Annotated in this window: 72 protein-coding genes and 2 pseudogenes; 62 read left to right on the top strand and 12 right to left on the bottom strand. The window is 31.2% G+C overall.

Features of this window, described 5'->3' with window-relative positions; genetic code table 11:
• Positions 1-263: 263 nt before the first annotated feature.
• Positions 264-767 carry a transcription repressor NadR gene (locus AC5M21_RS03800; RefSeq protein ID WP_017144001.1) on the bottom strand — a complete coding sequence of 168 codons (504 nt, stop codon included), beginning with the start codon at positions 765-767 and terminating at the stop codon, positions 264-266.
• 91 nt (positions 768-858) lie between these two features.
• Here AC5M21_RS03800 and rsmA point away from each other — a divergent pair, with 91 nt between their 5' ends.
• From rsmA to AC5M21_RS03715, 17 genes are all read left to right on the top strand, one after another.
• Positions 859-1,674 carry a 16S rRNA (adenine(1518)-N(6)/adenine(1519)-N(6))-dimethyltransferase RsmA gene (gene rsmA / locus AC5M21_RS03795; RefSeq protein WP_008788945.1) on the top strand — a complete coding sequence of 272 codons (816 nt, stop codon included), beginning with the start codon at positions 859-861 and terminating at the stop codon, positions 1,672-1,674.
• Positions 1,675-1,700: 26 nt separating this feature from the next.
• Positions 1,701-2,447 (top strand): sporulation peptidase YabG, encoded by a 747-nt coding sequence (locus AC5M21_RS03790; protein ID WP_008788944.1) that lies wholly within the window; start codon positions 1,701-1,703, stop codon positions 2,445-2,447.
• Between the two features lie 5 nt (positions 2,448-2,452).
• Positions 2,453-3,313 carry a 4-(cytidine 5'-diphospho)-2-C-methyl-D-erythritol kinase gene (ispE, locus tag AC5M21_RS03785; protein WP_008788943.1) on the top strand — a complete coding sequence of 287 codons (861 nt, stop codon included), beginning with the start codon at positions 2,453-2,455 and terminating at the stop codon, positions 3,311-3,313.
• A gap of 80 nt (positions 3,314-3,393) precedes the next feature.
• On the top strand, positions 3,394-4,791 hold the full coding sequence (gene glmU, locus AC5M21_RS03780; RefSeq protein WP_008788942.1) for a bifunctional UDP-N-acetylglucosamine diphosphorylase/glucosamine-1-phosphate N-acetyltransferase GlmU: 1,398 nt from the start codon (positions 3,394-3,396) through the stop codon (positions 4,789-4,791).
• Between the two features lie 19 nt (positions 4,792-4,810).
• Entirely contained in the window at positions 4,811-5,767 is a 957-nt protein-coding gene (locus tag AC5M21_RS03775) for a ribose-phosphate diphosphokinase (RefSeq protein WP_008788941.1), read from the top strand.
• A 152-nt stretch (positions 5,768-5,919) separates the two neighbouring features.
• Positions 5,920-6,495 carry a bactofilin family protein gene (locus tag AC5M21_RS03770; RefSeq protein WP_008788940.1) on the top strand — a complete coding sequence of 192 codons (576 nt, stop codon included), beginning with the start codon at positions 5,920-5,922 and terminating at the stop codon, positions 6,493-6,495.
• A gap of 314 nt (positions 6,496-6,809) precedes the next feature.
• Complete coding sequence (locus AC5M21_RS03765; RefSeq protein WP_008788939.1) at positions 6,810-7,568, top strand: TatD family hydrolase; 759 nt, start codon at positions 6,810-6,812, stop codon at positions 7,566-7,568.
• Positions 7,569-7,580: 12 nt separating this feature from the next.
• Positions 7,581-8,519 (top strand): G5 domain-containing protein, encoded by a 939-nt coding sequence (locus tag AC5M21_RS03760; protein WP_008788938.1) that lies wholly within the window; start codon positions 7,581-7,583, stop codon positions 8,517-8,519.
• Positions 8,520-8,659: 140 nt separating this feature from the next.
• The gene (locus AC5M21_RS03755; RefSeq protein WP_054325182.1) at positions 8,660-9,061 is read left to right on the top strand and encodes a PTS sugar transporter subunit IIA; all 402 of its coding nucleotides are present in this window, start codon (positions 8,660-8,662) and stop codon (positions 9,059-9,061) included.
• Between the two features lie 93 nt (positions 9,062-9,154).
• Complete coding sequence (locus tag AC5M21_RS03750; RefSeq protein WP_117598827.1) at positions 9,155-9,658, top strand: PTS sugar transporter subunit IIB; 504 nt, start codon at positions 9,155-9,157, stop codon at positions 9,656-9,658.
• A 3-nt stretch (positions 9,659-9,661) separates the two neighbouring features.
• A complete protein-coding gene (locus tag AC5M21_RS03745; protein ID WP_117598828.1) occupies positions 9,662-10,465 on the top strand; it encodes a PTS mannose/fructose/sorbose/N-acetylgalactosamine transporter subunit IIC in 804 nt (267 codons plus the stop codon).
• Complete coding sequence (locus AC5M21_RS03740; protein ID WP_117598829.1) at positions 10,462-11,310, top strand: PTS system mannose/fructose/sorbose family transporter subunit IID; 849 nt, start codon at positions 10,462-10,464, stop codon at positions 11,308-11,310. Before AC5M21_RS03745 ends, AC5M21_RS03740 begins: the two co-directional genes overlap by 4 nt.
• Before the next feature lie 14 nt (positions 11,311-11,324).
• Positions 11,325-12,131, top strand: coding sequence for an HAD-IIB family hydrolase (locus tag AC5M21_RS03735; RefSeq protein WP_054689369.1), 807 nt, complete (start codon positions 11,325-11,327; stop codon positions 12,129-12,131).
• On the top strand, positions 12,132-13,094 hold the full coding sequence (locus AC5M21_RS03730; RefSeq protein WP_117598830.1) for a class I mannose-6-phosphate isomerase: 963 nt from the start codon (positions 12,132-12,134) through the stop codon (positions 13,092-13,094).
• 16 nt (positions 13,095-13,110) lie between these two features.
• Positions 13,111-14,856, top strand: a complete 1,746-nt coding sequence (locus AC5M21_RS03725; protein ID WP_147331645.1) for a class I mannose-6-phosphate isomerase — start codon at positions 13,111-13,113, stop codon at positions 14,854-14,856.
• A gap of 15 nt (positions 14,857-14,871) precedes the next feature.
• Positions 14,872-16,635 (top strand): class I mannose-6-phosphate isomerase, encoded by a 1,764-nt coding sequence (locus AC5M21_RS03720; protein ID WP_117598832.1) that lies wholly within the window; start codon positions 14,872-14,874, stop codon positions 16,633-16,635.
• Between the two features lie 110 nt (positions 16,636-16,745).
• A complete protein-coding gene (locus AC5M21_RS03715; protein ID WP_054325172.1) occupies positions 16,746-17,495 on the top strand; it encodes a GntR family transcriptional regulator in 750 nt (249 codons plus the stop codon).
• A 208-nt stretch (positions 17,496-17,703) separates the two neighbouring features.
• Here AC5M21_RS03715 and AC5M21_RS03710 read toward each other — a convergent pair whose 3' ends face one another.
• Both AC5M21_RS03710 and AC5M21_RS03705 read right to left on the bottom strand, forming a co-directional pair.
• Entirely contained in the window at positions 17,704-19,143 is a 1,440-nt protein-coding gene (locus AC5M21_RS03710; RefSeq protein WP_302378493.1) for a PstS family phosphate ABC transporter substrate-binding protein, read from the bottom strand.
• Between the two features lie 54 nt (positions 19,144-19,197).
• Positions 19,198-19,575 carry a CoA-binding protein gene (locus AC5M21_RS03705; protein ID WP_054689345.1) on the bottom strand — a complete coding sequence of 126 codons (378 nt, stop codon included), beginning with the start codon at positions 19,573-19,575 and terminating at the stop codon, positions 19,198-19,200.
• A 96-nt stretch (positions 19,576-19,671) separates the two neighbouring features.
• Between AC5M21_RS03705 and mnmG the strand changes: the two genes are divergently transcribed.
• From mnmG to thiD, 12 genes are all read left to right on the top strand, one after another.
• Positions 19,672-21,525: a tRNA uridine-5-carboxymethylaminomethyl(34) synthesis enzyme MnmG gene (gene mnmG / locus AC5M21_RS03700; protein ID WP_054689343.1), complete on the top strand. Its 1,854-nt coding sequence runs from the start codon at positions 19,672-19,674 to the stop codon at positions 21,523-21,525.
• A 9-nt stretch (positions 21,526-21,534) separates the two neighbouring features.
• Positions 21,535-22,239 carry a 16S rRNA (guanine(527)-N(7))-methyltransferase RsmG gene (gene rsmG, locus AC5M21_RS03695; RefSeq protein ID WP_160340793.1) on the top strand — a complete coding sequence of 235 codons (705 nt, stop codon included), beginning with the start codon at positions 21,535-21,537 and terminating at the stop codon, positions 22,237-22,239.
• A 298-nt stretch (positions 22,240-22,537) separates the two neighbouring features.
• A complete protein-coding gene (locus AC5M21_RS03690; RefSeq protein WP_008788932.1) occupies positions 22,538-22,720 on the top strand; it encodes a hypothetical protein in 183 nt (60 codons plus the stop codon).
• A 29-nt stretch (positions 22,721-22,749) separates the two neighbouring features.
• Positions 22,750-26,481, top strand: a complete 3,732-nt coding sequence (locus AC5M21_RS03685; protein ID WP_117769021.1) for a hypothetical protein — start codon at positions 22,750-22,752, stop codon at positions 26,479-26,481.
• 360 nt (positions 26,482-26,841) lie between these two features.
• The gene (noc, locus tag AC5M21_RS03680) at positions 26,842-27,609 is read left to right on the top strand and encodes a nucleoid occlusion protein (protein ID WP_008788930.1); all 768 of its coding nucleotides are present in this window, start codon (positions 26,842-26,844) and stop codon (positions 27,607-27,609) included.
• A 160-nt stretch (positions 27,610-27,769) separates the two neighbouring features.
• On the top strand, positions 27,770-28,621 hold the full coding sequence (locus AC5M21_RS03675) for a tyrosine-type recombinase/integrase (protein ID WP_008788929.1): 852 nt from the start codon (positions 27,770-27,772) through the stop codon (positions 28,619-28,621).
• A 511-nt stretch (positions 28,622-29,132) separates the two neighbouring features.
• Positions 29,133-49,643, top strand: coding sequence for an SdrD B-like domain-containing protein (locus AC5M21_RS03670; protein ID WP_302280685.1), 20,511 nt, complete (start codon positions 29,133-29,135; stop codon positions 49,641-49,643).
• Positions 49,644-49,697: 54 nt separating this feature from the next.
• Entirely contained in the window at positions 49,698-51,185 is a 1,488-nt protein-coding gene (locus tag AC5M21_RS03665) for an ABC transporter substrate-binding protein (protein ID WP_236916409.1), read from the top strand.
• Positions 51,186-51,417: 232 nt separating this feature from the next.
• Positions 51,418-52,242 (top strand): hydroxyethylthiazole kinase, encoded by an 825-nt coding sequence (thiM, locus tag AC5M21_RS03660; RefSeq protein WP_054325169.1) that lies wholly within the window; start codon positions 51,418-51,420, stop codon positions 52,240-52,242.
• Complete coding sequence (thiE, locus tag AC5M21_RS03655) at positions 52,229-52,882, top strand: thiamine phosphate synthase (protein ID WP_008788925.1); 654 nt, start codon at positions 52,229-52,231, stop codon at positions 52,880-52,882. The genes thiM and thiE overlap by 14 nt, the downstream gene beginning before the upstream one ends.
• 16 nt (positions 52,883-52,898) lie before the next feature.
• Positions 52,899-53,519 (top strand): HAD family hydrolase, encoded by a 621-nt coding sequence (locus AC5M21_RS03650; protein ID WP_237713649.1) that lies wholly within the window; start codon positions 52,899-52,901, stop codon positions 53,517-53,519.
• Entirely contained in the window at positions 53,516-54,307 is a 792-nt protein-coding gene (gene thiD, locus AC5M21_RS03645; RefSeq protein WP_008788923.1) for a bifunctional hydroxymethylpyrimidine kinase/phosphomethylpyrimidine kinase, read from the top strand. Before AC5M21_RS03650 ends, thiD begins: the two co-directional genes overlap by 4 nt.
• Positions 54,308-54,397: 90 nt before the next feature.
• Here thiD and AC5M21_RS03640 read toward each other — a convergent pair whose 3' ends face one another.
• Positions 54,398-56,320 (bottom strand): putative bifunctional diguanylate cyclase/phosphodiesterase, encoded by a 1,923-nt coding sequence (locus AC5M21_RS03640; RefSeq protein ID WP_008788922.1) that lies wholly within the window; start codon positions 56,318-56,320, stop codon positions 54,398-54,400.
• A 71-nt stretch (positions 56,321-56,391) separates the two neighbouring features.
• A complete protein-coding gene (locus tag AC5M21_RS03635) occupies positions 56,392-57,423 on the bottom strand; it encodes a lactonase family protein (RefSeq protein WP_117598838.1) in 1,032 nt (343 codons plus the stop codon).
• A gap of 104 nt (positions 57,424-57,527) precedes the next feature.
• Between AC5M21_RS03635 and AC5M21_RS03630 the strand changes: the two genes are divergently transcribed.
• The 4 genes from AC5M21_RS03630 (at position 57,528) to AC5M21_RS03615 (ending at position 61,438) form a co-directional block, all read left to right on the top strand.
• Positions 57,528-58,019, top strand: a complete 492-nt coding sequence (locus AC5M21_RS03630) for an Lrp/AsnC family transcriptional regulator (protein WP_008788920.1) — start codon at positions 57,528-57,530, stop codon at positions 58,017-58,019.
• Positions 58,019-59,191, top strand: coding sequence for an aminotransferase class I/II-fold pyridoxal phosphate-dependent enzyme (locus AC5M21_RS03625; protein ID WP_117598839.1), 1,173 nt, complete (start codon positions 58,019-58,021; stop codon positions 59,189-59,191). Before AC5M21_RS03630 ends, AC5M21_RS03625 begins: the two co-directional genes overlap by 1 nt.
• A gap of 76 nt (positions 59,192-59,267) precedes the next feature.
• A complete protein-coding gene (locus tag AC5M21_RS03620) occupies positions 59,268-59,969 on the top strand; it encodes a GTP pyrophosphokinase (protein ID WP_008788918.1) in 702 nt (233 codons plus the stop codon).
• A gap of 95 nt (positions 59,970-60,064) precedes the next feature.
• Positions 60,065-61,438 carry a [FeFe] hydrogenase, group A gene (locus AC5M21_RS03615; RefSeq protein ID WP_302280684.1) on the top strand — a complete coding sequence of 458 codons (1,374 nt, stop codon included), beginning with the start codon at positions 60,065-60,067 and terminating at the stop codon, positions 61,436-61,438.
• A 92-nt stretch (positions 61,439-61,530) separates the two neighbouring features.
• On the opposite strand, the gene AC5M21_RS03610 is transcribed toward AC5M21_RS03615, so the two are convergent.
• The 3 genes from AC5M21_RS03610 to tgt are packed head-to-tail and all read right to left on the bottom strand — an operon-like array spanning position 61,531 to position 64,321.
• The gene (locus AC5M21_RS03610; protein WP_302280683.1) at positions 61,531-62,160 is read right to left on the bottom strand and encodes an epoxyqueuosine reductase QueH; all 630 of its coding nucleotides are present in this window, start codon (positions 62,158-62,160) and stop codon (positions 61,531-61,533) included.
• The gene (queA, locus tag AC5M21_RS03605) at positions 62,160-63,185 is read right to left on the bottom strand and encodes a tRNA preQ1(34) S-adenosylmethionine ribosyltransferase-isomerase QueA (RefSeq protein ID WP_302280682.1); all 1,026 of its coding nucleotides are present in this window, start codon (positions 63,183-63,185) and stop codon (positions 62,160-62,162) included. Before queA ends, AC5M21_RS03610 begins: the two co-directional genes overlap by 1 nt.
• Before the next feature lie 2 nt (positions 63,186-63,187).
• Complete coding sequence (gene tgt, locus AC5M21_RS03600; protein WP_008788914.1) at positions 63,188-64,321, bottom strand: tRNA guanosine(34) transglycosylase Tgt; 1,134 nt, start codon at positions 64,319-64,321, stop codon at positions 63,188-63,190.
• A 357-nt stretch (positions 64,322-64,678) separates the two neighbouring features.
• Between tgt and AC5M21_RS03595 the strand changes: the two genes are divergently transcribed.
• From AC5M21_RS03595 to AC5M21_RS03575, 5 genes and pseudogenes are all read left to right on the top strand, one after another.
• Positions 64,679-64,843, top strand: a complete 165-nt coding sequence (locus tag AC5M21_RS03595; RefSeq protein ID WP_302280681.1) for a CAT RNA binding domain-containing protein — start codon at positions 64,679-64,681, stop codon at positions 64,841-64,843.
• Between the two features lie 123 nt (positions 64,844-64,966).
• Positions 64,967-65,160: pseudogene (locus tag AC5M21_RS03590) on the top strand (family 1 glycosylhydrolase); the annotation flags it as partial.
• Positions 65,157-65,285 carry a hypothetical protein gene (locus AC5M21_RS03585; RefSeq protein WP_302280680.1) on the top strand — a complete coding sequence of 43 codons (129 nt, stop codon included), beginning with the start codon at positions 65,157-65,159 and terminating at the stop codon, positions 65,283-65,285. The pseudogene AC5M21_RS03590 and the gene AC5M21_RS03585, both read left to right, overlap by 4 nt.
• A 125-nt stretch (positions 65,286-65,410) precedes the next feature.
• Entirely contained in the window at positions 65,411-66,583 is a 1,173-nt protein-coding gene (locus tag AC5M21_RS03580) for an MFS transporter (RefSeq protein WP_008788910.1), read from the top strand.
• A gap of 170 nt (positions 66,584-66,753) precedes the next feature.
• Complete coding sequence (locus AC5M21_RS03575; protein ID WP_302378494.1) at positions 66,754-67,380, top strand: helix-turn-helix domain-containing protein; 627 nt, start codon at positions 66,754-66,756, stop codon at positions 67,378-67,380.
• A gap of 40 nt (positions 67,381-67,420) precedes the next feature.
• Here the strand turns inward: AC5M21_RS03575 and AC5M21_RS03570 are convergent, their stop codons facing one another.
• Positions 67,421-68,362, bottom strand: coding sequence for a TIGR03943 family putative permease subunit (locus AC5M21_RS03570; RefSeq protein WP_008788908.1), 942 nt, complete (start codon positions 68,360-68,362; stop codon positions 67,421-67,423).
• Positions 68,362-69,402 carry a CobW family GTP-binding protein gene (locus AC5M21_RS03565; RefSeq protein WP_008788907.1) on the bottom strand — a complete coding sequence of 347 codons (1,041 nt, stop codon included), beginning with the start codon at positions 69,400-69,402 and terminating at the stop codon, positions 68,362-68,364. The genes AC5M21_RS03570 and AC5M21_RS03565 overlap by 1 nt, the downstream gene beginning before the upstream one ends.
• Before the next feature lie 157 nt (positions 69,403-69,559).
• Here AC5M21_RS03565 and AC5M21_RS03560 point away from each other — a divergent pair, with 157 nt between their 5' ends.
• From AC5M21_RS03560 to AC5M21_RS03470, 19 genes are all read left to right on the top strand, one after another.
• A complete protein-coding gene (locus tag AC5M21_RS03560; protein ID WP_008788906.1) occupies positions 69,560-69,988 on the top strand; it encodes a MarR family winged helix-turn-helix transcriptional regulator in 429 nt (142 codons plus the stop codon).
• A gap of 11 nt (positions 69,989-69,999) precedes the next feature.
• A complete protein-coding gene (locus AC5M21_RS03555) occupies positions 70,000-71,724 on the top strand; it encodes an ABC transporter ATP-binding protein (protein WP_008788905.1) in 1,725 nt (574 codons plus the stop codon).
• Positions 71,724-73,580 (top strand): ABC transporter ATP-binding protein, encoded by a 1,857-nt coding sequence (locus AC5M21_RS03550; protein ID WP_008788904.1) that lies wholly within the window; start codon positions 71,724-71,726, stop codon positions 73,578-73,580. The genes AC5M21_RS03555 and AC5M21_RS03550 overlap by 1 nt, the downstream gene beginning before the upstream one ends.
• Positions 73,581-74,141: 561 nt before the next feature.
• On the top strand, positions 74,142-75,797 hold the full coding sequence (locus AC5M21_RS03545) for a GGDEF/HDGYP domain-containing response regulator (protein WP_017143994.1): 1,656 nt from the start codon (positions 74,142-74,144) through the stop codon (positions 75,795-75,797).
• A 1-nt stretch (position 75,798) separates the two neighbouring features.
• Positions 75,799-76,161: an Hpt domain-containing protein gene (locus AC5M21_RS03540; RefSeq protein WP_054325167.1), complete on the top strand. Its 363-nt coding sequence runs from the start codon at positions 75,799-75,801 to the stop codon at positions 76,159-76,161.
• A 158-nt stretch (positions 76,162-76,319) separates the two neighbouring features.
• Complete coding sequence (locus AC5M21_RS03535; protein WP_236916411.1) at positions 76,320-78,725, top strand: hybrid sensor histidine kinase/response regulator; 2,406 nt, start codon at positions 76,320-76,322, stop codon at positions 78,723-78,725.
• 418 nt (positions 78,726-79,143) lie between these two features.
• The gene (locus AC5M21_RS03530) at positions 79,144-79,932 is read left to right on the top strand and encodes a PHP domain-containing protein (RefSeq protein WP_008788899.1); all 789 of its coding nucleotides are present in this window, start codon (positions 79,144-79,146) and stop codon (positions 79,930-79,932) included.
• A 76-nt stretch (positions 79,933-80,008) separates the two neighbouring features.
• The gene (locus tag AC5M21_RS03525) at positions 80,009-80,620 is read left to right on the top strand and encodes a recombinase family protein (protein ID WP_008788898.1); all 612 of its coding nucleotides are present in this window, start codon (positions 80,009-80,011) and stop codon (positions 80,618-80,620) included.
• A 136-nt stretch (positions 80,621-80,756) separates the two neighbouring features.
• A complete protein-coding gene (locus tag AC5M21_RS03520; protein ID WP_008788897.1) occupies positions 80,757-81,593 on the top strand; it encodes a GGDEF domain-containing protein in 837 nt (278 codons plus the stop codon).
• Between the two features lie 175 nt (positions 81,594-81,768).
• On the top strand, positions 81,769-82,854 hold the full coding sequence (gene serC / locus AC5M21_RS03515) for a 3-phosphoserine/phosphohydroxythreonine transaminase (protein WP_008788896.1): 1,086 nt from the start codon (positions 81,769-81,771) through the stop codon (positions 82,852-82,854).
• 9 nt (positions 82,855-82,863) lie between these two features.
• Positions 82,864-84,015, top strand: coding sequence for a phosphoglycerate dehydrogenase (locus tag AC5M21_RS03510; RefSeq protein ID WP_008788895.1), 1,152 nt, complete (start codon positions 82,864-82,866; stop codon positions 84,013-84,015).
• 130 nt (positions 84,016-84,145) lie between these two features.
• The gene (locus AC5M21_RS03505; protein ID WP_008788894.1) at positions 84,146-85,087 is read left to right on the top strand and encodes a hypothetical protein; all 942 of its coding nucleotides are present in this window, start codon (positions 84,146-84,148) and stop codon (positions 85,085-85,087) included.
• Positions 85,088-85,396: 309 nt separating this feature from the next.
• Complete coding sequence (locus tag AC5M21_RS03500) at positions 85,397-87,346, top strand: Ig-like domain-containing protein (protein WP_054690535.1); 1,950 nt, start codon at positions 85,397-85,399, stop codon at positions 87,344-87,346.
• Between the two features lie 237 nt (positions 87,347-87,583).
• Positions 87,584-87,796 (top strand): FeoA family protein, encoded by a 213-nt coding sequence (locus AC5M21_RS03495; RefSeq protein WP_008788892.1) that lies wholly within the window; start codon positions 87,584-87,586, stop codon positions 87,794-87,796.
• 16 nt (positions 87,797-87,812) lie between these two features.
• On the top strand, positions 87,813-88,031 hold the full coding sequence (locus AC5M21_RS03490) for a FeoA family protein (RefSeq protein ID WP_008788891.1): 219 nt from the start codon (positions 87,813-87,815) through the stop codon (positions 88,029-88,031).
• Positions 88,032-88,087: 56 nt separating this feature from the next.
• Positions 88,088-90,217, top strand: a complete 2,130-nt coding sequence (feoB, locus tag AC5M21_RS03485; protein WP_008788890.1) for a ferrous iron transport protein B — start codon at positions 88,088-88,090, stop codon at positions 90,215-90,217.
• 17 nt (positions 90,218-90,234) lie between these two features.
• The gene (locus AC5M21_RS03480) at positions 90,235-90,429 is read left to right on the top strand and encodes a FeoB-associated Cys-rich membrane protein (protein WP_008788889.1); all 195 of its coding nucleotides are present in this window, start codon (positions 90,235-90,237) and stop codon (positions 90,427-90,429) included.
• Between the two features lie 26 nt (positions 90,430-90,455).
• A complete protein-coding gene (locus AC5M21_RS03475; protein ID WP_008788888.1) occupies positions 90,456-90,809 on the top strand; it encodes a heavy-metal-associated domain-containing protein in 354 nt (117 codons plus the stop codon).
• Between the two features lie 669 nt (positions 90,810-91,478).
• Positions 91,479-92,228, top strand: a complete 750-nt coding sequence (locus AC5M21_RS03470; RefSeq protein ID WP_008788887.1) for a DeoR/GlpR family DNA-binding transcription regulator — start codon at positions 91,479-91,481, stop codon at positions 92,226-92,228.
• Between the two features lie 47 nt (positions 92,229-92,275).
• Here the strand turns inward: AC5M21_RS03470 and AC5M21_RS03465 are convergent, their stop codons facing one another.
• A complete protein-coding gene (locus AC5M21_RS03465) occupies positions 92,276-92,911 on the bottom strand; it encodes a TetR/AcrR family transcriptional regulator (RefSeq protein ID WP_008788886.1) in 636 nt (211 codons plus the stop codon).
• A 170-nt stretch (positions 92,912-93,081) separates the two neighbouring features.
• Here AC5M21_RS03465 and AC5M21_RS03460 point away from each other — a divergent pair, with 170 nt between their 5' ends.
• The 5 genes and pseudogenes from AC5M21_RS03460 to AC5M21_RS03440 all read left to right on the top strand — a co-directional run bounded on the left by AC5M21_RS03460 (position 93,082) and on the right by AC5M21_RS03440 (position 97,105).
• Positions 93,082-93,993 (top strand): phosphate/phosphite/phosphonate ABC transporter substrate-binding protein, encoded by a 912-nt coding sequence (locus AC5M21_RS03460; RefSeq protein WP_017143989.1) that lies wholly within the window; start codon positions 93,082-93,084, stop codon positions 93,991-93,993.
• Position 93,994: 1 nt separating this feature from the next.
• A complete protein-coding gene (phnC, locus tag AC5M21_RS03455; protein WP_008788884.1) occupies positions 93,995-94,810 on the top strand; it encodes a phosphonate ABC transporter ATP-binding protein in 816 nt (271 codons plus the stop codon).
• The gene (gene phnE / locus AC5M21_RS03450) at positions 94,803-95,582 is read left to right on the top strand and encodes a phosphonate ABC transporter, permease protein PhnE (protein WP_008788883.1); all 780 of its coding nucleotides are present in this window, start codon (positions 94,803-94,805) and stop codon (positions 95,580-95,582) included. Before phnC ends, phnE begins: the two co-directional genes overlap by 8 nt.
• Positions 95,583-95,591: 9 nt before the next feature.
• A complete protein-coding gene (locus AC5M21_RS03445) occupies positions 95,592-96,380 on the top strand; it encodes a PhnE/PtxC family ABC transporter permease (RefSeq protein ID WP_008788882.1) in 789 nt (262 codons plus the stop codon).
• A gap of 10 nt (positions 96,381-96,390) precedes the next feature.
• Positions 96,391-97,105 (top strand): annotated as a pseudogene (locus tag AC5M21_RS03440) (tyrosine-protein phosphatase).
• Between the two features lie 166 nt (positions 97,106-97,271).
• Here AC5M21_RS03440 and AC5M21_RS03435 read toward each other — a convergent pair.
• On the bottom strand, positions 97,272-97,795 hold a 524-nt coding region (locus AC5M21_RS03435), incomplete at its 5' end, for a site-specific integrase (protein WP_493531472.1).

Raw genomic sequence — 97,795 nt, 5'->3', positions numbered from 1 at the left:
GGTAAAAGAGAAGAAAACTTGAAAAGAGCATGTCAGTTAGTTAAGAAGAAATACAGAGTAGACAACTTAGAATGGTTAAAAACATGCTCATCTCAACAATTAGATTATTTATTTGATATGATTATTAATGATATTGATTATATTCGTTTTCAAGAAAAAGTTTTAAAGCACAAATAAATTTATAGAAAAAGAAGATCTAAAATTTAAGATCTTCTTTTAAATAAATATTATCAAACTAGGGAGAACTGTTATCTTAGAGTTTGTTATTTTGTAAAGAGATAACCTTTTTTATGAAGCGAGTCAATTATTCTTTGATAAGTATCTTCATTTTGACATTCGATAGTATGAAGATGTAAACCATCTGTTAATTGGCTTAATGGTTTAGCTTTTTCATGACTTACTTTTTTAAGAAATTGATCAATATCATAGCGAGATGAAAGATGCAATTTACCAGTCAGTTGACCATAAATAGGATGATCAACAATGACATCAACAACAGATCCTCCTAAATCAACAATTGTATAGAGTTCATCAGCTAGGGCATCTTTAGAATGTTTAACAGCAATTGTATACGTAGTCGCTTGACTTTGGTGATCTAAAATATAGCCACGTGGTGTTGCAGCAATACAAAAACCACTTGCTCTTAAAAGAGCAACATCACCAACAATAATCTGGCGACTGACACCTAACATAGTTGCTAATTTACTTGCCGATATTGGTTTATTACTTTTTTTAATCTCTTCAATAATTTTTTCTCTTCGATCCATATTCAACACCTCTTATTGCATTATAAATCAAATTGTAACAAAAATAAATGAGTTCTTAGTGATTTATGCTATAATATAAAAAGGTGATTGTATGAAGGATATAGCAAAAAAATCAAATACACAATATTTATTAGATAAATACAAACTTCAAGCATCAAAAAAATTTGGTCAAAATTTCCTAATTGATTTAAATACAATTAAAAGAATTGTTGCGACAACTCACATTGATAAAGAAACATGTGTTATTGAAATTGGGCCAGGAATTGGTGCTTTAAGCGAGCAATTGGCATATCATGCTGGATATGTAAGATGTTATGAAATTGATACAAGATTAAAAGATCTTTTAAAAGAGTCTTTAGGTGAATTTACAAATATAGAAGTTGTTTTTCAAGATTTTTTGACTGTTGATTTAAAGAAAATTGTTGAAGAATTAAAGCAGACATATTCAAAAGTATGCATTATTGCCAATCTTCCATATTATATTACATCAGATATCTTAGAACATATTATATGTTCTCAAGCATCTTTATCAAGTATTCATGCTATGGTACAAAAAGAAGTCGCTTTAAAGCTGACAGATACACAATATCACAGTCCTTTAACATTTATGATTGAAAGTATAGGAACAATTTCTTTAGATATGCACGTTTCTAGAAATGTTTTTTCACCTGCACCAAGAGTTGATAGTGCAATTATAGCCATACATATTCATAAAGAATATAATATCTTGTTAACCCATTTATTGAAACAGGCGTTTACTCAAAAAAGAAAAACAATCTATAATAATCTTAAAGTTATATTTGGTACAAATACAAAATATATTTTAGAACAATGTCAAATAAAAGAAAACAAGAGACCAGAAGAATTAAAGATAGAAGATTATTTAAAACTCACAAAATATTTATAATAACCATATATTAATATGGTGAGATTATGAAAATAGGAGATTATGTAGTAAGAAAGAAGTATAAACGAGATATACTTTTTGAAATATTTGATATAAAAGAAAATATCTGTTATTTACGAGGGGTTGAATTACGTTTAATAGCAGATAGTGATTTAGAAGATTTAGAATTAAGTGAAGTGCAGCCACATTCTGAAGATAAATTCACAATTGAAAGACAACCTATGATTAGAGGAAAGGTTTTACATCTTGATGGTGATGAAAAATATCTTAACATGTGTGAAAGAAAATACAAAGAGTTAAAAATCAGAGCAAATTGTTATTATATGAAAGAAAGTCAAATGAAGGATTATGTATATGAATTATTAGAAAAGCACAAGCCACAGATTTTAGTTATTACTGGACATGATGCTTTAAGAAAAGAGAGAGATAAAGGGGAAGCTGAAAATTATCAACACTCTCTTGATTATGCTGAAACAATAAGAAATGCAAGATTGTATGAAGATGATAAGGATGCTCTTATTATTATTGCAGGAGCATGTCAATCTTATTATGAAATGTTATTAGCAAGTGGGGCAAACTTTGCTTCAAGTCCAAAGCGTATCAATATACATGCTTTAGATCCTGTTTATGTAGCCAGTTTAGTTGCCAATGAAAGTGTCCGAAACTATTGTGATATAGAAGACATCATTAGCCATACTTCACATAAACAAAGTGGTATTGGAGGTATTGATACAAAGGGAGTTGCTAGAAAAATATATCCAACGAAAGGATGAGAGTCATGAAAATCAGAGCATATGCAAAAATTAATTTAGCACTGGATGTTGTAAGTAAAAGAGCAGATGGATATCACGAATTAGATATGATTATGGCACCTATTACTTTACATGATCTTATTTACATTGATCGTATTGAAAAAGGCATAGAAATAACATCTAATAATTATCGCATGCCAACTGATGAACGTAATATTATGTATCAGGTAGCAAAAATATTGATTGACCGCTATCATATCCAGTTTGGAGTAAAGATTCATATCTTTAAACATATTCCAACACAAGCTGGTTTAGCTGGTGGAAGTGCTGATGGAGCTGCTGTTTTAAAGGCTATGAATCAAATGTTTCGTTTGAATTTATCTTTAGAAACATTGGCTCATATAGGTAAAGAAGTAGGTGCAGATATTCCGTTTTGTATTTATGAGCAAATAGCTCTTGTGAGAGGTATTGGTGAAAAATTAGAATTTATTCATAGTCAATTGAATTGTCATCTTTTACTGGTGAAACCAAAAAAAGGTGTTCCAACAAAAAAATCATTTGGAATGTTAGATTTAACAAAAGCTGAACATCCATCAATACTCAAGATGAAAGAAGCTATTGAAGAAAATAATTTTCCATTAGTTGTTGAAAGCTTAGGAAATACATTAGAAGCTCCTTCCATTGATATGGTAGAGGATATTAAAAAAATTAAATCAGAAATGCTGGATTTAGGATTTGCTGGAGCTTTAATGTCAGGGAGTGGTTCTTGCGTTTTTGGATTAACTTTGGATGAAGAAATACTAGAAAAAGGGTATGAATATTTTAAAAATAAATATAATTTTGTAAGAAAAACCCGAATCTTACAAAAAGAGGTAGAAAAATATTGAAAATAAGGTAAGTATTTCTTCTTTCCTCTTTTTTTTTAATTGAATTTTTGTTAGAATAGTGGCGTTAAGGAGAGAGTGAAATGAAAGTTTATGCTGTCGTTTTAGCGGCTGGTAAAGGGACTCGTATGAAGTCTGAGAAACCAAAAGTCGTGCATGAGGTTTTATACAAACCAATGATTAATCATGTAGTAGATGAATTAAAAGCCTTAGGTGTAGATGAAATTATTGTTGTTGTCGGACATGAAGCTAAACAGGTAGAAGATATTGTTGATGGTGTAACGTTTGTATATCAAGACCAACAATTAGGAACTGGACATGCTGTATTACAAGCTAAAGATGTGTTGGCTGACAAAGAAGGAATGACTTTGGTTTTATGTGGAGATGCTCCATTAGTTCGTAAAGAAACATTAAAAGAATTAATTAATTATCATCAAGAAAACCAAAATAAGGCAACTTTAATGAGTGCTGATTGTGATACATCAACACACTATGGTAGAGTTATTAAGATTGATGGACAAGTCAAAGGTATTGTAGAGTATAAAGATTTACAGGATTCTCAGAAAGATATTACTGAGATGAATACAAGTGAATATTGTTTTGATAATCAAGCTTTATTTGCTGCTTTGGCTAAGGTAACAAATGATAACGCTCAAAAAGAGTATTATTTGACTGATGTCATTGGAATTATGAATGAAGACAACTTAAAGGTAGATGCTTATAAGATTGATGATTTCAATGAGGTTGGTGGAATTAATGACCGTGTTGCATTAGCAGAAGCAACTCAAATCTTAAGAGATCGTATTAACAAAGAACATTTATTAAACGGTGTTAATATTATTGATCCCCAAAATACCTATATTGGAAGGGATGTTGTCATTGGTATAGATACAACAATTGAACCAGGTTGTATTATTAAGGGAAATACAGTTATAGGAAATAATTGTCATATTGGACCATACTGTGAATTTACAAATATGGAAATCAAAGATAATGTTGAAATTAAATTCTCTGTATTAAGTGACTCAATTATTGAATGTGGTGTTGATATTGGTCCTTATTCTAGATTGAGAACAAACTGTCATATTAAAGAGAATGCACATTTAGGAAATTTTGTTGAAATGAAAAAGGCTATCTTCGGGAAAGGAAGTAAAGCGTCTCATTTGACTTATGTAGGTGATGCAGAAGTTGGAGAAGATGTTAACTTTGGTTGTGGAACAATTACTTCTAATTATGATGGCAAAAATAAGTCATTGACAAAAATAGAAGATAATGTCTTTATTGGATGTAATACAAACTTAGTCGCACCAGTTACAGTGAGAAAGAATGCATATATTGCAGCTGGATCAACAATAACTAAGGAAGTAGAAGAAGATGCTTTAGCTATAGCAAGAGCCCGTCAAGTGAACAAAGAGGGTTATAGCAAAATATTAAAAGAAATTAGAGAACAAGAATACGCAAAAAGAAACAAGAAAAAATAAGGAGAAAAAGAGGTAAAAAATGAAAAACAACATTACTGTATTTGCTTTATCATCAAGTAAAGATTTAGCAAAATCTATCGCAGAACAATTAGGAACAACAGTGGGAAAATGTGATGTTCATCATTTTGCAGATGGTGAGATTTTAGTTGAAATTGGAGAATCAGTCAGAGGAAAAGATGTCTTTATTGTTCAATCAACTTCGAATCCAGTTACAGAAAACTTAATGGAAATCTTAGTCTTAGCCGATGCATTAAAAAGAGCATCAGCTAAAGAAGTGACAGCAATTATGCCATACTTTGGATACGCTAGACAAGATAGAAAAGCAAAGCCTAGACAACCAATTACATCTCGTTTAGTCGCTGATTTGTTAACAGTGGCTGGAGTAACGAGAGTTGTCACAATTGATTTACATGCTGCTCAAATACAAGGATTCTTTGATATCCCTGTAGATGAAATGCAAGCCTTACCTCTTATCTGTAAATACTTTAAAAATAAAAATATTGAAGATTTATGCATTGTCTCTCCAGATCATGGGGGGGCTACACGTGCAAGAAAGATGTCTGAATTGCTTGATTGTCCAATTGCAATCATTGATAAAAGAAGACCTAAGCCTAATATTGCTGAAGTTATGGGAATTATTGGTGATGTATCAGGAAAGAATTGTATTTTAATTGATGATATGATTGATACAGCTGGAACAATTGTTGCTGGTGCTTCTGTATTGAAAGAAAAAGGAGCTAAGGATGTTTATATAGCATGTACACATGGTGTCTTATCAGGACCAGCTATACAAAGATTAAATGATTGTGTTGCTAAAGAGGTTGTGATTACAGATACAATTGCCATTCCAGAAGATAAGGAATTTGATAAACTTGTTCAAATTAGTGTTGCTGAGCTATTAGCACATACGATTGAAAGTATCGAGAATAATTTACCAGTAAGTGATGTATTTACTCAATTTGATTTTAAAGGTTAGTATAAAATAAGGAGGTTATCTGTTGTGATAACCTTTTTTTGTTAATAAGATACAGTATTTGACAGATTTCATTGAAACAAATAGAGTTTTATATTATAATAGTACTATCAGGGACAAGGTATTGAGTTTGAGATAAGAAGGAGTAAATTGAGATGGACAAAAAAAGTAGTTTTAAAAATAAAATATTAGATAGATACTTTGAGGTTGTTGAGGATGAAGTGATAACAGAATCTCCAATAACATCAACAGTTGATAATATGGAACAAAGTGAAGTTAGAGTAGAAACAGCTTCTGTAACAGATGAAGTTTCAGTTGTTAAAACACCAACAATTATTTCTTCTGAAACAGTTCTTCAAGGTAATGTTAATGGCAGTAACGATTTAGAAGTTTGTGGACAAATTATTGGTGACATTACTGTGGAGGGCATGGTTAAGGTCTTAAGTGGGGCTGTTACTGGAAATATCAAGGCAACAAAGATCTTTATTAAAGATAGTATTATTGATGGAAATATTGACAGTGATAGTATGATTGATATTATTGGTAAGAGTGAAATTAAAGGGAATATCAAAGGTGGAGATATTGTTATTAATGGTAGATGTAAAGGAAATATTGTTGCCTCTGAACATTTGAAACTTTTAGAAAGGGCAATGATTAGGGGAGATCTTCAAACAAAATTAATTAGGATTGAGGATGGAGCAATTCTTGAAGGTTACTTGAAAATGATTTAATATATGATGAGCCAATCAGGCTCTTTTTTTGTTTAATATGTGATTTTTATGTATTCTATTTGATAAAAAATCACATAATATAGATATGAATACTGTGATTCAGCAGAATATCTACTATCTCGTCTATAATACCTAGAGATATGGAATATGTGGAAAAGATATGATAATAATTTGTTAATTTTACAAATAAATATATTGCTTATATGCGAAAGTAAGCAAATTATGTCGATGAAAAGCCATATTTTTTATAAGCAGTTATTTAGAAATTTGACAAAGTTATTAAATTTTGATATGATGCCGTAGGGTGAAAAAAAATGTACTTCAATACACATACTCATTTAAACAGTAAAGAATTATATTCACAAAGGGATATATTCATTAAACATGCATTGGATAACAATGTAGATTATATTGTTGTTGCTGGATACGATTTACCATCATCAAAATATGCAGTAGAGATTGCACAAGAGTATCCGTTTATCTATGCAACAGTAGGTATTAGTCCTAATGATTGCTTAGAAACTACAGATGCTGATTTGAATGAAATTGAAGCATTATTACAAAACCCTTGTGTTGTAGCCTTAGGCGAAATTGGGCTTGATTATTATTGGGAAGATGTTCCTCATGATAAACAAAAAGATATCTTTCAAAAACAGATTGATATTGCAAAAAAACATGATAAACCTATTGTTATTCATGCAAGAGACGCCTATGAAGATACTTATCGTATTTTAAAGCAGGCAGCACACCGTGGCATTATGCATTGTTATAGTGGATCAGTAGAAATGGCGAAGAGATATATAGAGATTGGTTTTGAAATCTCATTAGCTGGACCAGTGACATTTAAGAATGCAAGAGTTCCAAAAGAAGTTGCTACGGTTATTGGTATTGATCATTTAATGATCGAAACAGACTGTCCTTATTTAGCACCTCACCCATTTCGAGGGAAGTTGAATGAGCCAGCAAATGTTGTGTATATTGCCCAGGAAATAGCAAAGCTAAAGAACATGGAGATAGAAGACGTTGCTAGAATCACAACATTTAATGCCAAAAGAATGTTTGGGATTAAATAAGGAGGATATTTTATGTTAAAGAAAGCTAAAGAAATCATTGTCTCGGCGGACAGCCGAACAAAGGGAATTTTAGCAGTGGCATGTGTATACTTTGTTGTTATGTTGACAACAGTATCATCAGGAGCCGTTAATCAAATTATGAATTTTATTCCAACTGTTGATATCAAATTACAAGATGGTATCAATGATGAAAAAGATTATCTCGTTAAACAAGATACAGTAACGAATGTATTGGAAGAACTTAGTGTTGAATTAGGAAAAAATGATTCTTTAAATAAAGATAAAGATTATATTGTTCAACAAAATGATTTCATCCAAATTACAAGAGTAGAAACAAAAACATTAACAAAAGTAGAAAATCTCAAGTACTCAACAGTTACAAAGGGTTCAGGAAACTGGACAAGAACTGTCGAACAAGAAGGAAAAGATGGTAAGATAAATAGAACATATTTAGTCACTTATGCCAATGGTAAAGAAACTGCAAGAAAAGTTATTAAGGAAGAGATACTTGAGAAACCGGTTGATAAAGTGATCAGATATGGAGGAATTGATGAGGGAACAACGTTCACTGGTCGATTAACAACATATGGTGGAGATTGTAATGGTTGTGGAGGAAACAGTTCATCAGGTGTTAAATTATCACCAACATCAGGTGTTAATAATTCACATTCACCATACTTGACTTATAAAGGTCGTAAATATTATTGCTTAGCTGCAGATAGGTCTATCCCATTTGGGACTGTTATTAAGATTTCAAACCATAATTTAAATACTGATAGTACAATTTATGGTATTGTGGTTGATCGTGGAGGAGCAATTAAAGGTAATAAAGTTGATATCTTTAAAGGCAGTGAAGGATCAGGAGCCAAGTATTTTGGTGGTGGAACTTCTACGAATACAAAATTTGAAATCGTTTCTGTAGGAAGCGGTAGAGCATATTTTTGGAGATAAAGAAGGATAGGATAATCAGTTGATTATTCTATCTTTTTTTGAAAGAGTTGACATTTAGAAGTTCGAGATGTATGATAATGTTGACATGACATCATTACAATACTTGAAAAGAATAGAGAGTAAAGAGTTAGGAGAAGAATATGAAAGGTATACTATTAGTAACACATGGATCCTTATGTCAAGGAATCTATGAAAGTTGTGAAATGATTATTGGTGAAAAAGAGAATATATATACATTATCTTTAGATGAAGAAGGAGTTGAATTATTTAGACATAAATTAGAAGAAAGACTTAGTCAAATAGAAGCAATATATGATGATATAATTATTGTAACTGATATTCCCAATGCAACACCATATAATGAATGCTGTCGTTATATATTAAGTCATCAAAGTTCAGCAAAATTACTTTCAGGAATGAATTTAGCTATGGTTATTGAACTCGCTATTTTCGCTTCAACGGATATTCAAAATGAAGAACTTTGTCTGCAAGTTTTAGAAAGTGCTAGGCAATCACTTACAAAATTTGAAAAACATGTGTAAGCACTTGCAATTCTATATTGGATGTGCTAATTTAATAATGTAAGATGTCATGACAACACGACAACACGATGACTCTAGAAAGGAGGAATAAATATGTCATTAAGTTTAGTAAGAGTTGATGATCGTTTGATTCATGGTCAGGTTGTTTTAATGTGGTCTAAGGTTAGACAAGGAGATGCAATTATTTTGCTGGTTGATGATGAATTAGGACATGATGAATTTTTAAAAGAAGTTTTTGTGAATGCTGGAAATGCAATTGGTAAAAAAGTTTATATTTTTACTGTTGAACAGGCAATAGAAAAAATTCCTAAAGCTGTTTCAGGTAAAAAAAGCTATTACTTAATTGCAAAAAAGATTGAACAACTCTATCAGTTAAGTGTTAAAGGTGTTGAATTTGGTAATGAAATCATTTTTGGAACTGCTAGTAAGGCAGAGGGGACGCAGAAGGTTTATAACAATATTTATCTTTCTCAAAAAGATTTTCAATATTGTGATAAATTAACTGCAAAAGGAATGAAAATACATTTTAAGTTGATTCCAGATGAACAAGGATTAAGTTGGGAATCAGTAAAGAATGGATTATTGAAGGGAGAGTAGTTTATGGAAATTACTGTTATACAAGCCATCTTAATTGGTATTTCATGTTGGCTTGGGAGTGTTGAGAATCCACAACCATTAGGAGTTGCTTTTTCAGATGCTTTATCTAAACCAATAGTTGGTGGAACTATTGTGGGTATGATCTTAGGCGATATTCCTACTGGAGTTACAATTGGTGCAGCCATACAAGCTATGTACTTAGGACAAGTTCTTATTGGTGGAGTTGCAACTGCAGATATGGCATTTGTTTCTTACCCATCTATTGCTTTAGCAATGTTGGCTGGAGCAGATGCAACAGTTGCAGTCACATTAGCTGCTACAGTTGGTGTTTTAGGAGCAGCAGTCTTTACAGGTTATGAAATCTTATGTTCTGTATTTTATCAATTAGGTGATAAATATATTGCAGAAAATAATATTCAGAAAATGAAGATGGCTTACATAGTTTTGCCTCCAATGACAAGTTTTGTAATCAGATTTGGTTTAACATTTACAATTGTTATGCTAGGAAGTGCTTATGCAGCTGATTTATTAGCTTCTATTCCTGAATTGGTATTACATATTGCAAGTGTACTTGGTGGAATTTTACCTGCAGTTGGTATTTCTATATTGGCAACATATACATTAAAGGATTTCAAATTTATTATTTACTTTTTAATTGGTATTGTATGTATTACATTTTTAGGTTTAAACATGGTAGCAACTGCTGTTATTGGAAGTTGTTTAGCAGTTATGTATTATATGTTTATGGGAAACCAGTCAGGTAATCAGTCTAGTCAATCTGAAGATGAGGAGGACGAATTATTATGAGTGAAAAAATAGATCAAAAAGAAGAATTAGAAAATGGGAAAATAACACTTACAAAAGAAGAAGTCAATAAAAGCTGGTATTCATGGTTTAAATATTGTTTAACAGTTTTTGGTTATGAAAGATTACAGGCTCCTGGTTTTATTCTTTCTATGTTGCCTATTTTTAAGAAATTTTATGGAAATGATCCAGAAAAAATGGTTAAACGTCTCAAATGTCATGCAGTATTCTATAACACAAATCCTGTATTTGGTGCAGTTGTTAATGGTATAGTTGCTTCTATGGAAGTAGAAAGAGGTAATGGTACAGAGATGACTGATGAGTTCATTAACAGTATCAAAGTTGGACTCATGGGACCTTTGGCAGGTATTGGAGATGCAGTTACACAAGCAACACTTCCTCCGATTATTTTAAGTATTGCAATTGGGCTTTCATCAGGTGGAAGTGCAATGGGTGCTGTCTTTGCAGTGATTGCTCTCTACGCTGCCAATATCATCCTATCAAGATTATTTTATATGCAAGGTTATAAATCAGGGCGAGAGGCAGTTCATGTTTTATTGGGAAAACAAATGTCTAGAATTCAAGATGCAATGTCAGTTTTGGGTTTAACAGTTGTTGGTGCTATTACTGCTAGTTATGTTAACTTTACAATTACTGCTCAATATGTGAGTGAGTACAGTACGATTAATTTTCAGGAAATATTAGATGGAATTTTTCCAAAACTGATTCCAATGTGTTTAGTATTCTTAGGATATTATTTATTAAAGAAAAAGAAAATGAGTGCTGTCAAATTAATTGGAGTTTATCTAGTAATTGCAATTGTCTTAGGTGTATTAGGAATTGTATAAATGAGGTGAGGGATATGGTTAAAGTGATATTTTGTGATTTAGATGATACATTGTTACAACCTAAAACAAAAGAAATAACTTATCAGGATCAGCAGTCTATTAAAAGATGGTTAGATAGTGGACATTTATTTGTGCTTGCTACTGCACGCCATCATTCCTTCTTAAATAACATCTCAGATAAGTTTCATGAATTTGATTTTGATTGTATTGGCTGGAATGGTGCAGAAATCTATATGAATCATAAAGTCACAAAACTATATCCCTTTTCTTCATATAAATTAGAAGCGTTATATCAAAAGTTAAAGTCTTATCAAGCTATGTTAAAAGTCACAAATATTGAAAACATGTATATATTTGGTGAAATAGATTCTTATGCCTACCATTTGTTTGATAGTGAAATAAAACACCAGTGTATATATCCATATTCAATAAACGAATATTTACGCAATAAAAACAAACCTATTGTTCATGTGAATTATATTTTTCAAACTGCTCAACAAGCTCAATATTTTATAAAAGATTATCAACAGTTATTCAAGGAAGATTTTCTACAATGTAAAGTCACATCACCTACAAGTTTTGACTTAACTATGCCTAATGCAACAAAAGAAAAAGGAATTCAAGCATATTTAGAATACAATAATATACCCATTACAGATGCAGCGGTTATAGGAGATAGCCAAAATGATATAGGTATGATGCAACTTGTACAAAAAAGTTTTTGTATGCAACATGGTCATCCAAAAGCTAAAAAGGCTGCTTATAAAGTTGTTTGTTCAGTAAGTGAAGCAATAGAGTGTTTGGAAGGAGATGAAAAATGAGTGAATGAGAAATATATATTTTTAAAACCGACTTTTTCTACAGCAATATGGGGAAATGGAAAATTAGTCTATCAATATCATGTTGAAAAATATGTTCCTAAAGGTATGCCTATCAATGAGATTACAGGCTTAGGAGCAATGAGTGGATTACCAGAAGATGCAAATGAAATCTTAACAGGTCAATATCAGGGAAGAAAGTTAAATGAATTATATGATGAACATCCTGAATTATTTGGAACGCCTTCAACTTTAAAATGGGAACATCTTCCAGTATCTATGGGAATTGCTCATGCTTGTGCTGATTTAAGTGTACAAGTCCATCCTACAGAAGAATTTGCCATGAAGAATTTAGGAAGACATGGAAAAAGTGAAAGTTGGTATATTGTAGATTGTGACTCTCATGGAGATATTGTTATGGGTCATAATGCCAAAACATTGAAAGAGTTAGAGAATTATATTGATAGGAAAAATTGGCAGGGACTATTAAAACGATATCCAATTATGCCAGGAAGTTTTTATAATATACAAGCTGGAACATTACATGCCATTCAAAAAGGGACAACATTTATGGAGGTGTGTAATCCTTGTCCTATTACATATCGTTTTTATGATTATGATCGATTAGATCGTCAAGGGAAACCAAGAGATACACATATTCAACTTGCAAAAGAAAATATTTTAATACCTTTTGTTTGCCAGGATACACATTATCAATATCGTCAAAATGGTGGTGTTACTGAAATAAAATTAACAGATAATGAAAATTTTTCAGTTTTTAAATATGTTATTGCAGGTGTTGGAGAACTGTCTATGCCCAAATCTTATTTAGGAGCTTTTGTTATTGAGGGTCATGGTGAGATTGATGGTGTTTCTTTAAAAGCAGGAGATAGTTTCCTGATTACAGCCAACACAAAAAAATTATTATGGAAAGGAGAAATGACTTTATTGGCTTATTCTGGCTAATAGAGTAAGTATGTATATGTATGAAGTAGAAGAAAGAAATCCTAACTTTGAATTATATCCTATGAAAAAGATTGATTGTAAATATGTTTTTTCAGGGTTTCAAGCAATTGTTGATGAGTTGAAGAAACATATTGTTAAACCTTCAACTGTCATTTGTATTGATTATTATTATGGTGTCAATCAAACACTTATAGAAAAAGAGATTATAAATGCTTTAAATCCAGATCATGTTATTTGTGTAGATGAAGCAAAATATCCAGAAGAAGTGATATCAAAGAAATTTCATTGCTTTATAACAGATGATAGAGTGAATGGTGTTTTTAGTTTTGCGAAGATACAGGAATTCTTCGATCCAGATAAAATAGCTTTATTACAAAAGCAAATACATGAAGAAGAGGGATTGATTGTTGTCTATGGAGTAGGAGCAGGCTTAATACACACAGGTGATTTATCTGTTTATGGTTCAATGAGTTATCAGACAATTAAGAATCGTTTTATGGATGGAATGGATAACTGGGGAGCACAGAATTATGAAGAAGAATATTTACGTAAAGAAAAACGTTTTACTTTCTTAGAGAGCCGAGTTTTAGATAAACATAAAAGAGCGATATTGAAAAACTGTGATTATGTTATTGATTGTAATCGTGATAATGATTTTGTGATGTTAACACATAAAGATTATGACTATATGATTCATCAGTTTGTAACAAGTCCATTTAAACCTATTCCTATTTTTTCTAAAGGAGTATGGGGAGGACATTGGTGTCAAAAGGTCTTGGGAGCAGGTTTAGAATTAGAAAATACAGCATGGGGAATCACAGGATTTCTTGATTGGCAGGCAGTCGCTGCTGAAATTAACCATTGTGTATTTGAGTTTCCTTCGACTGATTTAATTCAGTATGCTCCAAAAGAGTTACTGGGATATAAGATTTGGTATTTATATGGATATCGTTGTCCTTTACATGTTAATTTCTTAGATACATGGGGAGGAGAAAACTTAAGTTTGCAAGTTCATCCAACTCTTGCTTATGCTCAAGAAGAGTTTAACTCCTCTTGGGGTCATTATGAAAGCTATTATTTCTTAGATGCTAATGAGAACAGTTCCGTTTATTTAGGAACTAAGGATGGTGTTCAATTAGATGAATTGGTTGATGCCTTTGAAACTGCTCAAGTAACAGGTCAATTTGATGATGAAAAGTACATAAATAACTTTCCTGTTCAAAAACATGATCATGTTTTTATACCTGGAGGAACAATCCATTCATCTGGAAAAGATACCTTAACATTAGAAATAGATATGTTTTGTTTTACAACTTTTAAGTTATGGGATTGGGGTCGTTTGGATTATGATGGAAAACCACGTCCAATTCATATTGAACATGGAAAGAATGTTATTCAAGAAGAATTTCAAACTCAAATGATAAAAGATCAATTTATATCTCAACATCCTGAGGTGGATTCAGGATATGGATGGCGAAAAGAAAGAAGTGGAACAATGCCATTTGAGGCACCAATGGAAGTCAATAGATATTGGTTTAAGAATGTTATTCATTTTGATACAAATGATTGTATTATGATTCATGTTCTTGTTGAAGGTGAAGAAGCTATTATTGAAAGCTTAGATGAAAGTTTTGAACCTATGGTTATTCATTACGCTGAAGCTGTTTTTGTTCCAGCAGCAGCTGGACAATATACAATAAGACCATATGGAAAATCTCAAAATACTGAATGTGCTCTGTTAGAAATTTATATGGATATTTAAAAGGAGGATAAAAATATGTATGAAAAAATAAAAACACGCTCACCTAACTTTGATTTGCATCCTGTCTTTGAAATACCTCAGACAACATCATATTTGGGATACGAGGAGATTTTCAATGTTATATATCAACAAGTTCAAACATTTAAAAAACCATGTGTTGTGGTAATTGATTCTTATTATGAGATTAATCACCAACAACTCAAAGACAAAATCATTGATTTATTAAATCCACAATTATTTATTGATATGAATGAAATCAAATACAATGAAGCTATGATTCAACAAAGACTAGGACAGTTTATTACCGAAGATCGTATTAATGGTGTTTTTGTAACAGGTGATATTCAACAATACTTTGATCTAGATAAAGTTGTCTTGGCACAACAGAAAATTCAAGAAGCGACAGGGTTGGTTGTTATTTTTGGAGTTGGTGCAGGAATAATGACTCATGGCGATATTTTCGTTTATAACAATATAACTATTCAACGTATTAAAGATGGTTATTTCTCAGCATTGTCGAACTGGGGAGCACATAATGAGAATGAAGATCCACTAACCAAAGAAAAACGGTTTAACTTTGTAGAATCACGTTTGTTGGATAATCATAAACGACATATGTTTCCTCATATGGATTATGTTATTGATGGGGATGATGAATATGCTCCTGTTATGATAAGTGGAGATGATTTTAGAAAAGCATTAAATTATTTTGCAAGTCATCCATTTAAGTTAGAACCATTCTTTAACCGTGGCATTTGGGGAGGACATTGGTGCAAAGATGTCTTAAATGGAGGATTGGATAAGGAAAATACAGCATGGGGAATGACAGGCTGGATGAACGCACAAAATGCCTTAGCGAAAATTGGTGATCATGAGTTTAGAATTGTTGGAAGAGATATTATTCAATATCAGCCATTAAACTTTTTAGGGCACCAAAATTATTTTTGGTTTGGATACAATTGTCCAGTTGGCTGCGATTTCTTAGATACATGGGGTGGAGGAAATTTGAGTTTACAAGTTCACTCTGATATAGCATATGGACAAGAAGTTTTTAATTCTCAATTTGGACATTATGAAAGTTACTATATGCTTGATACGAATGAAAATTCTTGTGTTTATTTGGGAACAAAAGATGGAGTGAAAAAGGATGAAATTGTTAAAGCATTCGAGCAAGCTCAAGAAACAGGAGAATTTGATGATAAAAAATATATAAATTGTTTTCCTATGAAAACACATGATCATATTTATATACCTAGTGGAACAATTCATGCTTCAGGTAAAGATACATTAGTGTTGGAAATTAATCCGATTGGCTTTCAAACTTTTAAACTATGGGATTGGGGACGTATTGATGCTGATGGCAAACCACGACCAATTAACATTGAACATGGAGCAAAGGTTATTCAAGAGGAGTATCAAACAGAATTTGTTAAAAATCATCTGATTTCTAAGAAAAGTGAAGTTGCAAGAGGAAGTGGATGGCGTAAAGAACACAGTGGAACAATGGAATATGAATTATTAAAAGTAGATCGATACTGGTTTCATAAGCCTATTTTCTTTGAAACAAAAGATCATGTAAAACTTCATGTTTTAGTAGAAGGAGAAGAAGCACAAATCATCAGTCCTTTACAAAAGTTTGAACCTATAACTATTCATTATGCAGAAGCTGTCTTTATACCAGCAAGTGTAGGGCAGTATGTGATTAAACCTTTTGATGCCAATCATGAAGAACTTGCGATATTAGAGTGTTATATGGATATGGGAGATGCTTATCATTAAATTAGGGTATTTTATACCCTAATTTTTGATAAATATTCACTATAACGTTATAAAAGTTACCAAAAAATGGTATAATCAAATAAATAAAAATCAATTGAGGAGATGAATATATGCAATATCATATAGATAAAAATTTACCTTTACCTTTATACTATCAACTTAAACAAATTATTATGAATTCTATAGATGAAGGTATTTATCAAGAGGATACAGCTATTCCTACTGAATTTGAGCTCATTAGTAAATATGATGTCAGTCGAACAACTGTTAGACAAGCCTTAAATGAATTAGTTAATGAAGGTTATCTTTATCGTAAAAAAGGAATAGGAACATTTGTTTCACCCCAATCAAAAATTGATGAAAAATCTGATGCCTTTAATACAAGTATCTATAAAATCGATAGAGTTATTAACAGAAATGGTTTTATTTGTAAAACAGAATTTCTAGATGCAGGAGTTGTTCCAGCTCCTCATGATGTCGCTACATACTTAGAAATAGAAGTTGGACAGGAAGTTTGGTTTATGGATAGAATTAGATACGCTGATAATAAACCAGCTTCATTTTCACGTTCATATTTTAATAAATCACTTATTGATAATTTTGTAGAAGATGCACATACAGCTTCTCAACATTTCTATCAATATCTTGAAAGTAAAGGTTATAAAATATCAATTATTAGAGAAAAATTAAAACCTGGACTACCTGATAAAGATATTAAAAAAGCATTATCTTTAGATGGAAAAAATCCTATTATGTTAATAGAAGATATAGGTTATCTAGATAATGGGAAACCTATTGAATTTTCAATATCTGTCCTTGATGTTTCATTTGTAGATTTTTCAGCAACATTTAAGCGTTAGTCATAAGAGAAATACATTGGGTTTATCTTTAAAAGAAGATATATAGTTTCAAAGTTGAAGTGTATTTCATAACGGTAATAATTAGTCATGATAGATATTAAAGATTAGTATGATAATATATCTATAAAATATTTATTGAAATAAGCGTAAATACCATTAAGCAGGTAAAAAGCGCTTTTTTATCATAATTAAAAGCTCATTTCTGAGCTTAGTTTAAACCACAATATCCTGTTTTCTCAATAATGTACTGTCCTTGAGAGGAAAGCAGGAACTCTTTTAATTTTTTTACATTTTCTTTCTCATTTGATTTTAAGGTTACACAATAAAGAAATGTTGATATTGGATAAGACTGATTTTTAATATTTTCAACATTTGGATAGATTCCATCAACAGATAATATCTTTACATTTTCCTCCTGATTTAAACCTTCTAAGAAATATTTAAATGTATATCCAATTGCACCATCTTCATTATAATACTGAGCAACTTCAGTAATAATACCACCCATTGCCGATTGCATTTCATATGTCAATGGAACTTTAAGACTTACATCACCCATGAAATAATTCATCATAGCTTGGCTACCTGATCTCTCTGGTCTTTGAAATGCAACTATATCATGAGAATCTCCTCCTACCTCTTTCCAATTAGTAATATCACCATGATAGATATCTTTAATCTGTTGAGTCGTTAATGAATTAAGAGGATTATTTTGATTGACAAAGAAAACAAAGGCTTCTTTGCCAATGGGTGTATATTCTAATTCAACACCAAGGTCTTTGGCTTCATCAAGCTGTGATTGTGAAGGTTTAGCACCAAAAAACATATCAATCTCACCATTAAACAAGCGACTATAACCTACAGAAGTATTTGTAAATGATACAATTTTGCCATTACTATGTGAATAATCTGACTTATAATGTTCTTCAATTTTATCTATATCTTTATAAACTGCTTTAGCAATAGCACTGTAAACAGGATAGCAGGCTTCTGCACCATCTAGATAAGGCATGTCACTCTCATTTTCAATAATCAATTGACTAGGTTCTTCTAAAGTAATCAATTGACTATTTGTGGCATATGGTAAAAATGCTGACAAGTCAGTACTGGAATAACCGTTCATATATTCAAAATCATGTCCTTTATATTTGATAGCTGGTCTGTTGGTATAGGCATACTGTGTTGTTAAAATAAGAAAACCAATACAGAGAAAGGATATAATCTTTTTTTTATAATCTATTTTTGGTTTTAAATAAAGAAAGCTGAAGAGACAATTAGCAAATAAGAGAATGAGAATAACTATAAAAGCTTCTATGAAAAGACCAAAAAACTGAAAAGAGAAAAATAGTGGTGCAAAAGGTGCTAGGATGATATAAAGTGGTATCCAAAAAGGACTTGTATAATATCCTTGTGAAAGAAGCAAGCAGATACATAATACTAATAGCGATAAAAATGAGATAACATAGTTAAAATGAAAAATATCTATTGTCAGTTTTTTCTTCTTATGCAGAAAGTAATTGTACCAGATGAGAAAAAGAATAATAAAGAAAGTATAGATTTGATAGAAAAACATAAAGAAAAATGCAAATACTGATAAAATAAGATAAATGAGAAAATAATTATGTAGATAGATTTTTAAATATTTCATAAGATTACCCCTCCTATCTTTAGTATATCATAATACAAAAAAAACTTCTTATCATTAAGAAGTTTCAACAAGAATACATGCAAGTATAGGTGTTATACCAACACTTTTCATATATTCTAATAGTTCGTTATCATATGTGTGAGGTTGCATCCATGCATAATGGATTCCTAAACCTGTCATTTCATCTACATAATCATATGCATGTTCCTTTTTGGTGACAAAAACAACAACATCAATTGGATTTTCAATATCTTCTAAAGATGAATAGAGTAGATTATTGTCAACATTGTCATATAAAGGTGAAACACCATAAGTATCATAACCACGTTCTTTTAATCTTTGATAGATTTTATAACCAAATTTTTCTTTATTTGGAGAAACACCAATAACTGCAAAATGATAATATTTATTTAAGATATCTTTTGGATTCATAAACTCACCTCAATTCATTATAGCATAAATCAAATAAAATTGATAATATTATTGATTTGTGCTAATATTGAATAGCAATTAAGGAGTGAGAAAATTATGTATGATGTTATAGTTGTTGGAGGAGGTCATGCTGGCATTGAAGCATGTTTAGCTCCTGCTAGAATTGGTATGAAAACTTTATTAATAACATCCCATTTTGAAAATGTCGGTTCATTACCATGTAATACATCAATTGGAGGTCCTGCAAAAGGGATAATAGTCAGAGAAATTGATGCTTTAGGCGGACAAATGGGAAAAACATCAGATGCAACATATTTGCAATTAAAAATGCTAAATACTGCAAAAGGACCTGGTGTTCAATCATTGCGTGCACAAGCTGATAAAAAAGCTTATCCGCGATATATGCAAAAAGTTCTCAAAAAACAGGAACATCTTGATATCATAGAAGGTATGGTTGAGAATCTGATAGTAGAGGAGCAAACTGTTAAAGGTGTTATCTTGGATAATGGTAAAGAATATTTTGGAAAGACAGTTATCTTAACAACAGGAACATATTTAAAAGCAGAAATTCTGGTTGGTGATCAAAAAACACCTAGTGGACCAGATCAAGAAAGACAATCGTTATTTTTATCAGATCGATTAACTGAACTGGGTTTCCGTATTCAAAGACTAAAAACTGGAACACCACCACGTGTAGATATTGAAAGTGTTGATTTCTCTCAAACTCAATTACAACCTGGAACTAATGAACCTCTTGCCTTTAGCTATGAAACAACATCTTATATTCCTATAGAAGAACAAACTCCTTGTTATTTAACATATACAAATGAAGATACACACAAGATTATAAAAGATAATTTACATAAATGCAGTATGTATTCAGGTATTGTCAAAGGAATTGGTCCAAGGTATTGTCCATCAATTGAAGATAAAATTGTAAAATTTTCAGACAAACCACAACATCAAATATTCTTAGAACCAGAATCAAAAGAAATGAATACAATCTATGTTCAAGGCTTTTCAACATCAATGCCACATGATATTCAAGAACAAATGATTCGGACTATCCCAGGATTACAGAATTGTAAAATTCTAAAATATGCATATGCTATTGAATACGATGCAATTGATCCTTTACAGTTATGGCCATCATTAGAAACAAAGGTGATCAAAAACTTATTTACTGCAGGTCAAATTAATGGAACGAGTGGATACGAAGAGGCTGCTGCGCAAGGATTAATTGCTGGTTTAAATGCAGCTAAGAAGTTAAGAGGGGAAAACTCATTAATTTTAAAAAGAGATGAGGCATATATCGGTGTTATGATTGATGACCTAGTAACCAAGGGAACAAAAGAACCTTATCGTATGTTAACATCAAGAGCTGAGTATCGTTTATTGTTAAGACATGATAATGCTGATGAAAGATTAAGAAAATATGGTTATGATGCTCATCTTGTCAAACCAGAAGTTTATCAGATATATCTTGATAAAATGGAACGTATTCATAATGAAATAGAACGACTTGAAACTATTCGCTTTACACCAAAACATGAAATTAATAATATATTAGAAACCTTGGGCTCAACACGTTTGAGTGAAGGAATAAGTGCAAAATCATTATTACAAAGACCAGAAATGGATTATTCAAAGATAAAACCATATATTGGTGAAACCTCTTTAACTTTAGAAGAAGAAAAAAGAGTGACTATTCTTATTAAGTATAAAGGGTATATTGACAAGGCATTAAGGCAAGTTGATAAACAAAAGAAAATGGAAGAAAAACAAATTCCAGTAGATATTAATTATGATGCTGTTTTAAATCTTTCATTAGAAGCAAAACAGAAACTTTCTCAAATAAGACCCTTGACAATTGCTCAAGCATCAAGAATATCAGGGATTAATCCTGCTGATATATCTGTCTTATTAATTTATTTGAAACAACATTATTAAGAGGTACATATGAATATTGAACAATTTATAAATGCATTACATGATAAAGGTATTTCTTTATCTGATTATCAATTAAAACAATTTGAAATTTACTACAATACATTAGTTGAATGGAATGAAAAAATGAATTTAACAGCTATTACCCAAAAAGAAGATGTTTATTTAAAACATTTCTATGATTCATTAACTATTTCATTTGATTATGATTTCAATAATCAAACTTTATGTGATATAGGAGCAGGAGCAGGTTTTCCTTCTATACCTCTTAAGATTGTTTATCCTGATTTGAAAATAACGATTGTAGATTCTTTAACCAAAAGAATAACTTTTTTAAATTATTTAACTCAGGTTCTCAAATTAAATAATGTGACTGCTGTGAGTGCAAGGGCAGAGGACTATGCCATTGGACATAGGGAAACATTTGATATTGTTACAGCAAGAGCTGTTGCAAGATTAAATATTCTAGATGAATTATGTTTACCTTTGGTAAGAATTGGTGGTCATTTTATAACCTTAAAAGGTTTAAAAGCAAAAGAAGAATTAAATGAAGCAAAACATGGTATAGATAAACTTGGTGGGAAAGTTATGAAAGAAACTCATTTTACACTCACTAATGAAAATGATCACAGATGTAATATATTCATTCATAAAATAAAAGAAACACCCCAAAAGTATCCTAGACCATTTGGAAAAATAAAAAAGAAACCTCTATAAATAAGAGCAAAGTGCACCCCTTTATAAATTCAAGGAGGTGTTTTTTGTTATCTATAAATGATAAATGAATAAAAACATTGATAAATAGGATGTTTTTTTACAAATAATTACAAAAAATGTTAAAATATGGTATAATGATAAAGAATAAGTTAAAGTTCGTAAAACTAGACATTAACGAACCTTCTTTTTATTTAAAAAATCATAAGTTCATACAAATATATTTGTTAAATTCATAAGATAAGCAGAGTTTCTGCTTGTCTTTTTTTGTCTGCTTTAAAAGACATAGAAAGGAGAACTTATGACTACGAATATGATATTAGAATTGTATCAAAGATTAACCAGTTTTATTATATTTAAAATGATTCTTATTCTTTTGATTAAGATGAAACAAACAATTATATGCATACATGGAATTCATTTTCATAGCACAGTTGATTTAAGTGTCTATAAGAGTCGAGATGGACCTATGTTTGAAGTGTAGAACCGCTAGATTTAAAGGAAGGAAAGGGAATGCAAATGAAGAAAAAGAAAAAACTCATTTTATTATTAACAATATGTTTTGGAATGTTCTTGAGTGTTACTGGAACTGTAAAAGCAGAAGATGGGGTAGAGGTTGGTAATTTTCGTATAGATGGTGGACAGTTGAATGCTGACTACAGGTATGCATCTGGTGTATTGACTATACTAAGTGACCAAACATTAACAATAAAAAATAAGAATCCTGCTACAGCAACAACAGACAGAATTGTTATTCCAGAAAATGTAAAAGCAAATTTAATATTTGCTGGAGTTAATATTAAGACAAGTGCAAATAGCCCATTTACATTAACTCCAGATGCAAATGGTGATGGAAAAGGGTCAATGGCTCATATTATATTGGCAGATAGTACAACGAATAAACTTGTTTCAGGGGCAGCGCGCTATCCTGGATTACGTTGTGGAGAAACAACAACGTTATACATAGATGATTCAATTGTTAATAAGGATATAAATGGAAATGATATCATTCCAGAATTAAGAAGGATTCCATATGATGTGACATTGTTAAATGGAACACAATTAAAAAAAGGTGATCGTCTCACTCTATTAGACAGTCCTCATGCTGGGACACTCACTGTTACTGGAAATACCTTTGCTGCAGGAATAGGCGGTGGAGATGCAGAAAATGGTGGATATATTAATATTAATGGTGGAATTGTTAATGCGACAACTTCAACTGGCTCTACAACCTCTGATGGAGGAAGTGGTATAGGCGGTGGAAGTCGTGGAACTGGTGGAAATATAACAATTAATGGTGGTGTTATAATGGCTAAAGGTGCATATCATGCTGCTGGAGTTGGTGGTGGGTATCATACCGCATCAACCCCTGCAGTATCTGCGATTTCTCCTGCTGTTGTCAATTCTAATACTGGTAAAGGTAAAAGTGGAAATATAACAATTAATGGTGGATTAACTTATTCTAATGGTGGAACCCATGGTGATGCTTTTGGGGATGGGTGTTACAGTTATTCAGATTCAACTGAGTATAAAATTATCATGACTGGTGGTACAGTTATTCCAAACGCACCAAGTAGTAGATTTCATTTAGGTGGATCACAGGCTAATGTTTTTGTTTTAGGTGGTTCTTTAAAAGCAGAGAGATTTAAAAGTATTGAAGGAACAGTTGCTTATGGAGATATGGAAAAATCTACAAAAGTCTTTATGACAAAGATTTCTTTAAGTAGTTGGGGAACAAATAAGGTTGGAACAACACTTGTTGATAATATGGATATGAAGATAAATGGAATAGACTATAATTATGGTATTCCTTCATATACTGATGATGCTGGTATTCTTTATTTTTGGCTACCTGATACAAATGTAGGGTCAGAAGTCAGTATTGATCTTGATGTTATTGATAAGTCTTCAGGAGATATTCTTAATACTGATACATTTTTTGCTAAAGATGTTGGAACTCCAGGTAATGTTTTTTTGAAACAATATGTTAATTTTGAAATTGATGGACTCTCTCACGGACTTATAACAAAAAGATATGATGGGAAAGGGTTAGATGATAATCAGATTAAAAATGCAGTTGCAGCACTTAATATTCCAACAACAATACCATTAGGTGGTTCATTGAGTGATGCTTCTAAGCTGGCAATTAGTTCTCAGCTTTTAAAAGATGATGGTATCACACCTGAAGAAAATGCAGAGATTGTTTCTGGAAGCAATGCAGGTGGGGGAAAACACCAACTGATCATTACATCTACACAATATGCAGATTCTACTGTTCAAGGATTTAAAGATGCTTATTGGGGACATAGAACCTATTTCAAATATGCTGAAATTACGCCAGCAGATACAAAATCAGAATTAACAATAGATGGGTTGAGTGAACAACCAGATATATTTAGACCAGATCAGATAGTTACATTGAAAGCAAAAGTCTCTCCAGCTGATGGAGAAGGTATTGACTGTGCTTCACCTGAGGGGTATGTGCAATTCTATATTAATGGTAGAAAATATGGAAATCCTGTCAAATTAGTAAGTCATACTAAGGATGATCCATCTGAATATAATTATAGTACTGCTTCAATTGACTGGAAAGATGTGGATAAAAGTTATTGTGTACCAGGGACAAGACAAACTGTTACAATAGAATATATTGGAGAAGACAGAAACTATAATAAAGGAAGTACTAATGAGACAATACTTAAGATAGACAATCTTAATATAGATGTTGATGGGGATGGAACTCCAGATATCAATATTGATACAAATAATGATGGAACTCCAGATATTAATATTGATACAGATAATGACTGGGAACCAAATATTAATATTGATACAGACAACACAGGAGTATGGAAGCCAAGCAGTGAAGGTGGAAATAAAGATGGAATATGGAAACCAGATACCAATATGGATATAAAAGGAGATGGTCATTCAGAAGAGAGTTACTATCGTCCAGCGATTGATATAGATGGTGATGGTATAGATGATAATTGGAAGCCAAACATAAATGTAGAATATGGAGAGGACAATTTCCATTATGATACATATAATCCAAATATTAATATCGATACAGATGGAGATGGAACTCCGGATATTAACATCGATATAGATGGAGATGGAGTCCCAGATGTCAATATTGATACGAATGGTGATAATAATCCAGATGTGAATGTGGATGTTGATGGAGATGGTATACCAGACATTAACATTGATACAGATGGAGATGGCAAACCAGATATCAATATTGATAGAAATGGTGATAAGATACCAAATGTCAATATCGACACAGATAATACAGGCAATTGGAAACCAAGTAGTGAAGGTGGAAATAAAGATGGAATATGGAAACCAGACACAAATATTGATACAAAAGGTAGTGGTAAAGGTGATGTTGACTACTATCGTCCAGCTATTGATAAAGATAGAGATGGTGTAGATGATAACTGGAAACCAAATACTAATGTCAGTATAGAAGACTTAGAATACGATACACATAATCCTAATATCAATATTGATATAGATGGAGATAGCAAACCAGACATTAACATTGATACAGATGGAGATGGAATCCCAGATATCAATATTGATACAAATGGTGATAATAAACCAGATGTCAATATTGATACAAATGGAGATAGAAAACCAGATACAAATATTGATATAGATGGAGATGGAAAACCAGACATTAATATTGATACAAATGGAAATGGGAAGCCAGATATGAATATTGATACGAATGGAGATGGAAAACCGGATATAAATATTGATATAGATGGAGATGGAAAACCAGACATTAATATTGATACAAATGGAGATGGGATACCTGATATTAATATAGATATTAATGGAGATAGTCATCCAGATATCAATATCGACACAGATAATACAGGAACATGGAAACCAAGCACTGAGGGTGGAAACTCAGATGGAATATGGAAACCAGATACAAACATAGATACAGATGGTGACGGTAAAGCAGATTCAAAAGACTATCGTCCAGCTGTTGATAAGGATGGAGATGGTGTTGATGATTACTGGAAACCAGAAAAAATTGTTGAAATAGGTGATATCAAATATGGTACAGGTAATCCTTTGATTAAAATTCAAGTCAATGAAAAACCAATCACATCAAAACCAGAACAAATTAAGACAGGTGACGATAACTTTGTCTTAGGCTATTGCATATTGATTTCATTAAGTTTAATGGCAATGATATATTATAAAAGAAATAAAAAAGTAATATAAAATAAAAATCAGGAAGTCAAAAAATGTGGCTTACCTGATTTTTACTTTATAATGATTATATATTGATTACAAATGTTAGCTTTGTGATTTCTTAAGCGTGTTATCATCAAATTAATATGAACTTGTGCTATAATGTGTCAATAAAACGAAAGTTTGGAAAGAGTTAGTATTGAATATTTAAAGATAATGTATTCATATATACAATGGATGACATTATAGTTATAACTATTTATTTTTTTAAATAGAGAAGAAAAAACAGTGTGTAAAAAGGGGAGTTTTCTTTTGCAATATCAGAAAGATGACTTTTGTTTTATGCCGAATAATGTTATAATATAAAACATATTGTGAGGAGTGAACTGAGTGAAAGAACCAATGTATAAATTTATTGATATTCATGATATTGAAGCTAATGAAAAACAACCAAGAACACATTTTGAAAAAGAAAAGATACAGGAATTATCTGTATCAATTCAACAAAATGGGTTATTACAACCAATTGTTGTTAGACCATACAATGGTAAATATCAAATTGTTGTTGGTGAAAGACGATTTCGAGCATGTAAATTAGCTGGACTTGAGGAAGTTCCTTGTATGGTCCAAGAATATAATGAAGATCAAACAGCAACTGCCGCATTAGTTGAGAACATACAAAGAGAAAATTTATCTCCTATAGAAGAAGCTTTAGCATATCAACAATTATTAGATACGCAAGATATAACACAAGAACAATTAGCTGAAAAAGTAGGAAAGAAACAATCTACAATTGCTAATAAATTAAGATTATTACAATTACCAATGACTGTTCAAGAGGCAGTAAGAAGAAAAGATATTACTGAACGTCATGCAAGAGCGCTTTTAAGATTAGATTCAACAGCTAAACAAAATAATATGTTAAGAGAAATTATGGCTAAAGGTTTAAATGTTGAACAAACTGAGCAAAAAATTAAAGCAAAAATTGAACCTAAAAAACAAAAACCAAAAGCAAAAAGTATTTCCCAAAATCTAAAAATTGCTATGAATACTTTAGATCAAGCAATTCAAATGGTACAACAAGCTGGTGTTAATACACATGTAGATATTCAAGAAACAGATGATGAAGTTGTTTATACAATTAAAATGAAGAAATAAAAAAAGTAATGCAAAGGCGTTACTTTTTTGTTATTCAGTCTTTTTTTCAATTGATATAACCTTATCAATGTAAGGAATTACCAAATATTACCAGGAGAATATTTGAATTAACTATGCTAAAATATAATAAAGAAAATAAGAAAGTTAATGAGGATTATTTATGAGAAAAGAGACAATAACATTAAAAAACATAGAGAGTTTTAAAACAGAATTAATAGAGGAAGAAAAAAGTACAGCAACTATAAATAAATATATAAGAGATATCCAAACTTTTTATAATTACCTTCAAGAAGATAAAACAATAACTAAAGAATGTGTTGTATCATATAAATTAAAACTAGCTAAAGAGTATAGACCAAGAAGTGTGAATAGTATGCTTGTTGCTTTAAATAGGTTTTTTGTTTTTCTAAATATTCCTGAATGTCAGGTTAAACTAAATAAAATTCAAAAAAGTGTTTTTGGTGACGATAATAAGGAAATGACCAAAGAAGAATATAAAAGGCTATTATTTGCAGCGAAGTCAAAAAATAATGAGAGACTATACATGATTATTCAAACGATATGTGCAACAGGAATACGTGTAAGTGAACATAAATACATAACAGTAGACGCTTTAAAAAAGGGAAGAGCAGTCATTATTAACAAAGGAAAGGTAAGAGAAATCATTTTACCCATTGAATTAAAGAGATTGTTACTAAATTATTGTAAAAAACAAAATATTAAATGTGGACCAATATTTGTTACGAAAGGTGGAAAGCCAATGGATCGTAGCAATATATGGAGTAGTATGAAATCGCTATGTGAAGATGCAAGGGTAGATAGCCAAAAAGTCTTTCCACATAATTTAAGACATTTATTTGCAATTACATATTATCAACTAGAAAAGGATTTAGACACTCTTGCTTCTCTATTAGGACACACGTCTATAGATACAACAAGAATTTACACAATGAAGAGTGGTAAAAATTGCTTGCGTTCATTATCAAAGATGAATTTATGCATAAATGACTAGTACATAAGAAAACTACTACATAATTGTTATTATGTAGTAGTTACTATTTTATATTGTGTTTTTACTCTTACATTATAGGTCAAAATGTAAAGGTTTTCAAGACGTTGGAGGGATAATCAAGTGGATATTCTTAAATTTTTCCAATTTATACCAATATTTTTATACAATAAAAATATATTAATCAAAAAAGAAATTTTTTCAAGTTACAAAAAATTTCTTTTTTTTTGAACATTACTACATAATAACAATTATGTAGTAAATGGATTCAGTAAATTATGAGAACTCTTAATGACTTTATCATGATTAAATTGTAATAGGATAACTATGAATTGAATATGTGATATTTTGTTATAAAATGTCACATTAACATCAAGAATGTAGAATCTAAAGTGATAAAGTTCACTGAATTTATATGAAGATTATTTTAAGGACATAGTTATCGTTTTAATTCAAGAGTTGCTCTATGTCTTTTTGCGCTTAAAAAGTTATATACACTTGGGAGGTCAAAATCATGGAAGAAATACGTAAATCTTATAAATGGAGAAAAAGGACCAAAAAAATCGTTTGTTCTATTTTAACTCTTGCAATGCTGGTACAATATTTGCCAGTATCTTTTTTGCGAGATGTTTTTGCTGCGAACGTAGAAGCGAGAGCTATCTCAGTTTCATTTTTAAATGATGGAAGTGGAGGAAATTTAAAACCAGCAGGAGTTGGGAATTATTTGCTTTCAACTGGAGAGCAAATGTCTTTATATCTTAAAATAAAAGCTGAATGGAATGATAACGAAGGGTATGCTAAAGGGACGAAAATGACGTTAAAACTACCTTGGTTTTATTATAGTGAATCGGGTGTTATATTACAAACTTTTGATCGTAATGAAGTGATTGCACAGAATCCAGATGTCGAATTCATTGGAGGGGTAGAAGCAAAGTTAAGTTCAACTGAAACAAACTGGGTTGTTCCTCAGCCAACTGATCAAGAACAATGGGGATCTGATAAAGATGGTGCCAAAGCATATCGACGTCAACAACTAGAAATTCAATCGACACCAACAAATCTATTTAAAGGATCTGCAACACCAGAAGTGACTTTTAAGTTCTTTACCTTGGGAGATAATGTTATACCTGAGAATACATCTGCTTCTATAGCTTTAGGGGCAAGTTATGTGAACTTTTATGATTCAAGTACGAACGAACCTTCTCCAACAGGATATGTGATCCAACCTGGGTCTACTCCATCAGGGAATGAGGACAAATCAGATTTAAGAGCAATCAATATTGTCAATTCAAATTTGAATTGGGAGACAAAGATAACAAGTGTTTCAACACCAGTGTTATGGGATAAATATAATTATGCAGTTTATAAGGTCAATATTAAAAATACTTCTGAAGATGCAAATAGTAAAATAGATTATTTTCATTTCATGCTTCAAGTTCCTAATAGTGTCAACAATGCAGGGCGTGGTGTATTAGAACAAGATATGATGGCTTGGAAGTGGGATTCATCAACAGGGTCACTTGTACCTAATACTGATATTAGTGATCATGCTAGAGACTTCTCTTTTGGTGGTAAATATGGAGAAGGTGGAGCGCTGATTTGGGATGTAACAGGGAAAGACCTCTCAGATTGGAGTATAGATGATGAAGGAAGTAAGATGGCTAGTGAGTATAATTATATTTACTCTATGCCAGGAGAAATAGGGGTTAAGATTGATAAAGAGAAAGGTGGAGAATTAAAGAAAGATGAGGAACGTAGCTATTATGTTGCAGTTCCATATGTTAATAATTTTGGAAGTGACTATAGTCATACTGTTAAATTGAAACAAACTATATATTTTGGTGGCCGTGATTTAGCATGGTCTAAAGATAGTGATGTCACTTCAAGCTTCATTAGACAAAAAGTCGATTTTGAGCATAATAAATATGTTGAAGAAAATAAGAGTCCTGTTACCAAAAAGAACGGATACTTAGGCCAAAACGAAACATATTATTTAGATAGTTTTAAAAATACAAGTAATACTCCAGTATTTAACAGTTACGCTGTTGATACATTGCCTGAACATTATCAATTTAATGGTATTAGAATAGAAATGAATAATAACAGTTCAGATTTAATAGACTGGTTTTATCATACCACAGCTGAAAACGGAGGAACTCCTGCCACTAGTGATCCTTTAGAATTTATAACTTTAAAATTTATAGATGATCAAGATAGAGATTTGTATGTTTCTCTTAAGGAGTTAGGAGCAACTGTTACACAAACATCAAATGATAATAAGAATATTTGGGAAATAAATGACCTGGATCAGAAGATTAAAGACTATCTAGATTCACATACAGATTATCAATTTTCACGTGATATCAAATTTTCATTTAAAGAAAGAATTGCAGTTAATGAAACTTTCGATGGGCGTATTGCAGTTATAGGAAAAACAAACTATTTATTAGAATATGAAAATACACTCAATACATTTTATGAAAGGTGGAATTGGACACCTTATACAACTGCAGAATCTGTCCCAGGTTATGATAAGCAATTACAGCAGATAAAAGATCCTGTAACAGCTATTATTGATGGGGAACGTGCGAAACCTTTAATTGGTGGATTTGGTGTTTATCATGATGAGGCAGAAGATGGAACAGTTACTGATATCATGAACTCTTTAACAAATAGTAGTGGCGAAAAATATCAAGCTGTTTCATTAGCTGATCCACAATCAGCCATTCGATTTGAAGTTGGTACTGGTACGACTTCAATGATGATTCCAAGTTATCTTCAAATAGATGGTCTTCTCAAAGTCAATAGCAATAATGCCTATATAGGATTAGTTGCATCAAATATTTATTTGAGTCCTGATCTATTAAATTCTTCGAAGATAAAGACAATTGATTTATATAGCGCAACAGGTACAAAGATACAATTGACATGGAGTCAGTTACAAGCGTATTTGGATAGTTCTAAGGGGAGTATAACTATACCACAATCAGCATGGCAACCAAATAATGGCATTCAAATTTCCCATTTGGTGAAAATAATTATTAATTTTGATGAATTTAATGGAAATATACCATTAAATAATGGTTTAAATTCTTATGTTGAAATTAATGGAACTCCAAATGCGACTGGTGTTCATAGATTTAATGGATTGTTTTCAACTTTATATAATGATTATCCTGCTGTTGCAGAGATAGGAAATATAGTGGAAGATGTCAAAACAACAGAAGCTATTTTAGAGGTTCAACGTATTAAACCAAAAATAGAGGCTTCTGCAAATTGGTATGGTCAATCTTCTACGAATATTAATAGTCCTTTAATTGTTCCAAATAAGAATTCTACATTAAACCCTACAGATCCTACTTATTATCAATTTAAAATAGGTAACGAATCTGAATCAGCTGCATTGAATGTTCATTTGACTTTAGATTTATTAAGTGTCAAAAATGTTGATTTATCTGGACAAACACTTATTAAGGGCTTTAATACTGAGAAGATTGTGATCAAGAGTGGTTATGATAAGGCAATGACTATTGATCATATTGAATTTTTTGATTATGATGCACCAACGAATGGGACACCAACATTTCAAATTGGTCAAGATGAGTTAGCAAATTATATTGATAGTCATGGTGATATTGTTATTGAGTCAAGTGCTTTTTCTAGTGTCATGACGAGATTAAAAACAGTTCGTATTGTGACAGAAAAATTTGAAAAATTAATTGTTAATAATGATTCTGTTATTATTAATGTTTATGGGGATAGTGATTCTTATAATTCTTATTATCAAGATAAGAGATTAGAAGCAAGCTTATTATTTGAACCAGTTGGACCATTGTATAATGATGATGATAAAAAACAAGAAAGTGCTGCTTTCTCAGTACAATCAGGTCAATTAACAATAAGTAACGATATTTATCAAAGAGATGTTCAATCAGGATATATTACAAAAAATACGAATACTGATCAAAATGAAAAAACATTAGGAGTGCCTTATGCTCGAGATTTTACATATCGTGTAGAATTATGGAATCGTTCTTTATCTATACTTGATGATGTAGATACATTGATTGAACTACCACAAATCAATGATGGAGGATTCCATCCAACGTCAATTGTTATATATGAAGATTTATTAAAACAATATGGGGTATTTGAAAAAATGACTTTTATACAAAAGCAAACACCAATACAATCTCTGTTTGGTGATGATTCAAATATAACAATGACATATAATCCTATGAATCATACAATTGGAAATAGTGAGAAAACATATCAGTTAGACTCACAGGGATGTTTTGTTATTCCAATTGAAGATATTGCTGGAGATCAAAGCTTAGAATCTATTATGTTGACTGGGCAGAAATTTGTGATAAATGATGGACTAGATATAAAACCATTCCTTGAAATAAATGGCTGGGCAGACTCACCAATAAATACATCTCATATTTTAAATACACTTGCAACTCATTATATAGACGGATTACGTGGGCTAGATAATACAAAATATACTGTTAACACAAAAGATACTGCAAATGCTTATATATCTAAACTCTATTATGATACAACGATTGTTGCTGGCTATAATGATAATCAGTCAAATGTAAAGTTTACAAAGACAGCAACACCAAGAGAACATGTGAGAATGCGTTATCGTAATGGTGGGTATTGGAATGATAACTCTGAATTAGAAGTAGGATATAAAGGATTAGGTTCATATGCGGTTGATTTTAGACAATATCTTAATACAGGATCAAATTTACCTGGTGATGATGCAATGTCAGGTCAAGAACATCAAAGTATGAATTATATCAAAGCAACATCATTCAATACAGCTGCAACTGTAAAAATGAATGTGACTTTACCAACACAGAGTTTTGAAGCCTATTATTTAAGAATTGATGAAAGAGCAAAGGATTATATTGATTCTATTGAAGTGACTAGAAGTGATGGAAGTTCTTATATTATAGATGGGAATGATATCAGAAGTCACTTCCAGGCAGAAGAGTCAGGATATGGTCGCATTAATCTATTACAAAATAATGAAAGTTTTAGTAATGAACAATTCTTTAAAACTGAAGAAGAAAATTATTATAAATCTCCTGATACAAATTATAATGCTAAAAATCCAATCAAAAGTGCAGTTATTACATTAAAAATTAATCAGGAAGAAACAACAACCTTAGATAATGGAGAAACAAAGGTTAATACTCCTGATTATGGAACATGGTGGAATGATAGTGATGAAAGTACTAAATATATGTTTGAATTTGCTGGTCGTTTTTACAAAGTAGGACAAGCAAAAGCATCTGTAAGTTCTTCTGTAATAATTGGAAGTGATAGTAAACACAACAGTATTGAACGTCAAACGACAGGAACTTCTTCACAGCCATCTGGAAATAGCTGGTCGTTTAGAAATTATTATCAACATACTGATTCTTATGGATGGGGAGCAACAACAGCAAAATACAAAGCAGATGATTTGTACTCAAATGCAGATGTGGTTATAGTGCGTGATTTTAATCGTATTTTAAAAGGTGCGACAACAGATGAAAAGAATGATTATAATATTCAAGCTAAAATTGGAGATAGTAATCAGTATTATATTAATTTCTCTAGAGCATCTAGAACAGCCAACGCTGGATTTAATACGACATCAGAAAATTATGAATCTGGTGTTACAGGAAATTGGGTTCGTCAAGATCCAGATGATTGGAGTGGTAGAGTTGGTTATACTGACCATGTATCCATAAATGATACTTTAGGATTAATAGAGCCAGATGAGACTTATGAATATCGTGGAACATTGACAACAGGACTTGATTTTCATAAACAAATTGTAAATTATATGCATGAAGATAAAGCTATTGAACTTGTTTTAGGAACAGGAAAAACACAAGCCTTACAAAATACAAATAAACAGACAATTCTTATTAAAAAATCTGATTTGGTGAAAGTAGGAGACTATTATACCCTTCAATTTGATAATTCTGCTGATCAGATGAGTGATGAAGATGCTGCAGGAATTGTTACTGAATTAAAAGATGGTGTTCTTCATTTAAAGAAACATCAATATATTTTATCATTTAGAGCCTTATTATGGGATATACAAGGAAATGGAGAATATCTATCAGAGATTAAGAATAATCATTATAATTATGTAGATGCCGATGGTAATATTCAAAATGGAATTGATGGACTTGGCAATGCTAATGATATTATCGTAAGAGTGAAACCATATATGGTTTATGAAAATAATTCTACGAAGATTGCTCAAGCAACAAATACTGCAACAACAAAAACATATCATGATTATGATTTAAATACTGGATACAATAGTTATATGTTTGATGATTGGGCACATAAAGACCAAACATATGATAGTGCATATATTATGGGATATCGTATTCCGTTTAAAGCAGGGCATAACATTGTCGCAATGGGAAAAACACCAATTGATAGCAAAGATGCAGTTACTGCTGATGGAAATAAACAGATTACGGACTATCTGACAAGTGATGGGCATTCTTATGAAATGCTTAATGGACAAACACATAAGATAACACAAAATATTACGCCAACTAATGTTCAATTTGGTGTCAAACTCTATAATCAGACAGTTAATAATCCAACAGATCGTAGTGTACCTGCACGTATTAAAAAGGTTGTAACAGATGATGCATTAAATGAATTCTATCGCTTAAGAAATTTATATATTCCAATACAATGGATTTACAAAAATGATGAAACAGCAACAGGCACTGAAAAAGGACAATGGTTTAAAATGTCACAAATTCAGATGAGGATTAATGGTAAAGATATTGTCATTAAACCTAATGCGACTGGAGATACTTTAGAAGTATCAGGATTAAATCTTCTCGTCACAACAATACCTTTAGATACGATAAAGAGTGTCAATGGGCAAAATTGTTATGTTATTAACATGGAAGAATTTGCCAGAAAAAATTATACCTCTCTTGTCACTGAACAAAATGGATTAGCAAAATCTTATGTTGCATCATTTAAAATCACATTAGAAGCAAACAATCCACTCTTTACAGATGATACATCAGTTTTAAGTAATGGAGAATATTTAACAGCCTCTAAAACAGATGGATATACTTATTTCTATGATGGAACATATGTTGATAGACCTATTCAGGAGTTTAAAGATGATAGTTGGACTGCAAACTCAGTACCAACATTTGGTCAAACAGGAAATGAATACTCTCCATATTCAAATTCAGTGGCTTCTGTTTCTGGACGTAGACAAGTCTACAATTATGTAGAAAAGAGTTCAGTTGTCTTTAGTTCAATTGATAACAATGCTGATACATATAGCGATGTTACAAGTGCCAATAAACTGATAGATTATAACTTACGAAATGCAGTGAGTATCCTAGAACCAGAACTGACAAAGAAGCGTGGAACAAATGGAGAATTATTTGCTTATGACAAGGTAGAAAAATCAGAGACATCAGGAGGAAAACAAACTGAAGTTGATCTCAACCATTTGATGCCATATGATTATATTGAATACACTTTGTCTTCAAAATCACATAACAATTCAGAAATTCCATTAGAAAGAAATCATTTAACAATGGAAGTTGAAAAAGGGCAACAAATTGTTGGCTGGCAACTCATTTTAAGTGATCAAGACAGTGAAAATATTATTGATAAGGCAACAGGTCATGCCATTACAGCTGATGATATATCAGTAACGCTTTCTAATGGTAGTGATAAATTAGAAAATATACAAGCGGGAAAAGATTATTCATTAAATGCTGATCAAAAAGACAGTCATTATCGTAAGATTGAACTGGTCATTGGTAGTGAGGGAACACAAGTTCAGCCAGGACAATATATTAAAGTTAAAATTATTACACAATTAACAGATGAATTGAAAACATTAACTACAACTTTTGAAGATAAAGTTTTAAATACCAATGCTTATATTTATGCTGAAGCAAAACATGGTTATGCACAATATGCGATTGAAGGATATAACTCTTCTGATTATACAAATGGTGGTATGAGTAATAATGGTTGGGATTTAACTCATCAAAACCCAAACCCATATACAACAAGAAATGATATCAGTAATACTGATAAAATATCATACTTTAGATATCAAAGAAATGATGAAGATACATCATTACCAGCAAAATCAAGGTATAATGTGCGTATGCATAATACATTAAAATATTATGATAATGATCCATTAACAATTGAATATAAATTTGATAGAAATGATAGATTATTTGAAGGTCAAGGAGCAACACTGACTGTTAAAGATATTAAGAATGATACAATGCATTTTGTTGATGAACAGACAGTGACAGTTGACTTCTTAGATAAAGATAGATATAGAGGGTTCACACTTACAAAAATTCCAACTGTATCAATTCTTAAATCAGAAGGTGGAGATATTTATTATCCTGATGATTTGGTAACAAAAGCTGGCTATGATAACATGAAAGATATTCGTGTACAGTATAAGATATCTCATCCAAAAACAAGAGCTAGTGACACTTGGGTGACAGTTGATTATGCCAATTTACCTGATGAAGATACAATGGCACAAATCACTGCAATACGTTGGACTTATTTTGATGTCTACTCTGGTTATGAAGTATCTGGAAGTCCATACAAAGATATCATTGAATTTGATAATGTTGTTTTAACAGGTGAAGGACGTTATGAAGATATCCGTCAAGATACTGATGCAAGTGGTGTCATGGATGATACATATCTTGCTGTATCCACAGCTAATATTGATCATCAACAAAACCATGTTGAAACAAAAAATGTTATGGTTGGAGATGTGGAAACAAATATACCAGTAGAAAGAGCGGTTGTATTAAATGATATTAAGGTAGAGGAAGAGGAGATTTATCGTGAAGTTCCTCAAGTGATATTACATCCACAAGTATTTGATTCAGAAAATGATGCAAGTGCGAATTATAATGAGACTGCTCAACAAAAGTTAGGATATCGACCTGAGGATACATATTGGCAAAAGATTACTTTAATCAATCGAGAAATGGTTAATGCATCAGATGTTCAAAATGCAAGACAGGGAACACTCATTAATCCAACAATATATGATAAAATTCCTACTGATTATGTAAGTGTTGAATCAGGTACATTACAATTCAAATGGTTAGATATTGATGGCAATCCAGTTGCTGGTAATTATAGTATTCGAGAAAATGTTATTGAAAATAATGAATCATATGACTATGGCGGAAAGATGATTTATGAAAAATCAGACTTAGTTAAAACTGCTCAATGGAAACCAATTTATGAGAGTGGTAGGCTTTATGAAAATGGAACTAAACCATTTGATGACTTGATTATTGATGCTAATCATACAATGAAAACCCATTATACTGTTAAAACATATACTATTATTGATAATAGTACAGGAAAACCAATTACAATGAATATTGGAGATACCTTAATTGTCTATTATCAGTTGAAAGTTGCCAAAGATAATTTACCAATGGTATATGTTGATGAAGATAAAGATTTATCAACTACAAATGACCAGCACCCTGCTTATTTCCCACGTGCTGGAGAATATTATCAGATAAAAGAAGAATACTTATCTTATTATGGAGCCCGTAATGGACAGGCTTATCCTTTCTCAAATAATTATACTAACGAAAGTGTATATCCTCGCGCTATTCAAAATAGTGATCGTTTAATGGATATGGATTATTTACTTCATGATATTGGTATGAGTGCACAGTTAAATGATAATGTGGATAAATGGGAATTCTTAAAGGATAGTTATGTTTATATTCCAGGAGATGGTAGTACAGATCCTTTAGCAAATACAAGATATGGTGGTGGAAACAAAGTTCTTGGGGACTATGATATTTCATCATTGAAGAATATGCAAAAAACGATTTATTCTCCTGGAACAACAGATCCAAATGGCGCTGGCAAAGATTCATTACCAGAAAGTCAGAAAACAAGCATGAAAGTTTCAACTTGGGATAGAGACTGGTATGAAATTGTTATGGAACCAAGAATCTTTCATATCAATAATTGGGGAAGTGATACACCTATTATTTGGGCACAAAATAGAATTCATTTAGAAAAAGCATGGTTAGTAAGTGCTAGTGAATTTGTCAATACTGATCCACATTCTGAAAATCGTAAGTATGAAACAACGAGTGGTGATGGACTTACAGATGGAAGACCATCTAATCCAAATTACAAAATTAATCCTGGACGTTCATCTGCTACAGATGAATATCAAAGAAATGATTTACATAAACTTACAGATGATAACTACGAAGTAGCATTAGAATATAATGAAAAGTTCACAACAAAATTACAGGCTCTCAATTATGGGGATTGGGATTTGAGTCAGGGTATAGAGTTTACTTATACAATGCCAAGAGGAATTGAACCACTTATCTTCGATAATGATGGTCATGTTGATATGAGTAAATTTAAAGCAGAAATTTTAAGTTCTATTAATGGTGTAGATAGTAGTGGAGTCAATGAAGCGTATACGTCATTAGTCTTAAATGATACTAATTTTGCAGTAGAAATTCTACAGCGTCCAACAGATGGAACATATAAGTATAGTGCACCAACACAAGCACAAGATCCAATCTGGAAAACAGCTGATAAAGATGATTATCCAACTGGAGAAGAAACATCTCCTTGGGTTATTAAAATTATTGTGAAAGAAAATTTAAAGAAATGGTTTAACAGAGGTGCAGATTTAGGATATAAGATGAATGTCTATATTCCTTCACATGTCTATTCAACAAATGATAATGAAGAATGGTTTGATAGATTACAAACAAGACCATATGTTGAAGATACAACAAATACTGATCATTATTATTATCAAATTCTTGATATTGATCACTGGGAAGGAACAACACGAGAAAACATGCAGCATAATCAACGTTATGGCATGGATTATATGTGGTATCGTGGAGATGGAAATACATCAAGTTATTATTTCCGTCATGGTACATATTATTACTACAATGGCTCAATGAATATGCCATATATCAATGGATATAATATTCAAAATCAAGAAGTTCGTATTCAAGAGAACGGACAGGGATTCAATATAGGAATCCCTATTGAGAATAATTATTCATATTACTTGGCAAATAATCAAGACCGTTATAGTCAAACAGGTACTCGAGCAGTTATGAGAAAACCTCTTCTACGCCAATGGACTACTGTTGGTGATGATAAAACTGGGAAAACGTTATCTGATTATTATTTAGAAGCAGAAGGTGGTCAAACTGATTTCAATATTCATGTTGAGAATAAGTACTATTATGATGAATTAGGTTCTGATTGGGAAAATTATTATAGCAATAGTTATGCAACTGGCTCTAAAGAACAACACAGTTATGCGACAGATGGTGGATCAAGAGGAACATATTATCTACCAGTTGTTACAAATATTCTTCCATATGGTATTGCACCAGTTGGCGTAGATAACAGTAGTGGTACATCAAATATAGGAATATTCTCAACCAAAGCAAACGAAAACATAAATCGTGAATTAAATTGGGAGTTATTAAATATAGATGGAAGTGCACTTACAGGATCTGAAAAAGATCTCTATGATGTAGAAGTTGAATATATCTATATTCCACGTTTGGATGAAGATGGTAACGAAGTTATCAAAGATGGGGAAGTGGTTACCGAAGGAAGATATGTTGTGAGATTCTATGCAAAAGCAAACAGTGAAGCAGGTGACCCAGCATTAGAAGCAAAAATCAAGTCTGGAGAAGGACGAACATTCTCATTTGAAACCTTTGCATATTCAACACCAAAACTTGATACATTAAGTGGGGACACGCTTTCTGGTTTAGGTGATTCATTTGAAAACAATTACACATATATTTCAAGCAAGTTAGATAATTTTAAAGCTTTAATAGATGAAGATATACCTACCAATGGTTATACTGTTGGTCATAAATCTAATGATCTTTATAAGTATGGAAATTCAAATGCATATTTCAAACCTGATAATCGCTATGATGCCATTATTGAGACAAGAACTGCAAACAATTCAACAGTTAATTTTGGGAAAATTCCAAATAATATTCTTAATGATAAAATAACTGGTGAAAATCATTATGTTATTGGACAAGGAATGGAGCGTATCTACGAAAATGTTCAAAAGGCTAATGGGGATTATGTTTATAATCTTGAAGATTATCGTGAACAAACGGATCCAGATACATTATCAAAGAATAAGATCAGAGATGCTCTTGTTCTTAAATTCCAGAAAGATAGTTCTGGTACCATTACAGCTCAACAAAATGATTTTAATATGAATCAAGATCAAGTCCATTATGATTATGAGGGATCTGGAAAAGAGATTGGTGATGTTGCATTTGTCAATACAACTAAAGTCAGAACAAGTCGACCAAATTTAACATTACAAAATTTTGTAAGTGCTAATGCTAATGAAGTTGGAAAACAAACACCTACATTAAAGGGAAATGGATCTGAAAATATTCCAGGTTCAACAAATTATACATATGATCATGATATGAATAATACAACACCAGAGATTGAAAAGGATTTTGATTATGGTGATGAAGTTTGGTATGAAGCAGTATTAACAAATAAAACAGAGAATACAGATTATGCACGTCAAGGAAGTATCTATCATTCAAGATTTGTATTTAGTTATCATCTTCCTGATATTGTAACTGCAGCCGATGAAGAAAGTTGGGATCAATGGCGTGATGATGATTTCATCATTGAGTTAAGAGATCAAAGTGGTACAGTTAAACAGACAATTACTCCTAGCACTTTAGCTGGTAGTGGATGGGCAATTAGAGTTATCAACAAAGGTTATCAAAAACAGGCTGATGGTACAGCTAGTCAAGAAGATGATCATACAGGTCAAATCATTACATTTGAATTGATTTCAGCAGCAGATCCGGATTTCGTTGATTATGATTCCTATGTACAAGGATATAAACCAGCTGGGTACTTGGCTTACGGTGATACGATATCTTTAAAAATTAGAACACGCATAGACAATAAAGAGCCTGATGGAATTGATCCTAGTGATCAATCACAACCTGATATTTGGTCAGGATATTATTGTGAAGCATATGCAACAATTCATTCAACAAATAGTGAATATATTATGACTCATGATGGTCATATATATAATGATGATGAAAGAAGTCAAATCGCTGGTAGTGATACAATTATTTATGATGGTTATAATCTAAATAAAGATATTCTTTCTAAGTATGATAAAACATTTACATTGCAACCACAAACACTGGTGAATTGGAATGATAAAAAAGTCAATGATGAAAAGAATGATGACGGAACATTAAAGAATGATTATGATCAAGATGGTGAATTTGATGATGCTTATGCCTATGCATCAAGTGCATCTATTCAAGTTCTTAAACCTGAAGCAAGTATTAGAATTGATACAAGTCATTTGCGTAAACGCGTAAGTGATGATAATGCTTCAATAGTTGTTATTGATGATGCACATGTTCGTTCAGCAGATGAAATGGATATTCGTATTACTCAGGCAGTTAATGAGCAGGCCAATGTCAATCAGTTTATTGCTGGATTAAATATCCCACATCGTGGAACAAATGTTGCAACTTCACAAGTTGCAGGTGTAGATGCAAGAGAAATGATATCGCATCTTAAGGAAATACGAACTGGGCATTGGGAAGTTCCAGACAATTATCCAAATAAGACTATTTATGATGATCATCTAAAAGTTTACGTTTATGGACTTTTGGTAAATGATCCATGGTCAATGACAGGATATGTAGATCCTAATTATGTTGATTCACAAAATCAGGCAGTTTGGACAATACTTGGAGAATCGGATGGATATAATCTAGATGAAAATGCAATAATTTCAGAGAATCAGATTGATTCAGTCGTCAATGCTTACAAAGCAAGTCACCCAGATTCTAGTCATGCATCAGTTTACCAATTAAAATGGGTTGTTACAATGGAAGGATTTTCAGCAGATGATGGAGCAACTTATACAGCTAAAGAAGCAGCTATTAATTATCCTGTTCCTATTGGTTTAAGAATGGCGATTGATTCAGAAGGGGAAGCTAATAAAGAAATCAATGCTTCTGACCAGGCCCAAAATAATACAGATGAAGCTATAATGCATCATTCTGGTGTTGTAGACAATGTTGCTTATGCAAGAGTCGTTACTGGTTCTAAAAATATATCAGACGGTATTGCAAAGCATGTTAATTACTTTGTCAATACGTATGCAAAATATGATGATTATAAGTACGCAACGATATCTACTTCTAATAGAGCAGGATTCTATATTGATCCTGAACTTCCTACTCTTCAAATAGACCTAGAACAAGGTTATTTTAAACCAAAAGTTGAAGAAATAGATGGTCAATATAAAGTCCATTTTGGTTGGGATTATGATAACTCAACTATAGATGATGTTTCTAGTACAATGCTGAAATATCGTGTCACAATGTTGAACAAGAAAATAGACAAGGATAGTGGTATTCTTATTCAAGATAATGCAACTGCCCCAAATATTACATTAGCATTGCCATATAACGAAAAACTAGATACATCAAGACTTCAATATGTAGAATATGATGCACAAGCTAGTGAGAGTCAAGCCCCAAAAGATTATCTTAATGATTATTATGAAGTATATGATAAGAATCTAGATAAAGAGACTCCATTATGGACATGGTATATTTTAGATGAAAATGGAAATTATGTACAAAATACTGGAATAAAAGCAGTTAAAGTTAGTGATGATTCACCTGTTGTCACTTCAAAAGAATTAACGGCGAATAGAAAAGAAAAGAGTAAAATTCTAAACTTCTACTTTACAGGTGAATTGCAACCAGGTGAAAATTTAAAAGTAGAAGTTATGGTCCCAATTCAACGTATGAATTCAAATGCCATTTCAGCAGAATTATTACGATGTAAAGCATATACATTCAAGAGTGGTGCATTTAATGCATATACACCAGATCAAGGGAATATGAACTCATCTGCATATGAATATGATTCACAAGATATAAATGAAAATGGACAGTATAATGATACTGCTATTACAAAAATGACATCTGCAATTAGTTTTACAACTGTTCAGTCATTAGGACAAACAAAACTTGTAGATACAGAACTTGAGAGTAATGTGACAAATGTTCCAGCAGCAGTTAATGAAGGTGGAGATTACACATTCAAGATTTCTTCAGCAAGTTTATCAAGTGCAGCAAATTATAAATATACAAAGAATATTCTTTATGATGTTCTGCCATATGTTGATGACAATTATGTTTATCAAACAAGAAAAGATGGAGAAAATTTTATCAATTCAGCGCGTAACTCTAAATGGAATGGATGGATTGATATCAATTCATTGACTGCTATTAAAGCAGAGGCTGGTTCAGATGAACAAGTTATTGCTCCAACTGAGTACAAGATATGGGTAGGACCATTAGTAGAACAAGATGGAAAAATAGTATTAAACAATGATCTAAATGGATTACCTCAAATCCCAGATGCTGTTTATATCAGTAATGAAACAAATCTTAAGAACTTAGTAGAGCAAGATTCTGAAAAGAAAAAATATTTTGTAGAACTTGAACAACTGAAGACTTATTTAGAAACAGTTTCGGAAAGTGAAAAAGAAGAACTTGTCAAAGGAATACGTACTGTATGGTTACAAATGAAAGAAGATTATACAATACAGCCATCTTCTCGTTTAGAACTACGCTATACAATGCATGCTCCACAGAATGTACCAAAGTATTTAGGAACAATTACACCAAATGCCGATGATGAAAAAGATAGTAATGCTCAAATCATTGAAGCAGTTAGAGATTTTACTGGTTGGAATACATTCTTAAGTAGAGGATATTCTGAAGCTAATGTAAAATATGAACATCAAGAAGAAACAGTTGCTGGAACTTATGTGAATGCGCCAACAGGGCGAGGATACATAGGAAGTTATATTTGGCAAGATATTGATTTCAATGGTAAAAGAGATGAAGGTACATATGAAGATATATACAATATTGGAAGAGACCTTTTGAAAACACCTAAGTATGATTTAAATAATGATAGTCAATTAGATGATCCAGGTGTCAATGGGGTATTGGTTGAACTCTTAAGTGAAAATGGTAGACCTGTGAATAAAGAGGGTGAAGCAGTTGCTAAAGAGAGTGATTTCAATGGTGGAACTGAAACTGGAAAGTATATAGTTCTTGATGATACAACAGGAAATCCAGTATTGCTTGATCCAGGAACAGATAGAGAGCGATTCCGTTATTCAACAAGTCAGCCTGCGACATACGTGAGTGAAAGTGATTATTATGGAAATAAGGGGTATTACGTATTCTCTAACTTGAAACCAGGTCAATACAATATGCGTTACACACTTCCAAAAGAGTATGTTGAGTATTCTGCCACAACTAAGAATTTAAATACGGCTAATATGAATGGAGTAGGAGCGAATATAAATACGCCTGTTGTTGTATACCGTAAGGGGGATGTTGTTTATAATGCTGCTAAAGATTTAAGTGATACAACGATTAGCAGTGCACAAAAAGCAGCATATCAAGTGAAAGATGATACACTTGTTATCCAGACAGCTGAAAGTATTCAAGTTACGGCTGTCAATGAGGATAATACAACAATTGATGGTCAAGGTATAACTCCACATCAAAAATATGATCGTATTTCAATGGGATATAACTTGGGTATTGGTAGAACAAATATGTATAAAGGGACAACTTGGTTGGATGAAACATATCAAGATGCAAATGATGATTTATCAGATGTTACAATTGATGGTATTATGCAAGATCCAGATGGATTGAGTGAAAGACGACTTGGCAATATTCGTGTAGAAGTTTATGAAGCTGATCCAGTTACTCAAAAACCAATAAGCTCATCACCAGCAATCACTGCTGATGGACAAGTGGCAAGTTATGTCACAAATGAGAATGCTGTCGATGATTTATTAGCAGGTGAATATGAATTTAGATTGGTACCAGGTAAAACTTATGTAGTTATAACTACAAATCTTGATAGAAATCTACCATTGAAACCAACAGCTCCAATTTATAGTAATATACCTACAGATGATACAAAATTCAATGATCTTGTTTTGGAAAACAAAGTTTCCACAACAAAGGCATTTACGGTTCCATATATTATTGGAGAACATGTAGATACATGGAAAGATTATGAAAAAACACATACAATTGATTTAGGATTTGTACAATCTTCTAGAGGATTTATTGGTCAAATTGTATGGGATGATAAGAATTACAATGGAATACAAGATCCTGATGAATTAGGAATAGAAGATGTAACTGTCACATTAGAAAGTTATTACTACAATAGTGATACAAATCAATGGATTAAATTACCAGATGAGAAAACTGTAAAAACAAATACAGGTGGTGCATATCAATTTACTGTCAGTACATACTATGATCCAAAAATACCTGATAAAGGACCATATTTAATGGGATATAAGGTGCGTATTGATAAAGATAAGAATGCTAATTTATTTAAGACATATGCCCCAACATGGCAAAGTGTTGTTAATGATGGAAAACAAAGTGATATGACAGAGGTTCCAAATAATTTAGATCAATATTTATTGACTTCAGATTATGTATTTATAGCTGAAAATAAATCAGATATTACATTGCCTGAACATATTATTGCTTTAAATGGTCGTGAATATGATATTGGAAATGCTGCAACTAAGAACTATGATGCAGGTCTCAAATTATATGATACTGGTAATTTGGATGGAATTGTCTGGCTAGATTATAACTATGATGGTATTAGAGATGATGATGAAGTTATTGGCAGTGAACCGACTCCAGAAGAAGAATTATTATCAAAAGTTAAGGTTAAGATTAAGGGATATTATTATGATGGTGGAGTATGGAAAGATGCTGCATGGCTTAAAGATGACAGTGCTCTTACATTAGGAACTGATAACTTCTATCACTATGAGTTTAGCGATTTACCAACGTCTATATTAGTAGGTGGTCAACCATACTTAATGGGGTATAAATTGTTATTAGATTCAGATACAATTGATGAAGTCTTAAAACCTACTCTCAAATATCAGGGAAGTGCTGATAAGGATAGCCATTTAGATATATCATCATCAAAAGATTATAATCTTAATAAAGCAAATGAATATATCATTGTTGCCAATGAAGCAAAGAAACACACAGAGACAAGTAACTTCCATGATTTGGTTGTTACAGTCAGTGGTCAATCTTATGATATTTTACAACATCAAGATATTTCTTCTTATGATGCTGGGTTATCAAGTGTAGAACCAGGAGAGTTAAAAGGATATATTTGGATTGATTATAACTATGATGGAATTAAAAACGATACAAAACCAAGTCAAAATGGTATGAGTGATAGTATCCTTAAGGATATTCAAGTCAATATCAAACAATATGTAGTAAGTGAATCAGCTGGTCACAAGGTTTATACAGAAAATACGTCTTTTGTTCATGCCCCAGCATTAACAGATAGTGAAGGCCAATATAACTTTAAAAACTTACCAGCGTATTACATTGATGATGCAGGAAATTATCATTTATATGCTTATCAGTTAACAGTAGACCAACAAGTTAATGATGCATTTATGAAAACTGATGATTATAAATTAGGAATTACAAAATATCATCGTGGAAATGAAAGTCATTTAGATAGTGATTGGTCTCATGATGGAAAATTATTGCATAATGGAATGGACTATTTAATTCTGTTGAATAAAGCAAATGATGATACTCCACCAGCAAATGAAGTTCTTGGTTATGATATTGTTAAAGGAAAAGCTTATAGCAATATCAATGCTGGAGCAGCTGTTTATCAAAATGGATTTATAAACGGAATCGTCTTTGAAGATTTAGACTATGATGGATTATTTAATAGTCAAAAAGATAAGCCTTATCAAGATGTGACAGTTGTACTCAAACAATATTACATTGATGATAGAGGAGAATATATAGAGACAGGAATTAAAGAAGAAGTCAAAACAAATGAGAAAGGTGAGTATTTATTTGATAATTTAGTAACTCATGGTCAATTAGATAATGGAGATACTGTTCTTTATGCATATCAAATTTCATTATTAGGTTTACCACAAGGATATGCAGTGACAAAATATCATGTTAATGGAGAAAATGGTTATAGTCATATTGATCCAAAAGACAATATTTTCAAAATGAAAGAAAATAAGAATAAATATATTATTTTGGCTAAAAAATCAAATGATACAACATTAGCACAGTATTTTAACGGTTACGATCTTATTGAAGCAAATAAACTTAAATCATTTAATGGAGGTCTTACAAAATTCCATCCTGGTTCAATTAGTGGCTATATCTTTGATGACCAAAATTATGATGGAATCTTTAATAAAGATGAGAGTGGACAAAGTGGCATTAATGTCATGTTAAGTCAGTATGCAAAAGTTCCTGGTGAAGATGAATATATTGCAACTGGAGCAATTGATTTCAAGGTTACAGACGATAAGGGATATTATCAATTTAATGACTTGGCAACTTGTGGTCTTAATGATGAAGATGAAATGGTGTTATATGCATATCGTGTAACGGTAAATCAAGATACTTTGCCTGAAGGTTATGGTATAACAAAATATCGTGTTGATACAGATGAACGTAATAGTAAGCTTGAATCGTCTCATTTTGAATTAATAAGCGAAAGTGAGTATCAATTCCAAGAGAGTTCAGAACCATTTATCATTATTGCTGGACAAACAGATAGTCAGGATATCTCATATTATCAAGAGGGCTATGATCTCATTGAAAGTATTCAAGTTGAAGAGTTGAATGGTGGTATCTCAAAAATTCAGACAGGTGAAATTACTGGTAAGATCTTTGATGATATAGAATATGATGGACTCTTTAATGATGAAGACTTAGGTAAAGAAGGAATAAAAGTTATTCTTAAACAATTTGTAAATGATCCTGAAACTGGTGAATATCAAGAAACAGATTTTACGCTTGAAACGATAACAAATCAGAAAGGTGAGTATCAATTTAACAAATTAAAAACTTATGATACAAATGAAGATGGAGAAATTATTTTCTATTACTATAACGTATATGTTGATTTAGAATCAATACCAGATAATTATGCAATTACAAAATATCAAGTTCAAGATGAAAAATATAACAATAGTGACTTGATTGCAGAAACTGGACTGTTACGTGAAAATGATGAATACATTCTCTTTATTCAAAAAACTAATGATCAAAGTGTTCAATCACAATATAAAGGATTTGACCTTATTAAAGCTCATCAACTGAATTCATTAGATGGTGGAATTACACAATATGAGTCAGGTAAAATTTGTGGTATTGTATGGTTAGATGCGAGTCAAACTGGAAAGATTGATAGATTAGATCCACGATTAGCAAATCAAACTGTAAACTTACAAAGATACTATTATAAAGATGGGCAATGGGTAGAAGATTTAACTATGGTTAAATCAGCAACGAGTGATCAAAATGGCTACTATGAATTTAATGATTTAGATTCATATGTAGAAATTGATGAAGAAAAATACCTTGCTGGTTATCAGGCTTATATTCATGAAGTTCCTTCAGATATGGAAGTTACTGAGCCTTTCAAAAATAATGGGGAAAGTGATAGTAAATTATTAGAAGCAGAATTGCGTCTGAGTCATCCGATGTATGAGAAAGATGGATATATGATTGTTGCACAAACATCTCATTCAAGAGCAGACGATATCAACAGTTCTCAATATGTAAAAAATGGCTATGATATTGTTAAATCAAAAGATATAGATGATATGAATGCAGGATTCTATCAACTTGCTTCAAATGATAATATAGTTATCACTATTACTGCTGATGATACAACACTTATAGAATATTGTTTATTAGCAATCAGTTCATTTGTAAGTATTTGTGTCATTGCATTTAAGAAACGTAAAGAGGATTAAAACAAGCAGCCATGAATTATGTATTCATGGCTGTATAGTATTGAGGAGAAAATTATGAATCAACAAAAAATAAAGTGGGATAAAAAATATATTCTTATTGTTTTCATTGGTTTATGTCTAGTTATAACGTTTCTTATCTTTAATAATAGAGAGAAATCGAATACACTTATATTTGAAGGTTCTCCTGAATATATAAAGAAGAGCGATGAACAAAAGAAACAATTAACAATAGGAGTCACAAATCCCCCTCAAGAATCAAAAAGTTATCTTGGTCAAGATCAAACCTCTCGACTTACAAAACGTCTTGTTTATGAACCTATAGTTTATATAAAAAAAGATTTATCAATAGAGTTTATGTTAGCAGATAAAATTATCTTTTCAAAGGATGGGTTAGAAGCAAAGGTTGAATTAAATAAAAAAGCAAAGTTTTCTAATGGTGATGTTGTTAATGCTGAAACAGTTAAAAAATCTTATTTAGAATTGAATAAAACAACGAGTCAATATTCTCAAAAGGATATATGTAAAACTATAAAAGGAATGGAAGATTATCAATTAGGAAAAAATAATGATATTTCAGGCATCATTATAGATAATGAGTATGAACTTACTTTTCAATTTAACAGTTGTTCAATTCTTAATATCCAGGGATTATCTATTCCAATATTTAAAACAGTTGAAAATAGTAAGTGGGCTATAGGAACTGGAGAATATGCTTTTGAAAAATATTCTCATAATAAATCTATAGAGCTAAAAAAGAATTTATATAAACATACTTCAAAATATGCTTTTGAAAAAATAATTATTAAAGGAACTTCTACTATAGAAAGAAAAAATGAAGTAGATAAATTTAATTTAGATATATGTGAAGTCTCTTTAACCAGTCACATAAATGATATAAAAGAAGCAAAATATCATAATGTTTATGAAGTTAATGAAGCATTTCATCTCAATTATCTAGAATTCAATCTAAATGATAAAGTAGGAGAGAATAAAGATATAAGAAAAACAATTTATTATTCAATTAATAAATCTGATTTGCAACAAGGATTTGATAAGAATGAAAGAATGAATAATTGTCAATTGTCTTCACTAAATAATGAGAAATCTCTGGAAACTTATGATTTAGATATTGCAAAAAAAGCATACCGTAATGTCAAAAATATAAAAGAAATTGAGTATTATACCTTAGGAGATACAGTATCAGCTTTAAGATATGATATGATGAATAAAAATCTTAAAGAAGTTGGATTAAATCTTAAAAAGACTTCTCAATATGATGCTACACTTCGATATACTACTCATCAATTGACTTCACCTATTTTAGATTTTGAAGAGAGTATTATGAATTCCTCATTAAAAGAAAGTTATCAGACATTTATACAAAGTTCATATCAGAACAATTGTCAAAATATACTTAAAGACTTCGAAGACTATTGTCATAATGAATATGTTACAGTTCCTATTTCTACAGTTGCATATGGATTAGCTATTTCAAGTGATGTAGACCAAGATAATGTTAGAGATTTAATGATAAACAGTTAAATCTGTCTTTTGATGAGAATATTTAGTTTACTGTTGTTTTTCATTGACGATAAAATAGTCAAGTGTTATGATAAAAATATCAAGAACGGGAGCTTATAAATAGGCTGAGAGGGAGTTGTGAACTTCGACCGCACCTGATTTGGGTAATGCCAACGGAGGGATATAAACTTAAAAATGAAGTGATATACCGTTGTTTGGCATATCACTTTTTATATTATAAGGAGAGAAAATAATGTTTGAAAAAATTATAAAAAATGTTAAAGAACAAAATCCTTTGGTTCATTGTATAACAAATAGTGTTACAATGAATGATTGTGCAAATGCTTTATTAGCAGTACATGGAAGTCCTATTATGGCAGATGAGCAACAAGAAGTAGAAGATATCACATCAATCTCTCAAGCTCTTGTCATTAATATTGGAACACTTAACGAGAGAACAGTAGAGGCGATGATTAAAGCGGGAAAAAAGGCAAATGAACTTGGACATCCTGTCGTATTAGATCCAGTTGGAGCAGGTGCAAGTCAATTTCGAACGGAGACTACATTTCGTCTACTCAAAGAAGTGAAATTGAGTGTGATTAGAGGAAATATATCAGAAATGAAGACTGTTTATTCAGGAACGGGAACGACAAAAGGTGTAGATGCAGATATTAATGATATTGTTAGTGATGATAATTTAATGCAGACAATAAGTTTTGCTAAAGAGTTAAGTCAAAAAACAGAGGCAATTATTGTAATCACAGGACCTATTGATATTATAACTGATTCTAAGAATACTTATATCATTAAAAATGGGTGCCCAGAAATGTCTCAAATTACAGGAACTGGTTGTATGTTGAGTGCGATATTAGGTGCATATATAGCAGTTAATCAAGATAATTTATTAGATGCGGTTAGTTGTGCAGTTGCTATCATGGGATATAGTGGTGAACTTGCTAAACAAAAAATTGTTAAGGAAAATAGTGGGACAGGAAGTTTACGAGTTTATCTCATTGATGCTCTAAGTATGATGAATAGTCAATTGTTGAATGGAGGCATACAAATTGAAAAAAGATAAGCAGGCAATAAGAAAAGCTATGCAATTGTATTTAGTTACAGATCGTTATTGGTTAGGAAAGCATACACTTTGTGAAGATGTCGAAAAGGCTGTTCAAGCAGGTGTGACATGTGTACAGCTGCGTGAAAAAAAACTTAATAATCATGAGTTTATAAGGGAAGCAGGATATTTAAAATATCTCTGTATAAAGTATGCAATTCCATTTATTATTAATGATAATGTTGATGTCATGTTGGCTGTAGATGCAGATGGAGTACATGTTGGGCAAAGCGATATGAAAGCTCACAATGTGAGACAGTTAATAGGTGAAAATAAAATTCTAGGTGTTTCTGTACAAAGTGTTGAGCAAGCTTTAGAGGCACAAGGAGCTGGTGCAGACTATTTAGGAGTAGGAGCGGTTTTTCATACAGGTACAAAGAAAGATGCTGTAGATGTTGATATTCAGACATTAAAAGATATTTGTAATGCTGTTCAAATACCAGTAGTAGCTATTGGAGGTATTGGTTATCAAAATATATTGGAATTAAAAGATAGTGGTATTGCTGGTGTTGCAGTTATCAGTGCAATTCTAGCGCAAAAAGATATTCATAAAGCTACACAATGTCTTAAAGAAATATGTCAGGGACTTTTTAATGATTAAGGGGTACATATTTGATTTGGATGGAACACTCTTAGATTCTCTAAATGTTTGGGATAATGTAGGGAATCGCTATCTACAAAGTATTGGGATTCAAGGGCCAGATGATTTAGATTCTCTTATGGAACATATGTCTTTACAAGAAGCAGCCCTATATATGAAAAATACATTTGTTTTAACACAATCTGTTAATGAAGTTGCTTTAGGAATAACCTATATTATTGAAGAAGCATATGAAAAATCTATTCCATTAAAAATAGGAGCACGAAAAGTTATAGAAAAATGTTTTGATAAGAATTATCAAATTGTTGCATTCACTGCTGGTTCCGTTGAACTTGCAACAAAAGCTCTCATGCGATTGAATCTTTTCCACTATTTCCAGAATATTTATTCGTGTCAAACTTGTGGATATAATAAAACAGAGATCGAAAGTTATTTAACTCTTGTAAAAAGTATGAATTTAAAAGTGAAAGAATGTGTCGTTGTAGAAGATGCATTATATGCAATTGAGACAGCAGTAAATGCAGGTTGTTATGTAAAAGCAATTTATGATCAGGCTAATCAAAAAGATTGGGACAAGATATGTGGAATTGCTCATGAACATTATGAATCATTTATAGAGATGGAGGATAGAATATGAATACTGTTTTGACTATTGCTGGGACTGATCCTACAGGGGGAGCAGGTGTTCAGGCGGACTTGAAGACATTTATGGCACATAACGTGTATGGGATGAGTATTATAACCGCTCTTGTTGCTCAAAATACACTAGGTGTTAAAGATATTATGAATGTAACTCCAGATTTTCTGGAGGAACAATTTGACTGCGTTTTTAACGATATTTTTCCAGATGCATTGAAAATAGGAATGGTGTCAGAAACAGAATTAATACATACAATTGTTAAGAAATTAAAACAATATCATGCGAGACATATTGTTGTTGACCCTGTTATGGTTTCCACTAGTGGATCCCGATTAATTGAAGATAGTGCTCTTGATGCATTAAAATATGAACTGATACCTTTGTCTGAAATTATTACACCTAATATACCAGAAGCAGAAGTTCTTATTGGGAAGAAGATAAAAAGTAAAGAAGATATGATTCGTGCTGCACAAGATATTCGTCAATGGTATCAAGGAGATATTTTGATTAAAGGTGGCCATTTTGAAGATCGAGCTGATGACTTGTTATATCATAATAATGAAAAAATATGGTTAGAATGTGAACATATAGATAATCCAAATACACATGGAACTGGATGTACTTTATCTAGTGCTATTGCAAGTCATTTAGCTTCTGGATATGATATGATTACAAGTGTTCGAAAAGCAAAAGATTATATTAGTGGGGCCTTAAAAGCAAATCTTGATTTAGGGCATGGAAGTGGACCATTAAATCATTGTTGGAATTTGAAGCAAAAGAGATAGTTTATTTTTCTCAATAGGGAATAAAAAAGAAGATGAAATACACTTAATTATCAATAAAGGTATTTCATCTTTTATTTATAATAAATATGATTAAGTATTATGTTTTAGGAATTCAATAACATCTTTTTCAGGCATAGGCTTGGCATAATAGAAGCCTTGTACAAAATCTATTTGACAATCTTTTACAAACTGATTTTGTTCTTTCGTTTCGACACCCTCTGCAACAACAGAACAACCTAAATCTTGAAAAGAACGTGTTATGTTTTTAACAAGACCAGCTGACTTTTCATTATCCATAGCAGCTAATATTAAACTTCTATCAAGTTTGATAGTACCAAATGGAATACCAATAACTGTTGCAATATTAGAGTAGCCTGTTCCAAAATCATCTAAACCCATACGAATTCCTTTTTGGGCTACATAATTTGCAAAATGAGTAACAACTTCTACATTTTTAGCTATTGTGCTTTCAGTAAATTCTATTTTTATTTTTGATAAAGGGATATGATGTGATTCTATAATCTCAATGACTTTATTTGATAAGTTTGATTCATTAAATTGATAAGCTGAAAAATTAACATGTACAGATTTTATATGAATATTTTCTTTTGATAAATGATTTATAAATTCACATGCTTTTTCAAGAATCTGATAAGTTATTTCTATAATAAGACCAGTTTCTTCAGCAATTGGAATAAATTCATTAGGATATAATGGACCCAATGATGAGTTTGGAATTCTCACTAGAGATTCAGCAAAATCATACTTACCAGTTTTTAAATCAATAATAGGTTGATAATAGAGTTCAAAACTCTGTTTGGCTATTTTATCCTTTAATATCTCAATAATTCTCTCTCTTCTATTGATGCTGTTCATAATATTTTCATCACAGTAATGGACTTGCTTCGATGAATCACGTTTAGCTTGAATAACAGCATATTCTACAGCATTCAATATCTTTTCGGCTGTTGTAGCACTTTGAGGATAAGTTGCAACTCCAGCAACAGTGGAAACATAAAAACTATAATCTTGAATTATCCAGGGAGAGATTGTTTTTTTATCAAGTAGATCAATAATTTGTTTTACCAAATGACGTTGTTCATGTTGAATTAAAATAGCAAATTCATCACCATTAAAACGATAAACACTATTTAATGGTGCAATGGAAGATAAAAACTCTGAAAATTTAACTAATAATTCGTTTCCCATAGCATGTCCATATGATTCATTAATCTTCTTAAAATCTCTAAGAGAAATAACAAGCAAAACAAATGGATCATGACCATATTTTTCAATTAATATTTCCATCATTTGAAATAGTTCAGAACGATTAGGTAAATTTGTTAAAGAATCTAAGGTTAATTGCTTATTTTGCAAATGAAGATAAATAATTAATAAAGCCATAGTGGCTGCTGTTCCAGAGAGGATAATATTTGGATAAATTTGTTGAATAACAATAACAGCAACTGCAATAAGTGGAAAGACACTAAGTATCTTGTAAATATGATAATTTATTTTTTTCTTATTGATAATCACAATGATAAGACAAAACAAACAGTATAAGTAAAATAACAAGTAAGTTATAAAAATAAATGAACCCTGATTGTAAACACCTTCAGATGATAAACTAAACAATATATGTGAAAAAGGATTGGAAAGGACAATAAGGATATAAATAAGTCCAGGCAAGGTTCCTAACCACATTATTTTTGATAGTTTTGTATGATTGTAAATAAGAGTTGATGAATATAAGAAATAAATCATTCCCATTAAAGGGGTGAAAATAAAGTAAATAGTCGTCACAAGTTCTATCATCCAAATTGGAAAAATTTGAGTATAAGTCAACATACAAGTTGATAGAATATTAGTAGATATAGCGAGAAATGTGACTAAAAAACAGGCCTGAAATAACTGATTTGTTAACGTTGGTAAATTGCTTCCTTTTCTAGAGTAAGACCATATAATAAGAAGAATGATAATTGATATACATTCAGGTATAATATTCCAATACAAGATATCCCTCCTTGTCATTTAAGATATTCAAACTATAAAAACCCTTCTTAATGCTAAGAAGAGTCTATCTGTTATTCAAATGCTATACAAACAGGTGCAGGTAAATCTATTGTTGAGTCGCTCATAAGTAATTTTTCATTATCTTCATCAAAGGTTAATACTTGTAATTGATTATCACCTTGACAGCCAACAATTAAGAACTGATCATTAATAATATGAAAATCTCTAGGACCTTTACCAGTATGAACCATATACAATAATGATATTTTACCAGATTCTTTATTGACACGATACATCGCAATACTATCATGACCGCGATTAGATACAAATAAATGTTCACCAGTTGATGTCATACGAATAGCAGATGCACTTGAGAACCCCTTGAAATGTCTAGGAATACAATGAATAGCTTGAATAAGAGTAAAACGGCCTTCAGAGTATTTAAAAACCATAATATTATTCGCAATTTCATTCACAAGATAAGCAAAACGACCATCATATGAAAAAATCATGTGACGTGGTCCAGAACCAGGAATAACATTGAGAGTATAATCAGCATCTTCTAATAATACCCCTTGATGAAAGCGATACATAACAACTTTATCTGCACCTAAGTCTACAGAATATACAAATTGTTTATCTGGTGTAATACCAACATAATGAGTATGGGGTCCAGTTTGCCTTTTTAAAAGATCAGGTCCAAGTCCTTTATGTCTTACAGCAGAAATTTTCTGAGTTATTGTTTTGTTATCTAATTGATAAGAAGCTGTTGCACCAATATGATAATTTGCTGCAAAAATATAACAGAGAGTATCATCAACACATAAATGTGTATAAGATCTTCCACTAGAATTATAATTATTATTAAGAATTAATTCATCTTTATAAATTGAGAAACTCCCTAATCCTCCACCATCATTCAATGAACTGGCATTTTTATATGCAACATATAGAACATGATCTTTAGTTATCATATACGAAGGGTAATCCTGCGTGACTATCTGCTGAACACGTTGCATCTCAAGTGTCTCTTCATTAAGTCTCATGATATAAATTCCCTTATCATTATTTTTTCCATAACTGGCAACATAGAATGTTTTCATAAGTAAACCCCTTTCATAAATCTATTTTAACACAATAATATTCTATTTACTAATATAAAAAAATGTACTACAATAAATATAATATAAAAGAAGGAGTGATCGTTATGGAAGATAAGTTATTACTAAGTTTGTTACAGAAAAATGCAAGGATGAAAATTACTGATCTAGCGGCCGCCTTAGAAGAAACGAAAGATAATGTTATTGATAGATTAACAGAATTAGAAAAAGAAAAAGTCATTTGTGGATATCATACAATTGTTAATTGGGATTTAACTCATGCTGAAATTGTCACTGCCTTGATTCAAATCAATGCAAATCCAGAAAGAGAGTATGGTTATGATAGAATCGCAAGTCGTATTTATAAATTTGATGAAGTCGATACAATGTATCTCTTAAGTGGTAGTTTTGAATTTGTAGCTATAGTCAAAGGGAAAACAATGCAGGAAGTTGCTCACTTTGTAGCAAGTAAATTAGCATGTTTAGATGGTGTGACAGGGACATCAACATTCTTTGTATTAAAACAATATAAAAATAATGGTGTTGTTTTAATTGAAGATGAAGATGGTTCTAATGATAGATTGGTGGTGACTCCATAATGGATTATGAAAATATGTTGAGTGATCGTGTTAAACTTATTAAGCCTAGTGGAATTAGAAAATTCTTTGATTTGGCCTCACAAATGGAGGGAGTTATTTCTCTTGGAGTTGGAGAACCAGATTTTACAACACCTTGGGCAATAAGAGAAGCAGCAATATATTCTATTGAAAAAGGACGTACTTTTTACACTGCTAATCGTGGTTTATTAGAATTACGTAAAGAAATATGTAATTACTATAAAAAAAGATTTCAGGTATCATATCATCCTGAAAAAGAATGTATTGTCACTGTGGGTGGATCTGAGGGAATAGATATTGCTATTCGTTCAATTATTAATCCAGGTGATGAAATGATTGTTTTAGATCCAGGGTATGTTGCTTATGCTCCAGGTGTTGAATTGGCAGGAGGAGTTCCAGTTGCTATCAATCTTCGTCATGAAGATCAATTTAAATTGACTCCTGATTTATTAAAGGCTGCTATAACTCCAAAGACAAAAGCAATTTTGTTAAACTATCCGTCTAATCCAACTGGTGGATTTATGACAAAAGAGGATTATGAAAAGATAGTTCCTATCCTAAAAGAGACTGGAATTATTATTCTATCTGATGAAATTTATGCAGAAATAAGTTATGAAGAGGAATTTTGTTCAATTGCATCATTTGATGAAATTAAAGATCAAGTAATTATTGTCAGTGGTTTTTCAAAGGCACATGCTATGACAGGATGGCGTTTAGGTTATATTCTTTCCAATTCTGTTTTGTCTAGTGCTATGTGCAAGATTCATCAATATGTTATTATGTCAGCCCCATCACCAGCACAATATGGTGCCATTGAAGGTTTAAGACACTGTCAGGAAGAAGTTATGAAAATGCGTGATTCATATAGAACAAGAAGAAATTTTCTTGTGAAAACATTTAATGATATGGGATTAGAAACATTTAAGCCATTAGGTGCATTCTATGTTTTCCCATGCATTCAATCAACAGGACTATCTTCAGATGAGTTTTGTGAAAAACTCTTAGAAGATCAAAAGGTAGCATGTGTACCAGGAACAGCATTTGGACCAGCTGGTGAAGGATTCATTCGTGTTTCATATGCTTATAGTATTGAGGAACTAAAAATCGCAACAGAGAAAATAAAAATATTTGTTGATAAAATAAAGAGTCGTTAGACTCTTTTCTTGCTTTTCAATCAGTTCACCATGAGTTCATCTCGATTGTATTAAATAGTGGTAAGGAGATTGTGAAATGTTGAAGAAAGATAAAATAAGATTATTGGATAATAAGAGATTAAAAAAGAATATTCTTAATCAAGTTGTTAAAAATCCAATTTTGGAAAATGTTAATAGTTTATTACGTATGGAGCAGCTTTATGAAGCTGGGATTAAAGAAATTCGAACAAAATTGGAGATACTAGATTCTGAATTCAAGGTGAAATATGATCATAATCCTATTCATCATATTGAGTCTAGATTAAAAAAGCCAGAAAGTATTATAAAAAAGGCGATAGATAAAGATGTGACATTGACTGAAAAAGAAATTATGCGTCATATACATGATATTGCTGGAATTCGTGTGATATGTAATTATATAGATGATGTCTATGTTGTGGCTCAATTATTGATTAATCAAGATGATATTAAGCTTATCAAGATAAAAGATTATATTCAAAATCCAAAAGATAATGGTTATAGAAGTTTGCATTTAGTGTTAGAGGTGCCTATATTTTTAGCTGAAGGTGTACAGCCTATTCATGTAGAAGTTCAATTAAGAACAATAGCTATGGACTTCTGGGCTTCATTAGAACATAAATTAAAATATAAAACTGATAATAATGTTCCTGAAGATATCAAAAAAGAATTAATCCAGTGTGCAATGTCTATATCAGAGTTAGATTATAAAATGCAAAGTATACACAATCGTCTGAATAATGATTCAGAGATTCAATAAACTGAGATATTATTATAGATATCTCTTTTGTTTGACAATATTTTCCATAATGATATAATAATAGTAACGATTACTATTTAAAAGGAGGATAATGTATGAGTAAACATTTAGGAATGGATATTCGTGTACCCATAGAATGTGATAATCCATCAATTCAAAGAGATGAAGAAAAATGTATTAAGTGTGGTCAATGTAAGAATATCTGTCAAGATTATATTGGTGTTCATGGAACGTATAGCCTGGAAGATACATTAGACAGAGCAGTATGTATCAATTGTGGACAATGTGCAAATGTATGTCCAGTCTCAAGTATTCATGAAACTTATGAATATCCTTTCATTCAAGAAGACATGAAAAATTCTGATAAAATTATTATCTTTAACACATCACCATCAGTAAGAATTGCCTTAGGAGAAGAGTTTGGTATGGAAGATGGAACTTTTGTAGAAGGTAAAATGATTGCTTTATTAAGAAAACTAGGAGCTAAATATGTTTTAGATACAAATTTCTCAGCTGACTTAACTATTCTTGAAGAAGGTACAGAATTAATACGTCGCCTAACAAAGCAAACTAAGCCTTTACCGCAATTCACAAGTTGTTGCCCAGCTTGGGTAAAATATTTAGAAATTTATCATCCAGAAATGCGTAATCATCTTTCAACTGCTAAGAGTCCAATTGGTATGCAAGGGCCCACAGTAAAAACTTATTTTGCTAAAAAAATGAACTTAGATCCAACTCAAATTATTAATATAGCTGTTACACCTTGTACAGCCAAAAAATATGAAATCAAAAGAGAAGAGATGTGTGATGCTGGGAAATATTTAGGAATTGATAATATGCGTGATATGGATTATGTGATTACAACAAGAGAACTGGCAAAGTGGGCTAAAGAGGAAAATATTGATTTTACATCTTTAAAAGATTCAAAGTTTGATTCACTAATGGGTGAAGCAAGTGGAGCTGGTGTTATTTTTGGAAACTCAGGTGGAGTTATGGAAGCAGCACTTCGTACTGCTTATGAAATAATGACAGGTGAATCAGCTCCAATCAATTTGCTTACATATACGCCTGTAAGGGGATTGGATGATGTTAAAGAAGCAAGTGTAGATATGAATGGTATAACAGTAAATATTGCAGTGATTTTTGGTACAAAAAATGCAAGTCAATTTATTGAAAAGATGAAGACTGCTGATAAAAAGTATCACTTTGTTGAAGTTATGACATGTCCAGGTGGTTGTATTGGTGGTGGTGGTCAACCAAAAGATACGAAATATCAGGGCGATCTCCTTCGCGCAAAAAGAATTGCAGGACTTTATAACAGAGACCAATCAATGAATTTAAGAAAAAGTCATGATAATCCTGAAATTCAACAGTTATATAAGGATTTCTATCAAGAACCAATGAGTGATTTAGCAGAAAACATGCTACATACAACTTATATAGATAGAAGTAAGGAATTAGGAAAATAAAAAATGTATGAGTCTCTATTATAATTCTCTATAAAGAACAAAAGGAAGAACTCAATCTATTTATCATAGATTTAATTCTTCCTTTTTAAATACTATTTTTGGTTTTCTCTTTTTAACATTTCTTCATAACTAAACATACAGCCACAGTAATTTTGTCGATACATTTCATACTCTTTTGTCATTTGAGTTGATTTAAGATAACCATTATTTTTCTTGAAATCAGCATATAAGAACTTTGGTGTAGAACTTTGCCAAGCATCTCCAATTTCATTAATCCATTGACTATTTTTATGTGGAGATATACTCAAGACAGTTGTCCAATAATCATAATGATTTATTTTTGCATAATCAAATGTTCTACGCATTCTTAAACTATAACATAGTCTACATCTCATACTTCCCTCAGGTAATTCTTTAAGTGGATAAAGATGAGAAACCCATTCAGGATGATTGTAAGGATCTTCGATAACTTGAATATTATGCTTGAAATCTTGATTAAATCTCTTTATAAAATGTAAAAGTTCCTGATATCTTCTTTGATATTCATCAATAGGATAAATATTTGAATTAGAATAATAAATAGTTATATGAAAATATTCAGATAATTCTTTAATGACATAACTTGAACAAGGACCACAACATACATGAAGCAATAGAGTGGGTTTTGTATCTCCGAGTCTCTTTAATTCTTCTTGAAGCTTTAAATCATAGTTTATTTTCATTATTGAATAAACATACAATCACCAAATGAGAAGAAACGATATTTTTCTTCAACTGCATGATGATAAGCCTTTAATATAAATTCTTTATTGGCAAAAGCACTCACTAACATCACAAGGGTAGATTTAGGTAAGTGAAAATTTGTAATTAAAGCATCAATAGCTTCAAATTGATAGCCTGGATAAATAAAGATATCAGTACTTTCCTGAGTTGCTTTAAATTGTCCATATTTCTTAAAATTTGCTTCAAGTGTTCTTGTAGATGTTGTACCAACACTTATAATACGCTGACCATTTGCTTTGGCATTGTTTAATTGTTGTGCAACATCTTCATCAATCATGTAAAATTCACTATGCATGTGATGTTCTAAAACATCATCTACTTTAACAGGTCTAAATGTTCCTAACCCTACATGAAGAGTCACATCTAAAATCTTTACACCTTTTGCTTTGACTTTATCAATAATATCATCAGTAAAATGTAAACCAGCTGTTGGAGCAGCAGCACTTCCTTCAATCTTTGCATAGACAGTTTGATAACGGTCCTGATCTTCAAGTTTTTCCTTGATATAAGGAGGAAGAGGCATTGTTCCAAGAGTATCTAAAATCTCATAAAAGATACCTTCATAAATCATTTCAAAGTGACGTATTCCTTCATCACCAATATGAATACATTTTGCTTTTAAAGAACCGTCACCAAAAGTAATAATAGTATCAATTTTTACAATTCTTGCATTACCTACGAGACATTCCCAAACGTCATTACCTAAATCCTTAAGTAACAAAACTTCAACATGACCATTAGTTTCTTCTTTTGTTCCATAGAGTCTTGCAGGAATAACCTTTGTATTATTTCTGACTAAGATATCTCCTTCATGTAAATAATCAAGAATATCATAAAAATGTTTATCTTCAATTGTTTCATTCTTTCTATCTAATACCATCAAACGAGAAGTATCTCTCTTTTTTAAGGGAGTTTGTGCAATTAATTCTTCAGGTAAATGATAATCAAATTCACTTAATTTCATATTTAAAATGCCCTCTCATATACATCTCTACCATAATGATCTAAGAATTCTTCTTTAAAGTCTAATAAACGATCCTCTTGAATTGCATTTCTAATATCTTCACTTAATTGTAATAAGAATGCAACATTATGGATAGAGAGTAAACTCTTTCCAAATATTTCATCACATTTATGTAAATGTCTCAAATAAGCACGTGTATAGTTACGACAAGTATAACAATGGCATTTATCATCTATAGGCGTAAAGTCATATTTAAACTTCTCATTATTAATATTCATTCTTCCATAATGTGTCATTAATGCACCATGTCTCGCCACTCTGGTTGGTAAAACACAGTCAAACATATCAATGCCTCGCATAGCACCTTCTATGAGGTCAATGGGATTTCCTACTCCCATTAAGTAACGTGGTTTATCTACAGGTAGCCATTGAATCGCATCATCAATCATTTTATACATGACATCCTTAGGCTCACCAACACTGGTTCCTCCAATAGAATAACCTGGAAAATCCATTTTCACTAATTCTTTCGCACTGAATTCTCTTAAATCTTCAAATTCTCCACCTTGAACAATTCCAAACAACGCTTGATCATCTCTTTGGTGAGCATCTTTACCACGTTTTGCCCAACGAAGGGTTCTTTCAACACTGTTTTTCATATAGTCATGTGTACAAGGATAAGGAGCGCATTCATCAAAACTCATAATAATATCTGCACCTAAATCATTTTGAATTTGAATAGCTTTTTCAGGGGATAGAAATAATTTCTTTCCATCAACAATACTTTTAAAGGTAACACCTTCTTCTTCTATCTTTCTTGTTTTTCCTAAAGAAAAAACTTGAAAGCCTCCACTATCTGTTAAGATAGGTCCATCATAATTCATAAATTTATGTAAACCACCAGCCTGTTTGACAACATCTTCACCAGGTCTTAACCATAGATGATAAGTATTAGAAAGAATCACTTGTGAGTTCATTTCTTTTAATTGTTCAGGCGAGATACCTTTGACTGTAGCCAATGTTCCAACGGGCATAAACATAGGTGTTTCTACATCTCCATGAGGAGTATGCAAGATACCATATCTTGCTCCACTTTGCTTACATACATGTTTTAATTCATACCAAAAACCTTCCATTTTTTCACCTCTTTTTTAGCACTACTCATTATACATGAAAGTTGTTATAAGTTCAAATTTTATCTGTTATTTATATTTGCTTAAAACATATTCTATAGTGTATAACATTAGGTGATAGGATGACAGATTATTAAATGTTAATGATCATGAATAGTGTTGTTGAATGGCTTCTTGAAATAATCAAGAAGTCAAATAAATAATAAAAGCTTAGGATACTGTCTATCAGCAGTACCTTTTTACATTTTTATTATGCTCCAAGATATATTCAATTCCGATAAGTTGCTAGAAGGAAATAAGTGAAGTATGAATTTATTTGATAAATCAATTTATTGAGTTTTTTTCTAGAAAGGTCATTATATGAAAGTTAGCCAAATATTAAATAATAATGTGGTAGTTGTCAAATGTGGACCACAAGAAGTAATTGTTTATTCAAAAGAAGTTTCTTTTAAAAAGCATCCAGGTAATTCCATTGAATTTAGTGAAATAGATAATACATATATATTAGATTCATATGATGAATGAGAACGTCTTAGTTATTTATTAACAAATACAAAAGAATAATGTTTTCAGATTGTCATTCAAGTGATAGATTATGGTGAAAATCTTCTAGAAAAAATGTCTGATTATCTTTATCTTACTTTCTTAAATCATGTTGATTGTAGTGATTATTTGATGTGGTGGACTAATAGATTTAGTAAGTGCAACAAGTGGAGAAATGAAAAAAAGATATGAATTTATTTATGTAGACAAAAATGATGATGGAACAGGTTCGTATCAGCGTATAAAAAAACTCTTTTTACTGGTTTAAAGAGTTCTTAAAAAGCAGGGAGTATAAATGAGGTTTACAATAAGATGTATTAATGATACAATAAACAAAGATAGTGAGGTGGAAGACATGCATATTAATAATCAACAATATTCAAATTCATATCATGATGCATGGCTTACACAGGAACAACATTAACCGGTTTTTCTTACAAGGGACGAGTGCGTCCAAAATAGGGGAACTGTCAATACAATAATAAACAAAGGTTCCATTTTTATTGTGGAATCTTTTTTTGTTCCCCAGAAGAGAAAAGGGGATTTATCATGAAAAAGAATTTATATTTAAATTATATATTTGAATTTTTACTTAATTTGAAACTCACAACATTACTTTGGCCAACATTTTTAATTATGAAAGGATTTACTCTTATTGATGTTGGAATATGTGAAAGTATTTTCCATATCACATCAATGTTAGGAGAAATGCCAACAGGAATTATTAGTGATTTATATGGAAGACGATTGAGTCGATTGCTAGGAAGACTTATTGATATTATATCCATTATTGTTTTAATTATAGGACAATCAGAATGGATGATGTATTTATCATTTATATTGTCTGCATTATCATATAATTTAGAATCAGGTACTGATAGTGCTTATGTTTATGATCTTTTAATGGAAACTCATGAACAAGATACTTTTCCTAAGATACAGGGAAGAAGAGAAATTGTGATTCAAATGGCAACCTTATTAGCAACAACAATTGGTGGAATCATTGCAGGATTGAGTTATCAATTGACATATGGCTTATCTATACTTGTTGTGATAATATCTATTTTTGTTTTGATGCAGATGAAAGAGATTCGAAATCAGCATTATGTCAAAACTCATATTCTAAATGATATGAAACAACAAGTCATTATGAGTTATCAGCTTATTAAAGAAGATCATCAAATCTTTTATTTGATTTTAAGTACATCACTTTTTTCAGCATCATTAACAACATGTTATTATTACTTAACAAATTACTGGACTGAGTTAGGTATAAAGATATCATCTATTTCTATCTTTTTATCATTAGAAAATGTTGCTGCTATGATTGCAGGAACGTTGGCTTATAGAATTCTAAAACATTATTCACAAAAAAAGTTACTCTTAATTCTACCATTAGGAATTGTTATTTCTATGATTGGAATACCTTTTTATCCTATTTCTATTTTAGCAATATGTGTGATGGCATTCTTTGAAACAATACTGTATATAGCTATGACGACTTTTTTAAATGAAAAGGTTGAAAGTCACTTAAGAGCAACACTCTTATCTGTCTTATCTTTAGGATTTAGTTTAGTTATGATTATTTATTTTCCATTAGTTGGATTGATTGGTGAATTTTTTGGATTAAAGATTGCTTATATCACTTTATTTGTTGTAGTTAGTGTTATTTATATAGTTTATCAATATGTTATTCGAAAGCAATATGAAAAAATTTCCTAAAGAAAATATTCTGGGAGATGAAAAATATTTTAGAGTTTAGATATTTGAGTTTTCATTTAAAATTCTTGTAAAATAAGAGTATGCAACTGTTAGGTGCGAAACTGACAAGTGAGCTATGTCGTATGCAACAACTCAATTTGATAAAATAAAGGAGTCAGGAGGATTAGAAAATGAAACTGAATGAGAAATTATTGCAATTAAGAAAAGAAAGAGGTCTATCTCAACAACAGCTAGCAGAACAATTAGATGTATCAAGACAATCTGTATCCAAATGGGAATTAAACGAAAGTATACCAGATATACAAAATATAGTGGCTATGAGTGAATTGTTTCATGTAAGTACTGATTATCTGTTAAAAGATGAAATGGAGAAGAATCAGGCTGATGATAATCGTATTGATATTATCCTCGTTGTTTCTACACTCATTATTTTTTTAGGACTTGTTTTAGCTTATACGTTATGGAATTATTATCAAAATTCAATATGTTTATTCATAGGTATGTTTATACAGGTATTAGGTATTATACTCTTTGAGGTCTTTGCAATACCATTGCATAAACAATCATATCAGAAAACATTTTTTAGTATCAATATTTGGTTGTTAACACTTATACCTATTCGCTATTTTATTGAATATACAGTGACATTTCAGCATCTTTATAACATATTATATCAACTGATTGATAATAGAATAGGAACTATTCTGATCTTTTATCTACCAATAATTATTTCTCTAGTTATAAGTACACTCATCTTTTACTTTATAAGAACTTCATTTTTTGAAAATGATAAATAAAATCAATATCCTTCAAAGAAAAAAGGACAATAATTGTCCTCTAATCAAAAGTTACATATTCATTATCTAATGGTGGTACGACTTTTAAGTCGTCCACTTTTAATATACAAACTTCTCCACCAATATCCAAATCAAATTCTAGAACAATCTTTCCAGTGACTTGAATCCATTCATCAGGAATAAGTTGTTTTGCTGCTGGGTGTTCACAAACCATTCCAATAAGCGAAGTATCTTCTTCACAACAAACCATTGCCAATCGCCCAATAACGAAACCATCTTCAAGTTGTTTATCACGTCCAATAAATTTGCCTTTTAGCGTAACTGTTTTACCAGCATATTTATCAGGATGATCTAAAGCATCCATACAAAAGATACCAAAATCATGATCCAGGACAATAAGTTCATCACCAGAGATATCAAATGGCAATTCATCATCATCTAAAGTGTTCACTGTTCCGTCATCTTTCTCATAAATAATCTGACAAGTTGAGTTTATTGCCTTAATGTTGTTTCTCAAGAAAGATTTTTTAATAGAATTATCAATTCTATTAAATATTAATAAATCAGTATGTACAACATGTTGAAATAATAAAGAACGCATGTTTTGAATATATAAGCTAAATGTTTGTGCATTAATAGTTGTTAAAACTTGAACAACTTCCCACCCATCAGGAAGACTACAAGCCAATAAGCGATTCACATTAAACATTCCATTGAGTTCAATAAGAACTTGAGTTGGATTGTATTTGTTTCTTAAGTCTTCAAAATATTCATATGTCCATTGATCTTCATTCGTAACATAAACAATATCACAATTTAAAGTTTCAATTTCTTCTTGATTATATCCAACTTCACCTTGTTCACTTACAATTAATAATGATTTTTCACCCTCACAAAAATCAGTTGAAGTTATTGTATCATTGATAAAAGTTGTTTTTCCACTATCTAAAAATCCAGTAAATAAATATATACGTGTCTTCATTATTCAACTCCAAACAATTCACTAATTTTATCTTCCAATAAATCCTTACCAATGACACAAATACGTCCAGTGTAATCAGCAGGACCAACGCGAACTTCATATTCACCAGGCACTAAGTCAAAATGTAACCATGTTTTTTCAGGAGTTTGTAAAATTCCTTTTGCACGAAGAATACTTCCAAATTGAGATGAAGATGACAAAGTTTTCAAAATGGTTTCTAATTGATCTTGTGTGTATGTATGAATGGTTTCTCTACCCATGCTTGTAAAGACTTCATCAGCATGATGATGTCCATGTTCATGGTGGTGTCCACATTCACATTCATGACTATGTTCATGATGGTGGTCTTCATGACAGCATTCATGTTCATGATGGTGCTCTTCATCATGGTGATGTCCACATACTGGGCATATTTCTACTTCTTTGAGGAGAACTTGTTGTAAAGAATCTTTGTTTTCTAAGGCATTCATAATTGTATCTCCAGTTAAATCATCCCAAGGTGTTGTAATGATATTGGCTTTTGTGTTGAATGTCTTAATGATTTGAATATCTTCTTCTAGCTTATGCTGATCAACATCTTGAGTACGACTCAATATAATTGTTGAAGCATATTCAATTTGATTATTAAAGAATTCACCAAAGTTTAATGAATAGGTCTTGCATTTTTTCGCATCAATTACAGCAATAAAGCTGTTTAATTGCAGTTTATCATCATGGACATTGATAACTGCTTGAATAACATCAGATAATTTGCCAACACCAGATGGTTCAATAATAATGCGATCTGGATGATAATCTTTCACAACTTTTTCTAACGCTTCACTGAAATCTCCAACCAGAGAACAACAAATACATCCAGAGTTCATTTCAGTAATTTCAATACCAGCCTCTTTAAGAAAAGAGCCATCAATACCAATTTCACCAAACTCATTTTCAATTAACACAACTTTTTCATGGCTTAAGTTTTCTTTGATTAACTTTTTAATTAATGTTGTTTTTCCTGCACCAAGAAAACCAGATATAATATCAACTTTACTCATAATATGACCTTCTTTCTCTTCGTATTATAACACTCATATTTTTGACAAGCAAATAAAACGTATACAAGATAAATGTATGACATATCTTGACAATAGGTTCATATAGTATTATAGTTAGTATGCTAATTATTAGCATACTAACAAAAGAGGTGAATTTATGCAGATACCACTCTATATTTTATTATTTAAAACATTTCATGCTCAAAGAAAGAAAAATCGTGCTCAAATGTATGAAATGAATTTAGCACCTGGACAGCCAAAAGTCTTACGCTATATTTCTACAAATGATGATTGTAAATTAAAAGATATTGCTGAAGCTTGTGATGTAGAACCAGCTACAGTGAGTAAGATTTTAAATGGTCTAGAAGAAAAAAATATGTTAACACGTCAGATTAATCCACACAATAAACGTGCTTATCAATTAAGAATTACACCACTTGGACAAGAGGCTTTAAAAAAATGGGATATTCATTGTAGGGAAGTAGAGGCTATTTCTCTGCAAGGTTTTAGTGCTCAAGAAAAAGAACAATTTAAAGACTATTTGTCAAGAATGTATATGAATTTAGCAGGAAAAGAATTAGAATAGGGGGAATTTTTATGCTAAAACGTTTGTTTCCTTATGCACAAAAACATCGTAAATACTTGATGCTAGCATGTGCATGTGTCATTTTGGAGACAGTTTTTGAGTTGGTTATTCCAACATTAATGGCAGATATTATAGATATTGGTGTTGCAAATAGTGACAAAGGATATATTTTATGGAAAGGTGCCCAAATGATTATCTGTGCTTTATTAGCACTGATTTTAGGAATAATGTATGCTCGTTTTGCTGCAACAGCTGGACAAGGATTTGGAGCAGAACTTAGAAAAGATGAATTTGAAAGAGTTCAGAATTTCTCATTTGCAAATACTGATCATTTTTCAACGTCATCTTTAATTACTCGTTTAACAAGTGATGTGACAATTCTACAGACAGCAATTAGTAATGGAATTCGACCACTTGTACGTGCTCCAGTTATGTTATTAATGGCATTGTTTTTTACTTTTACAATTAATCCAGAATTGACTATGGTGTTTGTTGTAGTGACACCAATATTGGCTTGCGGACTTTTTGTGATTGTTAGGAAAGTAGGACCGTTATATCGATTAATGCAAGCAAGCATTGATCAAATCAATACAGTTGTGCAAGAAAATTTAAATGCTATAAGAGTCGTTAAATCTTATGTAAGAGAAGGGTATGAGGAAGAAAAATTTAAAAAAATGAATATTGCATTAAGAGATAACAGTGAACATGCATTTAGAACATCAGTTTGGAATATGCCACTATTTCAATATGTAATGTATACAACAATTATCTGCATTCTTTTCTTTGGAGGACAGATGATTTTTGAAGGAGTCATGAAAGTTGGAGAGTTAACAGGTTTTTTAAGTTATGTCATGCAAATTTTAAACTCTTTGATGATGATTTCAGCAGTTTTTTTAATGTTAACACGTTCTATTGCCAGTTGTGAACGTATTATAGAAGTATTGGATGAAGTTCCTGATATTCATGATCCGCAAAATAAAGATTTGATTGTTAATAGTGGTGATATTACATTTCACCATGTTTATTTTAAATATAAGACAACAGCTAAAGAATATGTTTTAAGTAATATTGATATGCATATTCCAGCAGGTTCAACAATTGGTATTTTAGGTGGAACTGGTTCAGCCAAAACGAGTCTTGTTCAACTTATTCCTAGACTATATGATGTTAGTGAAGGAGAAGTTCTCATAGATGGTCATAATGTAAAAGAGTATTCTATAGAACATTTAAGAGATAGTGTAGGAATGGTTTTACAAAAAAATGTTCTATTTAGTGGCACAATTAGAGAAAATCTTTTATGGGGTAATGAACATGCTACAGACGAAGATATTGATTGGGCTTGTCATGTCGCTAGTGTAGATGAATTTATTCATCAATTTCCAAAAGGGTATGAAACTGATTTAGGACAAGGAGGAGTCAATGTTTCAGGAGGACAAAAACAACGTTTATGTATTGCAAGAGCGTTATTAAAGCATCCAAAGGTTTTAATTTTAGATGATTCAACAAGTGCTGTAGATACAGCGACTGAAGCAAATATTCGTGAAGGTCTTGCAACTCTTAAAGAAACAACAAAGTTGATTATTGCCCAACGAGTATCCTCAATTCAACATGCTGATCAAATCATTATCCTTGATGATGGACATATCAATGCGATTGGAACACATGATGAACTTTTAAAGAATAATAGTATCTATCAAGATATTTACTATTCTCAAATGGAAGGAGCTGGTTTATAATGGCAAGACAAATAACGAACGCTAAGCCTAGAGATATGATGAAAACACTCAGTTCTTTTAAAAAATATATGGGGAATCACAAATATGCATTATTAAGTGTTTCATTATTAGTTATCATGAGTACTGGAGTTAATTTATGGGGAACCTTTCAAATTCGTACAATAGTTAATCATTATATTCTTCCTAGAGACTTTCAGGGGTTAATATCATTTCTTATTTTCATGGCTTGTATTTATGCAATAGGGGCAACTTCTACGGCAATATATAAACAACTCATGGTTCATACCTCTCAAAAAATAGTTGAAGAAATGAGACAGGATTTATTTTGTAAAATGCAAAAGTTACCATTACGATACTTTGATAGCAATGCACACGGGAACATTATGAGTCATTTTACAAATGACTTAGATACTGTTCAGGATGCTTTAAATAATTGTTTTGATAATTTGATTCAAAGTTTTATTATGATTGTTGGAACACTAATATTAATTTTTATTTTAAATTGGCAACTCTCATTAATTGTATTAGGTTGCATGATTGTTATGTATTTTATTATTCAATATTTAAGTCATCGTAGTAAGTATTATTTTACTCATCAACAGGCAGCTATGGGTCAACTTAATGGATTTATTGAAGAAATGGTTGATGGTGTTAAAGTGGTTAAAGTCTTTAATCATGAACAAAAAAATATAGATGAATTTAATAAGCGAAATCAAGCGTTGCAATATGCTTCAACAGAAGCATTAACTTACTCAGGAAGAACAATACCAACAGTTGTCAGTATTTCTTATTTTAACTATGCAGTTGTTGCTTGTGTGGGAGGTTTCTTTACTATAGCTGGTATGATGGACTTGGGAAGTTTATCATCATATTTGATTTTTGTAAGGCAGACTGCACAACCAGTTAATCAATTTACACAGCAGTTAAACTTTGTGTTAGCTGCTATGGCAGGTGCAGAGAGAATATTCGAAATGATGAATGAAATAGAAGAAGTTGATGAAGGACAAGTGACTTTAACACGTGTTAGAGAACGTAATGATGTTTTATATGAATGTCAGGAACATACTGGATTATGGGCATGGCGTCATCCTCGACCAGATGGTAGTGTAGAACTTGTTCCATTAAAAGGGGACGTCCGTTTTCATGATGTTGTGTTTGGCTATGATTCTGAGGTCACAATCTTAAAAGATATCAATCTTTTTGCGAAGCCCGGACAAAAGATTGCTTTTGTTGGAAGTACTGGAGCAGGAAAAACAACAATTACAAACCTAATTAATCGCTTTTATGATATTCATAGTGGGAGTATTACTTATGATGGAATTGACATTAAACTTATCAAGAAGAACGATTTAAGGAAATCTATTTCTATAGTGTTACAAGATACGCATTTATTTACAGGGACAATAGCTGATAATATTCGTTATGGAAAACTTGATGCAACTATGGATGAAGTTATAGAGGCAGCAAAGTTGGCGAATGCTCATAGTTTTATCAAACGTTTACCAAATGGCTATGAGACTATGTTAACAGGTGATGGAGCAAACTTATCACAAGGTCAACGTCAGTTATTAGCCATTGCACGTGCAGCTATTGCTAATCCACCAGTTCTCATCTTAGATGAAGCGACAAGTTCAATAGATACAAGAACTGAAAAGCTTATTGAAAAAGGTATGGACAGACTCATGGAAAACCGTACTGTTTTTGTAATTGCTCATCGATTATCAACAGTCAGAAACTCTAATGCTATTATGGTATTGGATCATGGTCAAATTATTGAACGTGGCAGTCATGATGAACTGATTGAACAAAGAGGAAGATATTATCAATTGTATACCGGTCAGTTTGAATTAGATTAAAAAGAACTGTAACGAAATAACTAGTAGTTATTTTGTTCAGTTTCTTTTTGTTTTGTAACTCTATAGACGAAAAAAATATATATTGGATGGATCATGGTCAGGATACTTTAGTATGCTGAAATATAATGTGGGGCAGTGTGAATCATCATCACAAAAGTGCCATAAATGTGGATATATGAATAAGAGGATAAAAGAATTAAGCAATAGGGAGTGGGGGTGTATGCAATGTCAGATAAGAGAGATGTTAATTCAATACTTTCATGTTCCTTGCTAACTTTTGTTTATTATTCATCACAAATTTGAATTTCTTAAAATTTCTTTAATTCAAGTATATAGATTTTTGAAAAGAAGTTAAGAGTAAAAAATGATTCATTTAAATCAAACAATGCTTCCTGATGATTTGACAAGTCATTTCCTTTTATTTTATATTATTCTTATTTTATCAACAGAAAATGATACAACCTATTAGTATACGTCACCAATATACCAGTTGTAAATGAGTATTGGAAAAATTATAATAAAATTGAATTTATAAAATGTTATGAAAGTGACTGAAGTATAATGGATAAACAAAAAATATTAATTGTAGATGATTCAGAAATGAATAGAGATCTACTCGTTGAAATTCTTAAAAATCAGTATGATATTGTAGAAGCAAATAATGGTGCTGAAGCAATTACAATTCTTTCACAGCAAAGAAAAGACTTTTCACTATTACTGTTAGATATTTTTATGCCTGAAATGGATGGATTTGAAGTTTTAACTTATATAAACAAATATCATTGGGATGATAACCTTGCTGTTATTATGATTTCTGCTGATAATTCTCCTTCTAATATTAAGCGTGCTTATGATTTGGGGGCATTTGATTATATCAGTCGACCCTTTGATTCAACAATTGTCCATCGTCGTATTTCAAATACAATGCTTCTATATGCGAGACAGCATTATCTTGAAAAGATTATAACACAACAGTTTCATGAACAGGAAAAAAATAACAAACTGATGATTTCAATTTTATCTCATATTGTTGAATTCCGTAATGGTGAAAGCGGTCTACACATATTACGTGTTAATGCCATTACTAATCTTTTATTAAAAAAGCTGATACAACAAACTGATCAATATGTTTTATCTGAGACAGATATTGCTTTAATTAGTACAGCATCATCTCTCCACGATATTGGAAAGATATCAATATCAAGTTCTATTTTGAATAAACCTGCTCGCTTGACTGATCAAGAGTTTGAAGTTATTAAAACCCATCCTATAATTGGAGCAAAAATGTTGCAGGACTTACCTACTGAACAACAAGAATCTCCCCTTGTTAGTGTTGCCTATGAAATATGTCGATGGCATCATGAGAGATATGATGGTAGTGGATATCCTGATGGATTAAAAGGAGATGAAATTCCAATAGCAGCACAAGTCGTTGCTTTAGCAGATGTTTATGATGCATTAACAACAGAAAGATGTTATAAAGAAGCTTATTCACATAATCAAGCACTAAAAATGATCTTAAGGGGTGAATGTGGGGCTTTTAATCCTATTCTTTTACAATGTTTAATAAATATTTCAGATATGCTTGAAACTGAATTGAAAAATGTAGCAAAGATTCAGCCAACACCTCAAAATATTAGAAATATGATTGAAAAGAAAAATATTAATGGAATCCTTGATAGAAATAAAGATCCCTTATCATACGAAAAAACATTGCATTTGTTATACACTGATCCTCTAACTGGAGTATACAATCGTCGATATTATGATGAACATTTTGTCAATCAACAAGATATTGAAAATATGGTTGTCATCGATATTGATAATTTCAAATCTATAAATGATTCTTATGGCCATTATGTTGGAGATTGTGTTATACAAAAAATAGCAAAAACAATAGTATCATGTGTCCGAAAGATAGATACTGTCATTCGCTATGGTGGAGATGAATTCATTATTATATTCTGTTGTATTCCATCTGATTTATTTAAGAAACGATTAAAGATTATACGTACTTCAGTAAATATGCTAGAATTTGATGAATGTCCAAACATTTGTGTATCAATAAGTATGGGTGGGATTTATAAAACGGATAATCCAATAAAACTATTTAAAATTGCTGATGATTTTATGTATAAAGCAAAAAATAAAAAAAATAAAGGAATCGTGGCTATTTATGATGACAAAAAAATTATGAGAGAAAGTGAGGAAATATAATATGAACCTAAGAGAATGTTATATGAAGCTTGATGGAAATTATGATGAGGTCGTTCAGAGATTACAAAATGAGTATATAGTGGAGAAATTTATGTTCAAGTTTTTAAAAGATAAAAGTTTTAATTTCTTAAAAATTTCTATCCAGAATGAAAACTATGAAGATGCACATCGCTATGTTCACACTATCAAAGGAATTTGTCAAAATCTTTCATTTTCTAAGTTATATGAAAGCAGTCATCAAATGACAAATGAATTCAAAAATAATAATTATAAAAAAGCCCTTGATTTAATGCCCCAATTATCAAAAGACTATTATCAAATAATTGATGCTATTAATGAATATCAAATGTTTAAGGAGAAGTAACAAGAATGGGTAGCATTAAAACAAATAATCATATAACTCGCTTTCTTACTCGTAGTTTTATTTTGCTTATTCTGTTTAGCACAATTATATTTTTCTTGTTAGGGGTATTCATGAACCAAAAAAGTAATGAAAGTATATATAAAATAGGCGAAATTTATATGTCTAGCATGAATAAAGAAATCTCTAAAAACTTTGAAAACGTTATTAAATTACGTTTTGAGCAAGTGGCAGGTATTGTTTCTACGGTTTCAAAAGAAAACAATGATTTACAAGAAATCTATGAAGAATTGGCTTATAGGGCAGAAATCAGAGGATTTGAACATTTATCAATATGTGCTAGCGATGGTACTTTTGAAACAATTTATGGAAAAGCAATATCTCCTAATAATCCATTGCCTTTCGTAGATGCCTTAAAAAATGGTCAGCAACGAGTTGCTGTTGGTACTGATGCTAATGGGAATGAACTTGTTTTGTTTGGGATTAATGCTGATTATCCTATGCAAAACAATAAAAAATGTACTGGTTTAGTGGTAGCTATTTCTTTGAAGTATATCACAGAATTTCTTTCTTTGGATAATGAAGGGGATGAGACATATTATCATATTATTAGATCCGATGGTAGTTTTGTTATTCGTAACTCTAACACTGACTTATGGGAGTCATTTGATGTAATCCAAAAGCAACACAATTTTGAAAAAGTTGATTCATCAAAAAAAACTCTTCTTGAAGGACTTGATAAAGCACTTCAAAATAATAAAGATTATACAAAAATGATTAAAATTAATGGTCAATATCATCAAGTTTATGTCACATCTTTACCTTATTCTGAATGGCATTTAGTCGCAGTTATGCCGTTTGAAATGTTAGGATTTATCATAGATGATCTAGGTATCCAACGTGTTGGCACGACAGTACTTGCTTGTGCTGCTATATTGATTCTTTTTATACTCATTTTCCAACGCTTTTTCGTTATGACAAAATTACAATTGCAAGAATTGGAGAAAGCACGTGAAACCGCTATAGAAGCGAATAAGGCCAAAAGTGAATTTTTAGCAAATATGAGTCATGATATCCGCACACCTATGAATGCTATTGTAGGAATGACAGCAATAGCAACAGCACATATAGATAATCAAGAACAAGTTAAAAACTGTTTGAAAAAAATCACACTATCAAGTAAGCATTTATTAGGACTCATAAATGATGTTTTAGACATGTCTAAAATTGAAAGTGGTAAGTTATCTTTAACTATGGAAGCAATTTCATTGAAAGAGGTTGTTGAAGGTATTATCATTATTATGCAACCGCAGGTAAAAGCAAAAAAACAGAAATTCGGTATACATATTGAGGATATTTCAACAGAAAATGTATGGTGTGATGGTGTCCGTTTAAATCAAGTCTTATTAAATCTTTTATCTAATGCAACTAAGTTTACACCAGATGGTGGTTCTATAGATTTCTCTCTTTTAGAAGAAGAATCTCCAAAAGGTGAGAACTATGCTCGTATTCATATCATTGTTAAGGATGACGGAATAGGTATGACTCCAGCATTTTTAGAAAAAATATATGAATCCTATAGTCGGGCAGATGGAAGGAGAATACATAAAACTGAAGGGGCCGGTTTAGGTATGGCAATCACAAAATATATTGTCGATGCAATGGAAGGAACTATTGATGTACAGAGTGAACTCGGAAAAGGAACGGAGTTTCATATCGTTTTAGATTTTGAAAAAGTATTGACGATGGAAATGGATATGGTTTTACCGCCTTGGAATATGTTGATTGTTGATGATGATAAATTATTCTGTGAGAGTGCTATAAAAACATTAGATTCTATTGGTATTAAAGCTGAATGGACATTAAGTGGAGAAGACGCTATAGATCTAGTTATTCAACATCATAAAAAAAGAAATGATTATCAAATTATCTTATTGGATTGGAAACTACCAGATATGGATGGTATTCAAATTGCTAGAGAAATTCGACATAATTTAGGAGGGGACATCCCTATTTTACTCATTTCTGCATATGATTGGAGCGAATTTGAGATAGAAGCTCGTGAAGCCGGTATTAATGGATTTATTTCAAAACCTCTATTTAAATCAACTTTATTTTATGGTTTACGCCAATATATGGGTATTGATTCAATGCAAGAGCAAGTATTGAATCAAAATATTGACATATCTGGACATCGTATCTTACTTGCCGAAGATAATGAACTTAACTGGGAAATTGCAAGAGAAATATTATCTGATATGGGTATGGAATTGGAATGGGCTGAAGATGGTGAAATATGTCTTCAGAAGTTCCAAGAATCACCAGAAGGATATTATGATGCTATTCTTATGGATATTCGTATGCCTCGTATGACAGGTTATGATGCGACTAAAGCAATTCGATCATTAGAGCGTTCAGATGCATCAGTTATTCCAATTATTGCAATGACAGCAGATGCTTTCTCTGAAGATATTGAAAAATGTTTAGAGTGCCAAATGAATGCTCATATAGCAAAACCTATTGATATTAAAGAACTCACTCGATTATTGAAGAAATATTTAATATGATGTCTGAGAAGGGATTTTATGGATTTAAACGATTAAGCTTATATATGTAATACTTACCCACTAGACAACATAAATGGAGATTTTAGATAAGTATAAAAGTTTATCATTAAAATTTAAATCTTTAACGGGGTAGTCATACCCCGTTTTATATTCATTAATAATTACAAATACATATTTTTGCAGTGAATGTCTATTATGCCAATATAATAAAGTATAATTTGCTTTTCATCAGCAATTCTATCCTGAGCTATATTCATCATATCAGCAACACTCATTTCATCATATAAGGCAAGAATTGATTGTGATTGCTAAATAATGTTTTGAATACAAATTAAATTTTTATTTTATCATTTTTATTTACAAATAGAATATATAAAAATATAATAAGCAAAAAGAAGGGGAATAAGGGGGAATAAACATGATAGATGGTCATATGCATTTAGAAAATGGTCCGCTTACAAAAGAATATGTATTAGAATTTGTTGAAGAAGCACATAAAAAAGGAATTGATAAAATTCAAATCTTAGATCATACACACCGCTTTATTGAGTTTGAACCTATTTATATGGAACTTAAGGATTATGAGGTCCAAAAAACATGGTTAGAAAATAAAAAGATGAAATTCAAGGACCATCTTGCTGATTTTGTTAATTTGATGGAAGATGTCAAGGCAATGGATTTGCCTATAAAAGTAACATATGGATTAGAAGTATGTTATGTTCCACAACATGAAGAATTCATTAGAAATATTTTATCACAATACCATTTTGATTTTCTAGTAGGGGCTATTCATTCTATCGATGGAATATTATATGATATGGGATTTTCAAAAGCTTTACTATGGGATAAATATGATGTTAATCATATTTATAAAAGATATTATGAATTGATATTTCAATTAATTGAATCTGATTTATTTACTCAACTTGCACATCCAGATACAATTAAATTATTTGAAATTTATCCAACATATGACTTAAAACCAACATATCAGAGATTATCTGAACTTTTAAATGAACATCATATGAAAGCAGAAAATAATACAGGTTGTTATTATAGGTATAATCATCCAGATAAAGGCTTGTCTGATGAACTTTTAGAAAACTTTAAAAAAAATCATGTACAATTAATTACTGCTTCTGATGCACATAAACCTGCTGATGTTGGAAGTTATATAAAGGATGCAGAAGAAAGAAATAAAATTTAGCATATATTTGATATATGCTTTTTTGTTTGCTTCAAAGTTGTTTTGCCTACAATAATGAAAGAAGGAGGTTAAAATAATGAAAGAAATGATTTATGGATATGTAAGAGTGTCTAGTAAAGATCAAAATGAAGAGAGACAAGTTATAGCAATGAGAAATTTTGGTATAGAAGATTCTCATATTATTATTGAAAAACAATCAGGTAAAGACTTTCTGAGACCAAAGTATTTAAAATTGACTAAAAAGCTAAAAACAGGAGATATATTGTTTATTAAAAGTATAGATCGTTTAGGTAGGAATTATGATGAAATTATTGAACAATGGAGAACTTTAACAAAAGAGAAACATATTAGTATAGTTGTATTGGATATGCCATTATTAGATACTAGGAAAGATCAAGATTTAATAGGAACGCTTATATCAGATATTGTTTTACAATTACTAAGTTATGTTGCACAGACAGAAAGAGAATTTATTCATCAACGGCAAGCAGAAGGTATTGCAGCAGCTAAAGCGAGAGGAGTTCATTTTGGACCAGATCGTATTCAATTGTCTCCAGAATTTATTGATTATGCATGTCTATGGCATCAAGGCCAGATTTCTTCAAGAAAAGCAGCTCAGAAATTAGGTATATCTTATCAAACGTTTTTACGGCGAGCAAAAGAAAGAGAATACCAAAAAATAATTTAATTTGTCACAAAATGTAGAATTTTTGTAACAGTAACTATAAAAACAAAATGAACCATTATATCCAAGAAAACTACTTAAATAAAGTATAACTCGCTTGTTACAGAATGTCTACAATCTGTAACAAAGGAGGTGTTTTATGAATATATATCAAAGATTTAAAGAAAGATTAATGTTCTTACTATTTCATTCTTGTCATATTTATTTATTAGAACACTTTCAAAATATTGTTATTTTCCAATATAATCCCCAGAATCACAATATATATGTTGTTCCAAGGTGTCAAAGGTATTTTAATATCACCAAACATAGATTAGAGACATCATATAATGATTTATTTGATAATATTCTTTCTGGACAAGGAGCTTGTTATGGGAGGGTTCAATTAAATCTAAATGGTTCATGGGTGATACTAGAATATCAATATATTTATAAGAATAAAAGGTTAGTACGGATAGATGGTTATATGACTGACATTGATGACATGAAACAATATGAAAGTTATCTATTAGATGTATCCCAAAAGGATGGGTTAACACATCTCTATAATAAAGTGACAGTTGAAAAAAGAATAGAGGAAAATATTCTTTTACATGGGAAAGGAACTTTATTGATGTTAGATATTGATTGCTTTAAAAAATTAAATGATCAATATGGACATTTAGAAGGTGATAAAATTCTCAAAGGATTTGCTGCTGAATTAACGAGCGTTTTTCAGAATGAAATTATAGGGAGAATTGGAGGAGATGAATTCATTGTTTATCTTAAAACAATGAAAAAAGATAATCTTATTGATAAGATAGATTATCTTTTAACTCAAGTTACATCTCAATATCAAATTATGCCTTTTTCAATAAGTATTGGTATTGTTAATTATAATGGTCAAGACACATATGAGGAATTTTTTCATAAAGCAGATATGGCTATGTATAAAGCAAAATCTATGTGTGATCAAAAATATTATTTTTATGAGTAAGATAGAACCACATGGTTCTTTTTTTTCTTATTTTGCATATTATATAAAGAATTGTTTGTAATTGTATACAATTCAAATAAAAAATAATAAAAATTTGTGTTTTTTAATAATATCACTGGACAAATTTGTTTTTATCAAATATAATAGCAACAACATTATAAAGGAGGACGTCAATATGACAGAAAAAAGAGTTTACAATTTCTCAGCAGGTCCATCAACACTACCTGTACCAGTATTAGAAAAAGTAGCTGCTCAAATGTTGAACTATAAAGATAGTGGAATGAGCGTTATGGAAATGAGCCATAGATCGTCGTCCTATTTAGAAATCTTTAATGAAACAAAGGCATTATTAAAAAAGGTATTAAATATACCAGATAACTATAAAATCTTATTTATACAAGGCGGAGCAACACAACAATTTTCAACTATTCCATTAAACTTAATGAAAAATGGAAAAGCTGATTATATTGTTACTGGAGCTTTCTCTAAAAAAAGTGCTCAAGAAGCTAAAAAATTTGGTGATATTCATATTGCTTACAATGGTGCTGATAATGGCTTTAAACATATTCCTACACAAGAGGAATTAGATTTAAGAGAAGATGCATCTTATGTTCATTTATGTTCTAATAACACAATTTTTGGAACAGAATGGAAATACGTACCAGATACAAAAGGGGTACCAGTTGTCGCTGATATGTCATCTAATATCTTGTCTAAACCAATCAATGTTGCTGATTATGGGATGATTTATGCAGGTGCACAAAAAAATATGGGTATCGCAGGATTAGGTGTAGTTATTGTAAGAGAAGATCTTATTAAGGACCATAAAGAGAATATTCCAGTTCTGATGGAATATAATACAATTGCAGATAATGATTCAATGTACAATACCCCACCAACTTTCTCAATCTATGTGCTTGGTTTAATGCTTGAATGGATTGATAGTTTAGGTGGATTAGAAGTTATGCAAAAAAGAAATGAAGAGAAAGCGAAATTATTATATGACTATTTAGATCAATCAGACTTCTATCATGTTCATAGTGATAAAGATAATCGTTCATTTATGAATGTGACATTTACTTGTCCTAATAAAGATTTGGATGCTAAATTTGTTAAAGAATCTATTGCAGCTGGAATGTCTAATTTAAAAGGACATCGTTCTGTAGGAGGAATTCGTGCATCTATCTATAATGCTATGCCATTGGATGGAGTTCAAACATTGCTTGATTTTATGAAAAAATTTGAAGAAGAGAATAAATAGGAGATATATATGTATAATATTAAATTATTAAATAAAATTTCTCCAGTTGGAGTCGGTCAATTTGATGACCAATATCTTGTTGGGGAAGATGTTGAAAAAGAAGATGGTGTATTGGTACGTTCTGCATCAATGCATGAATATGAATTGAATGATAATTTAAAAGCAATTGCAAGAGCTGGAGCAGGTGTTAATAATATACCACTTGAAAAGTGCAGCAATGAGGGGATTGTTGTCTTTAATACGCCAGGAGCGAATGCAAATGCAGTTAAAGAGTTAGTATTATGTGGACTTTTCTTATCATCACGTAAGGTAGTAGAGGGGATTGATTGGGTTAAAACTCTTAAGGGGAATGAGGATGCTGCAAAATTGGTGGAAAAGGGAAAAAGCCAGTTTGTAGGACCAGAGATAGAAGGTAGAAAATTAGGAATTATTGGTTTAGGTGCAATAGGGGTTCATGTTGCTAATGCTGCAATCAAATTGGGGATGGAAGTTTATGGATTTGATCCATATATTTCAGTTAATGCTGCATGGGGAATGAGTAAATGGGTTAAGAATGCTCAAAATGTAGAAACGATTTTTAGTGAATGTGATTATATTACATTACATGCACCTAGCACAAAAGAGACAAAAGGGATTATTAATCAAGAAAGTATTGCAATGATGAAAGATGGAGTTCGTATTTTGAACTTTGCAAGAGGGGATTTAGTCAATGCACAAGATGTTTTGACTGCTATTGATTCTGGAAAAGTTGCCAAGTATATTACTGACTTTGCAACACCAGATATCATTGATCATGAAAATGTGATTGTCATGCCACACTTGGGTGCTTCTACGCCAGAATCAGAAGATAATTGTGCCCGCATGGCAGTAAAAGAGATAAAGGATTATCTAGAAAGTGGTAATATTGTGAATTCAGTTAACTTCCCAACTATTAACGAACCACGCACGACAAAGTATCGTATTTGTTTGATTCATAAAAATGTACCAAACATGTTAGCACAATTTGCCACTCTTTTAGCTAATCAAGAAATTAACATTGAAAATATGGTAAATAAAGCTAAGGATGATTATGCTTATACAATTATTGATACAAACGATGTTGTAGGAACAAAAGAGTTTGAAAGTTTGGAAAATGTTATTAAAGTAAGAGTTGTTGAATAACGAAGTTGTGAGACAAAAGGATAGAATTTCTATCCTTTTTAAGTCTTATATGATTATTTATTTCTTTGTTCTTGGTTTAATGTTTGGTAGGAATTAATTGTAAAATATGCTAGAATAAAGAAAAAGGGGAATGATAATTGTGAAAAAAATAGGAATATTGCTAGGTATTGCTTGTTGCTTGATGGGTTGTCAAAAACAAACTGAAGTGGAGATATTGAAAGAAGCAAATTCATATACATATCAAGATCAGTTAGAATTTGAAGTTATGAAAACAGAAGTCAGTCAACAAATTGCACCCTCAAATAAAAATAAAACATATAAATATATTAAGTTATCAGATGAAAATAATATTTTTATAGATATGGTTGTTAAAACAGTTAATTTATCAAAAAATGAAATGAAGATGACAGATATATTTAATGGACAATTTGAAATCAATAAAGAATCATATCCAATGAAACATGCTATAGAAACAGTCAATTATAATCAAATGAGTACAACAGATACTTTAAAAACAAATGAAACAAGATATGTACATCTTTATTGTGAAGTTCCTAAGGAGCAAGTTAAAGAAGAAGCAAGTCTCCAATTTAAAGTTTTAGATGAGCATGAATTTCAATATACATTCACAACAGAACAACATATTGTTAATAATGATAGCAAATCATTGGGTGATATTTTAACTCTTAAGCAAACGCAAATTGCTTTAAATAATATAACACAATCGAATAAAATTGAGCCTTCTAATAAAGGTTTCTTCTACAGTTATATTCCAACTGATCATGAAGATGAAACATTTGTTATTTTACAAATTGATATTAAAAATACTACAGATAGTTCACTAGATCCAAGTGATTATATTTATTGTGAATATACAATAGGGCAAGAACAGATTAAGTCACAAATTATTATAGAAAGTGAAAATCATAAATCTGTATCAAAAACAGGAAAGATAGAGCCATTACAAACACGTACATTGTATTTGGCTATGCCTGTAAAGAATAGTGTTTTATCTGAAAAGGGGACAATACATTTATTTGTTGAAGGGAATACATTTGAGATACAGTTATAATATTGATGACTGTATCTCTTTTTTTATTTGTCATAAGATAGTTATCCTATCTTGGAGATTGATATTTTTATTGAAAAAAAGGATATAAAAAGATATAATGAACTTAAGTAAATAGGATTGTAAAGGGTGTGATTATTATAAGGATTTCATTTAGTCATGAAGTTCGTTTATCTGTACCTTTACGGACTGGACATTTATCATGAGATAAATGTCTTTTTTTACCTCAAAATATGAAAATTCTTATCATTTTTGAAGGTTCATTTAAGTACAAATTAATGAACAAGAATTTTATAAAAGGAGGATTTGAAAGTGAGAGGTATAAAAACAAATAGGTTTATAGGTATCATCGTTGCTGGAGCACTTACATTGGTGATGAGTAGTATACCAAGTCATGTAAATGCTGCTAACAGTCCAATATTGGATAGTAATGGGAAGACATTTTCTACATTAGATGATGCTATTCAAAATGGTAGTGGTCATATTATATTACAAGAAAACTTGACACAGCAACAAATGGTTGTCGAAAAGGGAAAGACTATCCAATTAGATTTAAATGGTAAAAAATTGACTTTACAGAAAGATAATGGTCCTGGTCTAACTGTACAAGGAAGTCTTGAAATTAAAGGGAATGGGACATTAACTAAAGAGGGATATGGTTATTTAATTGATAACTCAGGAACTCTGAATATTGTAAATGGAACATATACAGATGATATAAATAATGAAAAGGAACAAAATGGAACTAAGAATTCTGCTTTGATTCGTAACTTAGGAACAATGACAATTCATGATGGAACTTTTACAGATTCTGGGATTGTCATTAAGAATGATGATAGCAGTGCTCAAGTCTATGGGAATTTAACAATAAAAGGTGGTACATATCATTGTACTTCTGACAAAAGCTTTGCAAATATTCAAAATAGTGGTGTTGCAACAATTGAAGATGGTACATTTGATGGTGGTAATTATACAATTCTAACAAGATTTTGGAAAGGACCAGCAAAAACAACAATCACTGGTGGACATTTTAAGCAATCTTTAAAGGATAATTATGTGTTTGCTAATTATTTTGACACACAAGGTGGAACAACTGTTAATCATATTAGCGGTGGTACTTTTGAAGGGAATTTTGGAGCTGATAAAATAGGAGAAAATTCACCAACTGGTCAAGTTAATACGATAATATCAGGTGGTCAATTTGATAACGATGTCAATGCTTTTTTAGAGCAAGGTTATAGTTGTGTAAAAGTTAATAATGTATATAAGGTTGCTAAAAGTGCAACAGGTATCACACTTTCAGAAGCAAAGAAAACATTACTTGTAGGATCTGAATTAGCTTTAAAAGCTACTGTTACACCTTCTACAACACTTGACCAAGTCACTTGGAGTTCAAGTGATTCCAAAATTGCAACTGTTAATGCCAATGGAGTGATAACAGCAGTAAAAGAAGGAACTGCAATTATTACTGCAAAAGTAGGTTCTTTCAGTGCAAACTGTAAAGTTACAGTTCAAGCAATTAAGGCAGATATACCAAATGTTGATTTATCAAAACCAGATACAACAGTAAAAGTAGGAATTAGTGATAACAATTCACAAACAACAATTATCAATACAGTTAATGATATCGTTAAAGATATATTGAATGGGCAACAAGTTGCTGAAAATATTTTAAGTCATGAAACAGCTTATAAAGTTGAAAAAGCCATTTTAGATAATCAAACAATTACTGTAAAAGCTAAATCTCAAATACTACAAGAGAGTGCCATAAAACAAGAAGAACTTCAAAAAATAAAAGATGTTTTAAAAGTTTCTAATGGAACTACACAAACTTCACCAAAAATTGTACAATATATTGATTTGAGCATGATGTTGATTGCTAATAACAATGAGGAATTAGGAAGTTTATATCAATTAAATAAGCCTATCACTTATACATTAACTTTACCAAGCAATCTTAAGGCTGAGGGAAAAACATTCTATGTTATACGTCTTCATGATGGAAAAGCAGATAAATTAGCAACAACTCTAAACAGTGATGGAACATTGTCTTTTTCTACAGATAGGTTCTCAACATATGCTTTGGTATATGAGGAAAATGTTGAAATCAATTCAACAGATAATCTTGAAAAAAATCCAACAAATGTGAAAACGAGTGATGAAAATCAAACAATTTTATGGATATCTATAGCGAGTTTAGCATTAGTAAGTGGAATTGTCTTAATTTTAGATAAAAAAAGAAAAGATTTATTAAATAAATAATAAAAGCTTTAACGGAATAATGATTATTTTTATTTCGTTGAAGTTTTTTTATGTCTCTGTTATAAATAAAATTATTCTATTTTTATGCTTTCATATATTGACAAATTTAAGAAAGAGGAGTATTCTAAGTTTGAAGTTAGAGTTCGCTAACTTATATTTATAAATGTTTGGTTAGGTTTTGCTAACTTTGTTTGGAAAGTGATATCAGTTTTATACTGATAAGAAAGAGAGGTAGACATGATGCCATTAACATTTGCTGATTTAAATAAAGAAAATATTATAAAAAAAGTGGGTGGAGGAAATGAAACCAAACGTCATCTTGAAAATCTTGGTTTTGTTCCAGGAAGCTCTGTTTCAATTATCACAAAGAATAACGGAAATTTAATTGTAAATATAAAAGACTCTAGAGTCGCAATTAGTGAAGAACTTGCTAAAAAAATCATGATTTAAGGAGGGGGGGAAAGTTATGACATTAAAGGAAGTCAAAGTTGGAGATACAGTGACTGTCAAGAAGTTAAATGGTCAAGGTGCAACAAAACGAAGAATTATGGATATGGGTATAACTAAGGGCGTTGAAGTTTTCGTAAGAAAAGTAGCTCCATTAGGGGATCCGATAGAAGTGACTGTGAGAGGATATGAATTATCGTTAAGAAAAGCCGATGCTGCTATGATTGATGTAGATTAAGCAGCATTTAAAATGATACTAGAGTTAGTTATGGGTAACTAAAGAGGAGGAAAAATATGAGTATACAAGTTGCATTAGCTGGTAATCCAAACAGTGGAAAAACAACATTATTTAATGCTTTAACGGGTGCAAATCAATTTGTTGGAAATTGGCCAGGAGTTACAGTTGAGAAAAAAGAAGGAAAATATAAAGGAGATAAGGAAATCAAGATTACTGATTTACCAGGTATTTATTCGTTATCACCTTATACATTAGAGGAAGTTGTTTCTCGTGAATATTTATTAAATGAAAAAGTTGATGTTATATTAAATATTGTTGATGGTTCTAATTTAGAGCGTAACTTATATTTAACAACCCAACTCCTTGAATTGGGAATTCCAGTTGTGGTGGCAATCAACATGCTTGATGTTATTGAAAAGCGTGGAGATAAAGTGAATTACGTTCAATTGTCAAAAGAACTAGGATGTCCAGTTATGCCTATATCAGCTCTTAAAAATAAGGGTATAGATGAGGTTATGGCAAAGGTAAAAGAAAGTGCTCATCGTTCTTTTGAAGCTAAAAATATTTATGACAAAGAAATAAATTCAGTTTTAGATCAATTATCACACTTATTACCTAGAAGTATTGATCAACATATTACTTTATTCTATAGTATAAAATTATTTGAACGTGATGATAAAATCATTTCTTCATTAAATACAAAGGTTGAAGATGAAAGCCTTATACAAGCTATTGAAAAGAAGATGGATGATGATAGCGAAAGTATTATTACTGATGCGAGATATAGTTATATCACAAAGATTATTAAAGATTGTTATGTAAAAGCCAATCGTGAAAGTTTAACAACATCTGATAAGATTGATAGAATTGTTACTAATCGTATCTTAGCTTTACCAATCTTTGCATTGGTTATGTTTATTGTTTATTACGTCTCTGTAACATCAGTAGGAACATTTGTAACCGATTGGACAAATGATGTTCTCTTTGGTGAAATGATTCCACCAGCAATTGAAGGATTCCTAGTCTCAATTAATTGTGCAGCATGGCTTCAAAGCTTAATCCTTGATGGTATTGTGGCAGGAGTTGGTGCAGTGTTAGGATTTGTTCCACAAATGTTAGTGTTATTTATATTTTTAGCAATATTAGAAGATTGCGGATATATGGCACGTGTTGCATTTATCATGGATAGAATCTTTAGAAAATTTGGATTATCTGGAAAATCATTCATTCCAATGCTTATAGGTAGTGGATGTGGAGTACCTGGCATTATGGCTAGTCGTACGATTGAAAGTGATCGTGATCGTAAAATGACAATTATGACAACAACTTTCATTCCATGTGGTGCGAAATTACCTATTATTGCTTTGATTGCAGGAGCTTTGTTTGATGGAGCCTCTTGGGTATCGCCTAGTGCTTATTTCTTAGGTGTTGGAGCTATCATTGTTTCTGGAATTATTTTAAAGAAAACAAAATTATTTGTTGGAGATCCAGCACCTTTTGTAATGGAAATGCCAGCATATCATGCTCCTAGAGTATTAAACGTTTTAAGAAGTATGTGGGAAAGAGGATGGTCTTTTATTAAAAAGGCTGGAACTGTTATCTTATTATCTACAATTGTGATTTGGTTCTTACAATCATTTGGATTTGAAGATAGTGGATTTGCTATGGTTGATGATATTAACAATAGTTTGTTAGCTACAATTGGACAAACATTTGCTTGGATCTTTACACCACTTGGTTGGGGTGAATGGAAAGCAGCTGTTGCGAGTATTACTGGTTTGGTTGCTAAAGAGAATGTTGTTGCTACATTTGGGCAATTGTACGGATTTGCTGAAGTAGCAGAGGATGGTGTTGAGATTTGGGGAACACTTGCTGTGAGTTTCACAGCGCTATCTGCATATTCATTTTTAGCATTTAACTTATTGTGTGCACCTTGTTTTGCCGCAATGGGAGCTATGAAAAGAGAAATGAACAATGCAAAATGGACAGCTTTTGCAATTATATATCAATGTGTATTCGCATATGCGGTTGCCCTTATCATTTACCAACTTGGAAATCTTATTATCAATGGAGTTTTCGGTATTGGAACTATTGTTGCATTGATTGTTCTTGTAGGTATGATTTTCTTGCTTGTTAGAAAAGGAAAATCTTCAGAAAAATTAGAAGTTCAATATTCAGTTCATTAACAAAGGAGGTGGACATAATGAATCTATCAACATTATTGGTTTTATGTGTACTTATCTTGATTATATCGTTCTCTGTAAGAACGATTATTAAGGATAAAAAAAGTGGGAAATCATCATGTGGTGGTGATTGTGGCGCTTGTGGTAGCCATTCATTATGCCATGATTCCAAATCATTGTTTGAAGAATATAGAAAGCAAGAGCTACATCGCTAGCTCTGCTTTTTGTTAGGAGGTTATATATGTCTACGATTATTATTATTTTATTATTAATAGGAGTTGTTATTTTGGCAATTAAAAATTCATCTCAACACTTTAAGGGGGATGGTGGATGTTGTTCAGATCATTCAAAAATACCAGATAAAAAACTTCAGGAAGCAGTTATTGGCTATAAGACGATTCATATTTCTGGAATGCATTGTCCTCGTTGTGCTGTCAAAGTTGCTGAATCCATTAATAAAATTGAAGGTGCTAGTGCTAAAGTCAATGTTGAAGATCACATTGCTATTGTTTCATATGATAGAGAAATTGTGAATCAAAAATTGCATGATGCTATAGAAAAAGTAGGGTATCATATTATATCAATAAAAGAGTAAGTAATAAACTTATTTCATCATATCTACATACAATTTTAATTGTTATAAACTATGTATGGAATGATCATGTTAATGCCATTATATTTGATAAGATGCTAAAGAGGAACATGTTCTCATGAATGGGAGTTAAGTTCAATTAATGTAGTTAAATGAGAATAATGAGTGTTTTCATCTTAGAATAAGTACGAATCAATATATTATGAAGAAAACAAAATAAACTCAAGAACATTTTAGCCTGTGTTTGTATAATTATTCAAAACATATTGACAAGTGCAGGGAAAAGAGGTATTATAAATATAAGAGTTAGCAAAGACTAACTTATGTGATGAAACAATTCATAATTTAAGTGATTGATGTGAATTAATCATAAAAGATTATATTGTGTATAAGAACTTGGATCATGAATGATAACGAATAACTATAGTTGACCTCATACTCCTATTCATTGTTGTAATGATTATAAAAAGCCAAATAAAATCAGAACATACATTGGCTATGGTTGTTAGAATTGTTCAATGGCACGTAAATGCCATCCAAGCAATAAAAGAGTAATCTTCAGATTACTTTTTTTCTTTGGATAAAATAGGTTAGGATGAAATCATTTAGAGTTGCATTTGAAACTTTTATATGTTAAGGTAAAACAAGAAATGAGTGATATATATGGCAAAGATGTCAGAAAGACATACACAAATATTGGAATTATTGACTGAACAAAAAAGAGTAGAAGTCACTGAGTTATCAGAACTGCTTCATGTTTCACAGGTAACAATCCGTAAAGATTTAGACCAGTTAGAGAATGCTGGACTTATTTTAAGAGCTCATGGATTTGCCACATTAAATTCAAGTGATGATATGAATAACAGATTGGCTTATCATTATGATGTTAAACAAAAGATTGCCAAATTGGCCTGTGAATCCATTCGAGATGGTGAAACAATTATGATTGAATCTGGCTCATGCTGTGCTTTATTGGCATTGGAGATAGCCAAGACAAGAAAAGAAATAACAATAATTACAAATTCAGCTTTTATTGCTGATTATGTTAGAAAGACTGAAAAGATTCGAATTATCCTTCTAGGTGGAGAATATCAATTAGAATCTCAGGTCATGGTTGGACCGTTAACTCGTAAATGTGTGGAAGCATTCTTTGTAGATAAATTTTTTATTGGTACTGATGGCTTTTCAGAGGCATCAGGATTTACAGGAAATGATTATATGAGAAGTGAAACAGTAAGAGACATGTCTAAACAAGCAAAGCATGTCATTGTTGTGACAGAGTCTTCTAAATTTCAAAATATTGGTCTTGTTAATTTATTGCCAACACATGATGTCTCTTGTGTCGTCACTGATAGTGCTATTCCTATTCAATGTGAACAATATTTGTTGGAACAAAAGATTGAAGTTAAAAAAGTATCTTAAAGATATCTGAATAAATAAAAAGATTGAAAATTCAATTCTCAATCTTTTTATTTATTCTTTAATTCATTAAGCAGCCATTGGATTTGTGTGAAAGCAACAGATTCGAAGTCTAGTTGATATTTTGTTTGTATAGCTTCATTGCTTTTATATAAAAAATCAATAAGTGATGAAATAGCATAAACAAATGATACTGTTGATAATTTTGGATCAAGTGTAGATTTAACACTTCCATCATGAAAGTTTTTAGATAATAAAGCAACCATATCACCAGGTTTTACTTGATATTCATTGTAAGGATTATCCCATTGATAATCTTTTTTTGCACTTGCACTCATATAGATTGAACCGAATATATCCATGAAAATAGGATAGTATATATTTTCTTTATAGAGTGAAAGTGTTGTATATGCATAGGCCTGAAATTTTTCATATGTTGTAGAGGCTTGTTTGATTGCTGTTACACATTTTTCATACATAGATGACTGATGACGATAAAATATGGCCCAAAGAATATCTTCCTTACTGTCAAAATAGTTATATACTGTTGTACGTGTAATATGACAACTTCTTGCAATATCTACAATTGAAACGTTATCTATCCCTTTTTCAATACATAAGTTCTGAGTTTGATCTAAGATATTATTAATTTGAATTTGATAATGATTTTGATATTTATTCCCCATATCACTCACTCCTTGCATCTATACTATAGCATTTTTAAATGATTTCAAATACTCTTTTCTTGTAAATTTAAACATAATGTATATTTTACGAACACTTAATTAAATTTTAACACACTGTATAAATTTTGCTGTTATGATAAATGTGTCAAAAGACAGGGAGGAAATTTATAATGAAAAAATTAAAAAAAATAGTGACTTTATCACTAGCAATGGTATGTATATTAGGAAGTGCAGGTTGCTCTACATCAAATAAAGATACAGCCAATAAATGGCCAGAAAAAATTGTCTTGGCACAAATGCCAAATGAAAATAATCCCAATGCTGATTCACAACATGAAAAATTTGCAGCAGCATTATCAGAATATCTAGGAATTGAAGTAGGGTCTGTTGAAGGTACTGATTATACAGCTGGTATTGAAGGTATGGCAAGCAAAAATGTAGATGTTATGCTGGTTTCTCCAATGAGTTATTTCCAGGCAAAGGAAAGAGCAAATGCTGAGTTGTTAGTATCAACACCAACAGCTGCAGATTATAAGACAGCATTTATTACAAAAGCAGATCGAGATGATATTAATTCTTTAAAAGATTTAAAAGGGAAAACTTTTGCATTTGTAGATCAAGCATCTTCATCTGGTTATTTATATCCAAAAGCCAAATTAATCAAAGAACTTCAATTAGATACAGATAAATTAGAAGCTAATGATTATTTCTTTAGTACTGTTGCTTTTTCTGGCGGGCATCCAACTTCATTAACTGGTGTGACTATGGGCGATTATGATGCAGCAGCAGTTGCAAAGGCAATTATCACTCAGATGGTGAAAGCAGGACAATTAAAAGAAAGTGATATTAAGGTAATTGGAGAAACTGATGTTATTCCAAATCCTTGTTATGTTGTAAGAGGTGATTTACCACAAGATTTAAAGGATAAGATTAAAGAATTTTTCATGACATATGATGATGAAAGTTATTTTGAAGCTGTTCATGAAAATAAAGATATTCGATTTGTGGAAGTTACTGATGAGACTTATACACCTGCAAAAGAAATGTTAGAATTATTGAAAATTGATATGGGAGATAAATAAGATGGGGAAACCAATTTTAGAAATTAAGAATTTAGAAAAGGTATATAATGAGACAACACATGCTTTACAAGGCATGAATGTTTCATTTCATGAAGGTGAATTTGTTGTCATTATTGGTCCATCTGGTGCAGGTAAATCAACATTTATCCGTTGTATTAACAGAATGATAGATCCATCTCAAGGAGAAATAGTTTTTGATGGTATTCATATGGAAAAAATGAGAGGCAAAAGTTTAAGAAAACAAAGAAGTATGATTGGAATGATTTTTCAACATTACAATCTTATTGGAAGAACAAATGTTATCAAAAATGTTCTTCATGGGCGTCTTGGACATATGAGTCTGATGAATAGCTTGTGTGGACGTTTTTCCAAAGAAGATATTCAAGAAGCGGCAACTCTTCTTAAACAGGTTGGGTTAGATGAACAAATGTATAAAAGAGCAGATGAACTTAGTGGGGGACAAATGCAAAGAGTTGGAATATGTAGAGCGATTATTCAACATCCCAAACTTCTATTGGCAGATGAACCAATTGCATCACTAGATCCTCATTCTGCAAATAAAGTTATGGATACACTTTATAAAATGACTTGTGAAAGGGGATTAACATGTATTGTTAATCTTCACCAAGTTGATTTTGCAAAAAAGTATGCAACAAGAATTATTGGAATTAAGGCAGGACGTATAGTTTATGATGGAACACCAAACGATTTAACTGATGAAATGATTCAAAACATATATCAAGGTAAAGAAGAACAGATTGTTTTAAAACAATCACATCAAAGTGTTTTTCTAAAAGAAGGTATGGCTAATGGGTAATCTTGCTCTTATTCCATCAAGAAACAGAAAAATTTATCTAGCATTTTTCATTAGTATTATATTTGCTTTAAGTTGTCTTTATTTAGAAATAGATTTATTAGAAATGATATTAGGATTTCCAACATTTGTATCTTTCTTTATTCATAAGTTTATTCCACCGGACTTTTCTAATATTGCTCAGTATGCTCCTGCTGTTGGTGAAACAATATTATTTGCAGTTGTAGGAACATATATTTCAACATTCTTCTCTTTATTATGTGGTATGTTGATGAGTGAGATGACAAATCCATATAAACCATTAAGAATGTTAGTAAGAGCATTTATATCTTTTTTAAGAAATATTCCTGTATTAATTTGGGCAAGTTTATTGGTTTATGCATTTGGAGTAGGTGAAATAGTGGGCTTACTTGCCTTGATTATTGCCACTCTTGGATTTTTATCACGTAGTTATTGTGACAGTCTTAATGAGATTCCCAATTCAAAATTAGAAGCTTTAAAAGCAAGTGGAGCAAGTGACTTACAAATACTTTGGCATGGCTTGTTACCATGTTTTGTACCAAGCTTAATCAATTGGACACTTTATTCTTTTGAAATTAATATTCGTGCATCTACAATATTAGGAATGGTAGGAGCTGGAGGAATAGGGGTTCTTATTCAAACAAATATTAAATTATTTAAGTACCATGAGGCTTGTGCCATTATTATCATTGTCGTAACAATTGTCTTATTAACAGAGTTTATCACAAACAAGATAAGATTATTGGTACATTAAGGAGAGAGTATGGATATTCTAAGAACAACAAAAAAAGGAACAGGACTTCGCTATTTTATCTCTATAATTATTGTTATTTTTGTATTTTTAATAAGTGTTCATTTATTAAATTTAGACTTTACAAAATTTTTAAATCGATTAACTAATATTGGAGAAGTTATCTCAAGAATGTTAGTATTTGATGCATCACTCATTCCAAGTATCCTATTAGAAGTTTTGGTTTCAATCTGTCTTGCTTTGACATCATTGGTTATTGGAACCATCATATCTTTTGTATTGGCTGCTTTAGCAGCAGATAATTTAGCCCCTAATCATTATATAGCATGCATAATCAAAGGAATTGTTGCTATTATTCGTGCCATTCCTGCTTTAGTCTGGATACTTATGGTTGTTGCCAGTGTTGGATTTGGAAATACGGGAGGAATGATTGGACTCATTTTTCCAACAGTTGGTTATTTAACAAAGAGTTTCGCTGCTTCTTTAGAAGAAGATGGTTATGAGAGAGTTGAAGCTTTAAAATCAACTGGTGCCAATTGGATTAACATTGTTGTTAGAGGTGTTGTAGTTGAAACAATGCCACAACTCATTTCATGGATTGCAATGAGATTTGAAAATAATATTGCTGAAGGAATATCACTTGGAATGGTGGGTGTTGGAGGTGTTGGGTATTTATTAAATAAAGCTATCATGAAATTTGATTATCCTGCAATTTCAACAATTATCGTTGTTATCTTTGTAACAATGTTTATCTTTGAAGTTATGACAGTAAATATAAAAAAACGTTTACACACAAAATAGGAGAATAAAAATGCAAAATATAATTCGTTTACCATTAGATAATGCTTACAATGTAAGAGAATTAGGTGGATATTATACAAAGGATAAGCAAATAACACAATGGCATCGTTTTCTAAGAAGTGATGATATTTCTCAACTTACAGATCAGGATATTGAGTTCTTATTAAATTATGGGGTCAATAGTGTCATTGATTTAAGATCACAATCAGAATGCCAAGCTCATCCAGATTCATTAATGAATATTGAAGGTATAGACTATTATCATTTACCATTTATGAGTGGGGATATTGACGATGTGACAAAAATTATGGATAATCTTGAACAATTTGATTTAGGTGATTTTTATGTTGAACTCTTGAAAGAAAAAGAATTGGTTGCTCAACTCTTATCTCTTATAACAGATGCAAAAGAGGGGTGCTTATTTCATTGTTCAGCAGGAAAAGATAGAACAGGGATTCTCAGTGTTAGTGCTTATGAATGCTGGTGTCAGTAATGTAGATATTGAAGCAAACTACCACTTAACATATACCTATTTAAAAGAAAAACCAGGGTTATTAGATATGATGCCTTCTGATATGGATTTATCATGTATGTATTCAAAACCAGAAACAATACGTAAAGCTATTGATTATATATTAGATCATTATCAAGATATAGAAACATATTTGATGAATTGTGGACTATCTAGTCAATATATTAATAAATTAAAAAATAAGTTATTATAAATTATATATGTCTTTTTGACTATCTTTTTATATCTTCTTAAATGTCCGCAAAGCCTTATTTTATCGGCTCTACGGGCATTTTGCTTTTGTGGTAAACCTCACATATCCAGGTCTATCTTCTTATATTTTCCCTGTCAATCGTGGTTAAAATCGTGGTAAATACTTTTTATGCGATTAGACGCTGAACCTCTGATTTTGCGGTATCTATGGACGCATGAGCATACCAGTTCATTGTGATACTGATATTTGAATGCCCCATGATATACTGTAAATCTTTTGGGTTCATATTCTTACTTGCCAGCCTTGTGCAGAACGTATGGCGTAGCGTATGCGGTGTGATATGTGGCAAGGGATTGTCCTTGTGGTGCTTGTTGTATTTCTTTACCATACGGACAAATAAGGCGTTGTAATCAATCGCAACTTTGGGCTTGCCCTTATGATTGACAAATAGAAAGTTGCTCCGTCCGTCTATCACAAATGGTTCTGCCTTTGGGCGTTTCTTCATAACCCGTTGAAATGCTTGTATCGTTTCCTTGCTTAATGGCACTTGCCTTGTTCCGCTCTTTGTCTTAGGCGTTTCAATATAGTAGCCCTGTTCCTTGCTCTTTAATAACTGGTGGTCGATAATCACAACTTCATTCTTGAAATCAATATCGGCTACTGTCAGTCCGCACAGTTCCGAGATACGAA

It is taken from the genome of Coprobacillus sp. (assembly GCF_984815275.1).
Note: the sequence above shows the minus strand (reverse complement) of the source record. Positions and strands in the feature narration are given on the sequence as shown.

Coding starts and splice junctions, on each gene's coding strand:
- AC5M21_RS03710 (WP_302378493.1), bottom strand. CDS start 19,143: ATGAAATATTTAAAAATCTATCTACATAATTATTTTCTCATTTATCTT.
- ispE (WP_008788943.1), top strand. CDS start 2,453: ATGAAAATCAGAGCATATGCAAAAATTAATTTAGCACTGGATGTTGTA.
- AC5M21_RS03770 (WP_008788940.1), top strand. CDS start 5,920: ATGGACAAAAAAAGTAGTTTTAAAAATAAAATATTAGATAGATACTTT.
- AC5M21_RS03545 (WP_017143994.1), top strand. CDS start 74,142: ATGGATAAACAAAAAATATTAATTGTAGATGATTCAGAAATGAATAGA.
- AC5M21_RS03790 (WP_008788944.1), top strand. CDS start 1,701: ATGAAAATAGGAGATTATGTAGTAAGAAAGAAGTATAAACGAGATATA.
- AC5M21_RS03595 (WP_302280681.1), top strand. CDS start 64,679: ATGAAAGTTAGCCAAATATTAAATAATAATGTGGTAGTTGTCAAATGT.
- AC5M21_RS03540 (WP_054325167.1), top strand. CDS start 75,799: ATGAACCTAAGAGAATGTTATATGAAGCTTGATGGAAATTATGATGAG.
- thiD (WP_008788923.1), top strand. CDS start 53,516: ATGAATACTGTTTTGACTATTGCTGGGACTGATCCTACAGGGGGAGCA.
- AC5M21_RS03675 (WP_008788929.1), top strand. CDS start 27,770: ATGAGAAAAGAGACAATAACATTAAAAAACATAGAGAGTTTTAAAACA.
- rsmA (WP_008788945.1), top strand. CDS start 859: ATGAAGGATATAGCAAAAAAATCAAATACACAATATTTATTAGATAAA.
- AC5M21_RS03570 (WP_008788908.1), bottom strand. CDS start 68,362: ATGAAGACACGTATATATTTATTTACTGGATTTTTAGATAGTGGAAAA.
- AC5M21_RS03775 (WP_008788941.1), top strand. CDS start 4,811: ATGAAAAACAACATTACTGTATTTGCTTTATCATCAAGTAAAGATTTA.
- AC5M21_RS03670 (WP_302280685.1), top strand. CDS start 29,133: ATGGAAGAAATACGTAAATCTTATAAATGGAGAAAAAGGACCAAAAAA.
- AC5M21_RS03565 (WP_008788907.1), bottom strand. CDS start 69,402: ATGAGTAAAGTTGATATTATATCTGGTTTTCTTGGTGCAGGAAAAACA.
- AC5M21_RS03535 (WP_236916411.1), top strand. CDS start 76,320: ATGTCTAGCATGAATAAAGAAATCTCTAAAAACTTTGAAAACGTTATT.
- AC5M21_RS03720 (WP_117598832.1), top strand. CDS start 14,872: ATGTATGAAAAAATAAAAACACGCTCACCTAACTTTGATTTGCATCCT.
- AC5M21_RS03465 (WP_008788886.1), bottom strand. CDS start 92,911: ATGGGGAATAAATATCAAAATCATTATCAAATTCAAATTAATAATATC.
- feoB (WP_008788890.1), top strand. CDS start 88,088: ATGAGTATACAAGTTGCATTAGCTGGTAATCCAAACAGTGGAAAAACA.
- AC5M21_RS03470 (WP_008788887.1), top strand. CDS start 91,479: ATGTCAGAAAGACATACACAAATATTGGAATTATTGACTGAACAAAAA.
- mnmG (WP_054689343.1), top strand. CDS start 19,672: ATGTATGATGTTATAGTTGTTGGAGGAGGTCATGCTGGCATTGAAGCA.
- AC5M21_RS03725 (WP_147331645.1), top strand. CDS start 13,111: ATGTATGAAGTAGAAGAAAGAAATCCTAACTTTGAATTATATCCTATG.
- tgt (WP_008788914.1), bottom strand. CDS start 64,321: ATGGAAGGTTTTTGGTATGAATTAAAACATGTATGTAAGCAAAGTGGA.
- AC5M21_RS03525 (WP_008788898.1), top strand. CDS start 80,009: ATGAAAGAAATGATTTATGGATATGTAAGAGTGTCTAGTAAAGATCAA.
- AC5M21_RS03520 (WP_008788897.1), top strand. CDS start 80,757: ATGAATATATATCAAAGATTTAAAGAAAGATTAATGTTCTTACTATTT.
- AC5M21_RS03750 (WP_117598827.1), top strand. CDS start 9,155: ATGTCATTAAGTTTAGTAAGAGTTGATGATCGTTTGATTCATGGTCAG.
- AC5M21_RS03735 (WP_054689369.1), top strand. CDS start 11,325: ATGGTTAAAGTGATATTTTGTGATTTAGATGATACATTGTTACAACCT.
- AC5M21_RS03635 (WP_117598838.1), bottom strand. CDS start 57,423: ATGAAAACATTCTATGTTGCCAGTTATGGAAAAAATAATGATAAGGGA.
- AC5M21_RS03580 (WP_008788910.1), top strand. CDS start 65,411: ATGAAAAAGAATTTATATTTAAATTATATATTTGAATTTTTACTTAAT.
- rsmG (WP_160340793.1), top strand. CDS start 21,535: ATGAATATTGAACAATTTATAAATGCATTACATGATAAAGGTATTTCT.
- AC5M21_RS03630 (WP_008788920.1), top strand. CDS start 57,528: ATGGAAGATAAGTTATTACTAAGTTTGTTACAGAAAAATGCAAGGATG.
- AC5M21_RS03765 (WP_008788939.1), top strand. CDS start 6,810: ATGTACTTCAATACACATACTCATTTAAACAGTAAAGAATTATATTCA.
- AC5M21_RS03480 (WP_008788889.1), top strand. CDS start 90,235: ATGAATCTATCAACATTATTGGTTTTATGTGTACTTATCTTGATTATA.
- serC (WP_008788896.1), top strand. CDS start 81,769: ATGACAGAAAAAAGAGTTTACAATTTCTCAGCAGGTCCATCAACACTA.
- AC5M21_RS03685 (WP_117769021.1), top strand. CDS start 22,750: ATGCAAATGAAGAAAAAGAAAAAACTCATTTTATTATTAACAATATGT.
- thiM (WP_054325169.1), top strand. CDS start 51,418: ATGTTTGAAAAAATTATAAAAAATGTTAAAGAACAAAATCCTTTGGTT.
- AC5M21_RS03625 (WP_117598839.1), top strand. CDS start 58,019: ATGGATTATGAAAATATGTTGAGTGATCGTGTTAAACTTATTAAGCCT.
- AC5M21_RS03550 (WP_008788904.1), top strand. CDS start 71,724: ATGGCAAGACAAATAACGAACGCTAAGCCTAGAGATATGATGAAAACA.
- AC5M21_RS03560 (WP_008788906.1), top strand. CDS start 69,560: ATGCAGATACCACTCTATATTTTATTATTTAAAACATTTCATGCTCAA.
- AC5M21_RS03495 (WP_008788892.1), top strand. CDS start 87,584: ATGATGCCATTAACATTTGCTGATTTAAATAAAGAAAATATTATAAAA.
- AC5M21_RS03800 (WP_017144001.1), bottom strand. CDS start 767: ATGGATCGAAGAGAAAAAATTATTGAAGAGATTAAAAAAAGTAATAAA.
- queA (WP_302280682.1), bottom strand. CDS start 63,185: ATGAAATTAAGTGAATTTGATTATCATTTACCTGAAGAATTAATTGCA.
- AC5M21_RS03445 (WP_008788882.1), top strand. CDS start 95,592: ATGGATATTCTAAGAACAACAAAAAAAGGAACAGGACTTCGCTATTTT.
- AC5M21_RS03620 (WP_008788918.1), top strand. CDS start 59,268: ATGTTGAAGAAAGATAAAATAAGATTATTGGATAATAAGAGATTAAAA.
- AC5M21_RS03760 (WP_008788938.1), top strand. CDS start 7,581: ATGTTAAAGAAAGCTAAAGAAATCATTGTCTCGGCGGACAGCCGAACA.
- AC5M21_RS03585 (WP_302280680.1), top strand. CDS start 65,157: ATGAGGTTTACAATAAGATGTATTAATGATACAATAAACAAAGATAGT.
- AC5M21_RS03475 (WP_008788888.1), top strand. CDS start 90,456: ATGTCTACGATTATTATTATTTTATTATTAATAGGAGTTGTTATTTTG.
- AC5M21_RS03715 (WP_054325172.1), top strand. CDS start 16,746: ATGCAATATCATATAGATAAAAATTTACCTTTACCTTTATACTATCAA.
- AC5M21_RS03745 (WP_117598828.1), top strand. CDS start 9,662: ATGGAAATTACTGTTATACAAGCCATCTTAATTGGTATTTCATGTTGG.
- AC5M21_RS03510 (WP_008788895.1), top strand. CDS start 82,864: ATGTATAATATTAAATTATTAAATAAAATTTCTCCAGTTGGAGTCGGT.
- AC5M21_RS03755 (WP_054325182.1), top strand. CDS start 8,660: ATGAAAGGTATACTATTAGTAACACATGGATCCTTATGTCAAGGAATC.
- AC5M21_RS03690 (WP_008788932.1), top strand. CDS start 22,538: ATGACTACGAATATGATATTAGAATTGTATCAAAGATTAACCAGTTTT.
- AC5M21_RS03740 (WP_117598829.1), top strand. CDS start 10,462: ATGAGTGAAAAAATAGATCAAAAAGAAGAATTAGAAAATGGGAAAATA.
- AC5M21_RS03460 (WP_017143989.1), top strand. CDS start 93,082: ATGAAAAAATTAAAAAAAATAGTGACTTTATCACTAGCAATGGTATGT.
- AC5M21_RS03610 (WP_302280683.1), bottom strand. CDS start 62,160: ATGAAAATAAACTATGATTTAAAGCTTCAAGAAGAATTAAAGAGACTC.
- glmU (WP_008788942.1), top strand. CDS start 3,394: ATGAAAGTTTATGCTGTCGTTTTAGCGGCTGGTAAAGGGACTCGTATG.
- AC5M21_RS03555 (WP_008788905.1), top strand. CDS start 70,000: ATGCTAAAACGTTTGTTTCCTTATGCACAAAAACATCGTAAATACTTG.
- phnC (WP_008788884.1), top strand. CDS start 93,995: ATGGGGAAACCAATTTTAGAAATTAAGAATTTAGAAAAGGTATATAAT.
- AC5M21_RS03705 (WP_054689345.1), bottom strand. CDS start 19,575: ATGAATCCAAAAGATATCTTAAATAAATATTATCATTTTGCAGTTATT.
- AC5M21_RS03505 (WP_008788894.1), top strand. CDS start 84,146: ATGATAATTGTGAAAAAAATAGGAATATTGCTAGGTATTGCTTGTTGC.
- AC5M21_RS03530 (WP_008788899.1), top strand. CDS start 79,144: ATGATAGATGGTCATATGCATTTAGAAAATGGTCCGCTTACAAAAGAA.
- AC5M21_RS03665 (WP_236916409.1), top strand. CDS start 49,698: ATGAATCAACAAAAAATAAAGTGGGATAAAAAATATATTCTTATTGTT.
- AC5M21_RS03615 (WP_302280684.1), top strand. CDS start 60,065: ATGAGTAAACATTTAGGAATGGATATTCGTGTACCCATAGAATGTGAT.
- AC5M21_RS03490 (WP_008788891.1), top strand. CDS start 87,813: ATGACATTAAAGGAAGTCAAAGTTGGAGATACAGTGACTGTCAAGAAG.
- phnE (WP_008788883.1), top strand. CDS start 94,803: ATGGGTAATCTTGCTCTTATTCCATCAAGAAACAGAAAAATTTATCTA.
- AC5M21_RS03575 (WP_302378494.1), top strand. CDS start 66,754: ATGAAACTGAATGAGAAATTATTGCAATTAAGAAAAGAAAGAGGTCTA.